The organism is Microbacterium sp. NPDC055665 (assembly GCF_053618035.1).
Genome location: NZ_JBSHGY010000005.1, coordinates 1 through 112,043 on the forward strand (window position 1 = coordinate 1; position 112,043 = coordinate 112,043).

112 protein-coding genes, 1 tRNA gene, 2 pseudogenes and 1 riboswitch (1 of these 116 running past the window's edge) are annotated in these 112,043 nt (G+C 69.0%); of the genes and pseudogenes, 43 read left to right on the top strand and 72 right to left on the bottom strand.

The genetic code is table 11. From position 1 onward, the window contains the following. Positions 1–456 precede the first annotated feature (456 nt). The gene (locus ACWGO6_RS13085) at positions 457–1,800 is read left to right on the top strand and encodes a CoA transferase (RefSeq protein WP_452326924.1); all 1,344 of its coding nucleotides are present in this window, start codon (positions 457–459) and stop codon (positions 1,798–1,800) included. Here ACWGO6_RS13085 and ACWGO6_RS13090 read toward each other — a convergent pair. The 3 genes from ACWGO6_RS13090 to ACWGO6_RS13100 are packed head-to-tail and all read right to left on the bottom strand — an operon-like array spanning position 1,785 to position 4,902. Next, complete coding sequence (locus tag ACWGO6_RS13090; RefSeq protein ID WP_136041667.1) at positions 1,785–2,579, bottom strand: DUF4184 family protein; 795 nt, start codon at positions 2,577–2,579, stop codon at positions 1,785–1,787. The two genes, ACWGO6_RS13085 and ACWGO6_RS13090, sit on opposite strands and share 16 nt — an antisense overlap. A gap of 28 nt (positions 2,580–2,607) precedes the next feature. After that, on the bottom strand, positions 2,608–3,909 hold the full coding sequence (gene tyrS / locus ACWGO6_RS13095; RefSeq protein ID WP_452326925.1) for a tyrosine--tRNA ligase: 1,302 nt from the start codon (positions 3,907–3,909) through the stop codon (positions 2,608–2,610). Positions 3,910–3,948: 39 nt separating this feature from the next. Next, the gene (locus ACWGO6_RS13100; protein ID WP_452326926.1) at positions 3,949–4,902 is read right to left on the bottom strand and encodes an aldo/keto reductase; all 954 of its coding nucleotides are present in this window, start codon (positions 4,900–4,902) and stop codon (positions 3,949–3,951) included. 53 nt (positions 4,903–4,955) lie between these two features. On the opposite strand from ACWGO6_RS13100, the gene ACWGO6_RS13105 reads away from it, so the two are divergent. After that, positions 4,956–5,312 (top strand): MerR family transcriptional regulator, encoded by a 357-nt coding sequence (locus tag ACWGO6_RS13105; protein WP_136041670.1) that lies wholly within the window; start codon positions 4,956–4,958, stop codon positions 5,310–5,312. A 7-nt stretch (positions 5,313–5,319) separates the two neighbouring features. Here the strand turns inward: ACWGO6_RS13105 and ACWGO6_RS13110 are convergent, their stop codons facing one another. Then, entirely contained in the window at positions 5,320–6,147 is an 828-nt protein-coding gene (locus tag ACWGO6_RS13110; RefSeq protein ID WP_452326927.1) for a hypothetical protein, read from the bottom strand. Continuing rightward, positions 6,144–6,788 carry a SatD family protein gene (locus ACWGO6_RS13115; protein ID WP_136041672.1) on the bottom strand — a complete coding sequence of 215 codons (645 nt, stop codon included), beginning with the start codon at positions 6,786–6,788 and terminating at the stop codon, positions 6,144–6,146. The genes ACWGO6_RS13110 and ACWGO6_RS13115 overlap by 4 nt, the downstream gene beginning before the upstream one ends. A gap of 75 nt (positions 6,789–6,863) precedes the next feature. On the opposite strand from ACWGO6_RS13115, the gene ACWGO6_RS13120 reads away from it, so the two are divergent. Together ACWGO6_RS13120 and ACWGO6_RS13125 are read left to right on the top strand one after the other, a co-directional pair. Beyond that, positions 6,864–7,433 carry a DUF1349 domain-containing protein gene (locus tag ACWGO6_RS13120; RefSeq protein ID WP_240745039.1) on the top strand — a complete coding sequence of 190 codons (570 nt, stop codon included), beginning with the start codon at positions 6,864–6,866 and terminating at the stop codon, positions 7,431–7,433. A 224-nt stretch (positions 7,434–7,657) separates the two neighbouring features. Further along, entirely contained in the window at positions 7,658–8,494 is an 837-nt protein-coding gene (locus ACWGO6_RS13125) for an endonuclease domain-containing protein (RefSeq protein WP_136041674.1), read from the top strand. Positions 8,495–8,616: 122 nt separating this feature from the next. Here the strand turns inward: ACWGO6_RS13125 and argH are convergent, their stop codons facing one another. From argH to infC, 24 genes are all read right to left on the bottom strand, one after another. Next, positions 8,617–10,047 carry an argininosuccinate lyase gene (gene argH, locus ACWGO6_RS13130; RefSeq protein ID WP_452326928.1) on the bottom strand — a complete coding sequence of 477 codons (1,431 nt, stop codon included), beginning with the start codon at positions 10,045–10,047 and terminating at the stop codon, positions 8,617–8,619. Next, positions 10,047–10,976 (bottom strand): ornithine carbamoyltransferase, encoded by a 930-nt coding sequence (gene argF / locus ACWGO6_RS13135; protein ID WP_136041676.1) that lies wholly within the window; start codon positions 10,974–10,976, stop codon positions 10,047–10,049. Before argF ends, argH begins: the two co-directional genes overlap by 1 nt. Continuing rightward, positions 10,973–12,178, bottom strand: coding sequence for an acetylornithine transaminase (locus ACWGO6_RS13140; protein ID WP_136041677.1), 1,206 nt, complete (start codon positions 12,176–12,178; stop codon positions 10,973–10,975). The genes argF and ACWGO6_RS13140 overlap by 4 nt, the downstream gene beginning before the upstream one ends. After that, on the bottom strand, positions 12,175–13,092 hold the full coding sequence (argB, locus tag ACWGO6_RS13145) for an acetylglutamate kinase (protein WP_091030447.1): 918 nt from the start codon (positions 13,090–13,092) through the stop codon (positions 12,175–12,177). The genes ACWGO6_RS13140 and argB overlap by 4 nt, the downstream gene beginning before the upstream one ends. Continuing rightward, positions 13,089–14,246, bottom strand: a complete 1,158-nt coding sequence (argJ, locus tag ACWGO6_RS13150; RefSeq protein ID WP_452326929.1) for a bifunctional glutamate N-acetyltransferase/amino-acid acetyltransferase ArgJ — start codon at positions 14,244–14,246, stop codon at positions 13,089–13,091. The genes argB and argJ overlap by 4 nt, the downstream gene beginning before the upstream one ends. Continuing rightward, positions 14,243–15,295 (bottom strand): N-acetyl-gamma-glutamyl-phosphate reductase, encoded by a 1,053-nt coding sequence (gene argC, locus ACWGO6_RS13155; RefSeq protein ID WP_136041679.1) that lies wholly within the window; start codon positions 15,293–15,295, stop codon positions 14,243–14,245. Before argC ends, argJ begins: the two co-directional genes overlap by 4 nt. Positions 15,296–15,535: 240 nt before the next feature. Then, positions 15,536–17,686 (bottom strand): bifunctional hydroxymethylpyrimidine kinase/phosphomethylpyrimidine kinase, encoded by a 2,151-nt coding sequence (locus ACWGO6_RS13160; RefSeq protein ID WP_136041680.1) that lies wholly within the window; start codon positions 17,684–17,686, stop codon positions 15,536–15,538. Beyond that, a complete protein-coding gene (gene thiM, locus ACWGO6_RS13165; RefSeq protein ID WP_452326930.1) occupies positions 17,683–18,531 on the bottom strand; it encodes a hydroxyethylthiazole kinase in 849 nt (282 codons plus the stop codon). Before thiM ends, ACWGO6_RS13160 begins: the two co-directional genes overlap by 4 nt. Beyond that, positions 18,522–18,615: riboswitch (TPP riboswitch) on the bottom strand. Its footprint overlaps the gene before it by 10 nt. Before the next feature lie 27 nt (positions 18,616–18,642). Next, positions 18,643–19,605 carry an NAD-dependent epimerase/dehydratase family protein gene (locus tag ACWGO6_RS13170; RefSeq protein WP_136041682.1) on the bottom strand — a complete coding sequence of 321 codons (963 nt, stop codon included), beginning with the start codon at positions 19,603–19,605 and terminating at the stop codon, positions 18,643–18,645. Positions 19,606–19,669: 64 nt separating this feature from the next. Continuing rightward, positions 19,670–19,984: a type II toxin-antitoxin system PemK/MazF family toxin gene (locus ACWGO6_RS13175; RefSeq protein WP_136041683.1), complete on the bottom strand. Its 315-nt coding sequence runs from the start codon at positions 19,982–19,984 to the stop codon at positions 19,670–19,672. Positions 19,985–19,986: 2 nt separating this feature from the next. Then, positions 19,987–20,220, bottom strand: coding sequence for a ribbon-helix-helix domain-containing protein (locus tag ACWGO6_RS13180; RefSeq protein WP_136041684.1), 234 nt, complete (start codon positions 20,218–20,220; stop codon positions 19,987–19,989). A gap of 52 nt (positions 20,221–20,272) precedes the next feature. Continuing rightward, positions 20,273–22,783, bottom strand: a complete 2,511-nt coding sequence (pheT, locus tag ACWGO6_RS13185; RefSeq protein WP_136041685.1) for a phenylalanine--tRNA ligase subunit beta — start codon at positions 22,781–22,783, stop codon at positions 20,273–20,275. Then, positions 22,783–23,823 (bottom strand): phenylalanine--tRNA ligase subunit alpha, encoded by a 1,041-nt coding sequence (gene pheS, locus ACWGO6_RS13190; RefSeq protein WP_136041686.1) that lies wholly within the window; start codon positions 23,821–23,823, stop codon positions 22,783–22,785. Before pheS ends, pheT begins: the two co-directional genes overlap by 1 nt. Positions 23,824–23,865: 42 nt before the next feature. Then, positions 23,866–24,768 (bottom strand): amino acid ABC transporter permease, encoded by a 903-nt coding sequence (locus ACWGO6_RS13195; RefSeq protein WP_136041687.1) that lies wholly within the window; start codon positions 24,766–24,768, stop codon positions 23,866–23,868. Then, positions 24,765–25,412, bottom strand: a complete 648-nt coding sequence (locus ACWGO6_RS13200) for an amino acid ABC transporter permease (RefSeq protein WP_136041688.1) — start codon at positions 25,410–25,412, stop codon at positions 24,765–24,767. Before ACWGO6_RS13200 ends, ACWGO6_RS13195 begins: the two co-directional genes overlap by 4 nt. An 80-nt stretch (positions 25,413–25,492) precedes the next feature. Beyond that, positions 25,493–26,407 carry a glutamate ABC transporter substrate-binding protein gene (locus ACWGO6_RS13205; RefSeq protein ID WP_136041689.1) on the bottom strand — a complete coding sequence of 305 codons (915 nt, stop codon included), beginning with the start codon at positions 26,405–26,407 and terminating at the stop codon, positions 25,493–25,495. Between the two features lie 50 nt (positions 26,408–26,457). Then, complete coding sequence (locus ACWGO6_RS13210) at positions 26,458–27,204, bottom strand: amino acid ABC transporter ATP-binding protein (protein WP_376107961.1); 747 nt, start codon at positions 27,202–27,204, stop codon at positions 26,458–26,460. Positions 27,205–27,460: 256 nt separating this feature from the next. Then, on the bottom strand, positions 27,461–28,423 hold the full coding sequence (locus ACWGO6_RS13215; protein WP_136041690.1) for a TAXI family TRAP transporter solute-binding subunit: 963 nt from the start codon (positions 28,421–28,423) through the stop codon (positions 27,461–27,463). After that, entirely contained in the window at positions 28,420–29,796 is a 1,377-nt protein-coding gene (locus ACWGO6_RS13220) for a sensor histidine kinase (protein ID WP_136041691.1), read from the bottom strand. The genes ACWGO6_RS13215 and ACWGO6_RS13220 overlap by 4 nt, the downstream gene beginning before the upstream one ends. 3 nt (positions 29,797–29,799) lie before the next feature. Continuing rightward, complete coding sequence (locus ACWGO6_RS13225) at positions 29,800–30,471, bottom strand: response regulator transcription factor (protein ID WP_136041692.1); 672 nt, start codon at positions 30,469–30,471, stop codon at positions 29,800–29,802. A 35-nt stretch (positions 30,472–30,506) separates the two neighbouring features. Further along, positions 30,507–31,319, bottom strand: a complete 813-nt coding sequence (locus tag ACWGO6_RS13230; protein ID WP_136041693.1) for a TrmH family RNA methyltransferase — start codon at positions 31,317–31,319, stop codon at positions 30,507–30,509. A gap of 84 nt (positions 31,320–31,403) precedes the next feature. Further along, positions 31,404–31,790 (bottom strand): 50S ribosomal protein L20, encoded by a 387-nt coding sequence (gene rplT, locus ACWGO6_RS13235; RefSeq protein ID WP_029262486.1) that lies wholly within the window; start codon positions 31,788–31,790, stop codon positions 31,404–31,406. Between the two features lie 31 nt (positions 31,791–31,821). After that, on the bottom strand, positions 31,822–32,016 hold the full coding sequence (rpmI, locus tag ACWGO6_RS13240) for a 50S ribosomal protein L35 (protein WP_017828564.1): 195 nt from the start codon (positions 32,014–32,016) through the stop codon (positions 31,822–31,824). A 72-nt stretch (positions 32,017–32,088) separates the two neighbouring features. Beyond that, positions 32,089–32,715 carry a translation initiation factor IF-3 gene (gene infC, locus ACWGO6_RS13245; protein ID WP_136041694.1) on the bottom strand — a complete coding sequence of 209 codons (627 nt, stop codon included), beginning with the start codon at positions 32,713–32,715 and terminating at the stop codon, positions 32,089–32,091. A 254-nt stretch (positions 32,716–32,969) separates the two neighbouring features. On the opposite strand from infC, the gene ACWGO6_RS13250 reads away from it, so the two are divergent. Then, positions 32,970–33,368, top strand: coding sequence for a DUF1844 domain-containing protein (locus ACWGO6_RS13250; protein ID WP_116636340.1), 399 nt, complete (start codon positions 32,970–32,972; stop codon positions 33,366–33,368). A gap of 1 nt (position 33,369) precedes the next feature. On the opposite strand, the gene ACWGO6_RS13255 is transcribed toward ACWGO6_RS13250, so the two are convergent. The 7 genes from ACWGO6_RS13255 to ACWGO6_RS13285 all read right to left on the bottom strand — a co-directional run bounded on the left by ACWGO6_RS13255 (position 33,370) and on the right by ACWGO6_RS13285 (position 38,209). Then, the gene (locus ACWGO6_RS13255; protein ID WP_452326931.1) at positions 33,370–33,789 is read right to left on the bottom strand and encodes a hypothetical protein; all 420 of its coding nucleotides are present in this window, start codon (positions 33,787–33,789) and stop codon (positions 33,370–33,372) included. A 22-nt stretch (positions 33,790–33,811) separates the two neighbouring features. Then, positions 33,812–34,609 (bottom strand): SseB family protein, encoded by a 798-nt coding sequence (locus ACWGO6_RS13260; protein ID WP_452326932.1) that lies wholly within the window; start codon positions 34,607–34,609, stop codon positions 33,812–33,814. Beyond that, on the bottom strand, positions 34,593–35,339 hold the full coding sequence (priA, locus tag ACWGO6_RS13265; RefSeq protein WP_136041697.1) for a bifunctional 1-(5-phosphoribosyl)-5-((5-phosphoribosylamino)methylideneamino)imidazole-4-carboxamide isomerase/phosphoribosylanthranilate isomerase PriA: 747 nt from the start codon (positions 35,337–35,339) through the stop codon (positions 34,593–34,595). Before priA ends, ACWGO6_RS13260 begins: the two co-directional genes overlap by 17 nt. 103 nt (positions 35,340–35,442) lie before the next feature. Further along, complete coding sequence (gene hisH / locus ACWGO6_RS13270) at positions 35,443–36,078, bottom strand: imidazole glycerol phosphate synthase subunit HisH (protein WP_136041698.1); 636 nt, start codon at positions 36,076–36,078, stop codon at positions 35,443–35,445. Further along, a complete protein-coding gene (hisB, locus tag ACWGO6_RS13275) occupies positions 36,075–36,692 on the bottom strand; it encodes an imidazoleglycerol-phosphate dehydratase HisB (RefSeq protein ID WP_452326933.1) in 618 nt (205 codons plus the stop codon). The genes hisH and hisB overlap by 4 nt, the downstream gene beginning before the upstream one ends. Beyond that, positions 36,689–37,774: a histidinol-phosphate transaminase gene (locus tag ACWGO6_RS13280; RefSeq protein ID WP_136041700.1), complete on the bottom strand. Its 1,086-nt coding sequence runs from the start codon at positions 37,772–37,774 to the stop codon at positions 36,689–36,691. The genes hisB and ACWGO6_RS13280 overlap by 4 nt, the downstream gene beginning before the upstream one ends. Before the next feature lie 66 nt (positions 37,775–37,840). Next, complete coding sequence (locus tag ACWGO6_RS13285) at positions 37,841–38,209, bottom strand: LysM peptidoglycan-binding domain-containing protein (protein WP_136041701.1); 369 nt, start codon at positions 38,207–38,209, stop codon at positions 37,841–37,843. Positions 38,210–38,499: 290 nt separating this feature from the next. Between ACWGO6_RS13285 and lexA the strand changes: the two genes are divergently transcribed. Both lexA and ACWGO6_RS13295 read left to right on the top strand, forming a co-directional pair. Then, positions 38,500–39,186: a transcriptional repressor LexA gene (gene lexA / locus ACWGO6_RS13290; protein ID WP_029262496.1), complete on the top strand. Its 687-nt coding sequence runs from the start codon at positions 38,500–38,502 to the stop codon at positions 39,184–39,186. A 21-nt stretch (positions 39,187–39,207) separates the two neighbouring features. Further along, positions 39,208–41,073, top strand: coding sequence for a S9 family peptidase (locus ACWGO6_RS13295; RefSeq protein ID WP_136041702.1), 1,866 nt, complete (start codon positions 39,208–39,210; stop codon positions 41,071–41,073). A gap of 10 nt (positions 41,074–41,083) precedes the next feature. On the opposite strand, the gene smpB is transcribed toward ACWGO6_RS13295, so the two are convergent. The 3 genes from smpB to ftsE all read right to left on the bottom strand — a co-directional run bounded on the left by smpB (position 41,084) and on the right by ftsE (position 43,656). Continuing rightward, positions 41,084–41,560 (bottom strand): SsrA-binding protein SmpB, encoded by a 477-nt coding sequence (gene smpB, locus ACWGO6_RS13300; protein ID WP_021199784.1) that lies wholly within the window; start codon positions 41,558–41,560, stop codon positions 41,084–41,086. A gap of 63 nt (positions 41,561–41,623) precedes the next feature. Further along, on the bottom strand, positions 41,624–42,538 hold the full coding sequence (gene ftsX / locus ACWGO6_RS13305) for a permease-like cell division protein FtsX (protein ID WP_136041703.1): 915 nt from the start codon (positions 42,536–42,538) through the stop codon (positions 41,624–41,626). Next, positions 42,535–43,656 carry a cell division ATP-binding protein FtsE gene (ftsE, locus tag ACWGO6_RS13310; protein ID WP_136041704.1) on the bottom strand — a complete coding sequence of 374 codons (1,122 nt, stop codon included), beginning with the start codon at positions 43,654–43,656 and terminating at the stop codon, positions 42,535–42,537. The genes ftsX and ftsE overlap by 4 nt, the downstream gene beginning before the upstream one ends. A 184-nt stretch (positions 43,657–43,840) precedes the next feature. Between ftsE and ACWGO6_RS13315 the strand changes: the two genes are divergently transcribed. The 3 genes and pseudogenes from ACWGO6_RS13315 (at position 43,841) to ACWGO6_RS13325 (ending at position 45,847) form a co-directional block, all read left to right on the top strand. After that, complete coding sequence (locus ACWGO6_RS13315) at positions 43,841–44,866, top strand: DUF2510 domain-containing protein (protein WP_452326934.1); 1,026 nt, start codon at positions 43,841–43,843, stop codon at positions 44,864–44,866. Between the two features lie 25 nt (positions 44,867–44,891). After that, a pseudogene (locus ACWGO6_RS13320) lies at positions 44,892–44,984 on the top strand (DUF2510 domain-containing protein); the annotation flags it as partial. 497 nt (positions 44,985–45,481) lie between these two features. Then, on the top strand, positions 45,482–45,847 hold the full coding sequence (locus ACWGO6_RS13325; protein WP_452326935.1) for a septum formation family protein: 366 nt from the start codon (positions 45,482–45,484) through the stop codon (positions 45,845–45,847). Positions 45,848–45,898: 51 nt separating this feature from the next. Here the strand turns inward: ACWGO6_RS13325 and prfB are convergent, their stop codons facing one another. Next, positions 45,899–47,008: a peptide chain release factor 2 gene (prfB, locus tag ACWGO6_RS13330; RefSeq protein ID WP_029260598.1), complete on the bottom strand. Its 1,110-nt coding sequence runs from the start codon at positions 47,006–47,008 to the stop codon at positions 45,899–45,901. Positions 47,009–47,126: 118 nt separating this feature from the next. On the opposite strand from prfB, the gene ACWGO6_RS13335 reads away from it, so the two are divergent. The 5 genes from ACWGO6_RS13335 (at position 47,127) to ACWGO6_RS13355 (ending at position 51,295) form a co-directional block, all read left to right on the top strand. Beyond that, the gene (locus ACWGO6_RS13335) at positions 47,127–48,386 is read left to right on the top strand and encodes an MFS transporter (RefSeq protein WP_452327001.1); all 1,260 of its coding nucleotides are present in this window, start codon (positions 47,127–47,129) and stop codon (positions 48,384–48,386) included. Continuing rightward, entirely contained in the window at positions 48,383–48,943 is a 561-nt protein-coding gene (locus tag ACWGO6_RS13340) for an NUDIX hydrolase (RefSeq protein WP_136041707.1), read from the top strand. The genes ACWGO6_RS13335 and ACWGO6_RS13340 overlap by 4 nt, the downstream gene beginning before the upstream one ends. Positions 48,944–49,074: 131 nt before the next feature. Then, positions 49,075–49,872 (top strand): glycosyltransferase, encoded by a 798-nt coding sequence (locus ACWGO6_RS13345; protein WP_136041708.1) that lies wholly within the window; start codon positions 49,075–49,077, stop codon positions 49,870–49,872. Further along, positions 49,869–50,720: an endonuclease/exonuclease/phosphatase family protein gene (locus ACWGO6_RS13350; protein ID WP_452326936.1), complete on the top strand. Its 852-nt coding sequence runs from the start codon at positions 49,869–49,871 to the stop codon at positions 50,718–50,720. Before ACWGO6_RS13345 ends, ACWGO6_RS13350 begins: the two co-directional genes overlap by 4 nt. After that, a complete protein-coding gene (locus tag ACWGO6_RS13355; RefSeq protein ID WP_136041709.1) occupies positions 50,717–51,295 on the top strand; it encodes a hypothetical protein in 579 nt (192 codons plus the stop codon). The genes ACWGO6_RS13350 and ACWGO6_RS13355 overlap by 4 nt, the downstream gene beginning before the upstream one ends. 12 nt (positions 51,296–51,307) lie before the next feature. Here the strand turns inward: ACWGO6_RS13355 and ACWGO6_RS13360 are convergent, their stop codons facing one another. The 7 genes from ACWGO6_RS13360 to ACWGO6_RS13390 form a co-directional block, all read right to left on the bottom strand. After that, a complete protein-coding gene (locus ACWGO6_RS13360; RefSeq protein ID WP_136041710.1) occupies positions 51,308–51,745 on the bottom strand; it encodes a pilus assembly protein TadG-related protein in 438 nt (145 codons plus the stop codon). Next, on the bottom strand, positions 51,742–52,197 hold the full coding sequence (locus ACWGO6_RS13365; protein WP_136041711.1) for a TadE family protein: 456 nt from the start codon (positions 52,195–52,197) through the stop codon (positions 51,742–51,744). The genes ACWGO6_RS13360 and ACWGO6_RS13365 overlap by 4 nt, the downstream gene beginning before the upstream one ends. Further along, the gene (locus ACWGO6_RS13370; protein ID WP_136041712.1) at positions 52,166–52,567 is read right to left on the bottom strand and encodes a TadE/TadG family type IV pilus assembly protein; all 402 of its coding nucleotides are present in this window, start codon (positions 52,565–52,567) and stop codon (positions 52,166–52,168) included. Before ACWGO6_RS13370 ends, ACWGO6_RS13365 begins: the two co-directional genes overlap by 32 nt. Before the next feature lies 1 nt (position 52,568). Then, the gene (locus ACWGO6_RS13375) at positions 52,569–52,733 is read right to left on the bottom strand and encodes a hypothetical protein (RefSeq protein ID WP_452327004.1); all 165 of its coding nucleotides are present in this window, start codon (positions 52,731–52,733) and stop codon (positions 52,569–52,571) included. A gap of 94 nt (positions 52,734–52,827) precedes the next feature. Beyond that, entirely contained in the window at positions 52,828–53,766 is a 939-nt protein-coding gene (locus ACWGO6_RS13380; protein WP_452326937.1) for a type II secretion system F family protein, read from the bottom strand. After that, positions 53,763–54,620 carry a type II secretion system F family protein gene (locus ACWGO6_RS13385; protein ID WP_452326938.1) on the bottom strand — a complete coding sequence of 286 codons (858 nt, stop codon included), beginning with the start codon at positions 54,618–54,620 and terminating at the stop codon, positions 53,763–53,765. The genes ACWGO6_RS13380 and ACWGO6_RS13385 overlap by 4 nt, the downstream gene beginning before the upstream one ends. Beyond that, positions 54,617–55,759 (bottom strand): CpaF family protein, encoded by a 1,143-nt coding sequence (locus ACWGO6_RS13390; protein ID WP_452326939.1) that lies wholly within the window; start codon positions 55,757–55,759, stop codon positions 54,617–54,619. Before ACWGO6_RS13390 ends, ACWGO6_RS13385 begins: the two co-directional genes overlap by 4 nt. A 179-nt stretch (positions 55,760–55,938) precedes the next feature. Between ACWGO6_RS13390 and ACWGO6_RS13395 the strand changes: the two genes are divergently transcribed. The 3 genes from ACWGO6_RS13395 (at position 55,939) to ACWGO6_RS13405 (ending at position 57,193) form a co-directional block, all read left to right on the top strand. After that, positions 55,939–56,154: a hypothetical protein gene (locus ACWGO6_RS13395; RefSeq protein WP_452326940.1), complete on the top strand. Its 216-nt coding sequence runs from the start codon at positions 55,939–55,941 to the stop codon at positions 56,152–56,154. 85 nt (positions 56,155–56,239) lie between these two features. After that, positions 56,240–56,321, top strand: a tRNA-Leu gene (locus ACWGO6_RS13400). A gap of 92 nt (positions 56,322–56,413) precedes the next feature. Next, the gene (locus ACWGO6_RS13405; RefSeq protein WP_168429506.1) at positions 56,414–57,193 is read left to right on the top strand and encodes a DedA family protein; all 780 of its coding nucleotides are present in this window, start codon (positions 56,414–56,416) and stop codon (positions 57,191–57,193) included. Between the two features lie 34 nt (positions 57,194–57,227). On the opposite strand, the gene ku is transcribed toward ACWGO6_RS13405, so the two are convergent. Further along, a complete protein-coding gene (ku, locus tag ACWGO6_RS13410; protein ID WP_452326941.1) occupies positions 57,228–58,037 on the bottom strand; it encodes a non-homologous end joining protein Ku in 810 nt (269 codons plus the stop codon). A gap of 58 nt (positions 58,038–58,095) precedes the next feature. On the opposite strand from ku, the gene ligD reads away from it, so the two are divergent. After that, positions 58,096–60,060: a non-homologous end-joining DNA ligase gene (gene ligD, locus ACWGO6_RS13415; RefSeq protein WP_452326942.1), complete on the top strand. Its 1,965-nt coding sequence runs from the start codon at positions 58,096–58,098 to the stop codon at positions 60,058–60,060. 22 nt (positions 60,061–60,082) lie between these two features. Here the strand turns inward: ligD and ACWGO6_RS13420 are convergent, their stop codons facing one another. From ACWGO6_RS13420 to murI, 4 genes are all read right to left on the bottom strand, one after another. Continuing rightward, entirely contained in the window at positions 60,083–61,003 is a 921-nt protein-coding gene (locus ACWGO6_RS13420) for a cation diffusion facilitator family transporter (RefSeq protein ID WP_136041558.1), read from the bottom strand. A gap of 106 nt (positions 61,004–61,109) precedes the next feature. Continuing rightward, positions 61,110–61,703, bottom strand: coding sequence for an RdgB/HAM1 family non-canonical purine NTP pyrophosphatase (gene rdgB / locus ACWGO6_RS13425; protein ID WP_452326943.1), 594 nt, complete (start codon positions 61,701–61,703; stop codon positions 61,110–61,112). A gap of 2 nt (positions 61,704–61,705) precedes the next feature. Beyond that, on the bottom strand, positions 61,706–62,443 hold the full coding sequence (gene rph, locus ACWGO6_RS13430) for a ribonuclease PH (protein ID WP_091030304.1): 738 nt from the start codon (positions 62,441–62,443) through the stop codon (positions 61,706–61,708). A gap of 52 nt (positions 62,444–62,495) precedes the next feature. Continuing rightward, positions 62,496–63,326: a glutamate racemase gene (gene murI / locus ACWGO6_RS13435; RefSeq protein ID WP_136041556.1), complete on the bottom strand. Its 831-nt coding sequence runs from the start codon at positions 63,324–63,326 to the stop codon at positions 62,496–62,498. Between murI and ACWGO6_RS13440 the strand changes: the two are divergent. Next, positions 63,324–64,715: pseudogene (locus tag ACWGO6_RS13440) on the top strand (nicotinate phosphoribosyltransferase); the annotation flags it as partial. The gene murI and the pseudogene ACWGO6_RS13440 sit on opposite strands and share 3 nt — an antisense overlap. A gap of 2 nt (positions 64,716–64,717) precedes the next feature. Here the strand turns inward: ACWGO6_RS13440 and ACWGO6_RS13445 are convergent. Genes ACWGO6_RS13445 through ACWGO6_RS13455 form a run of 3 tightly spaced genes read right to left on the bottom strand, consistent with a single transcriptional unit; the run spans position 64,718 to position 68,350 of the window. After that, positions 64,718–64,984, bottom strand: coding sequence for a DUF3039 domain-containing protein (locus ACWGO6_RS13445; protein ID WP_046013003.1), 267 nt, complete (start codon positions 64,982–64,984; stop codon positions 64,718–64,720). 40 nt (positions 64,985–65,024) lie between these two features. After that, complete coding sequence (locus ACWGO6_RS13450; protein WP_452326944.1) at positions 65,025–66,590, bottom strand: hypothetical protein; 1,566 nt, start codon at positions 66,588–66,590, stop codon at positions 65,025–65,027. Further along, positions 66,566–68,350 carry an ATP-binding cassette domain-containing protein gene (locus ACWGO6_RS13455; RefSeq protein ID WP_452326945.1) on the bottom strand — a complete coding sequence of 595 codons (1,785 nt, stop codon included), beginning with the start codon at positions 68,348–68,350 and terminating at the stop codon, positions 66,566–66,568. Before ACWGO6_RS13455 ends, ACWGO6_RS13450 begins: the two co-directional genes overlap by 25 nt. Before the next feature lie 246 nt (positions 68,351–68,596). Here ACWGO6_RS13455 and ACWGO6_RS13460 point away from each other — a divergent pair, with 246 nt between their 5' ends. The 4 genes from ACWGO6_RS13460 (at position 68,597) to ACWGO6_RS13475 (ending at position 72,285) form a co-directional block, all read left to right on the top strand. Continuing rightward, positions 68,597–69,289, top strand: a complete 693-nt coding sequence (locus ACWGO6_RS13460; protein ID WP_091030288.1) for a phosphocholine cytidylyltransferase family protein — start codon at positions 68,597–68,599, stop codon at positions 69,287–69,289. 80 nt (positions 69,290–69,369) lie between these two features. After that, complete coding sequence (locus tag ACWGO6_RS13465; protein ID WP_452326946.1) at positions 69,370–70,368, top strand: hypothetical protein; 999 nt, start codon at positions 69,370–69,372, stop codon at positions 70,366–70,368. Between the two features lie 88 nt (positions 70,369–70,456). Beyond that, positions 70,457–72,046 carry an acyl-CoA carboxylase subunit beta gene (locus tag ACWGO6_RS13470; protein ID WP_446724439.1) on the top strand — a complete coding sequence of 530 codons (1,590 nt, stop codon included), beginning with the start codon at positions 70,457–70,459 and terminating at the stop codon, positions 72,044–72,046. Beyond that, the gene (locus tag ACWGO6_RS13475; protein WP_342589072.1) at positions 72,043–72,285 is read left to right on the top strand and encodes an acyl-CoA carboxylase subunit epsilon; all 243 of its coding nucleotides are present in this window, start codon (positions 72,043–72,045) and stop codon (positions 72,283–72,285) included. Before ACWGO6_RS13470 ends, ACWGO6_RS13475 begins: the two co-directional genes overlap by 4 nt. A 7-nt stretch (positions 72,286–72,292) precedes the next feature. Here the strand turns inward: ACWGO6_RS13475 and ACWGO6_RS13480 are convergent, their stop codons facing one another. The 5 genes from ACWGO6_RS13480 to ACWGO6_RS13500 form a co-directional block, all read right to left on the bottom strand. Further along, positions 72,293–73,492 carry an ROK family transcriptional regulator gene (locus ACWGO6_RS13480; protein WP_136041567.1) on the bottom strand — a complete coding sequence of 400 codons (1,200 nt, stop codon included), beginning with the start codon at positions 73,490–73,492 and terminating at the stop codon, positions 72,293–72,295. A 296-nt stretch (positions 73,493–73,788) separates the two neighbouring features. Continuing rightward, on the bottom strand, positions 73,789–74,796 hold the full coding sequence (locus ACWGO6_RS13485) for a hypothetical protein (protein WP_240745029.1): 1,008 nt from the start codon (positions 74,794–74,796) through the stop codon (positions 73,789–73,791). Next, positions 74,793–76,028 carry a sensor histidine kinase gene (locus ACWGO6_RS13490; protein ID WP_136041550.1) on the bottom strand — a complete coding sequence of 412 codons (1,236 nt, stop codon included), beginning with the start codon at positions 76,026–76,028 and terminating at the stop codon, positions 74,793–74,795. Before ACWGO6_RS13490 ends, ACWGO6_RS13485 begins: the two co-directional genes overlap by 4 nt. After that, positions 76,018–76,677 (bottom strand): response regulator transcription factor, encoded by a 660-nt coding sequence (locus ACWGO6_RS13495; RefSeq protein ID WP_136041549.1) that lies wholly within the window; start codon positions 76,675–76,677, stop codon positions 76,018–76,020. The genes ACWGO6_RS13490 and ACWGO6_RS13495 overlap by 11 nt, the downstream gene beginning before the upstream one ends. Positions 76,678–76,717: 40 nt before the next feature. Beyond that, positions 76,718–77,965, bottom strand: coding sequence for a class I SAM-dependent RNA methyltransferase (locus tag ACWGO6_RS13500; protein WP_452326947.1), 1,248 nt, complete (start codon positions 77,963–77,965; stop codon positions 76,718–76,720). A gap of 23 nt (positions 77,966–77,988) precedes the next feature. On the opposite strand from ACWGO6_RS13500, the gene ACWGO6_RS13505 reads away from it, so the two are divergent. Then, complete coding sequence (locus tag ACWGO6_RS13505) at positions 77,989–78,627, top strand: Maf family protein (protein ID WP_452327002.1); 639 nt, start codon at positions 77,989–77,991, stop codon at positions 78,625–78,627. Between the two features lie 78 nt (positions 78,628–78,705). Continuing rightward, the gene (locus tag ACWGO6_RS13510) at positions 78,706–80,472 is read left to right on the top strand and encodes an acetyl/propionyl/methylcrotonyl-CoA carboxylase subunit alpha (protein WP_452326948.1); all 1,767 of its coding nucleotides are present in this window, start codon (positions 78,706–78,708) and stop codon (positions 80,470–80,472) included. 114 nt (positions 80,473–80,586) lie between these two features. Here ACWGO6_RS13510 and ACWGO6_RS13515 read toward each other — a convergent pair whose 3' ends face one another. Beyond that, complete coding sequence (locus ACWGO6_RS13515) at positions 80,587–82,035, bottom strand: NAD(P)H-quinone dehydrogenase (protein ID WP_029262532.1); 1,449 nt, start codon at positions 82,033–82,035, stop codon at positions 80,587–80,589. Between the two features lie 48 nt (positions 82,036–82,083). Between ACWGO6_RS13515 and ACWGO6_RS13520 the strand changes: the two genes are divergently transcribed. The 3 genes from ACWGO6_RS13520 to ACWGO6_RS13530 are packed head-to-tail and all read left to right on the top strand — an operon-like array spanning position 82,084 to position 84,853. Further along, on the top strand, positions 82,084–82,917 hold the full coding sequence (locus tag ACWGO6_RS13520) for a purine-nucleoside phosphorylase (RefSeq protein ID WP_452326949.1): 834 nt from the start codon (positions 82,084–82,086) through the stop codon (positions 82,915–82,917). Continuing rightward, complete coding sequence (locus ACWGO6_RS13525) at positions 82,914–84,587, top strand: phospho-sugar mutase (protein ID WP_452326950.1); 1,674 nt, start codon at positions 82,914–82,916, stop codon at positions 84,585–84,587. The genes ACWGO6_RS13520 and ACWGO6_RS13525 overlap by 4 nt, the downstream gene beginning before the upstream one ends. Positions 84,588–84,589: 2 nt before the next feature. Next, entirely contained in the window at positions 84,590–84,853 is a 264-nt protein-coding gene (locus ACWGO6_RS13530; RefSeq protein ID WP_376107710.1) for an HPr family phosphocarrier protein, read from the top strand. Positions 84,854–84,863: 10 nt separating this feature from the next. On the opposite strand, the gene ACWGO6_RS13535 is transcribed toward ACWGO6_RS13530, so the two are convergent. Next, entirely contained in the window at positions 84,864–86,786 is a 1,923-nt protein-coding gene (locus ACWGO6_RS13535; RefSeq protein WP_452326951.1) for a BglG family transcription antiterminator, read from the bottom strand. Between the two features lie 166 nt (positions 86,787–86,952). On the opposite strand from ACWGO6_RS13535, the gene ACWGO6_RS13540 reads away from it, so the two are divergent. The 10 genes from ACWGO6_RS13540 (at position 86,953) to ACWGO6_RS13585 (ending at position 96,493) form a co-directional block, all read left to right on the top strand. Next, positions 86,953–87,270, top strand: a complete 318-nt coding sequence (locus tag ACWGO6_RS13540; RefSeq protein ID WP_136041542.1) for a PTS sugar transporter subunit IIB — start codon at positions 86,953–86,955, stop codon at positions 87,268–87,270. Next, the gene (locus tag ACWGO6_RS13545) at positions 87,267–87,548 is read left to right on the top strand and encodes an HPr family phosphocarrier protein (RefSeq protein ID WP_136041541.1); all 282 of its coding nucleotides are present in this window, start codon (positions 87,267–87,269) and stop codon (positions 87,546–87,548) included. The genes ACWGO6_RS13540 and ACWGO6_RS13545 overlap by 4 nt, the downstream gene beginning before the upstream one ends. Beyond that, positions 87,545–89,230: a phosphoenolpyruvate--protein phosphotransferase gene (gene ptsP / locus ACWGO6_RS13550; protein ID WP_452326952.1), complete on the top strand. Its 1,686-nt coding sequence runs from the start codon at positions 87,545–87,547 to the stop codon at positions 89,228–89,230. The genes ACWGO6_RS13545 and ptsP overlap by 4 nt, the downstream gene beginning before the upstream one ends. Next, a complete protein-coding gene (locus ACWGO6_RS13555; protein WP_136041539.1) occupies positions 89,227–90,861 on the top strand; it encodes a PTS mannitol transporter subunit IICB in 1,635 nt (544 codons plus the stop codon). Before ptsP ends, ACWGO6_RS13555 begins: the two co-directional genes overlap by 4 nt. After that, positions 90,858–91,292 (top strand): PTS sugar transporter subunit IIA, encoded by a 435-nt coding sequence (locus ACWGO6_RS13560; RefSeq protein ID WP_136041538.1) that lies wholly within the window; start codon positions 90,858–90,860, stop codon positions 91,290–91,292. The genes ACWGO6_RS13555 and ACWGO6_RS13560 overlap by 4 nt, the downstream gene beginning before the upstream one ends. Beyond that, the gene (locus tag ACWGO6_RS13565; RefSeq protein WP_452326953.1) at positions 91,289–92,446 is read left to right on the top strand and encodes a mannitol-1-phosphate 5-dehydrogenase; all 1,158 of its coding nucleotides are present in this window, start codon (positions 91,289–91,291) and stop codon (positions 92,444–92,446) included. Before ACWGO6_RS13560 ends, ACWGO6_RS13565 begins: the two co-directional genes overlap by 4 nt. 86 nt (positions 92,447–92,532) lie before the next feature. After that, positions 92,533–93,825, top strand: coding sequence for a flavin-containing monooxygenase (locus ACWGO6_RS13570; RefSeq protein WP_452326954.1), 1,293 nt, complete (start codon positions 92,533–92,535; stop codon positions 93,823–93,825). Continuing rightward, complete coding sequence (locus tag ACWGO6_RS13575) at positions 93,822–94,772, top strand: bile acid:sodium symporter family protein (protein WP_452326955.1); 951 nt, start codon at positions 93,822–93,824, stop codon at positions 94,770–94,772. The genes ACWGO6_RS13570 and ACWGO6_RS13575 overlap by 4 nt, the downstream gene beginning before the upstream one ends. After that, a complete protein-coding gene (locus ACWGO6_RS13580; RefSeq protein WP_452326956.1) occupies positions 94,772–95,737 on the top strand; it encodes an SDR family oxidoreductase in 966 nt (321 codons plus the stop codon). Before ACWGO6_RS13575 ends, ACWGO6_RS13580 begins: the two co-directional genes overlap by 1 nt. Positions 95,738–95,746: 9 nt before the next feature. Next, positions 95,747–96,493: an alpha/beta hydrolase gene (locus ACWGO6_RS13585; RefSeq protein WP_452326957.1), complete on the top strand. Its 747-nt coding sequence runs from the start codon at positions 95,747–95,749 to the stop codon at positions 96,491–96,493. Between the two features lie 3 nt (positions 96,494–96,496). On the opposite strand, the gene ACWGO6_RS13590 is transcribed toward ACWGO6_RS13585, so the two are convergent. The 10 genes from ACWGO6_RS13590 to ACWGO6_RS13635 form a co-directional block, all read right to left on the bottom strand. Further along, positions 96,497–97,360 carry a carbohydrate kinase family protein gene (locus tag ACWGO6_RS13590; RefSeq protein WP_452326958.1) on the bottom strand — a complete coding sequence of 288 codons (864 nt, stop codon included), beginning with the start codon at positions 97,358–97,360 and terminating at the stop codon, positions 96,497–96,499. A gap of 27 nt (positions 97,361–97,387) precedes the next feature. After that, positions 97,388–98,455 carry a polysaccharide deacetylase family protein gene (locus tag ACWGO6_RS13595; protein ID WP_452326959.1) on the bottom strand — a complete coding sequence of 356 codons (1,068 nt, stop codon included), beginning with the start codon at positions 98,453–98,455 and terminating at the stop codon, positions 97,388–97,390. A 56-nt stretch (positions 98,456–98,511) separates the two neighbouring features. Continuing rightward, a complete protein-coding gene (locus ACWGO6_RS13600; protein WP_452326960.1) occupies positions 98,512–99,627 on the bottom strand; it encodes an adenosine deaminase in 1,116 nt (371 codons plus the stop codon). 50 nt (positions 99,628–99,677) lie between these two features. Then, positions 99,678–100,970, bottom strand: a complete 1,293-nt coding sequence (locus tag ACWGO6_RS13605; protein WP_452326961.1) for a thymidine phosphorylase — start codon at positions 100,968–100,970, stop codon at positions 99,678–99,680. Continuing rightward, positions 100,967–101,386: a cytidine deaminase gene (locus ACWGO6_RS13610; protein WP_136041530.1), complete on the bottom strand. Its 420-nt coding sequence runs from the start codon at positions 101,384–101,386 to the stop codon at positions 100,967–100,969. The genes ACWGO6_RS13605 and ACWGO6_RS13610 overlap by 4 nt, the downstream gene beginning before the upstream one ends. Positions 101,387–101,413: 27 nt before the next feature. Further along, positions 101,414–102,697 (bottom strand): ABC transporter permease, encoded by a 1,284-nt coding sequence (locus tag ACWGO6_RS13615; RefSeq protein WP_452327003.1) that lies wholly within the window; start codon positions 102,695–102,697, stop codon positions 101,414–101,416. Then, the gene (locus ACWGO6_RS13620; protein ID WP_136041528.1) at positions 102,697–104,016 is read right to left on the bottom strand and encodes an ABC transporter permease; all 1,320 of its coding nucleotides are present in this window, start codon (positions 104,014–104,016) and stop codon (positions 102,697–102,699) included. The genes ACWGO6_RS13615 and ACWGO6_RS13620 overlap by 1 nt, the downstream gene beginning before the upstream one ends. Further along, a complete protein-coding gene (locus ACWGO6_RS13625) occupies positions 104,013–105,527 on the bottom strand; it encodes an ABC transporter ATP-binding protein (protein ID WP_452326962.1) in 1,515 nt (504 codons plus the stop codon). The genes ACWGO6_RS13620 and ACWGO6_RS13625 overlap by 4 nt, the downstream gene beginning before the upstream one ends. Positions 105,528–105,647: 120 nt before the next feature. After that, complete coding sequence (locus tag ACWGO6_RS13630; RefSeq protein ID WP_136041526.1) at positions 105,648–106,760, bottom strand: BMP family lipoprotein; 1,113 nt, start codon at positions 106,758–106,760, stop codon at positions 105,648–105,650. A 160-nt stretch (positions 106,761–106,920) separates the two neighbouring features. Next, positions 106,921–108,036 (bottom strand): mannose-1-phosphate guanylyltransferase, encoded by a 1,116-nt coding sequence (locus ACWGO6_RS13635; protein WP_029262556.1) that lies wholly within the window; start codon positions 108,034–108,036, stop codon positions 106,921–106,923. A gap of 57 nt (positions 108,037–108,093) precedes the next feature. On the opposite strand from ACWGO6_RS13635, the gene ACWGO6_RS13640 reads away from it, so the two are divergent. From ACWGO6_RS13640 to sdhA, 4 genes are all read left to right on the top strand, one after another. Next, positions 108,094–109,353 carry an FG-GAP-like repeat-containing protein gene (locus ACWGO6_RS13640; RefSeq protein WP_452326963.1) on the top strand — a complete coding sequence of 420 codons (1,260 nt, stop codon included), beginning with the start codon at positions 108,094–108,096 and terminating at the stop codon, positions 109,351–109,353. 150 nt (positions 109,354–109,503) lie between these two features. After that, positions 109,504–109,938 carry a succinate dehydrogenase, cytochrome b556 subunit gene (gene sdhC, locus ACWGO6_RS13645; protein WP_074731658.1) on the top strand — a complete coding sequence of 145 codons (435 nt, stop codon included), beginning with the start codon at positions 109,504–109,506 and terminating at the stop codon, positions 109,936–109,938. Next, positions 109,938–110,384: a succinate dehydrogenase hydrophobic membrane anchor subunit gene (locus ACWGO6_RS13650; protein ID WP_136041524.1), complete on the top strand. Its 447-nt coding sequence runs from the start codon at positions 109,938–109,940 to the stop codon at positions 110,382–110,384. Before sdhC ends, ACWGO6_RS13650 begins: the two co-directional genes overlap by 1 nt. Positions 110,385–110,402: 18 nt before the next feature. Further along, positions 110,403–112,043, top strand: the 5' portion of a protein-coding gene (gene sdhA / locus ACWGO6_RS13655; RefSeq protein WP_136041523.1) for a succinate dehydrogenase flavoprotein subunit. It continues 186 nt past the right edge of the window; 1,641 of the gene's 1,827 nt are visible here — the first part of the coding sequence; the start codon lies at positions 110,403–110,405; the stop codon falls past the right edge of the window.

Below are 112,043 nucleotides of genomic sequence, written 5' to 3' on the forward strand. Positions count from 1 at the left end.
CGAAGCTAGACGAGGATAATTTGGCATTTGACAAGTGCACGCTGTTGAGTTCTCAAGGATCGGATGCTCCCACGACCCAGCCATCACAGCCAGGCACGCAGGGCAACTTCTCTATCTTACCCACCCTGTCTCGCTTGTCAAATCGGCGCGCCGTGCGGATCAGAGATCCGCAGCGCAGCTGATGACAGCCGCAGAAGAGGTGGATTCCCTATCCTAGACGCAAGCGTCTGATCTCTCAAGTGAGAGTAGATCGGGAGTGGTTCTCCGCTTGAGGGGGGTGTAGCTCTTGGCTCCTCCGCTTCCCTGTGGGGCGAACAAGTAATAAGTTACGTGGGTTCCGGGGTTCTGGCAAATCGGGGCATACAGCCCGGGCGTGTCGACTCAGCACCTCAGGCGCTTTACGCCGGATCAGCCGCGGTTTCCGGCGCAGCATCCGCTCGAGAGTACGATCTGGGCATGCGCCCGCCCACCGATGACCCGGCCATCAGTCCGGGGGCTGCGCTGCTCGATCGGGTCAGGCTCCTGCTCGATCTCCCTCCCGCCGAGGGAGCGCCCGACGCTCACGCGGCGGTCCCGCTCCCCTCTCGACTGGCGACCGGCGAACTCGCCTGGGCGAGTGTCGCTTCGGCCATGCTCTCCGCCGGCCGCTCCCCCGCGGCCATCGACCCCCACCGCGTGGCCACCGCATATCGGAGCGACCGCGTGCTCGCGATCGACGGTGTCGCTCCCCCGGTGTGGTCGCCCCACTCGGGGTTCTGGCGGACTGCGGACGGATGGATCAGGACCCACGGGAACTACCCGCATCACGCAACCGCTCTCTGTGCCGCTCTCGGAGTGCACGATGACGCCGACGCGGATGCGGTTCGGGCTGCGCTCCACGAACGGGCGACGGCGGAGGCCGTCGCAGCGGTCACGCGCGCCGGAGGGCTCGCCGTAGCCGTGACCGCCGAGGATCCGGCGATTGATCGAGCGCTTCGTGATGCGCCGCTTCTCGACGTCCGACACATCACCGGCCCCACACCTCGATACCGGCGGCCCGAACGCGCAATGCCGACGCACGACGATCGTCTCCCGCTCGCCGGTATGCGCGTGCTCGACCTCACCCGCGTGATCGCCGGTCCCGTGTGCACCCGCACGCTCGCTCTCCTCGGCGCGGACGTTCTGCGCATCGATCCGCCGCACCTCCCGGAGCCCGAGTGGCAGCACCTCGACACCGGTCACGGCAAGCGATCGGCTCGGCTGGATGCGCGCACGCCGCAGATGCACGAGTTGCTCGCAGCTGCCGATGCCGTCGTGCTCGGCTACCGCCCCGCGGCGCTGGACCGGCTGGGGCTCAACCCCTCCGTACTCGCCGAACGCTATCCGGGCCTGGCCGTCGCACAACTCAGCGCCTGGGGTACCGAGCATCCCGATCGCGCCGGCTTCGACAGCCTCGTGCAGGCAGCATCCGGTATCGCGCTCGTCGAGTCACCGGACGGCGACCGCCCCGGGACGCTTCCCGCCCAGGCGCTCGACCACAGTGCCGGATACCTGCTCGCCGCTGCGGTGACCACGCAGCTTCTGCGCCGCGCACGCGAAGGCGGTTCCTGGTACACCGGCACCTCGCTCCGCCGCATCGCCGCCGAGCTGCTCGGGATGCCGCGCCGCCGGGAGCCGGAAGACGACGTCGAGTTCGATGTCGGCCCGCACCTCGCGCGCTTCGAGGTCGACGGCAGATCCCTCGTCACCGCGCGACCGGCGATGACCGGACTCGAGTTCGACGCCCCGCACCCCTGGGGGTCGGATCAGCCGATCTGGTGACGACGCCCGCGAACCGCCAGCACGATGCAGAGCACGAACGTGATCGCACCCCACACGGCACACGCCGGAGGCAGGACCCGATAGGCCAGATGCTGCACGGTGAACTCGCCGTCGATGGGGCCGAACGCGATGATCCCCCAGACGAGCGCGGCGACCAGGATCACCGGAAGCGAGACCCACCACGCGATGCGCAGCCCCTGCGGCAGCGACTGCGTGACATCCGCTCGCGCGTCCCGCCGACGCAGCCACAGCAGCGCCCAGACGCCGATGATCAGCAGGCCGATCACACTCGACCCGTGCTGGAGCCACTTGAATCCGGGCAGCGGACCCCACATCGCATCGAGACCGGGGAGCAGCTGCACGCCGGCGCGATCCTCGTGCGTGAAGAGATCCCAGACGATGTGCGAGGCCACGCCGATCAGGAAAGATACCGCGAGGAACACCGGGTACCCGCGCTTCTCGCCCACACCGACGGCTCGTCCTGCGGCTTCCGCACCGCCCTCACTCCAATCCTCCGGCAACCGGCGCGCCAGCCATAGCGGCGCGAGTTCCGGCACCGCCGGTCGCAGGATCACGCGCCAGAGGAGGAAGAGGACGAAGGCGAGCAGTGCCGTCCACAGGATGTTGCCGAAGGTGTGGGTGAACGAGTAATTCAGCCCGACACCGCGCACGAACAGCGGCAGATCCGGGGTCATGGCGCCGATCGCGATCGCCGCGGGCACCAACGGCGTACGGATGAACGGCAGCGCGACGAGCGCGTGACTGGGAGTGAAGGGCATGCGGCTCTGCTATCCGAAGAGCGAAGGCTCAGCCGAGGAAGACGCCGGCGAGAGTCTTCTTGCCGCGGCGGAGCACGGACACTCCTCCGGGAAGAGTTCCCTGGACCGTGGCGGCATCGTCGTCGACACGACTGCCGTCGAGCGTGACGCCGCCCTGCGTGATCGCACGCCGCGCCTCGGAGAGACTGGCGACCAGGCCGGTCGCGACCAGAGCCTCGACCACCGCAGTGCCGGACGCGACGGTCGCGTTGGGAAGCTCTTCCAGCGCGGTGCGAAGCGTCGCCGCGTCGAGCGCGGTCAGATCACCCTGCCCGAACAGCGCCTCGGATGCCGCGATCACCGCGGCTGTCGCATCGGCCCCGTGGACGGTCGCCACCACCTCGAGCGCGAGACGCTTCTGCGCCGCGCGACGGAACGGCTCCGTCGCCACGAGTTCGGCGTATTCCTCGATCTCCGCTCGGCTCAGGAACGTGAAGACCTTGAGGCGCTCGATCACGTCGGCGTCCGCCGTGCTCAGCCAGAACTGGTACATCCGGTAGGGGCTGCACATCTCGGCGTCGAGCCAGACGGCATTGCCCTCGCTCTTGCCGAACTTCGTGCCGTCGCTGTTGGTGATCAGCGGAGTGCCGATCGCATGCACCGACGCTCCCTCGGCGCGGCGGATCAGGTCCGTCCCGCTGGTGAGGTTGCCCCACTGGTCGGACCCGCCCGTCTGCAGCACGCAGTCGTACTGGCGGTACAGCTCGAGGAAGTCCATCCCCTGCAGGATCTGGTAGCTGAACTCGGTGTAGCTGATGCCCTCATCGGAGTTCAGACGCGCGGCGACCGCATCCTTCTTGAGCATCGTGCCGACACGGTAGCGCTTGCCGATCTCGCGGAGGAAGTCGATCGCGCTCAGCGGCGCCGTCCAGTCGAGGTTGTTCACGATACGGGCCGCGTTGTCGCCCTCGAAGCTCAGGTAGCGCTCGACCTGCGTGCGCAGACGTCCCACCCACTCCTCGACGGTCTCCCGCGTGTTGAGAGTGCGCTCCGCTGTCGGACGCGGGTCGCCGATCAGACCGGTGGAACCACCGACCAGGCCGAGAGGCTTGTGCCCGGCAAGCTGGATGCGACGCAGCGTCAGGAGCTGCACGAGGTTGCCCAGGTGCAGGCTCGGCGCGGTCGGATCGAACCCGCAGTAATACGTGATGGGGTCTCCCGCGAGCAGGGCGCGCAGCGCCTCCTGGTCGGTGGACACCTGGACCAGGCCACGCCACACGAGTTCGTCCCACACGTTCTCGAACGTGGGGTCGATCGCCTGGGGTGCGGTCGTCAGAGCGGGAGTTGACACGCGTTCCAGGCTATCAGCGCACAGCAGCACCGAATCGCCTCAGACCGGCTCGTCGAGACGCTCGATCTCCTCGGCGGACAAGGAGATCGACGCAGCATCCAGCGCCACATCTAGCTGATCGAGCTTGCTGCCGCCGAGGATGGGACGGATGCCGCGCGCGAGCTGCCACGCCAGCACGACCTGCCCTCGGCCGAGACCCCGCGCCGCCGCGATCTCGTCCAGCACCGCGAGCCGACGTGCAGTCCCGGGGTGGTCGTACACCTCGGGCACGGCCTTCGCCGGATTGTCGTAAGCGCCGGACAGCAGCGGGGTGTACGCCCAGATCTCGATCCCGTTCGCCCGGGCGAAGTCGCGTTGCTCATCGCTCAGCACACCGAAGGGGTGAGCGACGCCGGGCGGAAGCGTCCCCGGACGCGTGCGCAGGTACGTGCTGTTCAACTCGAACGCGTCGATGGGCACGCTTCCGATGGACCTCGCGTGCGCACGGGCGCGCTCGATGCGCCAGGCCGGGTGGTTGGAGGCACCGACCCGGCTCACCGTGGCGTCGGCGGTGAGCTCCGCGAGAGCGTCCACCGTGTCCTCGATCGCGACCGCCCGATCCTCCTGGTGCAGCCAGAGCAGGTCGATCCTGTCGACGCCCAGGCGTTCGAGACTCCCCTCGACCGCAGCGCGGATCGCGCGCGGAGAGAGTCCGGTCCGGCGCTCGGGCCAGGATCCGGGCCAGAGGGGTTCGGCGCCGACCTTGGTGGAGATACGGACCTGCGCGCGTGCACCCGGTCGCGCTGCGAGCCAGCGACCGAGCACCGCCTCGGAGGCCCCTCCGTGCCCCGTCTCACTGGCCCAGAAGCTGTAGCAGTCGGCGGTGTCGATCCAGATGCCGCCGCGTTCGACGAAGCGGTCGAGCAGGGCGAAAGAGGTCTCCTCATCGACGAGCGTTCCGAAGGACATCGCTCCGAGAACGAGCGGGGATACAGGGGTGTTCAGGTTGGTCATGATTTCACTGTGCAACCTGGAGCGCGCTCCAGGTCAAGCCCTATGCTCTGCTCATGACGACGTACACTCCGGCGGAGACCGCGGCCCGGTCCGGCTTCAGCATCGACACCCTCCGGTACTACGAGCGCGAGGGCATCCTGCCCGCGGTGTCGCGCACGGCCGGCGGACATCGCGCGTACACCGATGCCGAACTCGGACTCCTAGAGTTCCTCAAGTGCCTCCGCGAGACCGGCATGCCGGTGGAACGCCTGCGCCGCTACGGTCGACTCTGCCAGCGCGAGGACACGATCCCGGAGCGGATCGCGCTTCTCGAGGAGCACGCGATGACCGTCGAGAAACAGCTCGCCGAGGTTCTCGCGCAGCAACGGCGTCTGGCAGAGAAGCTGGACTGGTACCGATCGTTGGACTGACCCGCCGTCAGCTGTGCGCCGCCCACCAGACGAGGAATGCTGCGCCGAGGGCGATGACCCAGCTGACGAGGCTCCCCACGAGGAAGTACTCGGCCCTGGCGCCGGTCTCGCCGTCGCGCGAGATCTCCGGGAAGCGGACGATGCCCTTCGCCGCCAGCATCGCCGCGAGGATCGGGTACGCCGCGGCGAGGGTGAGGATCAGGACGAGGATGCGCTCGAGCGGGCCGATCAGTCGCCCGCCCTGGAAACCGGTTCGGGGGTCGGGGGCGGTCGCCACCGCAGACGGCTGATCGTCGGTCGGTCCGGCGACCGTCGGATGCGGTTCCGTGGCGCGGGATGCGGCTTCGGGGACGGATGCGTCGTCAGAGCCGGAATCGGGCTCCGCGATCTGCTCCGCCGGACGCCAGGTGTGCTCGCCGTCGAGAGCCGCACGCACCACGAGGTTCGCGGACTCCAAGAGGAACGCCGTCACTCCGAGCACCAGGATCGCCAGATCGAACGTGACCTCACCGAACGGCGAACGCAGCTGCCACACCGCGCCGATGAGGCCGGCATGCGCCCGCCCACCCGTCCAGATCACAGCTCCCACGACGACGAGGGCGAGGACGACGGCCGGCCAGAATCCCGCGCGCGACGGTCGATCGTCGGGCATGCACCAGATCCAGAGCGCGCCGGCCACGAGCGCGGCGATCATCGGCAGCAGAGCGTCGCTGACGCTGCCGAGCAGCAGCAGCACGACAGCAGCGGCCAGATATCCGATCCAGCGACGGGGAACGAACTGCCGCACGAGGTCTGCGGCTCCGATGGCGAGCAGGATGAACCCGGCGAGGATCATGCCGACTCCTCCCTGAGCGCGGCGAGTCCTTCGATGAGCGCGGCGGATCCGGCGCGTCGCAGCGACTTCGAGATGCTCGGCTGGGAGATGCCCTCCTGCTCCGCGAGCTCCTGCTGCGATCGGCCGACCAGGCGCCCGTAGGTGAGTCGGCGCTCGCGCGCACTCATCGCTCCCACCAGCTCGTCACGCGCGAGCAGATAGGCGTTGGAGACCGCGATCGTCGAAGCCATGACCTCATCCTGCCCCGGCGCTCCGACAATCCAGGTGCGCGTCCGCGGCACGGCGCGCTGCTCACGGGAGTGCACGGTCTCGATCGCCGCTCGCGCGGCGTACCAGCCGGGCCCGTCGGCCAGTTCGCCGTGCACGGAGGCGACGGCGCGCACCTCCCCCACGCCGATGCCGAATCGGAAGGCGATCCCATCGGGCAGCCGCAGCTGGATCAGGAAGAGAGAGGTCAGCGCATCGCGGAGTTCCCGGTAGACGCCCTGCTGCTCATCTCCCACCGTGGGGGTCAACGGCTGAACGGCCAGGGGAAGGTCGGTCTCGGCCTGCGCGATGGTCTCGTCCAGCACGCGCTGCGCCGCTCCACGATCCCCGAGCTCCCGGGATCCCACGATGTCTGCGATCACGGCTATGACCATGCGATAACCTTATCACGAATATTTGTAGATATATGCGTTATTAGGTTATGGATTGGAAAAATGCCTTCTACAAGCATGATTGCATGGTCCGAAGGAACCTGGACCCATGCCCCTGCCGCCGTGGAGGACGCCGAGCACCTCGACGTCACCGCCGTCGAAGGCAGCGACGCCTGGCGGCACACCGCATATGGATTCGTGCACGACACCGAGCACGCTCTGCTTGCCCCGCTCGCTGTGGGCGAGGCGATGGAGGTGTCGTTCCGTGCACCGTGGGACGGCCAGTTCGACCAGGCGGGGGTCTTCGTGCGTATCGACGACGAGCACTGGGTGAAGACCGGCCTCGAGTACGCCGACGATCATCTCGGGCTCGGTGCCGTCGTCACCGCCGGAGGATCCGACTGGTCGGTCGGATTCGTCGACGAGTGGCACGACCGCGAGATCACGGTGCGCGTGAGCCGGTGGGCGGATGCCGTGATCGTCCGGGCGCGCGCCGACGATGAACCGTGGCGGCTGGTGCGCGTCGCTCCGTTCGACGGCCAGGCTGCGGCATCCGCCGGGCCGTTCCTCGCCGCGCCGACCCGCGCCGGACTCACCGTGCGGTTCACCCGATGGGAACGGTCGGCTGCCGACGCCGAGCTGCACTGAACTCGGAAGGCCGCCGTCCGCGACTGACCGGCGCGACGATCCGCCGAGGCACCGACGTTCTGCGGGCAAATCACCGGCTTGACCTCGGCGGATCGTCAGGTCCTCGGAGGATCGTCACCACACCCCACTCCGTCATGTCTGCACAGCCGGACTACGAAACAGATTGCCCACACTTACCGGAAGGCGAGTGAGCTTCGGAATGTCGCGTCCCCCATCGTGGACGGATGCTCTCAGTGACAGACACCATCAGACACCTCGGCGGCATCGCACAGGGAAAGAGGCTGCAGGCTCTCGGCTTCTCTCGGCAGACGCTTGCGTCGTCGGTCGGACGCGGCGAGATCGAGCGAGTGCGCGACGGTGTCTTCGCGATCGGTCCGCTGAGCGCACAGGTCCGCTCGGCCATCGAGCACGGCGGTGCTCTGACCTGCGTGAGTGTGCTGCGGACGTACGGGATCTGGGTGCTTCCCACCGAAGACGCCCCGCACGTCTGGCTCGGGCCAGACCGGCATGCACTACGGCATCCGCACTGCACGTGCGTCTCGCACTACTACCGAGGGACGCCACCGCTGGGCTCGGCACCCGTCGAGACGGCGTTGCTGCATCTGCGACGCTGCGCCGGTGACGAGGCCTTCTTCGCGGCCTATGAGTCGGCGTGGCGGCTGGGAGCCCTCACCTCTGCCGGCCGGTCACGAATCAGAGCAGCGCTCCCTCGCACCGCGCGATGGCTGATCGATCTGGCGCGATCCGACGCGGACAGCGGCCTGGAATCCCTGCTTCGCCTGCGACTTCATCTGCTCGGTCTTCGTCTGGACTGCCAGATCACGATCGACGGTGTCGGGAGAGTCGACTTCGTCGTCGCGGGGAGGCTGATCCTCGAAGCTGACGGCGAAGAGAATCACGGCTCGTCCTCACACCGTCACCGTGACCGAGCGCGGGACGCCATGGCTTCCCGACTCGGATACGAGACGCTCCGCTTCGACTACGCGCAGATCGTCCATGATTGGCCGAGCGTGAAGGCCGCCATCGGCGGTGCGCTTCGGCGTCTGCCCCGGCCCAGGTAGTCGTCGACGAGGAAGGAACCGCCTCCGGTGGACGACGATCCGCGGAGGAAGAGACGATCTACCGAGGAATTCGATGAATTACTCGGTGGATCGTCCGTCCCTCGGTGGATCGTCGCGACCGACTACAAGCCGAGGGCGTGGGCGGCGGCCTGAGCGCGGGCGACGAGTTCCGCTCGCTGCTCGGCGACCCGCACCGGGGCGGTCCCGCCGACACCGGTCCGCGATGCGACCGACCCCTCGATCGTGAGGACCTCGCGCACCTCCGGCACCAGATGCGGCGAAACCGACAGCAACAGGTCGTCGGACGCGTCTTCCAGCCCGATCCCCTGCTCCTCGCACGCGCGCACGAGGGCGCCCGAGATCTCATGGGCATCACGGAACGGCACCCGCCGCTTCACGAGCCACTCCGCGACATCGGTCGCGAGGGAGAAGCCCTGCGGTGCCAGCGCCGCCATCCGCTCGGTGTCGAAACGCAGCGTCGCGACCATGCCGGCGAAAGCGGGGAGCACGACCTCGAGTGTCTGCACCGAATCGAAGACGGGTTCCTTGTCCTCCTGCAGATCGCGGTTGTACGCGAGCGGGAGTCCCTTGAGCGTGGCCAGGAGCCCGGAGAGGTTGCCGATGAGACGGCCGGACTTGCCACGGGCGAGTTCGGCGATGTCGGGGTTCTTCTTCTGCGGCATGATGCTCGAACCCGTCGAGTACCCGTCGTCGAGCGTGACGAACCCGAACTCGCGGGTGTTCCAGAGGATGATCTCCTCGGACAGGCGCGAGATGTCGACACCGGTCATGGCCGTGATGAAGGCGAACTCCGCCACGACATCACGCGCGGCTGTTCCGTCGAGCGAGTTCTCGGCCGGGCGGTCCAGGCCCAGCTCCGTCGCGACGAGCGCGGGGTCGAGACCGAGCGTCGAGCCGGCCAGCGCTCCCCCGCCGTAGGGCGAGACACCGGCACGACGACGCCAGTCCACGAGGCGCTCGAGCTCGCGCACCAGCGGCCAGCCGTGCGCCTGCAGGTGGTGGGCGAGGAGCACGGGCTGCGCATGCTGCAGGTGCGTGCGCCCGGGGAGGATGGCGTCGGGGTGCGCCTCGGCCTGAGCGACCAGCGCGTCGATCACCCGCAGGATGTCGCGGGCGATCACCCGCGCGTGGTCGATCAGGTACATGCGCACCAGCGTCGCGATCTGGTCGTTGCGGCTGCGACCGGCACGCAGGCGACCACCCAGTTCCGGACCGAGCTCGGCGATCAGCGCCTGCTCGAGCGCGCCGTGCACGTCCTCATCGGTCGGTACAGGGCGCAGGGTGCCGTCGGCGACCTTGCGGGCCACGGCATCCAGCCCCTCGTGCATGCGTCGCGCCTCGTCGGGTTCGAGGTACCCGGCCGCCTCGAGCGCGGTGGCGTGCGCGTGGGAGCCGGCGATGTCATACGGCGCGAGGATCCAGTCGAAGTGCGTCGAACGGCTGAGCTCCACCAGCTCGGGCGACGGCCCGGTGGCGAAGCGCGCGCCCCAGAGCGCGCCCTCGTTGGTGCCTTCGTGCGTCGATTCGCTCATCACGCGTCCTTCTTGCCGAGCAGCCAGACCAGGAGCGCCTTCTGCGCGTGCAGCCGATTCTCGGCCTCGTCCCAGACCACGCTCTGCGGGCCGTCGATCACGCTGGAGTCGACCTCGTAGCCGCGGTCGGCGGGGAGGCAGTGGATGAAGATCGCCTCGGGGTCGGCGAGGGTCATCGTCTCGGGAGTGACCTTGTAGCCGCCGAGGTCGCGGATGCGCGCGAGCTTCTCCTCCTCCTTACCCATCGAGACCCAGGTGTCGGTGACCACGACGTCGGCACCGGCCGCGGCCTCGACCGGATCGGTGTACAGCGTGATCGAACCGCCCGTCTCGGCGGCACGGCGGTCGGCGGCCTCGATGACATCCGCGCGGGGCGCGTAGTCCTCCGGAGAGGCGATCCGCACATGCATGCCCGCCGTGACGCCGGCGAGCGCGTAGGAGTGCGCCATGTTGCTCTCTCCGTCACCGAGGAACGTGAGCGTGAGCCCCTTCAGCTCGCCCTTGTGCTCGCGGATCGTCAGCAGATCGGCGAGCAGCTGGCACGGGTGGAAGTCGTCCGAGAGTGCGTTGATCACGGGGACGCGCGTGCCTGCCGCCATCTCCTCGAGCCCGGACTGCGCATAGGTGCGCCACACGATGGCCGCGACCTGGCGCTCGAGCACCCGCGCGGTGTCGGAGGGCGTCTCCTTGCCGCCGAGCTGGCTGCTCGCAGTCGAGATGATGAGGGGGGAACCGCCGAGGTCGGCGATGCCCACCGCGAACGAGACGCGGGTGCGCGTGGAGGACTTGTCGAAGATCACCGCGACCGTCTGCGGACCCGCCAGGCTCTTGTCGGCCCACCGATCCTTCTTCAGCTCGATGGCGAGATCGAGGATCTCGGCCTGCTCGGCGGGCGTCAGGTCGTCGTCACGCAGCAGGTGGCGGGTCATGCGGATACCTTTCCGGCAACAGAGGCCTGGACGTCGGCGAGAGCGGCGGTGAACAGCTCGCGGAACTCGGCGAGCTCGGCGTCGCCGATCGTGAGAGCCGGTGCGATGCGTACGGTCTCGGGGTTGGCGGCGTTGACGATGAGCCCGCGCTCCTGCGCTGCGGCGACGACGGCACCGGCCACCGGCTCGGTCAGCGCGACACCGACCAGGAGGCCACGGCCGCGGACTCCGTCGATCAACGGGGAGTCGATGCCGAGCAGAATCTCGCGCAGCTCCGCACCGCGGCGCGCCGCGTTCTCCACCAGACCCGCGCTCTCGATCTCGGTGAGCACCGCGTCGGCGACCGCGGTCGCGAGCGGGTTGCCCCCGAAGGTGGAGCCGTGCGACCCCGGGGTGAAGAGCGAGCTGGCAGCCCCGTAGGTGACCAGAGCGCCGATCGGGAAGCCGCCGCCGATGCCCTTCGCGAGCGTGATGGCGTCGGGGGTGATGCCCTCATGGCTGAAACCGAACCACGCGCCGGTACGACCGGCGCCGGTCTGGATCTCGTCCAGGATGAGCAGCGCACCGTGCGCGAGCGTCAGCGAGCGGGCGGCGGCGAGGTAGCCCGCCGGCAGCTCGACGACACCGGCCTCACCCTGGATCGGCTCCACGATGATCGCGGCGACACGGTCGTCCATCGCCGCCTCCAAAGCCTCGATCGTGGCGGGGATGTGCTCGACACCCGCGGGCATCGGCTCGAACGGCGCGCGCATCGACACCTTCGCGGTCAGCGCGAGCGACCCCATGGTGCGGCCGTGGAAGCCGTTCTCGAGCGCGAGGATGCGCGGACGCTCGGTGCCGCCATGCAGACGCGCGAGCTTGAACGCGGCCTCGTTGGCCTCGGCGCCCGAGTTCGAGAAGAACACCCGACCGTCGAGGCCGGCACCGGCCAGGCGCTTGAGGCGAGCAGCGAGGGCGAGCTGCGGCGGCGTCGCGAAGTAGTTCGACACGTGCGCGAGCGTGGCCGCCTGCCTCGAGACGGCTTCGACGAAGACCGGGTGCGCGTGCCCGAGGGAGGTCACCGCGACGCCGGCGAGGAAGTCGAGGTGGCGTCGGCCGTCGGCGTCCCAGACGTGCGAGCCCTCACCGCGGACCAGCATCGCGAGCCGGTCCCCTGCGTTGAGCACGAGATCGCGTGCCGCGTCGTCCTGCCAGACGGTCATGCCGTCACCTCATTCTTTCCCAGGACCACTTCGGTCCCGATTCCCTTGCTGGTGAAAAGTTCGACGAGCACCGAATGCGGCACCCGCCCGTCGATGATCGCCGCCGCATCGACGCCGCCCTCGACCGCGTCCAGGCAGGCGCGCATCTTCGGGATCATCCCCGACTCGAGCTTCGGCAGCATCTCGATGAGGGCTTCCGAGGTCAGGTGCGAGACGAGCGAGTCACGGTTGGGCCAGTCGGCGTAGAGGCCGGGCACATCCGTGAGGATCACGAGCTTGCGCGCGTTCAGCGACACCGCGAGAGCGGCGGCCGCGGCATCCGCGTTGACGTTGAGCGACTGACCCGGGTGGTCGAGGTCGGGGGCGATGCTCGACACGACCGGGATGCGGCCGGCCGCGAGGTGATCGAGCACGGGCGTCGGATCGACCTCCACGACGTCGCCGACGCGGCCGAGGTCGACCTCTTCGCCGTCGATCACGACGCCGCGGCGGCGGCCGCCGAAGAGCCCGGCATCCTCCCCGCTGAGGCCGGTCGCGATCGGACCGTGCGAGTTGATCTTGGTCACGAGCTGCGGGTTGACCTGGCCCGTGAGCACCATCCGCACGACGCTGATCGCCTCGGTGTTGGTGACGCGGTAGCCGCCCTTGAACTCGCTGGGGATCTCGAGCCTCTGCAGCATGTTCGAAATCTGCGGACCGCCGCCGTGCACGACGACCGGCAGCACTCCGACGTAGCGGAGATACGCGATGTCCTGAGCGAAGGCGTCCTGCAGCTCCTCCGACACCATCGCGTTGCCGCCGTATTTGATCACGACGATCTGGTCACGGAACTTCTTCAGCCACGGCAGCGACTCGATCAGCGTGGTGGCCTTCTGCGCGGCGACCTCGGCAGGAGTGTCCTGGATGTCGGTCATGAGGCGTACGCGCTGTTCTCGTGCACGTAGTCGTGGGTGAGGTCGTTGGTGAGCACGGTGGCGGTCTGATCCCCGACCTTGAGGTCGATCACGAGGTGCGTGGCGCGCGGCGTCAGGTCGACCTCCTCACGCGGACGGTCGGGGCCACCCTCGGTGCAGACGCGCACGCCGTTCATCCAGACGTCCACGTCGTAGGGGTCGAACTGCGCGTTCGTGGTTCCGATCGCGGCGAGCACACGGCCCCAGTTCGGGTCGTTTCCGAAGATCGCGGCCTTGAAGAGGTTGTTGCGCGCGACCGACCGGCCGACCTCGACGGCGTCCTGCTCGGACACCGCATGCTGCACCTCGATGGTGATGTCGTGGCTCGCGCCCTCGGCATCGCCCTGCAGCTTCACCGCGAGCTCCTGCGACAGCTCGGTCAATGCCGCGGCGAAGTCGTCGAGGTCGGGGACGATCTCGGATGCGCCGTTGGCGAGCAGCGTGACCTGGTCGTTCGTCGACATGCAGCCGTCGGAGTCGAGCCGGTCGAAGGTCTGCCCCGTCGCGCGGCGCAGCACCTCGTCGGCCTGCAGCGGCTCGAGGACGGCGTCGGTCGTGATCACCACGAGCATGGTGGCGAGGCCGGGAGCGAGCATGCCCGCCCCCTTCGCCATGCCGCCGATCGTCCAGCCGTCGCGGCTGATCACGGCGGTCTTCGCCACGGTGTCGGTGGTCATGATCGCCTGCGCCGCGGCGTCGCCGCCGTCGGTGCTGAGTGCGGCGATCGCCTGCTCCGTGCCCGCGAGCACCCGCTGCCGGAACGTCTCGTCTCCGGTGCCGATGAGTCCGGTGGAGCAGATCAGCACGTCACCGGCGCTCACTCCGAGGAGCTCGGCGGCCTTCTCGGCGGTCTGGTGCGTGGTCTGGAACCCGAAGGCGCCGGTGAAGCAGTTCGCCCCGCCGGAGTTCAGCACCACGGCCTCGACGATGCGGTCGGCGACGGCCTGCTGCGACCAGATGATCGGGTTGGCCTTGGCGCGGTTGCTGGTGAAGACGGCGGCACCGACCTTACGCGGCCCCCGGTTCACGACGACGGCGACATCGGGCTTGCCGGTGGACTTCAGGCCGGCGGCGACTCCAGCCGCCTCGAATCCTGCGGGGGCGGTGACGCTCACGGCGCGACTCCGTTCACTGAGAGGGCGCGGTTCTCGGGGAGACCCAGCGCGATGTTCATGGATTGGATGGCAGCGCCGGCGGTGCCCTTGACGAGGTTGTCGACGGCGGTGACCACCGTGACGCGGTTGGCGGCACGATCGATCGCGAGGCCGATGAGCGCGGTGTTGGCGCCGAGCACGTCGGCCGTGCGCGGGAATCGTCCCTCCGGCAGCAGCTGCACGAACGTCTCGTCGCCGTACGCGCTCTGCCAGGCGTCGCGGATCTGCGCGTCGGTCGTGCCCTCGACGATCGGCGCGGTCGAGGTGGCGAGGATCCCCCGCGACATCGGCACGAGCACCGGGGTGAAGGAGATGCGGATGCCCGCGGCATCCGCCCCGGACGCCGCGGCGAGCGCCTGACGGATCTCGGGGATGTGCCGGTGGGTACCGCCGACCGCATAGGGGTTCGCGGTGCCGAGGATCTCGCTGCCGAGCAGATTCGTCTTCAGGCTCTTGCCGGCTCCGGACGGCCCGACCGCCAGCACCGAGACGATGTCGGAGGGGTCGATCACTCCGGCCGCGACGCCCGGGGCGAGGCTGAGGCTCACCGTGGAGGCGTTGCAGCCCGGGGCGGCGATGCGCGTCGCCCCGCGGAGGTGCTCACGCTGCTTCACGCCGTCGACCAGGAGCTCGGGGACGCCGTACGTCCACGGCTCGTGGAACGCACCGCCGTAGAACGCATCCCAGGCCGATGCCGAGGTGAGGCGGTGGTCGGCGCCCGCGTCGATCACGAGCGGCGCGTCACCCAGCGCATCGGTGTACTGCCCCGACTGCCCGTGGGGAAGCGCGAGGAACACGATGTCGTGACCCGCGAGGATCTCCGGCGTCGTGTCCTGCAGGGTCAGGTGCGCGAGTGAACGCAGATGCGGCTGATGGTCGACGAGAAGCTGTCCGGCGTTCGAATGCGCCGTGACGGTGCGGATCTCCATGTCGGGATGGTCGGCCAGGAGGCGTAGGATCTCGCCGCCTGCGTAGCCGGATGCGCCGGAGACGGCGACGGAATACGTCATGCTTCTACCTTAACGGTCGGGTCCTTCCTCGAAAGGAGGACCGGGGGCGGGGCCGGAGGCGGCGACACCGGCTCTCGACCGCCGCGCGGGCGCGGGCAGGAGGGCGGGGTCGCCTACAGTCGGCGGCCGCGGCGTCGGCGCACAGCGATGACGCTCGGAGCGAGCGTCGAAGAAGCGGTGGCGGCCGAAGGCATGTCGCGACAGTAGCGCGGCCTCGGCAGCCACCGCAAATCCGGCTCGTCATCGAGGGAGCGACGACTCCAGCGGTGCGGCGAAGAAGGCGAGCTCGTGCGCGCTCGACGACACGAAGGCCCGCCGCATCCTCGCCCTGGTGCCGGCATCCGCCGCCGCGGCAGCTGCGGTCACGTACTCGATCGCCGTCCGGGTCGCCCGCTCGAATGCGGGGTCGGCGTACGTCGCGAGCCACGAGGCGTACGGATGTTGCGGATCCGTCGCGTATTCGCCGAGCTCTCCCGCGTGCAGACGCCGGCCGAGGTCCGTGTAGAGCCAGAAGCACGGGAGTACTGCGGCGACGATCTCGCCGTAGTCACCGCCGAATGCGACGGACCGCAGGTGATCGAGGTACGCCGTGGTCACCGCGGAAGGGTCCGCCGCGAATGTCGCCGCGCTCACCCCCTGTGACGGGGTCAGCCACGACGCGTGCAGTTCGAGTTCGCCGACGATCGAGCCGTGGGCGGACTCCGCCCAGAATGCCTGCTCCGCCGATGTCGGCGCGAGGCGGGCGGCTTCGGCCAGCACCCGGGCGTAGTCGCGCAGATACAGCGCGTCCTGCGCGAGGTAGGACAGGAACGGCGTGCGCTCGAGAGAGCCGTCGGCGAGCGCGCGGATGAACGGCAGCTCGTCGATCCCTGCACGGATGCCGGCGACCTCCTGCCACCAGTCCGCGGCGATGTCGGTCGCCTCCGGTCGCGTCGCTGTGCGCCCCCGATCCCAGAGACCGGCGAAATGACTGATCGGACCGTGCCCACGCCCCACGCGCAACCCATCCCCTGCCCGGAGGGACTCACGGAGCCAGGCGCGTGCCTGGCGCACCGCCTCCTCGGGCTCACTCCCCCGGCCCAACAGCGTGGCCAGCGCCGAGGAGAGCGAGCAGCCCGTGCCGTGCGTGCTCGCCGTCACGATGCGCGGTCCGGTGAACTCCTGGCGAAGGCCGCGACGCGCGTCGACCAGCGCGTCCGGAGCCTCGTCGCCCGTGAGGTGACCGCCCTTGACGAGCACGGCGGCACCGATCTCAGCCGACAACTCCTCCGCGGCGACGATGCCGTCGGCCCAGTCGACGATGTCCCGGTCGGTCAGCACCGCGAGCTCGGCGAGGTTCGGGGTGACCAGCGTCGCCCGGCCCAGCAGACCGCGCAGCTCGGCCTCGGCATCCGGAGAGAGGAGCCTGTCCCCCGAGGTCGCGACCATGACCGGGTCGAGCACGACGACGGGCGGACGCACCCGGTCGAGCCACTCGCCCACTGCGCGGATCACCTCCGTCTCGGCGAGCATCCCGATCTTCACGGCGTCGATCACGATGTCGTCCGATACCGCATCGAGCTGAGCTCGGAGAAAGTCCCCGGGCGGCACGTGCACCGCCCGGACACCTCGCGTGTTCTGCGCGGTCAGCGCGGTCAGGACGGCCATGCCGTATCCGCCGTTCGCGGCGATGGACTTGAGGTCGGCTTGGACGCCCGCCCCGCCCGAAGGGTCGCTCCCGGCGATGCTGAGTACCCGCGGCACGGTGCCGGCGCGCCACCGTCGCCGGAACTCCTCGGCGGTCGCTGCCGGATCCTCCGCCGCGCACAGCGCCGAGACCACGGCGAGGCCGGCGGCACCGGCATCGCGGAGGGCTTCGGTGTCCTCGATGCCGACACCGCCGATCGCCACGCACGGGAGCGGACTGCGCGCCACGAAGTCGCGGAACCCTCCCACGCCGAGGGGCTCGGGATGATCCGGCTTCGTCGAGGTCGGGCGGATGACGCCGACGCCCAGGTAGTCGACGGTTCCCGCGGGCAGGGCGCGGACGGCATCGAGGTGCTCGGGGGTGTTCGCGGTGAGGCCGATCAGCGCATCCGGTCCGAGAGCCTTACGCGCGCGCAGCACCGACGCATCCCCTTGTCCCAGGTGCACGCCGTCGATGCGCGCACCACGGGCGCGGGCGGCGATCGCGGCATCCAGCCGGTCGTTCACGACGAGCAGTGCGCGGCCGTCGATGGCCTGCGACAGCGCGACGAGCTGGTCGACCGTCTCGGCGTCGGATGCGCTCTTGTCTCGAAGCTGCACGATGCGGACGCCCCCGTCCACAGCGCGGCGGACGGTCTCGACCACACCGCGGTCCCCGCAGAGCTCCGCATCTGTGACGAGGTAGAGGGAGAGATCGGCGTTCACAGCGCACCCGCCTCCACACGGGCGTCCGCGATCACGTCGGCGGGCCCCAGCGAGGCGAGTGCGTCCAGCAGTGCCACGGCGAAGCTGCCGGGACCGTTCGAGACCGCGGCCGCGCGCTCCGCAGCGATCGTGTAGACGAGGCTCGCGGAGGCGACGGCCGTGAGCGCGTCGTGTCCGGTGTTCCGCGCAGCACCGAGGAATGCGGCCATCACGGCCCCGAGAGCACAGCCCCCGCCGGTGACCCGGGTCAGCAGCTCGTGGCCGTTCGCGAGGAACAGCACCCGCTCCCCATCGGTGAGGAGATCGACCGGACCGGACACCGCGATCACGGCGCCCGTGTTTCGCGCGAGCGCAGCGGCCGCATCGGCGGCGGCATCCGTGCTGTCCGTCGCATCGACTCCGCGCCCACCCGCACTGAGGCCGGCGAGCGCGAGGATCTCGGAGGCATTGCCGCGGATCGCCGTCGGTCGAAGTTCGGCCAGCCGGTGCGCCAGGGCGGTACGGATCGGGAGGGCCCCGATGGCGACCGGGTCGAGCACCCAGGGAGTGCCGGATGCCGCGGCTCCGGCCACGGCCTCGAGACTCGCCGCGCGTTGCTCCGGGGTCGGCGTGCCCAGGTTGATCAGCACACCGGAGGCGACGCCGGCGAACATCTCGGCTTCCCCGACGATGTCGACCATGGCCGGGGCGGCACCCAGGGCGAGCAGCACGTTGGCGGTGAACCCGGTGACGACGGTGTTGGTAATGCAGTGCGTCAGCGGGGGCGTCTCGCGCAGCACCCCCCACAGCGCCGCGGCGGCACCGGGCAGATCGGTGGTGGAATCAGGACGCAGAAAATCGCTCATCGCGACATCCCTTCGCTAGTACGAACTAGATCAGGTTCGACGGGTCTGTTCTCAGCCGCGGATGCGGCACCCCGTGTCACTGCTCAGAGTCTAGCGATCGGCTAGAAGCGTCTATCGATCGGCCAGGAGGGCCCGCTCCTCCGCTCGGGTGAGTCCAGCACGACGGTCGCGGTCGACCCCGCGCTCTCGCTCATCGGCGACGACGGACCGGATGGTGTCGTTCAGCGGCCGCAGCCGTCCACCCGCATCGCGGTAGGCGGTATTCGACCGGGTCATGAAGCCCGTCATCTCCGGCGGGAGCCACAGCGGCAGGGATCTCGGCCCCGCCCAGTACCCGACCTCGTGTGCGACGAGCCACTCCTCCTCGGCGACCACGGTCTCGCCGGTGTGCCCCGCGGCCGACCGGACAGCCTGCAACACGTCGCCGAGGGGATGCTCGTCCCCGATCGCGTTCACCGGCCCGCTCACGGTGGCGGTGGCGATGAAGTCGGCGAGATCGTCCACATCGATCACCTGTGCGCTCCGCCCGTCGAGCGGCGGCAGCAGCACCGGCTCCGCACCCGCCCGCGCGAACGCCGCTGCCCAGTAGCCGAATCGATCACTGGGATCGCCGTCGCCGACGATGAGCCCCGGCCGCACGATGAGCGCGCGATCGCCCAGGACGCCCACGTCGTCCTCGGCCGCCGCCTTCTGCGGTCCGTACTCGTACTCGTCGCCGGGGCGAGCGGGCGGATGCCGCGGTGCCGACTCGTCGGCACCGATCGTCTCGTCGTCGGAGTACACCGACATGGATGACACGTAGGTCCACCGTTCGGCACGCTCGCCGAGAGCCTCGACGGCGGCCTCGACGTGTGATGCCTGCGACGAGATGTCAACCACGTGGTCCCACTCCCGGCCCGCGAGCCGGTCGTACACCTCGGGATCGTCGCGGTCTCCGCGCACGAGCACGGCACCGTCCGGCGCGGGGCGCCCACCGCGAGCGAGACAGGTCACCGTCGCCCCCGCATCCAGCCACCGGTGGGCGATGCGCCCGGAGAGCCAGCCCGTTCCACCGAGGATCAGCACGTGCGTCATGGACCCATGTCACCAGGATCGCGGCACCCGCGGAAGCCCTTCCGCTCAGAGCAGATCAGGGCGATCATCCTTGGAGGGGCAGATCGAGGTCGAAAGCGAGCATCACAGCGGTCGCGAGCTGCACCTCCTGCTTCTCGGAGAGGTACCCGATCGTGCGTCCCAGGGCAGAGACGGGGATCGTGATCAGGTTGTCGATCGACACCGCGCACTCGTGGTCGAGACCATTGGTCGGCCCGACCGGAACTTCGCTGCTCAAACCTTTCATCGTGGAGGTGATCGGCGCCACCGTCACCTTCGTCATCGCCGGGCGGGCGGCATCTCTCGTGAGGATCACCACTGGGCGGGTCTTGTCGAGCCGCGCCAGACAGATCTCGCGCACCGTCAGCGCTCGATCACGATGTGACCGACGGTCCAGTCCACGAGCGAATCGAGATCGTCGCCCGCACCCTGCGTATTCAGTATCTCTGCGTCGTGCTCGGCTGCCCTCCGACGGAGTTCGCGGGCGATCGCGACGGAGACCAGAGCCGTCCGGCTGGGAGCGGCACCGGCGGAGACCAGAGCATCGAGCTCTGCGACCATCTCGTCGGAAAGCCTGAGGGCGATCTGCGTGCTCATGCGGCCACTCTACTCCGAGTGCATCCCGTTTTGGTATGCACCCGGAGGAGGATCAGTCGCGCAGCGCGGCTCCGAAGCGCTCGGCTGCGACCTCGACACCTGCGAGCTTCGCTGCGGTGGCCTCAGCTGCCGTGAGTGTGCGGTCGCCGGAGCGGAAGCGCAGCGCGAACGTCAGACTCTTCGAGCCCTCCGGCACGCCTTCGCCGCGATAGTCGTCCACCAAGCGCACCGATTCGAGCAGCGCGCCCGCGCCCTCGGCGAGTGCGGCCTGCACGTCGGCGGCCGGCACCTCCGCCGGCAGCGTCAGCGAGACGTCCTGCGTGGCAGCGGGGAACGTCGAGAGCGATGCCGCGACGACCCGGCCACCCGCGAGCGTCAGGAGGCGGTCGAGGTCGAGTTCGAGCACGGTCGCGCGCCCGGGGAGATCGGCTCCCTCGGCCACGGCCGGGTGCAGCTCGCCGACGTAGCCGACCTCTTCGCCGGCGACACGCAGCGACCCGGTACGACCCGGGTGCAGGGCGGCGCGCTCCGCCTGCACGACATCGATCTCGACACCGGCGGCGGCCGCGATCACCCGCACGGCGTCCAGCGCCTCGACGAGTCCTGCCGCCTCGGCCGGACGGCCGGGCTGGCGCGGTGCGACATGACCCGTCAGCAGCGCCGAGATGAACCGGAGCTGCGGCGGGATCGAGGCGTTCAGTGCCGCGAGCGTCTCGTCGGAGGGGCGCTCCCCCAACGGCGGCACCTCGTCCGTGCCGTATTCGACGCCCGGCTCGGGAAGGAACACGGCGCCCGTCTCGAAGATCGCGAGGTCGGTGAGTCCGCGCGAGATGTTGCGGTGCGCGGTCTGCAGCAGTCCGGGGATGAGCGAGCGGCGCAGGAACGGCGCCTGCCCGTCGAGCGGGTTCGCCAGGCGGATGCTCGGCAGGTGCTTTCCCGAGGCGGAGCCGTGGAGGTCGTTCTGCGCCTCTGTGGTGAACGGGAACGACGGCGTCTCGACCAGTCCGGCGGCGGCAAGGGCGTCGGCCACGCGGCGACGGCCCTGCTGGTGAGCGGTGAGCCCACGGCCGGACGGCGGCGTCGGCAGCACCGAGGGGATGCGGTCGAGACCGTGGATGCGGGCGACCTCTTCGGCCAGCGTCCACTTGTCGGTGAGGTCGGGGCGCCAGGTCGGCGGGATGACGGTCCAGCCGGAGCCGTCTTCCGCCGCGGTGACGTCCGCGCCGATCGTGGTCAGCGCACCGGTGATCTCGTCGTCGGTGTAGTCGACGCCGATGAGTCCCTGCACGAAGCCGGCGGGCAGCTCGATGTCTGCGACGAAGACCTCGGCGAACAGCGCACCGCCCTCTTCCGTGAGCGTGCCTCCGGCGAGCTCGACCATCAAGTCGGCAGCCCGGCGCGCGGCGACGAACGGGATGAGCGGGTCGACGCCGCGCTCGAAGCGCTTGGATGCCTCGCTCGGGAGCTTGTGCCGACGCGCCGTGCGGGCGATCGTGATCGGGTCGAAGTTCGCGGCCTCGATGAGCACGTTGCGAGTGGTGTCGCTCATCTCCGTGGTGCCGCCGCCCATGACGCCGGCCAGGCCGATCGGGCCGGACCCGTCGGTGATGAGGAGGTCTTCGACGTGCAGCGAGCGCTCCACCCCGTCGAGGGTGGTCATCTTCTCGCCCGGGGTGGCGCGGCGGACAGTGATTCCCCCCGTCAGCTTGTCGAGGTCGTAACCGTGCAGCGGCTGACCCAGCTCGAGCATCACGTAGTTGGTGATGTCGATCAGGACGCCCAGCGAGCGCATGCCCGCGAGGCTGAGCCGCGCGATCATCCAGGGCGGAGTCGGGCGCGAGGGATCGACATCCCGCACGACGCGGGTCACGAACTCGCTCGCGCCGACGCGTCCCCGCACGGGGGCGACGTCGTCGACCACGGTCGTGTGTCCGGTTCCCGGCTGGAGCTCAGCGAAGTCGCGCTCGGCGGGGTCACGGAACTCCGCCCCCGTGGCGTGTGCGTACTCACGGGCGACACCGCGCAGGGAGAACGCGTAGCCGCGGTCGGGAGTGACGTTGATCTCCACTGCGACGTCGTCGAGGCCGAGCAGCGCGATCGCGTCGGTGCCGACCGGCGCATCGATGCCGAGGTCGGAGAGCACGATGATGCCGTTGTGCTCGTCACCCAGGCCCAGTTCGCGCGCGGAGGCGATCATGCCGTCGGAGACATGACCGTAGGTCTTGCGCGCAGCGATCGGGAACGGCCCCGGGAGCACCGCGCCCGGCAGCGTCACGACGACCTTGTCGCCGGCGACGAAGTTGTGCGCGCCGCAGACGATCCCGCGGATGCCGCCGTTCGCCTCGCCCACATCGACCTGGCACCAGTTGATGGTCTTGCCGTTGGACTGCGACTCGGCCTCGATCGAGACGACCTGCCCGACGACGACGGGACCTGCGATCTCGAAGCGGTGCACCTCCTCCTCTTCGAAGCCGACCGTCACCAGCGCCGCGAGGACATCCTCGGGCGTGGCATCCGCTGCCAGATCGACGTACTCACGCAACCACGAAAGCGGGACGCGCATCACACCACCATCCCGAACTGCTCGCTGAATCGGACATCGCCCTCGGCCATGTCGCGCATGTCCTGCACATCGCTGCGGAACATCAGGCCCCGCTCGATGCCCATGCCGAACGCGAAGCCGCTGTACACCTCGGGGTCGATCCCGGCCGCGCGCAGCACGTTCGGGTTGACCATGCCGCAGCCGCCCCACTCGATCCAGCGCGCGCCACCCTTGAAGGTCGGGTGCCACAGGTCGAGCTCGGCGGAGGGCTCGGTGAACGGGAAGTAGTTGGTGCGGAAGCGCGTCTCGGCCTCGGGACCGAAGAGCTGCTTCGCGAAGTGGTCGAGCGTGCCCTTGAGGTGCGCCATCGTGATGCCCTTGTCGATGACGAGTCCCTCGAACTGGGTGAACACCGGCAGGTGCGTGGCGTCGAATTCATCGGTGCGGTATACGCGCCCCGGGCACAGCACGTAGATCGGCACCTCGCGGTCGAGCATCGAGCGCACCTGCACCGGGCTCGTGTGCGTGCGCATCACCAGGTGACGCGAGGTCGGGTCGACGTAGAAGGTGTCCTGCTCCTGACGTGCCGGGTGGTCGACGTCGAAGTTCAGGGCGTCGAAGTTGAACCACTCGTGCTCGAGCTCCGGTCCCTCCGCGATCTCCCATCCCATGCCGACGAAGATGTCGCAGACCTGGTCCTGGAGGAGCGTGAGCGGGTGCCGGGCGCCGACCCGCGTGCGCGAGGGCACAGCGGTGATGTCGACACGCTCGGCCTCGAGACGCGCAGCCACCTCAGCGGCGGCCAGCTCTGCCTCCTTGGCCGCGAGCGCCTGCGTCACCTGCCCGCGTCCCTGGCCCACGAGCTTGCCGAATGCGGCCTTGTTCTCGGGGGCGACCTGGCGCATCGAGGCGTTCAGGACCGCGAGCGGCGAACCCTCCGCGACGTGTGCGGCACGAGCCGCCTTCAGCTCGGCGGTGTCTGCGGCTGTGGCGATCGCCGCGAGGGCGTCGGCGACAGCGGCTTCGACCGCTTCCGGGGTGATTTCAGGAGACTCTGACACGAGAATCGAGTCTACCGGGGGCGCGCGGCTCCCTTTCGCGGCTCAGCGCTGCGCCTCAGGCCCGTCGCCCTGCAGCACGATGAGGGAGGTGTTCGTCTCCCCGCCGTGCTGTCGGGGATCCGGCACAGCCGGTCCCGCCTTCGGCGAGCGCTTCGCCCGACGCTGCAGGCGGTAGGCGACGTAGGAGAGGAGCAGACACACGGCCACGTACATCGATCCGCCGATGATGGCGGCGGGGATCAGCGGGGAGCCGTACGGCGCCTGGTTGCCGATCTGGTTGATGACGTAGAGCAGCTCCTGATAGGTGATGATGAACCCGAGCGCGGTGTCCTTCAGGGCGACGACGAGCTGCGCGATGATCACGGGCATCATGGCCCGCACGGCCTGCGGGATCAGGATGAAGTACATCACCCCGGTCTTGCGCAGTCCGATCGCATACCCGGCTTCCGCCTGCCCGCGAGGCAGCGACTCGATGCCGGCGCGCAAGACCTCGGCGAGCACCGAGCCGTTGTAGACGATGAGCGCGATGACGACCGCCCAGTACGGCGGCATCTTCACACCGAGCACGGGCAGGCCGTAGTACAGCAGCATCATGAGGATGAGCACGGGCACCGCTCGCAGGACCTCGATGATCCAGCGCACGGGCTCACGCACCCAGGCGTGCTCCGAGAGACGACCGATGCCGAGCACGAAGCCGAGGATGATCGAACCGACCCCCGCGGCGCCGAAGGCGGCCAGCGTGGCCAGCAGACCTTCGCCGAAACGGACCCAGACGGCGGAGAACGTGAAGATGTTCCACTTCTCGGCGGTGAACTGTCCGGTGGCGAACAGCCGCCATACGACCCAGCCGAGCACGGCAAGGACGACGACGACCGTCGCGACTCCGATGAGACGGTTGCGGGCGACGGCACGGGGGCCGGGGACGTCGAACAGGACGGAACTCATCGCGCGATCCTCCACTTGTTCTCGAGCGTGCGCTGCACCCATGCGAGCAGCAGCACCAGCACCACGAAGATGACCATGACCCACAGCAGGACGACGAGGGCGTTCTCGCCGCGCTCGCTCAGTGCGGCGCGGATGGTGCCGAGGTTGACGACCGAGAATCCGGCCGCCACCGTGGTGTTCTTCATGAGGGCGATGAGGACGCTCATCATCGGCGGGACCACCGAGCGCGTGGCCTGCGGCAGGATGACGTAGCGCATGACCTGACCGAAGTTGAGGCCGATCGCCCGCGCCGCCTCGGCCTGCCCGACCGGCACCGTGTTGATACCGGCCCGCAACGCCTCGGCGACGTAGGTCGCGGTGTAGAGACCGAGCGCGATGACGGCGAGCAGCAGGGCGTTCACCCGCTCGCCCAGGAGGATCGGCAGGCAGAACGCGAAGAAGAACATCACGAGGGTGAGCGGGGTATTGCGGATCCAGTTCACGTAGACGCCGCCGACCGCCCGGGCGATCGGCACCGGGGACACCCGTGCCGCCCCGACGATCAATCCCAGCACCAGGGCGATGAGACCGCCGCCCAGGAACAGCACGATCGTTCCCCACAGTGCTTCACCCCAGAGATCGAGGTGGTCGCTGATGACTCCCACGGCTGCTCCTGTCGATTCGTGTTCTCGCGACGATCCTGCTGATGGATGGGGCGGCCGATGGTGTCGGCCGCCCCATGCGATCAACCGATCGGGTCGACCTCGGGCTGCTCGGCTTCGACGCCGGAGGCGCCGAGGTTGTTGTCGAAGATCTGCTGCCAGATGTCGCCACCGTCGGTCAGCTGCGTGTTGAAGTACTCGGCCAGCGCGTCATCACCCTTGGCGAGGCCGATGCCGTAGCGCTCCTCACTGAACGGCTCGCCGACGACCTTCAGCTTGTCCGGGTCCTGTGCCGCGTAGCCGATGAGGATCGCCTCGTCGGTCGTGACGGCATCCACCTGCCCGTTCTTGAGGTCCTCGACGCACTTCGAGTACGTGTCGTACTCCTTCGTGGGAACGTCCGGGTAGTTGGTGTTGATGTTCTGGATCGGCGTCGAGCCGGTCACAGAGCACACCGTCGTCGAGTCGCTCAGGTCGTCCACGCTCTCGATGTCGCTGTCGGCACCGACGAGGAGACCCTGTCCGGTCAGGAAGTACGGCCCGGCGAAGGCGATCTGCTCCTTGCGCTTGTCCGTGATCGAGTAGGTGCCGACGTAGTAGTCGATGTCGCCGTTCACGATCGCCTGCTCGCGGTTCGCCGAGGCGATCGCCGTGAATTCGATCTTCTCCGGGTCGACCCCGAGGGAAGCAGCCATCCAGCGGGCGATGTCGACGTCGAAGCCGGTGCGGTCACCCGTCACCGGGTCGAGGTATCCGAGACCCGGCTGATCTTCCTTGACGCCGACCTTGATGGTGCCGGAGGACGAGATCCGATCGAACGTCGGGCTCCCGTCGATGCTGACATCCTCGAGGACGGTCCAGGGCGTGCTGGAGGTCTCCTCCTCGCCGCCGTCTTCCGGGGCTCCCGAGCTCGACGGCGTGCCGCTGTTGCAGGCCGTGAGCGCGAGCAGTGCCACCGCTGCGATTCCGATGCCTGCCAGTGTCCGTGTGCGTCGCATGTGCGTCTCCTTCGTGTGCTGTGTGTGCAGGGTCTGTGTGGTCGGGTGCGTCAGTGCGTCAGGAGCTTCGACAGGAAGTCCTTGGCACGGTCGCTCTTCGGGTTCGTGAAGAACTCCTCGGGAGTCGCCTCCTCCACGATTCGCCCGTCGGCCATGAAGACCACTCGGTCGGCGGCCTTGCGGGCGAAGCCCATCTCGTGCGTGACGACGATCATGGTCATGCCCTCGTGGGCCAGCTCGACCATCACGTCGAGGACCTCGTTGATCATCTCGGGGTCGAGCGCGCTGGTCGGCTCATCGAAGAGCATGACCTTCGGCTGCATCGCGAGCGCCCGGGCGATCGCCACACGCTGCTGTTGGCCGCCGGAGAGCTGCGCGGGGAGCTTCGATGCCTGCTGGGCGACGCCGACGCGCTTGAGCAGCATCATCGCCTCGGCCTCGGCATCCGCCTTCTTGAGGCCACGGACCTTGATCGGTCCCAGGGTCACGTTCTCGAGGATCGTGAGGTGGGCGAACAGGTTGAACGACTGGAAAACCATGCCGACATCCGCACGGAGGTGGGCGAGGCCCTTGCCCTCGGCGGGCAGCTCCTTGCCGTCGATGCGGATGGTGCCGCTGGTGATCGTCTCGAGTCGGTTGATCGTGCGACACAGGGTCGACTTGCCGGAGCCGGACGGGCCGATCACGACGACGACCTCTCCCGAGTTGACCGTGAGGTCGATGTCGGCGAGAGCTTGGAAATCTCCGTAGTGCTTCTGGACGTTCTCGACCACGACGAGGGGTGTATCAGAGGTCATCATTTCTCCAAACTAGCCACGTCGGACGCGGGTCTCCAGGCGCCTCGGTGAGATTTACACGTTCGTAATCACCTGATCGCGGTACCAATGCTGCTCTGCACGGGTACCCCACGGCCCGCCCCCACGGGCCGCGGGATCGTCCTGCGGCCTCGCCCCCCAGCGACAGCGGAGCTGCAGGATCCGATCGCTCGCGATCGACCTCACATTGGCAGAGCCACGGGCCCGGTGTCAGACTTCTTGAGGATTTCTTGAGAAGTCAGCCGCGCAGGTCGCGGTAATAGTCGACCGCACCCGGATGCAACGGGACGGGTCCCGTGAAGATCGCCGATCGGCGGTCCAGCAGAGCGGCGGCAGGAACCTCCCCCGCGATCCGCAGACGGGCATCGAAGAGTCCGGTCAGAATGTCACGCACGATCCCGCGCGGGGTCGACGACGCGGTGACGAGGTAGTTCGGGACGGCCATCGTCGGCGCCGAGGCCGCGATGCCGTAGGTGCCGGCCGGGACATCGGCGGGACGATACGCATCCGAGTAGCGGTCGTTCACCTCGTTCACCCAGTCCTGCTCGATCGGGAGCAGGCGCACGGCTGTCGTCTGCGAGAGGGCGGCGATTCCCGGCGTCGGCAGCCCACCCACCCAGAAGAACCCGTCGATCTCCCCGCGCTCCATCGCCGCGATCGACTCGCCGAGGTCGAGCTGAGGATCCTGAAGAGATCCGACGTCGACGCCCGCGGCATCCAGAACCCGTGCGGAGATCACGTTCACTCCCGAGTTCTCCGCGCCGAGGGAGACCGTCCGCCCCGCAAGATCCGGGAGGCTCGTCACATCGGAGTCGCCGCGCACCACGACCTGCACGTACTCGTCGTAGAGACGCGCCAGAGCCCGCACTTCGAGGGGCGCGTCGAAGGCACCGGTTCCCGCCACGGCATCAGCTGCTGCGTCACCCTGCGCGAACCCGATCAGGGCTTCGCCGGAGTCCACGCGCAGCAGGTTGTCCACGGATCCGGCCGTCTCCTGCCCGACGACACGGATATCCAGGTCCGCAGAGAGCTCGTCGGCGAGATGGCTGCCGTACTCGTAGTAGACGCCCGTGGAACCGCCGGCCGCGATCGCATACTCCGCGTCGGTCCACTCGCTCGCACGCTGACTGCAGGCGACGAGCGTCCCGAGGAGCACGAGCGAGAGGATTCCCGCCACCATCCGTCGCACCGCGGCCATCATGGGGTCGTCCTGTCGGGAAGCAGCAGCACGACCTCGAGCCCGCCGCCCTCGGCCGCAGCCACCGTCAGCTCGCCGCCGACCGTCGCCAGCAGGTCGGTCGCGATCGCGAGCCCGAGTCCGGTGCCCGGCGTGTCCTCGCTCTCGGCGCTCCGCCAGAATCTGTCCGTCGCAGCCGCAGCCTGCTCGGCGGTCAGCCCGGGACCATGATCGCGGACCGTGATCCGGCAGACGCCTCCCTCGCGACGCGCCCCGATGTCGATGCCGGCGCCATCCGGCGAGAACTTCACGGCATTGTCGATCACGGCGTCCAGCGCGCTCTCCACGACCGTCCGGTCGGTCACGCTCATCACCGTCCGCTCACCCGTCGAGCGCAGGGCGATCCCGCGCCGTTCCGCGACGTCACGCCAGGCATCGAGTCGGCGCGCGGACAGCGTCGCGAGGTCGACCGCGGAGACCGTGGAGTCCACACGTCCGCCCCGTGCGAGGCCGAGCAGCGTCTCGAGGATCCTCGTCATCCGACGGCCTTCCTCCCTCGTCTCCTCCACATCATCGCGCCACTCCCGTCCGAGCCCGGTCGCGAGGTGCTCCACGCGCAGGAGCAGAGCGTTGAGCGGGTTGCGCAACTCATGCGAGGCGTTGAGCGCGAACTCCTGCTGGCGCGTCATGACGCGCTCGATCTGATCGGCCATGCCGTTGAAGACCCGCGCCATGCGGCGGAGTTCCGGTGGGCCGGCGTCTTCGGCGACACGCGCGTCCATCTCGCCTCGCTCGATGGCCACCATCGCCTCGTCGAGTCGTCTGACGGGAGAAAGGACCCACCGGGCGAGCCGGAAGACGAGCAGCACACCCAGGGCGATCAGCACCAGCGCGATGGCGGAGATGACCAGCAGCTGCTGCATGATCGCGGCCCGCGGGGCATCGGCATCTCCGGCGACCAGCACCGCACCGATCACGTCGCCATCGTCGAACACCGGCTCCGCCAGCGCGGCATCCGCCACTGTCCAGGGGAACACGGCCGCGGGTTGCTCGGCGCGTCGCCCCGAGAGCGCCAGCCGCACCCGTTCCGCGTCGTCCTCCGCGAGCACGGCCGAGCCGGACTCCCCCGCAGCCCACGGCGCACCTCCGAGATCGAACACCGTCACCTCGATCCCGTACACCTCCTGAAAGCGGTCGACCTCGGCGTCGATCACCGCCGAACTGCCGGAACGCAGCGACTGACGCGCGCTCGTGACGAAGTAGCCGAGGTCGCCGAGCTGTTGGGCGTAGAAGGACTGCTGCACGCTCTGTGCCGCACTCCATCCGGCTGCACCGCCCAGCGCGACCAGGATCGCCACGAGCGGTACGAGGAAGACGATGACGAGACGCCGACGCATCGCTCAGGCCCCCACGAGGCGGTAGCCGACTCCGCGCACGGTCTCGATCACACCGCGAGACCCGGTCTTCTTCCTGATCGCACCGACGTGCACCTCGAGCGAATGCCCGAAGCCCCGCCAATCCGTGTTCCACACCTCGCGGATGAGACGCTCCTTGGGGACCGCCACGCCGGGATAGCGCGCGAGCACCGCGATGATGTCGAACTCCTTGCGGGTGAGCTCGATCGGCGCACCGCCGACCAGCACCTGCCGCCCGACGAGGTCGATCTCCAGCGATCCGTCGAGGAGCCGCACGCGCGCGTCGGACTCCGGGAGCATCGGTCGCGAACGCCGGGTCACTGCCTCGATCCTGGCCAGGAGCTCGTGCACGTCGTAGGGCTTCACGACGAAGTCGTCGGCACCGGCGCGCAGTCCCTTGATGCGCTCGGCGACCTGGTTTCGCGCGGTCACGATCATGATCGGAACCTCGGAGCGGGCACGAATGCGACGACACAGATCGACGCCGTCCATATCGGGAAGGCCCAGGTCGAGGAGCACGACCTCGGTCTCGGCCCCGACGAGCTCCAGCGCCGTCGTCCCGTCGGACGCGCGGACCGTCGCATAACCGGACCTCGCGAGGAACGCTTCGAGCGCCGCAGCGACTCGGTCGTCGTCTTCGACGATCAGAATCCTCATCGACCCCGCTACCCGCTTCCTCCGTCGGTCGGCCGTCAGCCGACCGACGCCGCCCGCTGCGCGAACGCGCTCTCGTACAGGCACACGCTGGCAGCGGTGGCCAGGTTGAGAGACTCGGCCTTGCCGAAGATCGGCAGCCGCAGCACCCGGTCGGCGAGACCGAGAGCCTCGTCTTCCAGACCACGCGCCTCGTTGCCGAAGAGCCATCCGGTCGGCTCCGCGAGCACGCCCTCGGCTCGGGCCTCCAGCAGGTCGTCGCCCTTCACATCGGCGGCGAGGATGCGCAGACCCGCTGCGTGCGCGCGCTTCACGACATCGTCGAGGTCTCCCCCGACCGAGACCGGGAGGTGGAACAGCGAACCGGTCGTGGCGCGTACGACCTTCGGGTTGTAGGGGTCGACGGTCCGGCCGGTCAGCACGACGGCGTCCGCTCCGGCCGCATCGGCCGCCCGGATGATCGTGCCCAGGTTCCCGGGGTCGCGCACCTCTTCGCAGATCGCGACCAGACGCGGCGAGGCGTCGAAGATGTCGCGCACGGAGGTCGGCGTCTGCTGGACGACCGCGACCAGCCCCTGCGGAGTGACCGTGTCGGCCATCGCGTTCAACACGTATTCCGTGACGTACTCGACGTCGATCTCGGCGTCGACGGCCTTCGCACGGATGTCGGGGTGCTTCTCCCACCCGTTCGGCGTCGCGAACAGCTCGACGATCGCCTCCGGACGATACGTGAGCGCCTCACGCACCGACTGCGGGCCTTCCAGAAGGAAGAGGCCCGTCTCGGTTCGCGCACTGCGCTTGGTCAGCTTCGCGACGGCACGGACTCGGGGCGAACGGGGGTTCTCCAGCACGTTCACAGTCTAGGGTCACCGTGGGCGCCGGATACGCGAAACGGGCGCCTCCCCGAAGGAAGACGCCCGTTCAGAGCGAGATGCTTACGCAGCCGACTTCGGTGCGTTGACGTCGGAGGGCAGAGCCTTCTTCGCCGTCTCGACCAGCGTCGTGAACGTGGCAGCGTCGTTGACCGCGAGGTCGGCGAGCATGCGACGGTCGACGGTGACACCCGCGAGGCCGAGGCCCTGGATGAAGCGGTTGTACGTGATGCCGTTCTGGCGAGCCGCAGCGTTGATGCGCTGGATCCAGAGGCGACGGAAGTCACCCTTGCGCTTGCGACGGTCACGGTACGAGTAGACCAGCGAGTGGATGACCTGCTCTTTGGCCTTGCGGTAGAGGCGCGAACGCTGACCGCGGTAACCCTTTGCGCGCTCGAGGATGACCCGGCGCTTCTTGTGGGCGTTTACTGCCCGCTTGACTCTTGCCATTTTCCTGTGTTCCTATCGTGCGTCGGGCGCGTCAGCGGCCGAGAAGCTTCTTCGCGACCTTGGTGTCAGCCTTCGAGAGCACCTGGTCCTGGTTCAGACGACGGGTGCGACGGCTCGACTTGTGCTCGAGGTTGTGGCGCATCCCGGCCTGCTGCTTCTTCAGCTTTCCGCTGCCGGTGATCTTGAAGCGCTTCTTAGCACCCGAGTGGGTCTTCTGCTTCGGCATCTTCTCTTCCTTCGTATGGCGCCTTCTCAGGCGACGGTGTCAACCCGCGGTGCGGGAGTTCTGGGGGCGGATCTACTCCGCGGCAGCTGCTGCCGGTGCGTCGGCATCGCTCTTGGCGTCGCGGGAGGCCTGCTTGTTCGCTGCGCGCTGTGCGTCGCGAACCGCGTTCTGCTCCTGCTTGGCCTCGGACTTGCTCTTCAGCGGAGCAACAATCATGACCATGTTGCGTCCGTCGATGGTCGGGTTCGACTCGACCGTTCCGAGCTCGGCCACGTCTTCGGCGAACTTGCGCAGCAGACGCACACCCTGTTCAGGACGCGACTGCTCGCGACCACGGAACAGGATCATGGCCTTGACCTTGTCGCCGGCCTTGAGGAAGCCCTCGGCACGCTTCAGCTTGGTCGTGTAGTCGTGAGCCTCGATCTTCAGACGGAAGCGGACTTCCTTGAGGATCGTGTTCGCCTGGTTGCGGCGCGCTTCCTTTTCCTTCTGGGCGGCCTCGTACTTGAACTTGCCGTAGTCCATGATCTTGACGACGGGCGGCTTCGAGTTGGGGGCGACCTCGACGAGGTCGAGATCGGCTTCCTGCGCGAGGCGCAGCGCTGCCTCGATGCGGACGACGCCGATCTGCTCACCCGCGGGGCCGACGAGGCGGACCTCGGGGACGCGGATGCGCTCATTGGTACGGGGATCGCTGATGCGGAACTCCTTAGACGATGTGATTCGGCCACCGCGATGCTGTCTGCATCACGGGCGAAATCGGAATCGTCCCACCCACCGGCATTCAGACGCCGGCTCCGCACCCTGCCTGCCGGGTCCGTCTTGCGAACGGAGCCGGTGGAGTGCAAGACCCGGTAGCCTTGAACGGCAAGCGCGGGTGGGAAGTGAATCCTCTTTCGATCCGGAGCATGACGCTCCGGAGCCCGCCAAAGTCTAACAGAAAGCAAGGCGAAGTGACGAACCAGGCACCGGACGAGGCCGCACGCGAGCGCGAAGAGCGCTGGGCACGTCAGGAGGAGGCCGCATCGTCGGCCACTCGAGACATCGCCGACGTACCCGCTGTCGAGGTGATCACCACCGCGGCCGTGCACCTCATGAGCGCGGCAGCCGTCAAGCTCGGCCTCGCCGACGACCCCGACGCGGCGGCGCAGCTCGACCTCGATGAGGCCCGCAAGCTCATCAACGCCCTCGCCGGACTCATCACGGCCGGCGCACCCGAGATCAGCGACATGCACGCGCGCTCGCTGCGCGACGGACTCCGCTCCCTGCAGCTCGCCTTCCGCGAAGCCTCCTCGATCCCCGACCCCATCGGCAAGGGTCCGGGCGAGAAGTGGACCGGGCCGGTCAACTAGTTCAGGGTTCGACGACGATCGGATCTGCCGTGGCGGGGCCACCACACGGCTCGGTCGAGTGAGTCCACGAGATCGACTCCTCGGACTCGTGGATGAGCGTGCTCTGGGCATCGAACAGGCGAATGTCGATGACGTCGGGAGTCGACATGTCGAGCCCGAGCACCCACGTTCCATCATCCTGCGGCGTCACCATGAACAGATTGGTCGACGAGGTCGGCTCGACACCCGGAGCCGGCGAGCACTCCCCCTCGTCGCAGAACTGCACCGACACCACCCCCGCGACGGCACTGGTGTCGAGCTCGACAGCATTCGTCCATCCGATCGCCGGACAGGCGCCGAAGGTCACGCACCCCGTCGCGGTCGTCAGCGCGCCGCCGAGAAGCACGACGATCGCGATGGCACGCATCACACCACGGAGCATGCCCCGATCGTAGCGAAAGGGATCAGACGCTACGACGGAGCTTCACGGTGAGGGAGTCCGCCAGGACGGCGATGCGGTCGTCCGACGCCCAGCGCTGAGCCAGGCGCGAAAGAACGGCATCGAGCACCTCGCGCTCCAGACCGTCGACGAGTTCCAGGACCACGATCAGCTCCGGGCCACGCAGACGTGCGTCGGGGTCACCGGACGCCACCGCCACATCGATCACGGCCAGTTCGTGCGCCACACTCTCCTGGAGCGCGGTGTAGACCTCGGTGGAGAAGAAGCTCGGCTCCCAGGCATGCCCCTGAGCGATCGCCCAGACAGCGGGGCGCCGGATCACGAACTCCGTGTCGGAGGTCGGGTCGAGCACGATCAGGTCGGTGTCTTCGGCCGACGCCGCCAGCGCCGCCCGGAGCGCCTCCACGGGGATCGGGCGAGCCGTGGGGTCCCACTTCTGCATGGCCTGGACGGAGGAGAACACCGGCTGCACCCGCCGCCCGTCGGGAGCCGCGACCGTGACGATCGACAGCTCCTGCGTCTTGTCGACGGCGAGACCGTTCGGCGCGACGCCCTCCTCGCCCTTCTCGGCGATGAGCGGGATCAGCACGCGGGCCGCACGGAATGCGTCGACGACTTCGACCTGGCTGCCCTCTCCCGCACGGAAACGCTGCAGTGCGGCGAGCAGCGCCGGGTCGGCCGATCCGTCGTCCGCCGCATGCGGGTTCGACTCGAAGCTGCGTCCTTCCCAGGGGACACCGGCCGAGTCGCCCTGACCGTGCGACTCGGGCCCGCAGGCGTGCGCGTCAGTCTCCTGCGACATCCAGTGCCTCAGCCAGCGTGAACGCGCCGGCGTACAGGGCCTTGCCGACGATCGCACCCTCGACGCCCAGGGGCACGAGGTCACGGAGCGCGGCGATGTCGTCGAGGTTGGAGATCCCGCCGGACGCGACGACCGGCTTCGGCGTGCGCGAGGTCACTTCGCGCAGGAGTTCGAGGTTCGGGCCGCGGAGCGTGCCATCCTTGGTCACGTCGGTGACCACGTAGCGGCTGCACCCGGCGTCCTCCAGGCGATCGAGGACCTCCCAGAGGTCCCCACCCTCCTTGGTCCAGCCGCGTGCCGCGAGGGTCGTCCCGCGCACGTCGAGGCCCACCGCGATCGCTTCGCCGTAGCGACCGATCACATCGGCGGCCCACTCGGGGTTCTCCAGAGCGGCCGTGCCGAGGTTGATGCGGGTGGCGCCGCTCTCGAGCGCGGCCTCGAGGGTCGCGTCGTCGCGGATGCCGCCGGAGAGCTCGATGTTGACGCCCTTGAACTGCTTGATCACCTTGCGCAGGATCGGCGCGTTGCTCCCGCGACCGAAGGCGGCGTCGAGGTCGACGAGGTGGATCCACTTCGCGCCCTGCGCTGCCCACTCCCCCGCGGCGTCGAGCGGGTCGCCGTAGCTCGTCTCGGTTCCGGCCTCCCCCTGGGTGAGGCGGACGGCCTTGCCCCCGGCGACGTCGACCGCGGGAAGGAGCGTGAGCGAGGGAGACTGCGCGAAGTCGTTCATGGGGTCCTTGGCTAGGGAAGGTCTGCAGCCCGGAACGGGCACGAGAGTCGAGGGTAGTCCGCCGGACGGCGGGTGACAAAACGGATGACGTCCACGGTGGGGGTCAGAGGCTCCCGACCCAGTTGCGCAGCAACTGGATGCCCGCTTCGCCCGACTTCTCCGGGTGGAACTGGGTCGCCGAGAGCGGGCCGTTCTCGACCGCCGCGAGGAAGGGATCGCCGTAGGTCGTCCAGGTCAGCACGGGCTCGGGGAACGGCGGGATGACGTCGAGCTCCCAGGACTGCGCAGCATAGGAGTGCACGAAGTAGAACCGCTCCCGCTCCAGGCCGCGGAAGAGAACACTGTCGGCGCCGGGCTCGACGGTGTTCCAGCCCATGTGCGGCAGGACGGGTGCGTTGAGCTCGGTGACAGCTCCTGGCCACTCGCCGAGGCCCGCGGTGTCGTGCCCGCGCTCGACGCCGTGCTCGAAGAGCACCTGCATGCCGACGCAGATCCCGAGCACCGGTCGCCCGCCGGCCAGACGGCGGTCGATGATCTCGTCGCCGCCGTGTGCGTGCAGCGCGTCACGAACCGCCTGGAACGCACCGACCCCCGGCACCAGGAGGCCATCGGCCTCGAGTGCGACCTTGCGATCGCGCGTCAGCACGGCATCCGCGCCGGCCGCGGCCAGCGCCTTGACCGCCGAGTGGACGTTGCCGGACTCGTAGTCGAAGACGGCGACGCGGGGTGAAGTGCTCACAGTGCGCCCTTGGTGGACGGAATGCCGTCGACCAGCGGGTCGAGCGTCTTAGCCTGCCGGAAGGCTCGTGCGAACGCCTTGTACTCCGCCTCGGCGATGTGGTGCGGGTCGCGGCCGCCGAGCACGCGCACGTGCACGGTCAGCGCAGCGTTGAAGGTGATCGCCTCGAACGAGTGCCGCACCAGCGAGCCGGTGAAGTGCCCGCCGATCAGGTGGTGCTCGAAACCTGCGGGCTCCCCGGTGTGCACGAGGTACGGACGCCCCGAGATGTCCACGACCGCCTGCGCGAGGGCCTCATCGAGCGGGACGAGGGCATCGCCGTAGCGGGAGATGCCGGACTTGTCTCCCAGAGCTTCGAGGATCGCCTGCCCGAGCACGATCGACACGTCCTCCACGGTGTGGTGTGCGTCGATGTTCGTGTCGCCGGACGCGCGCACGGTCAGGTCGGTCAGCGAGTGCTTCGCGAAGGCGGTGAGCATGTGGTCGAAGAACGGCACCGAGGTGTCGATGCGGCTCGCGCCGGTGCCGTCGAGGTTCAGCTCGAGTTCGACGGTGGACTCCGACGTGCTGCGCACGCGGCTCGCGGTGCGCGGGGTCGGTGACGGGGTGCTCATGATGCCGATCCTATCGAGGCCAGGGCATCGAGGAACGCGGTGGTCTCGGCCTCGGTGCCCGCGCTGACCCTGAGGTGACCCGGGATCCCGACGTCACGCACGAGCACACCGCGATCGTAGAGCTGCTGCCACGTCGCCCGCGGGTCGGCGACGCCGCCGAAGAGGACGAAGTTCGACCAGGATTCGTGGGGTGCGTAGCCGAGGGCCTCGAGGGTCGCGGTGATGCGATCGCGTTGTTCGACGATCTCCTCGACCATGCCGAGCATCACGTCGGAATTGCGCAGCGCGGCGACGGCCGCAGCCTGCGTGAGCGTGCTCAGGTGATACGGCAAGCGGACCAATCGCAGCGCATCGATGAACGTCGGGTCCGCCGCCAGATACCCGACTCGGGCCCCTGCGAAGGCGAAGGCCTTGCTCATGGTGCGGGAGACCGCCAGGCGCGGGCGCCCGTCGAGCAGCGTCAGCGCGGAAGGCGCGTCGTGCGGTGCGAACTCCTGGTAGGCCTCGTCGACGATCACGATGCCCCGCGCCGCTTCGTACACGGCTTCGACGACGTCCAGGCCGAGCGGAGTTCCCGTCGGGTTGTTCGGCGAACAGAGGATGATCACGTCGGGGTCGGCGGCGCGCACCTGCTCGACAGCTTCCTCCGGCGTGATCGTGTAGTCGGGCTGCCTCGTCCCGGCGATCCAGCGCGCGCCCGTGCCCTGTGCGATGAGTGGGTACATCGAGTACGTCGGCGCGAAGCCGAAGGCCGTGCGCCCGGGGCCACCGAAGGCCTGCAGGATGTGCTGGAGCACCTCGTTCGAGCCGTTGCCCGCCCAGATCTGCTCCGCGGAGAGCCCGTGCCCCAGGTACTCCGCGAACGCCTCGCGCAACGTGGTGAACTCCCGATCCGGATACCGATTCACGTCACGGATCGCCAGGGCGATGTCGTCGAGGATGTCGCTCGCGACCGCTTCCGGGATGGGATGCGTGTTCTCGTTCACGTTGAGGGCGATCGGGAGCGGCGCCTGCGGAGCGCCGTAGGGCGTCAGTCCGCGAAGATCGTCACGTAGCGGGAGATCGTTGAGTGAGAGGGTCACCCTTCCCATGTTAAGCGGCGCGCGGAGTCGATGACGCAAAGTTGCCGCAGCGCCGCCGCGACGGGATCAGTTGGCGTACTGGGCCGGGATGGCGAGCGTCTGGCCGATCTGGAGCTCGCCGCCACGCAGCAGATTCATCCGGCTGATCGCACCGATGACGTCGCGCGGGTCGGCGTCGGGGGCGACCCCGGTGGCGATCGACCAGAGAGTGTCGCCGGGCATGACGGTCACGGTCTCGACGCTGACGGCCGCCGTGTCTGCACCCGAGGCGATCGCGCTTCCGCCGCTGAGTGCGGCGAAGGCGATGCCGATCGCGAGCGGCACGGAGGCGACCACCAGCAGCACGGCGCGGCCACGCGTCGTCAGTCGGAGTCGCGTCGAAGGACGGGTCGACGCCGGGATGACTGCTGCGGTGCTGAAGCCGATGCTGCTCATGTGGTGCTCCTTAGCCTGTCCCGGAGCAGTGAGGCTGCCGGGGAAGTTGGCGTAGCGTTCGCATTCCCGTCTCGGCCGGGAGCCGTGAATGCGAAGCTACGTACCGAAGATATCTTCGAGTTCGAACATCTGTCAAGTTGTCTTCGAAACCGGATGCACGATTCTGCCGACACGCTCGAACAGATCTTCCAGATCGGGCCGTTTCTCGGATACGGTTTCGATGAGAACACCACACCACGGGCCTCCGACATTCGAAGAGCGACGTCGGAACACCGCACTTAAGGAGCACCATGAGCGAGAACTCGGCCCCCGAGTCGGAGGCACCGCGGACGCGCCGCCGCAAGAGCCTGAGCCCCAAGCAGATGGCGATCCTCGAGGTCATCCAGAACTCCATCGCCCACCACGGCTACCCGCCGAGCATGCGCGAGATCGGCGACGCCGTCGGCCTGAAGTCCCTCTCGAGCGTGACCCACCAGCTCGGTCAGCTCGAACTGAGCGGCTACCTCCGGCGCGACCCGGGCAAGACGCGTGCGATGGAGGTCCTGATCGATCTCCCCGGCGCCAGCGGCGAGAATCCCGCCGACGTGGCGACCCCGGTCGGCGACGCGGCTCTCGTACCCCTGGTCGGTCGCATCGCCGCGGGCGTGCCGATCACCGCCGATCAGCAGGTGGAGGAGATCTTCCCCCTCCCCCGTCAACTGGTGGGCAAGGGAGACCTCTTCATGCTCAAGGTCTCGGGAGAGTCGATGATCGACGCCGCGATCTGCGACGGCGACTGGGTCGTCGTTCGCTCGCAGAACAATGCGGAGAACGGCGAGATCGTGGCCGCGATGCTCGACGGCGAGGCCACCGTCAAGGTGCTCCGCCGTCGCGACGGCCACACCTGGCTCCTCCCCCGCAACTCCTCCTTCGAGCCCATCCTCGGCGATGAGTCCGTGGTGCTCGGCAAGGTCGTGGCGGTGCTGCGCGCCGTCTGACGTCCGCCATAGGCTCGAGGCATGTCGTCCCCGTACGGTTCCTGGCCCTCACCCTTCTCCGCGGCCTCCGTCGCGGCGTCCTCCCCGCGGATCGACGGGGCGCGCTTCGTCGGCTCCGAGATCTGGTGGGGAGAATCCGTGCCCGCCGAGAAGGGGCGGGTCACGGTGCGAAGCTCTTCCGGAACCGAGGTCCTCCCGGCTCCCTGGAGCGCGCGCTCCCGGGTGCACGAGTACGGAGGCGGAGCATGGACCGCCGATGCCGCAGGCACCCTGTACTTCGTCGATGCCGGCGATCAGCGTGTGCATCGCATGGCCCCCGGGGCCGAGCCCGTTCCGCTGACACCGGCGGGACCGTCGCACGGCGGCCTCCGCGTGCAGCAAGGCCGTCTGCTCGCGGTGCGCGAAGATCTGTCGACCGCGCCGCACACCCGCGCGATCGTCGAGATCCCGATCGACGGCTCCGCGGCGGAGGACCCGTCCGGAATTCGAGTGATCGTCGAGGGCGACGGTTTCTTCGCACATCCCGCGCTCTCGCCGGACGGAACCCGCATCGCCTGGGTCGCCTGGAACCGCGGACGGATGCCGTGGGAGGCCGCGCACCTGCAGATCGCGAAGAGCGACGGCGGCGATGTGCACGAGATCCCCACTCGAGCGGCGCTGCAGCCCGAGTGGCTCAGCGACGCGGAGCTGGTGTTCGCCGATGATCCGGACGACCGCTGGGGCCTGTACCGCATCGAGCTCGACGGATTCTCACCGCTCGGCGCACCGCGCGCGCTCACCCCGAGCGACGCCGACACCGGCTACGGACTCTGGGTGCTCGGCAACCGCTGGTATCGGCCGCTCGCCGACGAGCGGATCGTCGCGGTCCGCACCAACGGGCGCGACGAGATCGTCGTGATTGCTCCGGACGGCGTCGTGAACCCGATCGATGTCCCGGCCGACGGACACGTCAGCGTCGACGACGTCGACGGTTCCCGCGTGCTGCTGTCCGGCAACGGCTCCGGGGTGACCGCCGGCCTGTGGTGCGTCGATGTGGACTCCGGCGAGACCGTCGTGGTGCGTGGAGGCGAGCCCGTGGATGCCGATTGGATGCCGCATGCCGTGCCGATCGACGTCGACGGGCGGCACGGCGTGGTGCACGCTTTCGCGTACCCGCCGGCGAACCCCGACGCGACAGCCTCCGCCGATGAACTCCCTCCGTACGTGGTGCTGGTGCACGGCGGGCCGACCGCTCACGTCACCGGTGCGGCGTCCGGAGCCAACGCGTTCTATACGAGCCGCGGCATCGGGGTGCTCGACGTCAACTACGGCGGGTCCACCGGCTATGGGCGCGCCTACCGCGAACGTCTGGACGGCCGGTGGGGGGTCGTGGACGTCGATGACGTGATCGCCGCCGCACAGGGGCTCGCGGATGCCGGGCTCGCCGATCCGTCCCGCATCGCCATCCGCGGAGGTTCGGCGGGCGGCTGGACGGTGCTGTCCGCGCTGGTACGCGGCGGAGCCTTCGCCGCGGGAATCAGCCGCTACGGCGTGGCCGACCTGCGGATGCTGGTCGCCGAGACCCACGATTTCGAGGCGTCATACATCGACGGTCTCGTGGGGCCCCTCCCCGAGTACGAGGATGTCTACGTCGAACGATCACCACTCACCCATGCGGATCGCATCGGAGTCCCCGTGCTGCTGCTGCAGGGCGGGGAGGACCGGGTGGTCCCGCCGTCGCAGTCCGAGGCGATCAGAGACGCGCTGGCCGCGCGGGGCGTCGACCACGAATACGTCCTCTACCCCGCAGAGGGGCACGGCTTCCGCAGCGCCGACACGATCATCGACGCGCTCGAGCGCGAGCTGACCTTCCTCGGCCGCGTGTTCGGGTTCGAGCCGACGCTGTGACGACCGGCCGCTACTCGCCCACGCGATTGCGCAGGCGCATGGCACGATCCGCCTCGCGGGTGTCCTGGCGCTCGCGCAGGGTCTGACGCTTGTCGTACTCGCGCTTTCCCTTGGCGAGGGCGATCTCGACCTTGGCCCGGCCGTCGGAGAAATAGAGCTTCAGCGGGATCAGGGTGTATCCGCCTGCCGAGACGGCATGCGCGATCTTGGCGATCTCCTCGCGATGCAGCAGCAGCTTGCGGATGCGCTTCGCAGAGTGGTTGGTCCAGTGGCCCTGGGAGTACTCCGGGATGTGCACGGAGTCGAGGAAGACCTCGTTGCCCTTCACGAACGCGTAGCCGTCGCTGAGGTTGGCGCGCCCCTGGCGCAGCGACTTGACCTCGGTGCCGGTGAGCACCATCCCCGCTTCGTACGACTTCTCGATCGTGTAGTCGTGACGTGCGCGACGATTGGTCGCGACGACCTTCTCTCCGCGTTCCCTGGGCATGATGCTCTCCTGTTGCCGTGATGAGCTCGATCGATCTTTCCGACCGAGCAGCCTTTCAGGATATCAGGTACGGAGCCAGCGCCTGATCGCGAAGCCGGCGGACAGCGCGGCCAGCACGATGCCGATGCCGATCAGCACCGGCACCACGAGCATCGCATCCTGCATCGTCACCCACGTCGTGATGAACGGGACCCGACCGCGCAGGTAGCCGTTCACTCCGAAGTGCATCCCGGCCACGACCGCGGCACTGGCCAGCGCCGAGCCGAGGAACGCGGCGAACACGCCTTCGAGGACGAACGGTGTCTGGATGAACCGGTTCGAGGCACCGACGAGCCGCATGATGCCGATCTCCTTGCGCCGCGCATACGCGGACAATCGGATCGTCGTACCTATCAGCAGGGTCGCCGCAATCAGCATGAGCACGGCGATGCCGACGGCGATGTACGTGGCGACGGTCAGGGCGGAGAACAGGGGTTCCAGATATTGGAGCTGATCCTTGACCTGCTCCACCCCGGCCTGGCCGCTGAATGCCTCGGTGAGCACCTGCGACTGCCCCGGGTCTTTCATCGTCACGAAGAAGACCTCGAACGCCTGGTCGGCCGTGAGGACACTCGCCTGATCCTCGCCGAGCTGATCGACGAGTTTGGCGTACGTGTCCTCCTTGGTGTCGAAGGTCAGCGAGCTGATGAGCGGCGCCAGCGCGTCCCCTTCGAGCTGCGCGCGAACTGCGGCGACCTGTTCCTCGCTCGCGGCACCGTCGATGCACGTGTCGGATTCCGAGACCGCGGAGCACATGTACACGGCGACCTGGGCACGCTCGGCCCAGTAACCCCGCATCACACCGATCTGCGACTGCATCAGGATCGCCGCACCGACGAAGGTGAGAGAGACGAAGGTGACGAGGATCACCGAGATGACCATCGAGATGTTCCGCCGAAGGCCACCCAGGGCCTCGGTCAGGATGAGTCCGATTCTCATGAGGTCGGGCCCACTTCCTCGTCGTCTTCATCCGAGAGTCCGAGTCGGTCGGCGACTCCGAGCTCGGCGACGTCGACGGTCGGGAGGGTGATCGGGTGGGTGCGAGGTCGGACGACCGCCGGCGGCTCCACCGCGGTCGGCGGCTCGACGACAGCGGGCGGTTCCACCACAGGCGGTTCGACGACATCCGCGACCGTCTCGGGCTCCGGCACGGAGGGCGACTCCGGCGGCTCGACCGTCTGAGGGGCGTCTGTAACTGCGGCCGAACCGCTTTCCGCGGCGGCGGCCTTCCGCTGCATGCTGAGCTCCTCGGCGAGAGCCGCGCGGACCGAGGAGAGGTCCGCCGTCTGGCGCTGGACCTCCTGCACCGCCGTCAGTGCCGCTGCTGCGGCCGCACCGCGCACCTGCTCCGGCACGAGACGCGGGATGTTGGACGTGTCGCCGTAGCCACCGTGCACCTCGTCTCGCACCATCTCCCCGTCGCGCAGCTCGATCACTCGGCGCTGCATCTGGTCGACGAAGCCGGCCTCGTGCGTGGCCATCAGGACGGTCGTGCCTCCGGCGTTGATACGGGCCAGAAGCTGCATGATGTCGACGGAGGTCGCGGGGTCGAGGTTGCCGGTGGGCTCGTCGGCGAGCAGAACCTGCGGACGGTTGACGAGGGCGCGAGCGATCGCGACGCGCTGCTGCTCTCCGCCGGAGAGTTCGTGCGGCATGCGCTTCTGCTTGCCGTCGAGGCCGACGAGCGCGAGCGCCTCGGGTACGGCCTGTTGGATGAAGCCGCGCGAGGAGCCGGTCACCTGCAGGGTGAAGGCGACGTTCTGGTAGACGGTCTTCGACGGCAGCAGGCGGAAGTCCTGGAACACCGAACCGATGTGGCGCCGGAAGTAGGGCACCTTGCGGTTGGCGAGCGAGCGGAGGTCCCGGCCGAGCACGGCGACACGGCCTGCCGTCGGCACGTCCTCGCGCAGGATCAGGCGAAGACAGGAGGACTTGCCGGAGCCCGAGGCGCCGACGAGGAAGACGAATTCCCCGCGTTGCACTTCGAAGTCGACACCGGAGAGGGCGGGCTTCGACGTCCCGCGGTAGCGTTTCGTGACGTTCTCGAACCGAATCATGACGCTTCGAGCCTAAGCGCGGCCCTCCGGCTCACCGCGAGCGACACCCCGCACCGGCGCGTCCGCTTCGGGAGACGATGGGGACTGCTCCCCATCCTGAACACCCTGGGAAGTCACCGGCCACTGCTATACATAAGGGTGCGGTCGCACCATGGAGCGGCCGAATCGTCTTCGAGGGGGACCCATGAGCACGACACCAGCAGGTTGGTACGACGACGGCAGCGGACGCCAGCGGTGGTGGGACGGTCAGCAGTGGACGGAGCACTTCGCTCCGGAGGCGGCCTCCGCGACCGAGGCCGACTCGGCATCGGAAGCACCGGTAGCAGCGGAGGGATCGTCCGCGATCGAGACGCCGACCGAGGCTCCCACCGCCGGCGAAGCGCCGTCTTACGACGCACCGGAAGCGCCGTCCACCGATGACACCGTGCTCCACGACTCCGCCGAGGCGCCGACCGCGGCGACCACGCCGCTCGGCGACGATGTCCCCGCGTACTCCGCACCGGCCACACCCGACCAGCCCGCGTCGAGCTACCCGGGCACCGCGCCGGCCTACCCGGGTGTGGATGCGCAGCCCGCCTATCCGGCGGCCGGGCCCCACCTCCAGACAGAACCGGAAGCTCCCAAGAAGCTCTCGATTCTGGGACTCGTCGGACTCGGGCTGTCCGCCGTCGGCACGATCCTGGCGTTCATCCCGCTGATCGGCTTCATCGGCTTCATCCTCCTCGGCGCAGGATTCATCGTCTCCCTCATCTCGCTCTTCCTGAAGGGGAAGAAGTGGCCGGGAATCGCCGGCCTGATCCTCTCGGTGGTCGGCGGCATCATCAGCGCCGTGATGTTCTTCGTCTTCTTCTTCGCGATCGCCCAGAACGCGAGTGACGAGCTGAACAACCTGCCCAGTTCCTCGCCGTCGATCGAGGCCACCGAGCCGGGCGAGACCGACGGCACCGACGGCGCCGACGACGGCACGCGTCCGACCTCGGCCGAGGTGGCGGTCGGCCTGACCGCGATCCTGGCTGCCGAGGGCACGGAGGGCTACACCGAGCCGCAGATCACCTGCCTCTCGGATCTGCTCGTCGAGTCCGATCTCGACAACTCGACGCTGCGCGCGATCGCGGAGAGCGACGGCACGCTGACGGATGTCGACGCCGCGTACGGTTTCGCCGAGGTGCTGGGCGATACCGAAGCCGTCACCGCGTGCTTCGCCCCCTGAGCCGTCTGACGAGCGGAACCATCTGATGACGACGCCTGCCGGCTGGTACGACGACGGCACCGGCAGCCTGCGGTGGTGGGACGGCACACAGTGGACCGCACACGTGCGGACCTCTGACGGAGCGCCGGTGGCCCCGGAACGACCGTCTGTGGAGCCGGCTCCCTCCGACGCGTCGTCTCCCGCCATGGCGCCGTTCACCCCGCCCTACACGCTGCCCCCGTCGGGCACGTCGACCGAACGGGTGATCGCGCCCGACCGCGTCGGCGCACCCGACGGGGCGTGGGTAGCGCCGGCACCGCAGCCGCCCACGCCCGGGGTATCGGTGCTCGGGCTCATCGGTCTCGCAGTCGTGGTCGTCGGCGTCGTCTGCGCCTGCATCCCGCTGACCTCGATCGTCGGCTGGGCGCTTCTCGGCGTCGGATTCGTGCTGTCGCTCGTCTCCCTGTTCCTGCGCGGCCGGAAGTGGCCGGGGATCGCTGGGCTGGCGGTCTCCGTGCTCGGAGCGGTGCTCGCGTTCGCCGTGTCGCTGGTTCTGATCGCAACCGTCTCGGTCCCGGCCGATGACGACGAGGGAGCCGGAGAGGGCACGGATCCCTCCTCGATCGAGGGGCCGACATGGTGCCGTTCGCCGAACTCGAGATCGGCGACTGCCTGCCTTTCGTCGACTACGGGGACACGGGGCAGATCTACGAGCTTCCTGTCGTCCCGTGCGATCAGCCGCACACGGACGAGGTGTACTTCATCTTCGACGTCGACGACGAGGAGTTCCCCGGCGACGATGCTCTCGGCGAGGCGGCGTGGGATGGTTGTGCCGCGCAGTTCGACGCATACGTCGGCATCGCCTACGAAGACTCGGTGCTGGATTTCTACACCTATCAGCCGACGGAGACGTCTTGGGCCCGCGCAGACGATCGCGCGGTCCAGTGCGTCCTGTTCAGCTATGAAGACGTGACCGGCAGCCTCGAGGGTGCCGGGTACTGACGACCATCGATGAAGAAGGCCCCGGAGTGATCCGGGGCCTTCTTCATAGGTTCAATCCTCGATCTTGCGCTTACGCCAGCGGATGCCCGCGGAGATGAAATCATCCAGGTCACCGTCGAACACCGCAGCCGGGTTGCCCGACTCCTGGCCGGTGCGCAGATCCTTCACCAGCTGCTGACCGTAGAGGAAGTACGAGCGCATCTGGTCGCCCCAGCTCGCCGTGATGTTACCCGCGAGCTCCTTCTTCTTCGCTGCTTCCTGTTCTTTCTGCAGCAGCAGCAGGCGGGTCTGCAGCACGCGCATGGCGGCGGCGCGGTTCTGGATCTGCGACTTCTCGTTCTGCATCGATACGACGATGCCGGTAGGAAGGTGCGTCAGACGCACAGCGGAGTCGGTCGTGTTGACCGACTGACCGCCGGGGCCGGAGGAACGGAACACATCGACTCGGATGTCGCTCTCGGGGATGTCGACCTCGGTCGCCTCCTCCATCAGCGGGATTACCTCGACCGCGGCGAACGAGGTCTGGCGCTTGTCGGCGGAGCCGAACGGGCTGATGCGCGCGAGGCGGTGCGTGCCGGCCTCGACCGAGATGGTTCCGAAGGCGTAGGGCGCGTCGATCTCGAACGTTGCCGACTTGATGCCGGCGCCCTCGGCATACGAGGTGTCCATGACCTTGACCGGGTACTTGTGCCGCTCGGCCCAGCGCAGGTACATGCGCATCAGCATCTCGGCGAAGTCGGTGGCGTCGTCGCCGCCCGCACCGGAGCGGATCGTGATGATGGCGCTGCGCTCGTCGTACTCGCCGTCGAGCAGCGTCTGCACCTCGAGCTGGTTGATGAGGTCGGTGAGCGCGGCGAGTTCGGCGCGGGCCTCCTGCGCGGAGTCCTCATCCCCCATCTCGTTCGCGAGACCCACGAGCACCTCGAGGTCGTCGAGTCGCTGAGCGATGCCGGTGATGCGGGCGAGCTCGGACTGACGATGGCTGAGTGCGCTGGTCACCTTCTGCGCGTTCTCGGTGTCGTCCCAGAGGTCGGGGGCGCCGGCCTCCTCGCTGAGACGCGCGATGTCGTCGCGGAGACGGGAGACATCGACGACCTCGCTGATGTCGCCGAAGGTGTGCCTGAGCGCCTGGATTTCGGCGGAGAGATCTAGTTCGAGCATGACACCTCAGCCTAACGTGCCGCCTGCCTACGCGGGGACGTCGTCTTCGACGGCACATCGGCCGGAGTAGCGTGAAGACGTGAGCAGTGCATCGGCGGTCCTTCGACAGTTCGGACCCATGGTGTATCTGCCGACGGTCCTGTTCGCGCTCGGCGAGGGCGCCGTGATCCCGCTCATCCCGGTGCTGGCGGCTTCCATGGGTGCCGACGTGGCCTTCGCCGCACTCGTGGCATCCGCCCTCGTGATCGGCCAGCTGTGCGGCAACCTCCCTGCCGGGTGGGCGGTGGGCCGGATCGGCGAGCGGTACACGATGGTGATCGCCGGCATGATCGCGATCATCGCCGGGGTCGGGATGGTGTTCGCGCCGTCGCTCGGCGTGCTGGCGGCGTCGGTCTTCCTGCTCGGCATCTGTGCGGCAGCTTTCGGCCTCGCGCGTCACGCCTTCATGACCACCCGGGTGCCGGTCGCCTTCCGTGCCCGCTCCCTCTCGCTGCTCGGCGGGAGCTTCCGGCTCGGCATCTTCATCGGACCGTTCGTCGCCGCGGGGCTCCTGCAGCTGTTCGGCAGCGAGGCCGCGGCGATCTGGTTCTTCCTGGGCTGCCTCGTGGTCATGGTCGTCCTGGTCCTCTTCGGTCCCGATCCGGAGAAGACGATCCCTCCCGTCCCGACGACCACGCACGAGCGCTATCTGGAGGACTCCGGCGAGGCCGTGAGCGGATCGATCCCGACGATCGAGCGCCTGGGGATCTTCCAGACCATGTGGCGCCAGCGCGCGGTGCTCGGGCGACTGGGGCTGGCCGCCGCCTCTCTGTCCGCTGTGCGATCGGCCCGACAGGTCGTGCTCCCGCTGTGGGGGCTATCGCTGGGCTTGGATGCCTCGACCATCGCCCTCGTGGTCGGCGTCTCCGGAGCGATCGACTTCGCGCTGTTCTATGCGAGCGGCCAGGTGATGGACCGCTTCGGACGGCTGTGGGCGGCGATGCCCGCGATGGTGCTGATGGGTGCCGGCTTCCTCGCCCTCTCGTTCACCCACGATCTCGATGCGGCGGTGCTGTGGTTCGGGATGTTCGCGGCGATGCTCGGCGTCGGCAACGGCTTGTCCAGCGGCATCCTGCTCACCCTCGGCGCAGACGTCGCCCCGAAGCGGGAACCCGCGGCATTCCTCGGATCCTGGCGGACGCTGACGGATGCCGGCGGTGCGATCGCGCCACTGCTGGTCTCGGCGATCACCGCCGTGGCCGCTCTTCCGTTCGCCGCAGCCGCCATGGGTGTGATCGGCCTCGTCGGCGCGGCAGGGTTCCTGCGCTGGATCCCCCGGTTCGTGCCGCGGGAGCGGCCGGACTCCGGCGGCACATCGACGGAGGAGGAAGACGAATGATCTCGGCCCTGCAGGCTGAGGCCCATCGCCTGGTCTCGACTTTCGAGCCCCGCTCGGACCGGGAGATCCGCGCACAGGCGGATTTCGCCTCGTTCTTCCGGCCGGATCACGGGCCCGTGCATCGCGGTTCCGGCCCCGACCATCTCACCGCGTCCTGCGTCGTCTTCGATGCGTCGTTCGAGCACACGCTGCTCGTCTTCCATCGCAAGGGTCAGTTCTGGGTGCAGCCGGGCGGTCACGTGGACGACACGGATGAGTCGGTCGTGGCGGCCGCGCTTCGCGAGCTACGCGAGGAGACCGGCCTCCTGGTCGACCCCCCGGTCGCACCGCTCGCCTATGACCTCGACCACCATGGGCTGTCGTCTCGCTTCGGTACGTGCACCTCGCACCTCGACATCGGGATCGCCGTCGTGGTCGATCGAGATGCGGCGCTCACCGTCAGCGAGGAGTCCGAGGATCTGCGCTGGTGGCCGGTCGACGCCCTGCCTGCCGAGATACCGCCGCAGCTCGAGCCGAGGCTCGACGGGCTGCTCGAGCAGCTGCGCGATCCGCGCTGAGAGCGCGGCGGAGTCGGCGAGCGCGTCCAGGCGCTGCGCGCCGCGTTGCTCGAAGATGAGCCGCGTGTCAACCAGCTCGTCCCGGCCAGGGGCACTCCCTAGGCTGAGACGTCCACACGCGAGGAGACGATGTGCAGCGCGCCACACCAGCCGACCCCGAGCCCACGATCAGCGTGGTCATCCCGGTGAAGGACGACGCGGCCGCGCTGCAGCGATGCCTGCGCGCCCTCGCCGTGCAGACACTGCCCGCGGACGAGATCATCATCGTCGACAACGCCTCCACCGATTCCTCGGCCGACGTCGCGGTGCGGCACGGGGCTCGCGTCGTGCGATGCGAGGACGACGGCATTCCGGCGGCGAGTGCTGCCGGCTACGACGCGGCGGCCGGCGAAGTGATCCTGCGTCTCGACGCCGACGGCGTGCCGGATCCGCGGTGGATCGAGTCGATGATGGCCGCGTGCACACGGGATCCGCGGGTCGGGGCGTGGACCGGCGGTGCGCACTTCATCGACGGCCCCCGGGCGCTCCGCCGCCCCCTGGCCGCGGCATATCTCCTCGCGTATGCGCTGGTGTGCGGGGTCGCGCTCGGGCACTCCCCGCTCTTCGGTTCGAACCTCGCGCTGCGCCGTTCGACCTGGCTCGCGGTGCGCGAGCACGTGCACCGCGACGACCCGGCGTTGCACGACGACCTCGACCTCGCCTTCCACGTGGGCGAACGCCACCGCATCCGCTGGATCCGCAGCACAGGGATGGGCATCTCGATGCGGCCGTTCGGGAATGGGCGTTCGTTTCTGCGTCGCATCGCCGCCGGCTTCCGCACCGTGGTCGTGCATTGGCCCGAGGATCTCCCTCCGGTGCGCTGGGTGCGCCTCGTGCTGCGGCGCATACTCCATCGGCTCGGCGTTCCCGCTCCAGGAGCCCGGCGATGACCGCCCCTCTTCTCGGCTCTCACCGCGACGGCGACCTGCACGTCATGACATTGAACGTACGGCGGGACCTCGGGACGCTGGCCTGGCCGCGTGCTGACCGGTGGCCCACGAGACAACGGCGCGTCTCGGCGCTGCTGCGCGCCGAGCGACCGCACGTGGTCGGCGTGCAGGAGGCGCTGCCTGCACAGGCATCGCTCATCGGCGCCGCGCTCGGCCCGTCGTATCGGATGGTCGGACACGGCCGGCGCCCCGGTCGACGGGGTGAGGGTTGCCCGTTGTTCTTCGACGCCGAGCGGCTCGAACTGCGCGACTGGCGCCAGTGCGCGCTGTCGCGTCACCCGGAGCGGGAGGGCTCGTCGTCGTGGCTCAGCGCCGCTCCGCGGATCGTGGTCGAGGCGATCCTCCGCGATCGGATCACGGGCCGCGAGATCACCGTCCTGAACACCCACCTGGACGCGTTTTCCCCGTGGGCACGGCTCCGCCAGGCACAGACGATCCGCGGCCGCGCGAGCGAGGCGACGTCGCCCGTCCTCGTCCTCGGTGACCTCAATGCGCGTGCCGGCTCAGCCCCGTGGCGCGCTCTCCAGGAGGGCGGCCTGCTCTCCGACTCCTGGACGGCGTCCGCGGCGCGGTGCACCCCGGCGTGGGGTACGTTCGCGCGCTACCGTGCCCCACGGAGTGGACGGCGCATCGACGCGATCCTCGCCTCGCCCGAACTGCCTGTGCGCCGCGCGGGCATCAACGGGCGACAGTACGAGCGCGGGTGGCCCTCGGATCATCTGCCGGTGCAGGCCTTGTTCGACCTCGCCTCCTGCCCTGCCGACTCACCCGAAGAGGAGGCGCCGTGAAAGCGGACTTCCTGAGACCCCCGCGCACGGTCGCGGAGTACGGTGCCGATGCCGTACGGGTGATCGGAGTGCTCAGCGTCCTCGTCGCGGCCATCTGGTCCACGCCGACCGACGCGGGGATCCTCGCCCTCACCACGCCCGCGCTCATGCTCCCCCGTGCGCTCGGGATGCGCGGCGGTGTCGACCTGGCGGTCGGCGTGATCGTGCTCGTCGCGGGGGCGAGCAACGTCTTCGACCTCTACCGCACGGTGCCGGGGTGGGACCTCGTGGTGCACTTCGTGTGCACCGGCGCGATCGCTGCGACCGGCTACACGGTGCTCGCCAGGCTCGGTGTCGTCGTGCCTCAGGGCGCGCCGGAGTTCCGTCCGCGGATCCCGATCGTCCTCTGCACGATCCTCGGTCTCGCCGTCAGCGCTGTCTGGGAGATGATCGAATGGGCCGGACGCACGTTCGTCACCGCCGAGATCTTCGTGACCTACCAGGACACGATCGGAGACATGGCCCTCGGCGGGCTCGGAGCTCTCGCGGCCGGAGTTCTCGTCGCGTTCGTACCGTTGGAAAAGCGTCCTCGGTGATCCGACGCACCCTCAGCGAAGAGCCGTGCGACTCGTGGCGGTCGACTCCAACTCGACGCCCTCACGCATGAACGGGCCGAGCAGCGGGGGACGCCAGTCCGCGACGACGGTGACCTGCGCCGAGACACCATCCGGAGTTCCCGCGGCCACGATCGAGGCAGGACCCGAAATCGACTGCACCAGCGCCGCCGCCTGCTCCTCCACGCCGGCATCGGTCAATTCCGCACGAACGGCGTCGTCGACCGCCACCAGGGTGAACCCGTCAGCCCCGGCGAGCGCGGCGGCATCGGCCAGCGCGTCCAGCCGCTTCTGAGCGAGGTAGAGGTCCGTGGCGCACACGCACACGAAGATCACCGCCAACGCGAGCAGCACGTATCCGAGGGTGAGCAGCAGTGTGGTGCCCTCGTCGTTCCCGAGAGCCTCCCGTGACCCGCGCGCGTCTCTGCTCATGGGGCGCCCCACGATCGCGACACCTTCTGCACAGCCTCCGCCTGCACGGGGATCGCCGTGGAACGCTCGAGACCGAGCACCTCCGGTACCAGTGGGAGCCGTACGCGGGTGCTGACCAGGACGGTGATCGTCGCTCCTGCCGAGGGACACTCAACGCCCGACGGCGTGCACGACAGCGACAGATCGACGGCGTCCGGATCGAGGCCGTACTCGTCGATCACGTCGGCGAGCACGACGTCGCCGCGTGCCGCCGCGGACGCGACATCGGGAGCCTGCGCGATGGCACGGGCGATGTGGCGGGAGGCAGCCTCCGCGCCGAGCATCTGCTCCTGGATGGTGCCGAGTGCGACGACGAGGTAGATCAGCGGCACCAGCAGGATCACACCGACGGTGATGAACTCGAGTGCCGCGGAACCGGCGTCATCGCCCGCCGAACGCCTCCACCGGTGCATGTGCCTCCACCTCCATCGCGAAGGGCACGCCGATCAGCCCGAGCAGAGGAAAGGTCGAGCGCACTCGCACGTCGACGGTCTCCTGACCCCGAGCGCCCGAGGAGCCGATCCGGATGTCCTCGGAATACGACGCGCCGACCGCGCGGGTGATGACTTCCCTCGTGCGCTCGATCCCCTCCTCCTGCGTCGTGTCGGCGAGGGCCGCGTGATACGCACCCTCCACCGCCGCGTCGTGGACGACGTTGCGCACGTAGACCGCGAGTGCGAGCTGGAGGACTCCGAGCGTCAGTGCCGTCAGGAGCGTCCCGACCAGCAGGAACTCGACCGGGCTGGACCCTCGGTCGTCGGCGAGTGACCGCGCGAGGCGCACGTCAGAGCCCGGAGACCCGTTGGATCGCCTGCTCGAACAGCGCGGTCAGTGCGGGGCCGGCGACCGCCCAGATCAGCACGACCAGCCCGGCCGTCATCAATGTCACGAGCACCCACCCGGGTACGTCTCCGGTCTCGTCGCGGGCGAATGCATCGAGACGGCTCACCACAGAGCGCCAAAGGCGTCGACGGGTGCTCTGGCCGCGATGGGTGTCCTGCGGTGGTGCGATCATGGTCGTCCTTTCATAGCCGATCAGCCGATCAGCCGATGCCGAGTCGGAGGATGAACAGTCCCGGATAGACGGCGAACAACACCGACAACGGGAGGATGAGGAAGACGAGCGGCAGCAGCATCAGGATCTCCTTGCGCCCCGCCTGCTCGATCAGCGTTCGCTTCGCATCTTCCCGCGCGTCTCCCGCCTGCGCGTGCAGCACTGCAGCGAGCGGCGCGCCATGTTCGAGGGCGGCGATCACCTGGTCGACGGCGCGCGACAGCGCGCTCAGGTCGAGGCGTCGCGCCATCTCGCTCAGCGCGTCGGACAGCGGCGATCCGGTGCCGACCGCGAGCACCACCCGGCGAAGCTCACCGGTCAGCTCGCCGGAGCCGACTGCGGCCACACGACGCAGAGCATCCAGGAATCCCTCGCCGGCCGACAGGCAGAGGGCCAGGAACTCGAGAGTCGTCGGAAGCTCCTCGGTGAGACGCACGCGGCGCGCCTTGACTCGCGCCGACAGCTGCAGGTCATATGCGGTGGCGGCGGCCGCGCCGCACAGCAATGGCATCACACCGGTGGGAACGGAAAATCGTCCGAGAAGGGCGAGCACGATCAAAACGGCCGCACCCGCACCGATACCGGCGAGCGCCCAGCCCAACTGCCTGCCGCGGAACGTCGCCGGTTCCAAGGTGGCACCCGCTTGGGAGATTCGCTGTCGAAGCGCCTCTCCCCCACCCACCATGCGCGCGAACGCATCTCGCGATCGACCCCACAGCGTTCGGGCGCTCGCGGGCAATGTACCCGCGAGCGGGAGAACTCCCCGCGGAAGGTTCTCATCCGCGACCACGTCACGGATGTAGGGCCCGATCCGCACGCTCAGCGAGGCGGCCCTCCAGCGCGGGAGGGCGGTGAGAATGCTCAGCACACCGGCCGCGAGGGCCCCACCGACGAGCACGGCACCGGCGAGTGCAGAGAACCCGCTCACCCGAACCACCGCCGAGGTTCCGGGAGCCGGCCGATACGGACCATGATCTGGAAGGCGATGACCGAGACCCCCGCGCCCATGCAGATGACGATCACGCCTTCCGGTGTGCCATACGCCGAGGCTCCCTCCGGACGCATGACCAGCAGGCCGAGGATGACCCACGGTGCGATGGCGCCGAGGACCGCCGCGCCACGGATCCATGACTGTCGCGCCTCGACCTCGCCCCGCAGCGCGGCGTCCGCGCGTACGGAGGAGGAGAGCGCTCGAAGCACACCGACCAGTTCGGTGCCGCCGACCTGACGTGCCATCCGCAGGGTCTCGACGATGCGATCGCCGATCGGATCCGCCAAAGACGACTTCAGCCGGTCGAGGCTCGTCTCGAATCGACCACTCGCCTGCAGGTCTCTGGCGAACACCGCGAATGCGGGTCGCAGCATCGACGGCGCGGACTCGGCCAGGCTCGCCACGGCATCGGGGAGCGAGAGTCCGACACGGATCGACGCGATGAGGAGATCGCAGACGTCGGGCCACAACTGCCGACGCAGGCGGCGCAGTCGCAACCGTCGTCCACGCAGGAACATCATCGGCGCCGTCGCTCCGGCCGACGCGGCGAGCAGCACCAGCACCGGCAGCCCGGTCAGCAACCATGCCGTGGAGGCGGCGATGAGCGCGGCGGCGGCGATCACGACGATGACCGCGCGGGACGCCACGTCGTCGTACCCCGCCTCGGCGATCAGCCGGACCAATCGCGCCCTGGGGACCGTCGGGGTGGCATCGGGCCGCGGCGGCCACATCCACGGTGACACGCAGAGGAGGACGCCGGCGGCGAAGACCGCTCCGATCAGGAACGTCACGACGCGACCCCGGCAAGGTACACGCTGTCGGTGAGGATGCGTCCGTTCTCGACATCGCCGGTGGGCGCGACGATCTCGTGCACGCGCCGACCCCCGGCATGGTCGCGAACGCAGTGCACCACGAGATCCACCGATGCCGCGAGCGCGGGTGCGATGAACCCGCGGTCGATGTTGCGTCCGGCCAGCAACGGCAGGATGCTCAGCTTCTCGAGCGCCTCCGTGGCCGAGTTCGCGTGGACGGTGCACGCGCCCGGCACGCCGGTATTGAGCGCGAGCACCAGGTCGAGGGCCTCGGCGTCACGCACCTCGCCGACGACCAGGCGGTCCGGCCGCATACGCAGTGCCTCCTTGACCAGGCGGCGCAGGGTGATCTCTCCCGTGCCTTCCAGGCTGGCCTGACGACCCTGGAGTGCGACGAGGTCCGGGCCGTCGACGGCCAGCTCGAAGGTCTCCTCGACGGTCACGATGCGCTGAGATCCGGCGCACGAGGCCAGCAGCGCACCGAGCACGGTCGTCTTGCCGGCGTGCGTCGCCCCGGAGACGATGACGCTGCGGCCGTCGTTCATCGCGATACGCAGCAGCTCCGCCACGTCGGCGGGCATCATGCCCTGCTGGGTCAACGCCTCGAGCGACCGGTACTTCGGCAGGAACTTGCGGATGTTGACTGCCCAGGAGCCGCGCACGACATCGGCGATGGCCACGTGCAGGCGAGAGCCGTCGGGCAGCGACGCGTCGACGAACGGCTGGCTGATGTCGACGCGTCGTCCGGTGGACTGCAGCATCCGCTCCACCAGGTCGCGCACCGCGATCTCGTCGAGGCGCAGCCGGGTCCGTTCCGCCACGCCTTCCCGTGCCACGTGCACGTGCCCGGTGCCGTTCAGCCAGATCTCCTCGACCTCGGGATCGTCCAGCAGCGGCTGGAGCGCCCCGAATCCGCTCAGGGATGCCAGCACGTCGCGCACACATGCCGCCTCATCCTCGATCAGCGCCTCCCCACGCGCCAGGGCGAGGTCATCATGACGACGCACCTCCGCATGGGTGATCCGCCACGCCGAGTCCGGCTCGACGGTCGGATCGATCCCCTCGGACCGCAGACGCATCCGCACACGTTCGGCGACGAGGGCGGAAGGATGACTCACCCCGGCATCCTCGCAACAATCCGCAACCCGGGTCCGAAGTTATCCACAGTCGTCCTTGGCGGCAGGCGTGGATGACCCGCCTCACCACATCCCTCACCGCAGCGCAAGGGAGCAGACACCGCGGTCGCGCCCTGCTGAACTCGCCTGTGCATGGCGTGATTCAGCGAAAGGACACCGACATGACCGACACCTCCCCCTCCCCGTCGAACCCCGACGAGCCCTCACCGCTCTTCCCCGACGAGCCGCTCGCCCCGAACCCGGAAGAGCCGCTCGCCCCGAACCCGGAGGAGCCATTGGCCCCGAACCCGCAAGAGCCATTGGCGCCGAACCCCCAGGAGCCTCTCGCGCCGAACCCGTCGGAACCCGGTATCCCGCCCTCGACCCCTCAGGCGTAAAGGGAGGGCCGCCGGACGGCAGACGGGAACTGCGGGCTGATCCTCAGATACACCGTTTCGGCGGTCACTAGAATGGTTCCACCGCGCGGGAGTGGTGGAATTGGCAGACACGCAGGATTTAGGTTCCTGTGCCCCAGGGCGTGTGGGTTCAAGTCCCACCTTCCGCACGAGAGACGATGGGCCGTCCTGCGATCGCACGCGTCGCTCAGCTGCACCGCCGACCAATCACGACCGACGGGACTCCCCTGTGCTCGAAACCATGCTGCACGCGCCGACCGCCCTCATCCCCTGGCTCGACCCCGCAACGATCATCGGGACCGCCGGGCCGTGGGCGCTGCTCGTGGTGTGTTTCATCATCTTCGCGGAGACCGGTCTGCTCGTCGGATTCCTGCTGCCAGGAGACACGCTCCTCGTGATCGCGGGACTCCTCTCGCACCCGATCGCAGGCTCGGAGCACGGGGTCTTCGGCATCAGTGTCTGGTGGGTCGCCCTCCTCATCGGTCTCGCCGCGTTCGTCGGTGGGGAGGTCGGATACGTCATCGGCCACAAGGGCGGACCCGCCGTGTTCGAACGCAAGGAGTCCGGCCTCTTCAGCAAGAAGAACGTCGAGCGCACGAACGCCTTCTTCGAGCGTTTCGGCGGCATCACCGTGATCCTCGCGCGCTTCGTGCCGATCGTGCGTACCTTCGCCCCGGTCGCCGCCGGCGTCGGCCACATGCCGTGGCGCAAGTACACCCTCTACAACCTGATCGGTGCGGTCCTGTGGGGATTCGGGCTCACGATGTTCGGCTACCTCATCGGGTTCATCCCCCCGGTCGCCGAGTTCGTCGAGAGCTACATCGACCTCATCCTCCTCGCCGCGGTCGGCGGCACGGCGCTCGTCACTCTGTGGCACTATCTCTCCGAGCGCCACAAGGCGAAGAAGGCGGCAGCGGCCGGTGAAGACGTCGTGACGGATGCCGAAGAGGCACAGGAGCTCGTCCTGGACGCCGACGTGTTCGACCGCGCGCCCGACCTCGACGGCGACGGCAAGCACTGATCTCGATCGGCGCCGCCACCGCGGCGCCGATCTCTCAGCCGGCGTTCTTGGCGCGCTCCTCCTTGGTGCGCGCGACGCTGGCGCGGAGCGCCTCCATCAGGTCGATGACCTCTCCACCCTCGGCGGCCTTCTCGGCCTCGCCGAAGGTCTCGGCCACGTCGAACGTGTCGCCCGCCTCGATCTTCGCGTCGATGAGCGTGCGCAGCTCCTTCTGGTATTCGTCGACGAACTCCTCCGGGTCGAAATCGGCCGAGTAGCTGTCGACGAGGGATGCCGAGAGCTCGAGCTCCTTCTTCGAGATGCGCACGTCCTCGTCCAGCGCGGGGAACTCGGCTTCGCGCACCTCATCGGCCCACAGCAGCGTCTGCAGCACGAGCACCTTCCCCCGCACGCGGAGCGCGGCGAGTCGCGTCTTCTGCCGCAGTGTGAAGCGCACGATCGCGGTGCGGTCGGTCTGCTCCAGGGTCTTGCGCAGCAGCACGTAAGCCTTGGGAGACTTCGAGTCCGGCTCGAGGTAGTACGGCTTGTCGAGCGTGAGCAGATCGACCTGATCCGAGGGGACGAACTCGACCACGTCGATCTCCCGGCTCTTCTCCGCGGGCAGAGCTGCGAGGTCGTCCTTGGTGAGCACGACCGTCTGGCCCTCCTCGACGTAGGCACGGTCGGTGTCGGCGTATGCCACGGTCTCGCCGCACACCTCACAGGTGCGTTGGTAGCGGATGCGCCCGCCGTCCTTCTCGTGCACCTGATGCAGCGGCACGTCGTGGTCCTCGGTCGCGGAGTACACCTTGACCGGCACGTTCACGAGGCCGAAGGTCAGCGCACCCTTCCAGATCGTTCTCATGTGACCAGTGAACACCAGCCGACGCCGTCGCGGCCAGACCCTTGACTACGCTGGCTGCATGGTCGGACAAGGGCAGGTGGTGCAGGTCGACGGTCGTCGTCTGCGCGTCACCAACCTCGACAAGGTCGTGTATCCCGAAACCGGCACCACCAAGGGCGAGATCATCGCTTACTACAGCGCCATCGCCCCACTCCTCCTCCCTCTGCTGGATCGACGTCCGGTGACCCGCAAACGCTGGGTGGAGGGCGTCGGAACGGCGGATGCGCCGGCCGATGCGTTCTTCACGAAGCAGCTCGAACCCGGGGCGCCCGACTGGATCCCCCGTCAGGCCATCCAGCATTCGGACGGCCCGAAGGAGTACCCGCTGGTCGAGGACGTGCCGACTCTCGTGTGGCTCGCACAGGTCGCCGCGATCGAGCTCCACGTGCCGCAGTGGCGCTTCACCGCGGAAGGCCTGCCCGGCCGTCCGGACCGACTCGTCCTCGACCTCGATCCGGGCCCGGGGGTGGAACTCGCGCAGTGCGCCGAGATCGCCCGGTTCGCCCGCGTCATCCTGACCGACATGGGTCTCGATCCGTTCCCCGTCACGAGCGGGAGCAAGGGCATCCACCTCTATGCCGCTCTTCCGGGCGAGCAGACCAGCGACGAGATCTCCGCCGTCGTGAAGGAACTCGCGCGCCTGATCGAGAACGATCACCCCGACCTCGCCACCAGTGTCATGTCGAAGGCGGTGCGCGGGGGCAAGGTCTTCCTCGATTGGAGCCAGAACAACGGCAAGAAGACCACCATCTCGCCGTACTCGCTCCGTGGTCGCGCACGCCCCTGGGTCGCCGCCCCTCGAACGTGGGAGGAGCTCGATGACCCGTCACTGGCGCAGCTCGATATCGACCAGGTCCTGGCCAGAGCCGCCTCAGGTACCGACCCCCTTTCGAGTCTTCGACCCCTGGCCGGCGGATCCACGCCGACGCCGCCCGCGGCGACGACGTCGCCCCGTCGGCCGTCACGCCATCCGCGCGGCGGCCCCGCACCGGCGGTCGACAGCACCGCCGCGACCCTCGCACCGATGCTCGCGGAGAACGGCACCCCCGGCGTCGCCCGCGCACTGAGCGACCCCTCGTGGGTCGAGGTGAAGTGGGACGGCATCCGCGCGATGGGCACCTGGCACGACGGCCGGATGCTGCTGCACGCGCGTCGCGGCACGGATATCACGGCCCGCTACCCAGAGCTGACAGCCGACGGAGCACCGTTCCTCCCGATCACGGATGCCGTTGTCGACGGGGAGATCGTGGCGTTCGACGCCCACGGGCGGCCGAGCTTCTCGCTGCTCCAGAACCGGATGCACCTCACACGACCGCGCGAGATCGAGCGCGAGGTCATCCGCACGCCGATCGTCTATATGCTGTTCGATCTGCTGCGCCTCGACGGCCATGACCTCACGGGTATGCCGCTGCGCGAGCGGCGCACGCTGCTCGAGGACGTGATCGCCGACCTCGATGCTCCGGTCCAGCTCCCGCCGGTCTTCGACGACGTCGATGCGGCCCTGGCTGCGAGCCGGGAATTCGGGCTCGAGGGGGTCGTGGTCAAGGATCCGCAGTCCCGCTACCGCCCGGGGCAGCGGAGCCCCTCCTGGCTGAAGCTCAAGCACACGCGGATGCAGGAGGCCGTGATCGTGGGCATCCGCCCGGGAAAGGGTGATCGGGAGAGCACCCTGGGCTCGCTCCTGCTCGCGGTGCCCGATGCCACCGGCGGATCGACGCAGCTCCGCTACGTCGGCCGCGTCGGCTCCGGATTCACAGACCGCATCCTGCGCGACCTCCTCGCTCGCCTCGAGCCTCTGCGAGTGAAAACAGCTCCCCTCGACGGCGTCCCGACCCCGGATGCTTCCGACGCGCTCTGGGTGCGTCCCGAGCTCGTCGGCGAAGTGGAGTTCGCGAACTGGACCCCGGACGGAGTGCTACGACACGCGCGGTGGCGCGGGCTGCGCCCGGACAAGGAGCCGGACGACATCGTCGTGGAGCTCTGACCTCGGCGCTCGTCGAGCCTGCTCAGGCGTGATGCGGCTCGCAGTCCGACTGCTCGGCCGGCTCGATCTGGAAGGTCGAGTGCTCGACATCGAAATGATCCGCGAGACACGCCTGCATCTCGGAGAGCAGCCGCGTCGATCGTCCGTCGGCGAACAACTGCGGATCGACGCTCACGTGAGCCGTGAAGACGGGCGCCCCTCGGGTCAGCTGCCAGACGTGCACGTCATGCACCCCGACGACACCCGTGTACCCGAGCAGGTGAGTCCGGATGTCGCTGACGGTCGTCCCCTTCGGCGCGGACTCGGCGAGGACCGAGAAGACTTCGCGCAGGAGCGTGATGGCCCGCGGGATGATCATCGCCGCGATGAAGAGCGATGCGATGGCATCCGCCGGCATCCATCCGGTGAGGAGGATGACGATCGCCGCGACGATGACGGCCGCGGATCCGATCAGGTCGCCCATCACCTCGAGATAGGCGCCGCGCACGTTGATGCTCGTCCGCTGCGCGCGGCTCAGCAACCACATCGAGATCGCGTTCGCGAACAGGCCCACCACGGCGACGACCAGCATGAGCCCCCCGGCCACCTCGGCCTCTCCCGGGTTCACGAGGCGACCGATGCCCTCGACGGCGACCCAGGCGGCCAGGGCGATCAGGATCAGGGCGTTGATCAGCGCCCCGAACACCTCGGCACGCTGATAGCCGAAGGTGCGCCGGTCGTCGGCCGGACGCGCCGCCACCGTCGCCGCGATCAGCGCGATCACGAGAGCAGACGCATCCGTGAACATATGGGCGGCGTCCGCGAGCAGCGCCAGCGATCCGGTCAGAACTGCGCCGACGACCTGCACGACCATCACGGTCGCGGTGAGCGACAGCGAGATCGTCAGCAGGCGTCGGCTGCCGGCTGAGCGGATGCCGCCGGCGGCGGGTGCGTGATCGTGCATGCCCCCAGGCTAGACCGGGAAACCGGGCCGGAAGCCCGGTTCCGGCTAGTCGGGAAGGGTAACGATTCTCACCGTCATCTGCGATTCAGCGACGAACTCTCCGAGGTCAGAGTGCGCCGAGGAGCGGGAGCAGCTCAGCGAACGCACGAGCGCGGTGCGACTGCGACTGCTTCTCCTCCGCGGAGAAATCGCCCACGGTCCGCTCCTGCCCCTCCGGCTGGCCGTCCGGGATGAAGATCGGGTCGTAGCCGAACCCGCCGCCCCCGGAAGCCGACTGCGCAAGCCGCCCCGGCCACCGCCCCTCCACGACGTGCTCGCGCCCATCCGGCAGCACGAGGGCGATCGTTGAGGTGAAGTGGGCGGCCCGGTGCGGATCGGCGATGTCGCGCAGCTGATCGAGCAGGAGCTCGAGGTTCGCCGAAGCATCCTTCTTCTGTCCGGCCCAGTAGGCGGAGAAGACGCCGGGCGAGCCGCCGAGCACGTCGACGCAGATCCCGGAGTCGTCCGCCAGGGCCGCGAGTCCGGTATGCGCCGCAGCAGCGCGCGCCTTGATGAGCGCGTTCTCGGCGAACGTGACCCCGTCTTCGACCGGCTCAGGGCCGTCATAGCCGACGACCTCGAGATCAGGACGCGCCTGGGCCACGATCTGCTGGAACTCCGCGACCTTGTGCGCGTTGTGGGTCGCGAGGACGACCTGCATCGTCACTCCCCCGCCAGCGCGGCGAGCTGCTTGCCCTTCAGGTCCTCGCAGCCGGCCACACCGAGCTCGAGCAGCGCATCGAGTTCGCGCTTGTCGAACGGTGCGCCCTCCGCAGTGCCCTGCACCTCGACGAAGAGCCCGCGACCTGTGACGACGACGTTCATGTCGGTCTCGGCCCGGACATCCTCGGTGTATGCCAGATCGAGCATGGGCTCGCCGTCGATGATCCCCACCGACACGGCGGCCACGGAGTCGAGCAGCGGCGTGGAGTTCTTGCCGATGAACTTCTTCTCGCGACCCCACTCGATCGCGTCGGCCAGGGCCACATAGGCACCCGTGATGGCCGCGGTTCGCGTGCCACCGTCTGCCTGCAGCACATCGCAGTCGATCACGATCGTGTTCTCTCCGAGCGCCTTCGTATCGACGACGGCGCGCAGCGCACGACCGATGAGGCGGGAGATCTCGTGGGTGCGACCGCCGATGCGGCCCTTGACGCTCTCGCGGTCGTTGCGGCTGTTCGTGGCGCGAGGAAGCATCGAGTACTCCGCCGTCACCCATCCCTTGCCCTTGCCGGTCAGCCAGCGCGGCACCCCGTTGGTGAAGGACGCCGTGCACAGCACCTTCGTGCCGCCGAAGCTGATCAGCGCGGACCCCTCGGCGTGCGCGCTCCAGTTGCGCTCGATGGTGATCTCTCGCAGCTGATCGGTGGAACGGCCGTCGACGCGGACGATTTCGGACATGTGCTTCTCTCGGTCGGGGTGGGACGAATCGACGGACGATTCGAGGAGGGGCTTACTCGGAGGCGATGTGAGGAAGAGCGATGACTCCGGTCTGCACGAGCTGCACGTCCCGCACCTCGCGGCCCATCAGTCGGTTGGCCAATGCCGTGAATTCATCGGCCGAGGCACCGGTGGCCTCATAGACATAGGTCGCTGCCGCATCGGGCGACGCCAGGAGGTCGCCTCTGACCAGCTGGCGGTAGACATCGCCGGCGGTCTCGTCGTCGCTGGAGACGAGGGTGACGCCCTCGCCCATGACGTAACTGATGGCACCACGCAGGAAGGGATAGTGCGTGCATCCGAGCACGAGGGTGTCGACCTCCGCGTTCCGCAGCGGCGCGAGGTACTCCTCCGCGACCGCGAGAACCTCGGGTGTGCCGGTGATCCCCGCTTCGACGAACTCGACGAACCGCGGACAGGCCGCCGTGAAGACCTGCAGCCTCTCATTCACCTCGAGCATGTCCTGATAGGCGCGGGACCCGATGGTGCCCACCGTGCCGATCACGCCGACCCGTCCGTTGCGCGTCGTGGACACGGCTCGGCGCACGGCGGGTCCGATGACCTCGACGACGGGGATGTCGTAGCGCTCGCGAGCGTCACGGAGCATGGCGGCCGACGCCGTGTTGCACGCGATCACGAGCATCTTGACGCCCTGGTCGACCAGGGTGTCGAGCACCTCGAGGGAGTAGCGGCGGACGTCCGCGATCGGCTTGGGCCCATACGGGGAGTGTGCGGTGTCGCCGATGTAGACGAACGACTCTCGGGGCAGCTGGGCGCGGATGGCCCGCGCCACCGTGAGCCCGCCGACACCGGAGTCGAAGATCCCGATCGGCGCGTCGTTCATGACTCCCCAGCCTACCCGCGTGCGACGCGTCGCGCGCATCAGCGCGCTCAGTATGCTGAGCGCATGACCACGTCGACGGCGCTGCTCACCGACCGTTACGAGCTGACGATGCTCGCCGCTTCCCTCCGGGACGGGACCGCCTTCCGCCCGAGCGTCTTCGAGCTGTTCTCCCGTCGATTGTCCGGAGGTCGTCGATTCGGCGTCGTGGCCGGCACCGGCCGTCTTCTCGGACTGCTGCGCGACTTCCGTTTCGGCGAGGAGGAGCTCCGCTTCCTCCGCGACGCGCAGGTCGTGGACGCAGCGTCGATGAAGTACCTCGAGGACTACCGTTTCACCGGCACGATCCGTGGCTACCGCGAGGGCGAGCTCTACTTCCCCGGCTCCCCCATCCTCACCGTCGAGGGAACGTTCGCCGATGCGGTGGTCCTGGAGACCCTGGCGCTCAGCGTGCTCAACCACGACTCGGCCGTCGCGACCGCCGCCGCGCGGATGAGCATCGCGGCGGGCGAGCGTCCGCTGGCGGAGATGGGTTCACGACGTGCGGCTGAGCGCTCGGCCGTGGCCGCCGCCCGCGCCGCCTACATCGCAGGGTTCGGCGCGACGAGCAACCTCGAAGCCGGCAGAAGTTGGGGCATCCCCACGATGGGCACGGCCGCCCACTCGTGGACGCTGCTGCACGACACCGAGGAGGAGGCGTTCCGCGCCCAGGTGGAGAGCATGGGCACCGACACCACGCTGCTCGTCGACACCTACGACATCCGCACCGGCGTCGAGACGGCGATCCGCGTCGCCGGCACCCGTCTCGGGGGTGTGCGGATCGATTCCGGCGACCTTCCGATCGTCGCCGCGGATGTGCGCGCGCAGTTGGATGAGCTCGGGGCCGCCGACACGCGCATCACCGTGACCAGCGACCTCGATGAGTACGCCATCGCGGCACTCGCCGCGTCGCCGGTCGATGCCTACGGTGTCGGCACTTCCGTGGTGACCGGATCCGGCTACCCCACCGCGAGCATGGTCTACAAGCTCGTGGCCCGTCAGGATGGCGCCGGCTCGTGGATCGGCGTCGCGAAGGCATCTGCCGACAAGGCGTCGTACGGCGGCCGCAAAGCCGCGTTCCGCACGCTCGTCGACGGGGTGGCGACCGCCGAGACCGTCGTCGTCTCCGACGGCTTCGAGGAGCTCGACACTCCGGATGAGCACCCGGATGGTCGCCCGCTCCAGGTGACCTTCGTCGAAGCCGGTGATATCGACACCGCCCACGAGGGATCCGAGGGGACGGCGTCCGCACGGGCGCATCACCTGCGCGTGCGCGAGGAACTTCCGGTGCGCGCTCTCGCGCTCAGCAAGTCCGACCCGGCGATTCCCACCGTGTACGTCGAAGCCGACTGACGTCAGCTGATCATCGACTCGTAGATCTCCTTGCACGTGGGGCAGATCGGGAACTTCTCCGGGTCGCGACCCGGCGTCCACTTCTTGCCACACAGTGCGCGTACCGGCTTCCCGGTGATCGCGGATTCGAGGATCTTGTCCTTCTTCACGTAATGCGAGAAGCGCTCGTGGTCGCCCGGTTCGAGATTCTCCTCGCGGAGGAGCTCTTCCAGTTCGCGATCAAGCGTTGCCACGCCGCCCTGATCGGGGCTGTCCAGCGGAGTACTCATCCCGTGAGTCTAGCGGCGTCGACAGCGCTGCGGGCGGTGGTCACGCGGTCTCGACGAACTCCATCAGCCGCTCGCCGCTGCGCTCGAAGATGCGTCCGCCGATGACCGCTCCGGCCGCCAGCACGGCGAGCCCGACGAGAAGCCCGACCCAGAACGTCGCCGGTGCATAGGCGGAGCCCTCGAGGAGGGTGGCCGCGAACAGCCAGATCGTGGGGATGCTGACCACGATCGCTCCGAGGAAAGCCGCCGCCGGTCCGTACGTGCCCCGGGAGGTGGGCCGCTGCGGCTGCTGGAAGGGACTGTCGCCGGGACGGGAGACCGCATACGGGGCCACGACCGACACGATGCTGGAGATGCCGAGAGCCGAGAACAGGAGGCTCGCCGCCAGGCCGCCGAGCGGCAGCAGGAGACTCCAGTCGCCGACCAGGAGGAGTGACAGCGGTGTGGCGATCGCGAGGACCGGCACCGCCACCAGCAGCACCGGGATCAGGCGACCGAGGCGATCGGGAAGTCCGCGCACGCCGCTCGCCACATGGGTCCACAGGGCCGTCGAGTCGTAGGCGACGTCGTTGTGCGGTAACCAGCCGAAGAACAGTGCCATCACCGGGACGGGAACCAGCGCGGCGACCTCGACCGGTACTCCGGCGACGATGAGCGGCAGCACCGTCAGCACCCCGGCGACCGGGACGACGATGAGGTTCATGATGTATCGGCGGTCCCGGAGCCAGTAGACGAGACTCCGGGCGGCGATCGCGCCGAACGCGTTGGACGGCAGCAGACCGAACCAGCCGAGCCCGGTGCGCTCGCGCGCGGCGACCGGGCGTTCGGTCGTCGTGAGCAGCCGACGTACGAGCCATGACCACGCGAACCAGAGCAGGCCGACGGTGACGACCGCGACGATGCCGCTGACCCATGCCGTCGCCGTCTCCCCCGCGGCCGACGAGAAGAGGAAGGCGGGCGAAGCTGCGAACGGACTGAAGCCGAGCACGGTCGACAAGGTCGCGAGCGAGTGGGGCACGAGGCCGTCCCACCGCAAGGATCCGAAGAACACGGCGACCGGGAAGGCGATGACGAGCAGCGCGAGAGCGAACAGCGCGGTGAGCTCGCGAGAGCGGCGCTCCGGCAGCAGGAGGGCGTTGAGCGCCATGCCGATCCGCGAGATGAGCACGGTCGTGACGACGCCGAGAAGGGTCATCAGAACGGCGACGGGCCACGGCGTCCCCGCCCCGATCGCGACGATGCAGACGCTGATGTAGACGGCGAGCAGCGCCAAGCTGGGGACGCTGACGAAAGCAGCCAGGAGGAGCACCCACGGCATCTGGCGTTCGTCCACGCCGAAGACGGCGAACCGTCGGGGGTCCAGCTGGTCGATCGCGCCGACGAGGATCGGTCCCACGAGGAAGCCGAGGAGCAGGGCGGCACCACCGAGGACGGTGACCGCGCGTGCGACCGGAACTGGTGCATCCGCGAGGCTGAACACCGCGAAGCAGACGACGACGGTGACGGCGACGACCGCTGCGAGCAGAACGAGCATCCGAACCCGACGGTCGCTGCGCAGCGCTCCGATGAGGAGCGCGAATCTCAGTCGGAGAACGTGTGCAGCCACTCGAGCCCCTCCACCTCTCCGCTGGAACCCGCGAGTTCCACGAAGCGCGCTTCGAGGGTCTGCCCTGCGCGCACCTCGTCGATCGTTCCCTCTGCGAGGACCTCACCGTTGACGATGATGGCCACGCGCGAGCAGACGCGCTCGACCAGGTCCATGCCGTGGCTGGAGAGGATGACGGTGCCACCGTGCGAGACATAGGCGCGCAGGATGTCCAGGATCACGGCGGATGAGACCGGATCGACCGATTCGAACGGCTCGTCGAGCACGAGGACGCGCGGCGAGTGGATCATGGCCCCGGCGAGCATGATCTTCTTCGTCATGCCTGCCGAGTAGTCCGACACCACCCGACTGAGCGCATCACCGAGATCGAAGGCACGAGCGAGGTCCGCCGCACGCTTCTCGATGACGTCGGCCGTGAGCCCCCGCAGCAGCCCGTAGTAGTAGAGGAGCTGACGGCCGGTGAGCCGGTCGAACGTGCGCAGCCGATCAGGCAGGACGCCCATCATGCGCTTCGCTGCCTGGGGCTTCACCGCCTGATCGATACCGCAGATCACGACGCTGCCCTCATCGGCTCGCAGCAGACCGGCGACGATCGAGAGCGTGGTGGTCTTGCCTGCACCGTTGGGCCCGACGACCCCATAGAACGATCCGGCAGGGACGGTCAGGTCGATCCCGGCGACGGCTCGATTGTCGCCGAACTGCTTCACGAGGCCGCGGATGCTGATGGCCTCGCCGCCCGATGCGCTGTCGATCGCGCCGACGGCGTCCGACGCCGCATCGTCGGAATCGACAGCGGCTTCGACGACCTCGACCGACGTCACTTCCTGAGCGGGTTCGGCCTCGACGGCGACGGTCGCCACGGTGGCGTCGTCATCGACGGTCACTGCGGGCGCGTCGGCCTCACCGAGCTTCGGGGACACGGAGGCGTTCTCGACCGCAGGGTCGGACGCCACGGGCGGCATCTCGGCGACGGCCGGCGATGCCTCGACGACGGGGGCCGCAGGGGTGACGGCACTCGTCTCGACAACGACCGCCTGCTCGGCCGCAGCCTTGTCCGCCACAGCTTGCTCGGCCGCTGCCTTGTCTGCCGCAGCCTGCTCGGCCGCTGCCTTGTCCGCCACAGCCTGCTCGGCCGCCGCCTTTGCCGCAGCCGCCTTCGCGGCGGCTGTCTTGGCTGCTGCCGTCTTCGCTGCCGCCGTCTTCGCGGTCGTCGACCGGGCTGTGGACTTGGCTGCGGCCGTCTTCGCCGCCGCGGTCTTGGCTGCCGCAGTCTTCGCCGCCGCGGTCTTGGCCGCCGCGGTCTTGGCTGCCGCCGTCTTCGCCGCGGTCGTCTTCGCCGCGGCCGTCGTCGAAGTCGGCGCTTTCGCCGCGGAGGCCCGTGCGGCGGTGTTCTTCGCTGCAGCAGTGCGAGCCGCCGCCGGGACCCGCTTCGGAGCCGTTTTCGCTGTCGCCCCGTCGAGCATCGCGTTCTTCAGAGGCTCGACGATGACGTCAGCGGTCGGCGCCGCCTTCTCCGCGGCGGACTTCGTGGTCGTCTTCGCGATCGGCTTCTTCGGAGCGGCACGCTTCGCGGGGGCAGGCTTCGCCGGAGCGCGCTTCCCCGCGGCGGCCGTCTTCGCGGCGGCCGTCTTCGCGGCAGTCGTCTTCGCGGCAGTCGTCTTCGCGGCAGTCGTCTTCGGCGCAGGCTTCGTCGATGCCTTCGGCAGCGCGGTTTCGGTATCGTCCACCTCGGCGGCGCGGTCGTCAGGGGAGGAAGTCACCGTCCTACGGTATCAATGGGGAGCCGCATGCCAAGGCCGCCGCGCAACATTCACCGCTGAACCCTCAGATCGGCCACAATGGGCCGGAGGGCGAGCCTGTGCGTCCGGTGTGTACTCGATCACGAAATGACAACGGGAGGGTCCCCGACCCGGGGCTTCCCAGGCTGCCTCGCTACCATGAACTCGGCACGACGAAGTGTCTGGTCGGTGAATCGACCGTGAACACAACTTCCTTTAGGAGCACTCGTGACTCTTCAGACCGTCATCCTCGCCGCCGGCATGGGCTCGCGCCTCGGCCGCGCGCTGCCGAAGCCGCTCACCGAACTGAGCGACGGCCGCACGATCATGGGCCAGCAGCACGACAACATCCGCGCCGCCTTCGGCTCGGACGCGCGCATCACCACGGTGGTCGGCTACCGCGCCGAGACCATCATCGACGCCTTCCCCGCAGTCAACTACGTCCACAACGAGCGGTACGACGAGACCAACACGTCGAAGAGCCTGCTGCGCGCCCTCGGCGCGACCGGCAAGGGCGGCGTGCTGTGGATGAACGGCGACGTGGTGTTCGACCCGATGATCCTCGGACGCGCGGCCGCCTACATCGAGCGTGACCAGTCGTTCGTCACCGTCAACACCTCCAAGGTCAGCGATGAAGAGGTGAAGTACACGGTCACCGCCGAGGGCTTCATCAACGAGCTGTCCAAGACCGTCAAGGGCGGTCTCGGTGAGGCCGTGGGCATCAACTACATCTCGTCCACGCACAAGAAGGCGTTCATGCGCCAGCTGCAGCGCGTCGAGGACCAGGACTACTTCGAGCGGGGCCTCGAGCTCGCCATCGCCGAGGACGGCCTGCTGCTCGAGCCGATGGACGTCTCCGACCTGTACGCGGTCGAGGTCGACTTCGCCGAAGACCTGGAGCGGGCGAACCTCTTCGTCTGATCTCTCATCACGAAAGCCCGGTCCCTTCCGAGGGACCGGGCTTTCGGCGTTTTCGCGGCCGGGCTTCGTAGGATCACTGCATGGCCCCCAAGGTGCACAAGATCCACTCCCTGCCGGATGACGCCCCGTGGGATAAGGGCGTGCCGCCCACCGGTTCCCCGGAGCATCCGATGATGGTGCGCGGACTCGACCGCGTGCTGTCGATCCAGCGACCCCTCGTCCTGGCCCACATCCGCAGCATCCGCCTGCGCAATCCCCACGCATCGCCCGCCGAGATCATCCGCATCCTCGAGCGGCGCTACCTCGCAGCCGTGACCACGGGCGGCGCGGCGGTGGGCGCGACCGCCGTCGTCCCCGGCATCGGCACGGGCGTCACGCTCGCGCTCTCCGGAGTGGAGACCGTGGGCTTCGTGGAGTCGACCGCGCTCTTCGCGCAGTCCGTCGCAGAGGTGCACGGCATCGCGGTCGCGAACCCCGATCGCGCACGCGCGCTCGTGATGACGCTCATGCTGGGCAAGGAGGGCGTCGACCTCGTCGGACAGCTGGCAGGGCAGACAGCCGGACGCGGCGGAAGCAGATCGTCCTACTGGGGCGAGCTGGTCACGAAGTCCCTCCCCCGCGCCGCCGTCGGACCTCTGGTCGACCAGCTGAAGAGTATGTTCGTGAAGCAGTTCGCGGCCAAGGGCGGGGCCTCGGTCATCGGCAAGGCGCTGCCGTTCGGCATCGGCGCCGCGATCGGAGGCGCCGGAAACCACATCCTGGGTCGTCGCGTGCTGACCACATCGCACAAGGCGTTCGGGGCCGCACCGATCGATCTCCCCCAGGAACTCGAGCCCGTCGTCGGCGCGGAGAAACTCGAACTGCGGATGCTGCGCGGCGCGCGCTACGCCGGCTCCGCGGTGGCGGGCGCCGCCGGGACGACCGTACGCGGTGTCGAGTGGGTCGGTCGCAAGGCGCTCTCCCTCGGACGCACCCCGAAGACGGACCCCGCCCTGGAACAGGAGGAGTCCGGGAGCACGAGTGTCCCCGCTCCGCCGGAAGCGGCCTCGTCTTCCGAATCGAACGAGGCGCCGCACTGAAGTCCGCGCGCTCATCGCCAAAGGATCGGCCGCCCCCTTGTGCCGAGCATCCAACGGAGCGCGTCGACCCGACGCTAGGGTGGAATCCGTGACGGATAAGCCCGACCTCTTTACCACCGCCGGCAAGATCGCGGATCTGCGCGCTCGCTATTCGGAAGCCGTCGTCGACGCGGAAGCGAAGGCGAAGGAGAAGCAGCACGCGAAGGGCAAGATGACCGCCCGTGAGCGCATCGAGCTGCTCGTCGACCCCGGGAGCTTCGTCGAGTTCGACGAGTACGTGCGCCACCGCACCACCGCGTTCGGCATGGACCGGTCCCGCCCCTACGGCGACTCGGTCGTCACCGGCGTCGGCACGATCAACGGGCGCACCGTCGCGGTGTATTCCCAGGACTTCTCGACCTTCGGCGGATCGCTCGGAGAGGTCGCCGGCGAGAAGATCGTCAAGATCATGGAGTTCGCGCTCTCCGGAGGCATGCCCTGCATCGGCATCCTCGATTCGGGTGGCGCACGCATCCAGGAGGGTGTCGTGGCGCTCGGCAAGTACGGCGAGATCTTCCGCCTGAACACCCGCGCGTCCGGCGTCATCCCGCAGATCTCGATCATCATGGGCCCGGCGGCCGGCGGTGCGGTGTACTCACCGGCACTCACCGACTTCGTGATCATGGTCGACAAGACCAGCCAGATGTTCGTCACCGGACCCGATGTGATCAAGACGGTCACCGGTGAAGACGTGGGCATGGAGGAGCTCGGCGGCGCGTACACGCACAACACCCGCTCGGGCGTCGCGCACTACCTCGCGGAGGATGAGGACGACGCGATCGACTACGCGCGCACGCTCCTCAGCTTCCTCCCCGACAACAACATGGCGGAACTGCCCTCGTACGAGAGCACGTTCGAGTTCGAGACCACCGACGCCGATCGCACGCTGAACACGATCGTGCCGGACTCGACGAACCAGCCCTACGACATCCACACGGTGATCGAGCACATCGTCGACGAGGGCGACTTCCTCGAGGTCCAGCCGCTGTTCGCCCCCAACATCGTGATCGGATTCGGTCGCATCGAGGGACGATCGGTCGGGGTCATCGCCAACCAGCCGTCGCAGATGGCCGGGACGCTCAACATCGAGGCCGGCGAGAAGGCCAGCCGGTTCGTGCGCTTCTGCGATGCGTTCTCGATCCCGATCGTCACCCTCGTCGATGTGCCCGGGTACCTTCCCGGCACCGACCAGGAGTGGACCGGCGTCATCCGCCGCGGTGCCAAGCTGCTCTACGCATACGCCGAGGCCACCGTGCCGCTGGTGACCGTCATCCTGCGCAAGGCCTACGGCGGCGCGTACATCGTCATGGGCTCGAAGCAGCTCGGCGCGGATGTGAACCTCGCGTGGCCGACGGCGGAGATCGCGGTCATGGGCGGCCAGGGCGCCGTCAACATCCTGTACCGAGGCGAGATCAAGAAGGCCGAGGAAGCCGGCGAAGACGTCGCCGCCGTACGCACCCGTCTCGCCAACGAGTACACGTACAACGTGGCGTCGCCGTTCCTCGCGGCCGAGCGCGGCGAGCTCGACGGCATCATCGAGCCGGCGAACACCCGGGTCTCGATCGCCAAGGCACTGCGCGCATTGCGCGGCAAGCGCGCCGAGCTTCCGCCGAAGAAGCACGGGAACATCCCGCTGTGACCGCGCACGAGACGCCGAGCGGAGTGTCGGGGGATGCCGCCCCGATGCTCGAGATCACCCGCGGGGCGGCCACCGAAGAGGAACTCGCCGCGCTCATCGCGGTGATCAGCGAGGCGTACGTCACCGAGGCGGCGGACGCCGTCGTCGAAGAGCCGTCCGTCTCGGCATGGACCCGCACGCAGCGTCCCCTCCGCCGTCCGCTGCGTCGGGACATCCCCTGGGGAAGATTCTCCGGCTGATCGCGGCTCAGTGGCCGAGCAGCAATGCCGACGCGCGCGGGCTGAGGAGCGAATCGAGCACCACGCAGCCGGCTCCCACGGCGCCCACATCGTCGCCGACGACCGTGCCGTCGACAGGCAGCGAGCGCACCGCGCGCGTGGCGCTCGCGGTGTCCAGCCGGCCGGGGATCTCACGCAGATAGACGTCGGACAGTCGCGACCAGAACGGGCCGCCGAAGACCACGCGGTCGACGTCGAGCATGTTCGTCAGCGCGGCCGTCAGCACCGACATGTGCGCCGCGGCCTGCCGCAGCACGCCGTCCGCGAGCGCGTCCCCCTCCGCCGCCCGGTCGCAAAGATCCGTGAGACGCGCCTCGACGGCGTCGACATCGCTCACCCCCTGATCGTCGGGGAACACTCCCGCACGCGCCGCCTGCGCCACGATGGCCTGCGGCGTGCAGACGACTTCGACGCAGCCGCGGGATCCGCAGGTGCACGACGGTCCATCCGGGTCCACGATGATGTGGCCGACCTCTCCGATGTTGCGTGTGCTTCCGCGGACCGCCTCCCCCTGCCTCACCAGCGCGGCACCGATACCCGTACCCAGATACACGAACACGAACGAGTCATCGGCCGACGCCCTGCGCATCCAGAGCTCGCCCACCGCAGCAGCGGTCGTGTCCTTCTCCAGCACCACCGGGAAACCGGTCGCTTCGGCGAGCACTGCGCGCAGCGGCACCCGGTTCCAGCCCCGGAGCTTCGGCGGGTCGATCACGGTTCCCTTCTCCGCATCGAGCGGCCCGGGGGCCGCGATCCCCACCCCGGCGATCGATGTCCGGTCGACCCCCGATCCCGTGATGAGCGCGTCGATCGTCGCCGCCATGGCCTCGACGATCCGCCGAGGCTCCATGTCGGGGGTATGCGCGCTCGTACGCCGCACGACCGCACCGGAGAGATCGAGCAGCACGAACGTCATGACGGCGGGGTCCAGGTGCACCCCGACCGCGAACCTGCTGTCCGGGACGAGCCGCAGCGTGACCCGGGGCTTGCCCGGCCCGTTGATCGTGCGCCCGGCCTCGCGGATGAGACCGTCGTCGAGCAGCCGCCGCGTGATGTTCGTGACGGTCTGGGCCGACAGGCCGGTGGCCGCGGCGAGCTCGATCCGGCTCGACCCCTCGCCGGACTGACGGATGGCCTCCAGCACGACGGACTGGTTGAAGTCGCCCATCCGTGGAAGATTCGTGCCCCGGCGCGTTCGCATCGTCCCATGATCCCCCATCGGAGGAGAAAACGTGTCCCCCAAAATACCTACAGACAACGATTGGAAGAACCTTCAGACTGAGTGAGACGCTTCGCGTTCGGCTGGTCTCTCTGTCCCAGGGTAGACAGACGCTGATCGGCCACCAGCGGACGGTTTTCGGGTAACTGTCCGCACGGCGAGGGGCAGGCGGATACGCCGCCCCTCGCCCACTCTCTACCGCCTCGACTCCGGTCCCCTCCCCCACCGGAGCCGAGGGGCGGCGATCAGCCCGCTGCGGAGACCCGCAGGATCTCGTGCCACAGGTCGACGGAATCGTCGTCTCCGGAGGCGCGCGTGCCGGCTCGGCCGACCACCGTCACCACGACGCGGGGATCGCGGGCCGAGCGGATGATGAGGCGAGCGCTCTGCGCGCGGGTCAGCACGACGGCCAGTTCGTCGCGGATCTCGACCCGACGCTCCTCCGCGATGCCGTCGAAACCGCCCTCGTCGAACACCGTGACGACCGCGCCGCGCCGACGCGCGGCATCGATCGCGTTGCGCACGGCGTCGTTGAGCAGGTCCGCACCGCGCAGCTCGTCCCGGAGCCGCCCCTCGGCGAGGCGCGCGTCCAAGCGTTCCTTCTCGTTCAGGGCACCGCGAGACGCCACCACACGGCTCAGCACGGGACCCGCGACAGCCAGAGCGAACTGCGTGCGCAGACGCCGCTCGCGCTGACGCACGCGCTGTGTCGCGTGCCAGGCCGAGACCGCCTGCTGGATCTCGGCGAGGCGCTCGGTGTCGCGGACCGCACGATCCCAGAACATCACGAGCAGTCGGGCGACGACCACCCACATGATCGACCCCACCAGACCGAGGCTCAACGCCACTCCGAGGCCGAGATACGCGGATGCCTCCATCACGAGGACCGCGAGCGTCGCCCAGCCGACCAGGAACCGACGACGGACGATGCACACGACCCCGAGCAGGCCGAGCGCACCGATGTACCAAGTCGCGAAAGGCGCCGTTCGGTCGGCGGGGTCGAGCGAGAACGTCACGAGCGCGGGGATCGCGGCGCTGGCGAGCAGCGCCAGCACAGCCGACCACAGAGGCATCCGTACCGAAGCGGCGCTGCCGAGGATCGCGATGTTGACCACGGCGAGATACAGACCGATCGCGACGACCATCAGCAGCGGTGCGGTGGGCTGCTCGATCCACCAGATTCCGCGCGCGACGAAGTACAGCGCGAACCCGACGGCGAGCGAGGTCGCGACGCTGCGGACGGTGCGGTTCACGAGCGCTCCCATCCGAGGACCACGGTCGTGCCGTGCTCGTCCGACCGGATCTCCGCGGTGCCGGCGACACCGGCCATACGAGCCAGGATCGACGCCCGGATGCCCAGGCGATCCGCGCCGATGCTCTCGACGTCGAACCCCGGTCCGGTGTCGGACACCGTCACGGCGATCCCCTCATCACCGTGGCCCTCGGCGATGATGTGCAGTCCGCGCCCGTTGGCGTGTGCGACGGAATTGCCGATGGCCTGCCGTGCGGCGAGCACGAGGGCCCGGGCAGCGCGACCGGGGATGAGCCCGATCCCGCCGCGCTCCTCGACGATCGCATCGGCGCCCAGTTCGGAGAGCGCTCGACGGAGCTCCACCACGATCTGCGCCGTTCCGATCGGCTCGTCGCTGCCCTCCTGCGCCACCGCAGCCTCGGTGTTGGCGAGGCGGGTGAGCGCTTCCCGCGCCATCGCGACCGCCAGCTCCTTCGCGCGATCGCCCTCCGCGCGCTCGGCGGCGATCAGTGCAGCCAGAACGCTGTCGTGCATGAGTGCGGACATGGCCACCCGCTCCTCCTCCGCGGCGGCGGCAGCAGCAGCGGTCGAGTACGACGCGACGGCCTGCCCTCTGGCCTCATCGACGCCTGCCGCGACCGAGCGGAACATCCAGCCGAGCGAGATCATCACCACGCCGAGGATCAGCGTGAACGACACGTCGAAAGCGGTCGTGACCCAGAACTCCCGCGAGAACCCGCCCTGGACGAGCCGGACGTAACCGTAGACGAACGGCATCCCGGCCGCCCAGGCGAACTGGAGCCGCAGCGGGAACGCGAGCATGGCCGCGACGACCCCGACGTTGACGAGGAAGAAGATCCACGGCTGATCGCCCGCGCTCTTGTCCGTCGGGTCGACGACGGTCGGCCATGCGGCGAGTGCGAGGACGTAGACCACGGCGAAGATGCCCGAGAAGAGGCGCACACCGCGGCCGATCAGACAGGCCGCGAGCATGGCCGCCAGGGGCACGAACACCACGGTCAGGATCATGACATCTGCCGCGTCGGCCCGGGACGGAGAGCTCAGCGCCGCGATCAGAGCCTGCACGCCGAGCGCGGCCGAACCGATCGCCACGACGATCGCGAGGATCCGCTCCATGCGCTTGCCGGTGAAGCGCTCGAACTCGGTGTCCGCGCTGCCGGGCGAGGGGATCTTGCTCCAGGCATCGCGGATGCTGAGCGGATCAGCGGGCACTCGGCGCCCCGTCGGCCGCGACGATTCCGTCCTCCATCGCCCGACGGAGGAGGTCGACCTTGGTCGGTGCCGGGCGACCGACCTCGACGTACTTCACTCGGACGCGGGTTATGTTCTCCTTGGCCGTCGAGTACGCGACACCGAGGCGTTCGGCGACGGCCTTCAGCGGCAGCCCCGTGGCGTAGAGCCGGAGCACCTCGCGCTCGCGGGTGGAGAGCTGCGCGTCGGCGAAGGCCCGATCCCCGTCGACGGCACTGGCCCATTCGACGTTGTTGAGCGCTTCGCCCTGCGCGACGGTCCGGATCGCATCCAGGACGTCGTCGAGAGCGGACGACTTGCTGACGACGCCGGCGGCCCCGGCCGCGAGCGCCTCGCGCACCGCTGCGGGACGGTCCGCGACACTGTGGATGACGACGCTCGCCCCGTCGCTGACGAGCGAGGTCACGTTCTCCGTCACGGTCGATCCGTCGCCGAGCGTGAGGTCGAGCACGACCACGTCGGCCGGAGCGGACCCGGAGGCCACTCGCCACTCGAGGTAGGAGACGACCGTGCTGCCGGAGAAGACCACCGTCTGCGAATCACGCGCGCACGCGGCCTCGAGGCCGAGGCGAACGGACTCGTGATCGTCGATGAGTGCGACCCTGCTCATCCACCCAGCCTAGTGAGTACCTGGCCGCAGCCCGGATCGGTCACCTCGTGAGGAGGGCGACGACCTCGAAATGGTGCGAGTGCGGGAAGAGGTCGAAGCCGCGCAGGCGGTCGACCTTCCACCCGAGGGTCCGGAACGTCCCGAGGTCTCGGGCGAGCGCGACCGGATCGCACGCGACGTAGGCGATCGCCTCGGGCGCGAGGGCGTGCACCGCCTCGACGACCTGGCGACCCGCCCCGGCGCGCGGCGGGTCGAGGATGACGGCTCCGGTGCGCCCCGCTCCCTTCTGCGTGGAGAGGAAGCGATCCACGCGCGCGGTCACGGCCTTCACGTCGAGCGGGGCAAGGTTCGCGGCGGCGTGCTGGGTGGCCCGGGCGCTCGACTCGACCGTGACGATGTCGGTGCCGCCGAGGTCGGCGAGGGTCGCCGCGAAGAGCCCGACGCCGCCGTAGAGGTCGTAGTGCGTCTTCTCCTCGTCGACGTGCCCCTCGAGCACGCCGTATACGGCGGCATCGAGCACGGATGCAGCCCGCGGGTGCACCTGCCAGAACCCCGTGGAGTCGACCTGGAAGCGGCGGTCGCCGACGACCTCCTCGATCACTTCCGGTGTCGGACGACGACGGAAACCGCGAGCGACCTTCGCCGGCCGCTCGGTCTCCTCCCGCCGGATGACGCGGACCCGGCCGTCTGCCGGCTCGACGAGTTCGATGCGTCCCGGTGCCTCGCCGTGCAGCGCGAGTGCGGCCTCGGCGATGGCGGGCCGCGAGAGCGGGTAGCTGCTGACGGGGATGACGCGGTGGCTGCGCGCGGCGAAGGGACCGACCTCGCCCGACTCGTCCACGTGCAGGGTGACGCGGGTGCGCCAGCCGGTGCCGTCACCGGAATCGACGGCCTCGATCTCCGGAGCGTCGAGCCCCTGACCCGCGAACCGGTCGAGGGCCTCCGTCAGCACCTGGCGCTTGAGCACCCGCTGGTGCCCGAGGTCGATGTGGCCGAGATCGGCTCCGCCCGGACGGTCGGCAGGGTCACGCGAGAGATCGGCTTCGGCCCAGATGTGCGGGCGGCGGTGCTCCGACGCGTCGAGGACCTCGATCGTCTCGGCTCGCCAGAAGCTGCGCGTCGACGCGTCCGCCCCCTCCTGCGGGGCGATCACCCTGGCGCGCACGCGCTCCCCGGGGATCGCATCGGAGACGAAGACCACGCGGCCCTCATGGCGGGCGACGAAGGTGCCCCCGTGTGCGATGCCGGTGATGTCGAGCTCGAGCACGTCGGCTGGGGAGGAAGTCATCCTTCGAGGATACGGTGGTGGACATGCGCGTCTGCCTCGCCTCCACGTCTCCCGCCCGACTGATGCTGCTGCGGCAGGCCGGGATCGAGCCGCTCACCCTCTCTCCGGATGTCGACGAGGATGCCGTCGCCGCAGCCGCCGAGACCGAACGCGGCGCCCCGCTCGCCCCCGCCGAGCTGGTGCTGCTCCTCGCCCGCGCCAAGGCCGCTGCGGTCGCCCGGACCCTTGCCGAGACGGGTGAGTTCGACGGTCTCGTGATCGGAGGCGATTCGATGTTCGCGCTCGGCGGGCGCGTCTACGGCAAGCCCTACACCGCGGAGGAGGCCACCCGGCGCTGGCAGGAGATGCGCGGAGCGACCGGCATCCTGCACTCCGGGCACTCGGTGTTCCGAATCATCCCCGGCGAGGAGCCCATCGAGGCGACGGCCGTCGCCGAGGCGTCGGTGACCTTCGCGGAAGACGTCAGCGATGACGAGATCGCCGCCTACGTCGCCTCGGGCGAGCCGCTGCACGTGGCCGGAGCGTTCACGGTGGACAGCCTCGGCGGCGCCTTCATCACCCGGGTCGACGGCGATCCCTCGACCGTCGTGGGCATGTCCCTCTCGACCGTGCGGCGCCTGGCCGCAGAGCTCGGCGTCCGGTGGACGGATCTGTGGTCGTAGACTCCCCTCCACGTTTCTCCCACTTTCTTGTGGGGAGTCGTCAAAGGGATCGAGGGCCTTCTCGCTAGGCTGGCAACCATGCCTGCTATCGCCAAGGTGCTCATCGCCAACCGCGGCGAGATCGCCGTACGCATCATCCGCGCCGCCCGAGACTCCGGGATCGCGTCGGTCGCCGTCTACGCCGACCAGGATCGTGATGCCCTGCACTCCCGACTCGCCGACGAGGCCTACGCGCTCGGCGGCTCGACCAGCGCCGAGACCTACCTGCAGATCGAGAAGATCCTCTCGATCGCCCGCCGCGCCGGAGCCGACGCCGTGCACCCCGGCTACGGGTTCCTCGCGGAGAACGCCGAGTTCGCCCGCGCCATCATCGATGCGGGGATGACCTGGATCGGCCCGTCGCCAGAGGCGATCGAAGCCCTCGGCGACAAGGTGACCGCGCGTCACGTCGCCGAGAAGGTGGGTGCTCCTCTCGCCCCCGGAACGCCGGGTCCCGTGTCCGGAGCCGACGAGGTCATCGCCTTCGCGAAGGAGTTCGGCCTCCCGATCGCCATCAAGGCGGCGTACGGCGGCGGCGGACGCGGCCTCAAGGTCGCCCGCGAGCTCGACGAGGTCGCCGAGCTGTTCGAATCGGCCACCCGCGAGGCCGTCGCCGCGTTCGGTCGTGGCGAGTGCTTCGTCGAGAAGTACCTCGACAAGCCGCGCCACGTCGAGACCCAGTGCCTGGCCGACTCCGCGGGCAACGTCGTCGTGATCTCGACGCGCGACTGCTCGCTGCAGCGCCGTCACCAGAAGCTCGTCGAAGAGGCTCCTGCTCCGTTCCTGACCGAAGAGCAGAACGATCTGCTCTACTCGGCGTCGAAGGCCATCCTCAAAGAGGTCGGCTACGTCGGTGCGGGCACCTGCGAGTTCCTGATCGGCGCCGACGGCACCGTCTCGTTCCTCGAGGTGAACACCCGTCTGCAGGTCGAGCACCCGGTATCCGAGGAAGTCACCGGCATCGACCTCGTGCGCGAGCAGTTCCGCATCGCCGCCGGTGGAACCATCGACTACGACGACCCGAAGCCGCAGGGCCACTCGATCGAGTTCCGCATCAACGGCGAGGACCCGGGCCGCGGGTTCCTCCCCCAGCCCGGTCCGATCCACGTCTTCAAGACCTTCGGGGGTCCCGGCATCCGCCTCGACTCCGGGGTCACCGCCGGCGACTCGGTCTCGGGAGCGTTCGACTCGCTGCTCGCGAAGATCATCGTCACCGGCAAGGACAGGGCGGAGGCGCTGGAGCGCTCCCGCCGCGCACTCGACGAGTTCGAGGTCGCCGGCCTCCCGACCGTCATCCCGTTCCACCGGAAGGTCGTCCGCGACCCCGCGTTCACCGCCGAGAACGGCGAGTTCGGCATCTTCACCCGCTGGATCGAGACCGAGTTCGTGAACGACATCCCCGCGTGGGACGGCGAGCTCGAGGCCCCGGCCGCCGGCGAGTCGCGCCACACCGTCGTCGTCGAGGTCGCCGGCAAGCGCCTCGAGGTGAGCCTGCCGGATCGCGTCGCGGTCGCACCGGGCACCGCGGGGCGTCCCGCCGTCGTACCGCCGTCGCGTCGCAGCCACGCCACCACGGCGAATGCCGGCGCATCCGGCGATGCCGTGAAGTCGCCCATGCAGGCCACCGTCGTCAAGATCGCCGTCGAAGACGGGCAGCAGGTCGTCAAGGGCGACCTCGTCGTCGTGCTCGAGGCCATGAAGATGGAGCAGCCTCTGCAGGCGCACAAGGACGGCGTCATCGGCAACATCAACGCGGATGCCGGCACCACGGTCTCCGCGGGACACCAGCTGCTCACGATCAGCTGATCCCTCGCCTCCTCGCCTCGGCGAGACCCCCGACTACCACCGAGACCCCGGGTCGCAGACACATGCGACCCGGGGTCTCGGCGTGAAGTCGGGGTTTCGGCGAAGACCCGCCCCTCAGGAGATGTTCACGAGGTGCATCGCGCGGCTCGCGTCGGTGATGCTGCTCGAGAGCGACGGGTATGCGGCGAACACCCGCGAGACCTGGTCGACCGTGAGGCGGCGCTCGACGGCGACCGCGATCGGGTAGATCAGCTCGGAGGCCTTGGGAGCCACGATCACGCCGCCGATGACGGTGCCGGATCCCTTGCGCGCGATGAGCTTGACGAAGCCGTCCTTGATGCCCATCATCTTCGCGCGCGGGTTGGCCGCGAGCGGGAGCTTGTAGACCATGCCGTCCGCGACGCCGTCCTCGACGTCTTTCACCCCGTACCCCACCGTTGCGATCTCCGGAGCGGTGAAGATGTTCGAGGTGATCTTGATGAGTTCCAGCGGGATCACGATGTCGCCGAGCGCGTGGAAGACGGCTGTGCGCCCCTGCATCGAGGCGACCGAGGCGAGCGGGAAGAAGTTCGTGCAGTCCCCCACCGCGTACACGTTGGGCACCGAGGTGCGCGCGACCTTGTTCACCCGCACGTGACCCGAGTCGTCCAGCTCGACGCCGGCCTCCTCCAGGCCGATCCCCGCGGTGTTCGGGATCGAACCCACCGCCATCAGGCAGTGGCTCCCCTCGACCGTGCGACCGTCGGACAGCGTGACGGTCACGCCCTCCTTCGTGGCTTCGACCTTGTCGGCACGGGACTTCGAGAGCACCTGCATCCCACCGCGCTTGAACACCTTCTCCAGGACGCTCGCCGCGTCCTTGTCCTCGCCGGGGAGCACCTGCTCGCGGCTGGAGATGAGCGTGACCTTGGCGCCGAGGTTCATGTAGGCGGAGGCGAACTCCGCACCGGTCACGCCGGAGCCGACCACGATGAGATGCTCCGGCAGCGCCTTCATGTCGTACAGCTGCGTCCAGGTGAGGATGCGCTTGCCGTCGGGCTTGGCCGAATCGAGCTCACGCGGTGAGGCGCCAACGGCCACGACGATCGTGTCGGCCTCGACGCGGTCGAAGTCGGTGCCCTTCTCGCCGGTCGACACCACGATCGCAGTGGGACCCTCGAGGCGCCCGTGCCCGGAGAGGATGCGGACGCCGGCCTCGAGCAGTGTCGCCCGCATGTCCTCGGACTGCTGCCCCGCGAGCGCGATGAGACGCTTGTTGACAGCGGCGAGATTGATCGCGATCTCGGGCTTGAGCGGCTTGCCGTTCTCGCCCTTGGCGTAGAAGTTCACGCCGAGGTCGCTCGCCTCTGAGATGGCCACCGCCGCATCGGCCGTGGCGATCAGGCTCTTGGACGGCACGACGTCGGTGAGGACGGCCGATCCGCCGACTCCCACCCGCTCGACCAGGGTGACCTCGGCCCCGAGCTGAGCGGCCGCGAGAGCCGCCTCGTAACCGCCGGGACCGCCGCCGAGGACGGCGACGCGCTGAGTGCGCTCGAAAGTGGTGGAAGACATGCAACCCATTCTTCCGCAATCCTGGCCCCGGAGCCTGCACCTTCCTAGAGTGGATCCATGCCCGAAACGCACAGCAACCCTCTCGACGACCCGACCGCGAACCCGTTCGAGGTCGCCGCACAGGCCGCCGCCGACATCGCGCGTCTAACCGGAGTCGAGAATCACGACATCGCACTCACCCTCGGCAGCGGCTGGGGCAAGGCCGCCGACATCATCGGCGAGACCGTCGCCACGATCCCCGCCACCGAGGTGACCGGTTTCTCGAAGCCGGCATTGGAGGGACACGTCGGCACGCTCCGCAGCATCCGCACGCCCGGGGGCAAGAACGTCCTCGTGATCGGCGCGCGCACCCACTACTACGAGGCCCACGGCGTGCGTCGCGTCGTGCACAGCGTGCGCACCGCCGCCGCCACGGGGGCGAAGATCATGGTGCTCACGAACGGTGCAGGAGGCATCCGCGAGACGTGGACGCCCGGCCAGCCCGTGCTGATCAGCGACCACATCAACCTCACCGCCGACTCCCCTCTCGAGGGCGCGACCTTCGTCGACCTCACCGACCTGTATTCGAAGCGACTGCGCGACATCGCGCGCTCCATCGATCCGATGCTTGACGAGGGCGTGTACACCCAGTTCCGCGGCCCGCACTACGAGACCCCGGCCGAGGTGCAGATGGCGAAGCACATCGGCGGACACATCGTCGGCATGTCGACCGCTCTCGAGGCGATCGCCGCCCGCGAGGCCGGCATGGAGATCCTCGGGTTCTCCCTCATCACCAACCTCGCCGCCGGGATCCAGCAGACTCCGCTCAGCCATGCCGAGGTGATCGAGGCGGGCCGTGAGGCCGAGCCCGTGATCTCCGCGCTCCTGGCCAGGGTGGTCGAGGCCCTGTGAGCGAGGAGCGGCTCGCGCAGGCACGGGCCTGGCTGCGACAGGACCCGGATCACGAGACGCGCGACGAGCTCGCCGCCCTGATCACGCGGGCATCCGGCGGGGACGACGCGGCCCTGGCCGATCTCGACGACCGCTTCCGCGCACGCCTCGAGTTCGGCACCGCCGGCCTCCGCGGCGAGCTCGGCGCGGGAAGCAACCGGATGAATCGGGTGCTCGTGGCACAAGCGGCCGCCGGATTCGCCGCCTACCTCCGCGAGAAGGCGGTTCCCGGGCACACCCCGACCGTCGTGATCGGCTACGACGGGCGACGCAACTCGCGTGTGTTCGCCACGGACTCCGCCGAGCTTTTCGTCGGCGCCGGTCTGCGCGCGATCCTGCTCCCCCGCCTGCTGCCCACGCCCGTGCTCGCCTTCGCCGTCCGCCACTTCGGTGCGGATGCCGGAGTGATGGTCACCGCGAGCCACAACCCGCCGAACGACAACGGCTACAAGGTGTACCTCGGCGGGGCAGACCAGGGCTCGCAGATCGTCGCGCCGGCAGATGCCGAGATCGCGGCGCACATCCAGCGCACGGCCGACTCCGGGTCCGTGGCGGCGCTGCCGCGCTCCACGGCCTACGAGACCGCCGGCGAGGATGTCGTCGACGCCTACATCGCGGCCACGGCGGCCGTGGCTCCCGCGCCCGCCGGATCTTCCGGGATGCGGTGGGTCTACACCGCCATGCACGGGGTGGGCTGGGAGACGCTGTCGCGCATCGTCCGAGAAGCCGGATACCCGCAGCCGTTCGTCGTCGACGAGCAGCTCACGCCCGACGCGACCTTCCGCACGGTCTCGTTCCCGAACCCCGAGGAGCCGGGGGCGATGGATCTCGCCTTCGCACGGGCCCGCCGCGTGAAAGCGGACTTCATCCTCGCCAACGACCCCGACGCCGACCGCCTGGCCGTCGCGGTTCCCGACGACTCCGCCGCGGACGGCTGGCGTCGTCTGACGGGAAACGAGGTCGGACTCCTGCTCGGCGCGCGGGCCGCTCGCGCCGCCGCCGGGACGCCGGGAGCCTCGCTGGCCTGCTCGCTCGTCTCGTCGCCCGGCCTCGGTGCCGTCGCCGCCCACCACGGACTGGACTTCCACGAGACCCTGACCGGATTCAAGTGGATCTCCCGCGCCCCCGGCATCGTCTTCGGATTCGAGGAGGCACTCGGCTACCTCGTGAACCCCGACACGGTGCGCGACAAGGACGGGGTCTCCGCGGCGATCGCCGTGCTGGGCCTCGCCGCCGAGGCGCGCGACCGCGGAGCCACGCTCATCGACCTCCTCGACGAGCTGGGCGAGACGTACGGGCACTACGCGAGCGGCCAGGTGTCAGTGCGCGTCGAGGACCTCTCCATCATCGGCAACGTCATGCTCGCGCTGCGCTCGCTGCCGCCGACCCACATCGCCGGGCGGACGATCACCTCGGCAGAGGACCTGCTGCAGGCGGCACCGGGACAGCCCTCCGGCGACGTGCTGCGGTATCGCCTCGGCGACGGCTCGCGCGTCATCGTCCGACCGAGCGGTACCGAACCGAAGCTCAAGGTCTACATCGACGCCCGAGCGGACTCCGCCGACGCGGCACGCGGTGCTGTGGCAGAGCTCGAGGCGGGAGTACGCGCCCTGCTCGACGAGCGCTCCTGAGCATGCCCACGCGACGCCTGATCGTCAGCGCGCACAACGGCGCGCACGCCCGACCGGTGGCCGAGCTCGTGCGACTCGCGCAGTCGCACGGCTCCCCGGTGACCCTGCGCACGGCAGACGGCACCACGGTCGACCTGAGCAGCGTGCTGGCGGTCATGGACCTCGGGATCTCGTCCGGTGACGCGGTCGTGCTCGAGACGGCGGCATCCGCCACCGCGGACGACGTGCTGGATCAGCTCGCCGAGGTGCTCGCGCCGCGGGAGTGAGACGCGCGGATCAGCCGTCGATCACCGCGACGAGCTCGTCGAGGAAGGCCTCGAACGTGGTGCCCCTGCGGACGATGCGCTGAACACTCTCGCGCTCGCTGAACACCTCGACCAGCTGCTCGAACACCGTCTGGAACGCCGCGCGATCGCTCTCGCTGAACGCGGCGAGCGCGACGACCTGCACGCGCCCGTCGCCCCACGCGGCCGAGCCGTCCGCCACACCGATCGCGATGGCCGTGCGGGTCGCCGTCATCTGCAGCGCGTGCGGCACCGCGAGCGCATCCGTGAAGGCGGTCGACGACATCCGCTCGCGCACGATGGTGTTCTCGATGTAGTCCTCGCCGATGAGTCCCGCCTGCACGAGCAGCCCGCCGAGCCGCCTGATGATCGCCTCCTCCCCCTCGTCCGGGAGCGGGAAGACGTAGGCGTCGGCCAGGAAGTAGCGTGCGAGCTCGCCGCGCAGGCGGGTGAGGCGCCTCCCGCGGCGGACGCGCGCCGCGGCCTGCTGGATGCGGTCGACATCGGCATCCGTCAGGAACGGCTGGATGCGGACGAAGCGGTCGCCCGCGTCTCCCGGCTCGATCGTGCTGAGCACGAGATCGGTGTCGAACGACGCCCAATCGGGGTCCACGTTCGTGACGACGGTCGTGACCTCGATCGCGGAGCCGAGTGAGCGGTCGACGCTGGAGCGCAGCAGCTCGTGCAGCTCCTGGTAGCCCGGGCAGACGATCGTGGCGGTCAGGATCGACTCCGCCTTGCGACTGCGCTCGAGCCGCCCGCCGACGTGCATGGCGATATAGGCGATCTCGTCATCGTGGATGGGGGTGCCGACGCGATCGTGGAGTCCGCTCGCGATGGACACTGCGACCTCGAAGATCATCGGATACGTCGTCTTGAGAGAGCGCGTGAGCGGGTTGCGCGTCAGCGCGCTCTCCTCGGCCCGCCGCAGCAGGTTCTGCACGTGTAGGGCGAGTCGGAGGACGAACGTCTCGTCAACGAGGTCGACCTGGAAGTCGTCGGCGGCTCGGGCGATCTCCGCCCGGACCGCCGCTTCGACGGCCGGGTCCACTCCGCTGCGCGCGACCTCCCGCGTCGCGTCCTCCCCCGGCGCGACGATACGGGTCAGGACCAGAGAGGCGAGGTGACCGCTGTCGCCGTCACCGAGAACCACGTCGAAGTGCTCGGCGGCGAGGCGGGCGATGACGGCCCCCACCCGCGGGATCTCCTCCCGGGCACCCGCCGGCGAGGATTCGAGAGCGTGCCCCGCGGCAACCCGCTCGGCGGCGATCGCGATGTGCAGCAGGACGTCGGCGATCGCGAGCTCGTTCACGTAGTAGCCGAGCTCGCCGAGCTCCCGCACGAGCGATGTCTTGAACGGACCGACCGCACTGGCGGCCACGGCCGACCGCGACAGTGCGCGTCGGAACGTCTCGGGGTGGAAGGAGGCGTCATCCATCTCGTCGTGCGCGAGCCTGCTGAGCAGACGCCGCTGGGCTGCCTCATTCCCGCGCAGTCGCACCGTCTCCCGGTCGCGCTCCAGGGTGAGCTCGGTGCCGTCGAGCAGACTGCGCACCCGGACCAGATCCGCCTCGAGCGTCGCCTCGCTGACGTGCAGCTCGTCCGCAGTGTCGAACACGTCGATCCCGGCGGGTTCATCGAGCAGCCGCCGTACCAGGGTGTGCAGGCGGTCGCGGGGCGCGGACTCTCCGGTCTGCCGCATCCGCAGCGCACCGCGGGCACCGGAGCCCGCGCGATACCCGGCCGGGCCGGACTCGATCACCCCGGCGCCGGGAGTCCGTGCGTTCAGCGCGGCGACGTAGGACCGGATGCTGCGCGGCGTGACCCCGAGCAGATCGGCGAGGCTGGCAGCCGTCGCCCAGCCCTCCTGGCGCAGCAGAGCGGCGAGGAGCTGGTCCTGGCGCTGGCGCGACATGGTCCTCCCCTTCCCGCATGCTGACCGCACTGTCTCGACGTCGTCTCCATGATGTCAGCATGCCGGCATCCGCGGGCGGAAGGAGGTGTTCCGCGGGGGCGGAAAGGAACCTGTTGGTGCGGTGCCCCTCCCGGTTCCCAGACTGTTCTCAGGAAGGTGGGAGTCGATGAGGATCCTCGTGGTGTGCGGCGCCGGGGCGTCGAGCACGTTCGTCGCACTACGGCTCCGCACTGCGGCAGCCTCGGCCGGTCTCGGCTGGGACGCGGTGGCGGGCACCGAGAGCTCCGTCGCCGGCTCCGATCACGACCTCGTCCTCGTCGGTCCGCATCTCGGCGATCGGCTCGAGGCGTTGCGCGGCAGCGTGGAAGCGCCCGTGGCCGTGCTTCCGGATGACGTCTTCTCCGACCGCGACGGCTCCCGCACCCTCGACTTCGCCCGATCGATCCTCGCCGCCACCGGCGACACCCCGAAAGGAACATCATGACCGCCACCCGCACCGTCCGGATCGGCTCCTCCCACGGACTGCACGCCCGCCCGGCGAAGCTCTTCGCGCAGGCGGCGAAGGACTCGGGCATCGCCGTGACGATCGCGAAGGACTCGGGCAAACCGGTCAACGCCGCCAGCATCCTTGGTGTGATCGCGCTCGCGATCGAGTACGGCGACTATGTGACGTTGACGGCCGACGGCGACGGGGCCGAGGGCGTGCTGGACACGCTCACCGAGCTCCTCACCACCGACCATGACCAGGACGCCGCCGGATGAGCGAGCTGCGCGGGGTGGGCATCGGTCTGGGCGTGGCCCAGGGACCGGTCGTCCGCATGGCCGAGGCGATGCCGCCTCCGGAGAACTCGCCGAGCACGGCGGGCACCGAAGCCGAGCACGTGCGAGTTCGCGAGGCGGTCGCGACCGTCGCCCGCGAACTGAACGAACGCGGTGAGGCGGCAGGCGGCGCAGCCCGAGACGTGCTCGAAGCGCAGGCGATGATCGCCGAGGACCCGACGCTCCAAGACGAGGTCGATACCCGGATCGATGCCGGAGCGACGGCCGAATGGGCGGTGCACGATGCGTTCGCGGGGTTCCGCGCCACGCTGGAGGCCGTCGGTGGTTACCTCGGCGAGCGCGCCGCCGACCTCGATGACATCGCGCAGCGGGTCCTGGCGCACCTGCGCGGCGTCGATGCCCCCGGCGTCCCGAACCCCGGGCACCCGTTCGTCCTGGTCGCGCGCGACCTCGCTCCGGCCGACACCGCACTCCTCGACCTGGATCAGGTGCTCGCGCTGATCACGACGGACGGCGGGCCGACCTCCCACACCGCGATCCTCGCGAGGGAGAAGGGCATCGTCGCGATCGTCGGCGTCGGCGACGCCACGCCGCTGGTCACGGGCGAGACGGTGATCGTCGATGCCGCCAGCGGAGTGGTCACCCGCGAGCCGACGGAGGACGAGAAGGACCGCGCGGCTCAACGCGCCGCCGCTCGCCAGTCGGCCGAGGCCGCTCCCCCCACTCCCGGCGCCCTCGCCGACGGCACGCCGGTCGCGCTGCTCGCGAACCTGGGGAAGCCCGCAGACGCGGCCGATGCGGTCGTTCGGGGGGCCGAGGGCGTCGGGCTGTTCCGCACCGAGTTCCTGTTCCTCTCCTCGGCACAGGCGCCGACCATCGCCCAGCAGCGGGAGTCGTATCGCGAGCTGCTCGCAGCCTTCCCCGGCAAGAAGGTCGTGGTCCGGATGCTCGATGCAGGAGCCGACAAGCCGCTGGCGTTCCTCAACGACGCGCACGAGGAGAACCCGGCACTCGGGCTGCGGGGTCTGCGCGCGCTGCGAGCCAGCGAGGACATCCTGCGCGAGCAGCTGACCGCGCTGGCCGAAGCCGATGCCGAGACCGATGCCGATCTCTGGGTCATGGCCCCGATGGTCGCCACGGTCGAGGAGACGATCTACTTCACGGGGCTCGCGCGCGAATACGGGCTGCAGACCGCCGGCGTGATGGTGGAGATCCCGGCGAGCGCCCTGCTCGCCGACCGGGTGCTCGCGCACGCCGACTTCGCCTCGATCGGCACCAACGACCTCACGCAGTACACCATGGCGGCCGACCGCATGCTCGGTTCGGTCGCCGGCTTCCAGGATCCCTGGCATCCGGCCGTGCTGCGCCTGGTGCGCGAGGTCGGCGACGCCGGCGCGCGCCTGGGCAAACCGGTCGGCATCTGCGGCGAGGCCGCCGCCGATCCGCTCCTCGCCGTCGTGCTGGTCGGCCTCGGCGCCACCAGCCTCTCGATGGCACCCTCGGCGCTGGCCGACGTGCGACACGCGCTCTCCGAACGCACCCTGTCCGAGGCGCGGAGCCTCGCGGAGGCCGCCCTGGCCGCCGACGATGCTCCCTCCGCCCGAACCGCCGCGGCCACTCTCGCCGCGGAACTCCCCCTCCACAAGAAAGAGACGACATCATGACGACGACGTCACCTGCCGCCACGAAACCCGGCGGTCTCCGCGTGGGCGTGCAGCGCTTCGGCACGTTCCTCTCCGGCATGATCATGCCGAACATCGCAGCCTTCATCGCCTGGGGCTTCATCACGATGCTCTTCATCCCGGCCGGATTCTTCGGCGCCAAGAGCCCCTTCGGCTGGCACTGGGCGGGTGTGGCCGAGATCATCGGCGGCGGCGGCGACTCCGCCGTCATCGGCTGGCAGGGCGCCATGACCGCGGTGGCGGAGGGCGATGGCGGCAACATCCTCGCGTACGTCGGCCTGGTCGGCCCCATGGTGACCTACCTGCTGCCGCTGCTGATCGCCAACACCGCCGGCCGCATGGTCTACGGCGAGCGCGGTGGCGTGGTGGCCACGATCGCCACGGTCGGCGTGATCGTCGGCACCAACATCCCGATGTTCCTCGGTGCCATGATCATGGGCCCGATCGCCGCGTGGATCATGAAGAAGGTCGACAGCATCTGGGACGGGAAGATCCGCCCCGGCTTCGAGATGCTCGTCAACAACTTCTCCGCCGGGATCCTGGGCATGCTCCTCGCGATCGTCGGCTTCTTCGCCTTCGGACCGGTCATGCTCGGCATCAGCGCCGCGCTCGGTGCGGCCGTCGACTGGCTCGTCACGCTGCAGCTGCTCCCGCTCGTGTCGATCATCGTCGAGCCGGCGAAGGTGCTGTTCCTCAACAACGCCATCAACCACGGCGTCTTCACCCCGCTCGGCATCGAGCAGGCGGCGGAGACCGGCAAGTCGATCCTGTTCCTCATCGAGGCCAACCCCGGCCCCGGCCTCGGTCTGCTCCTCGCCTTCAGCTTCTTCGGCGTCGGCGCGGCGAAGGGTTCCGCACCGGGTGCGGCGATCATCCAGTTCTTCGGTGGCATCCACGAGATCTACTTCCCGTATGCGCTGAGCAAGCCCACCACGATCCTCGCCCTCATCGCGGGTGGTGCGGCCGGCGTCACGACGAACATGCTCCTGAACGGCGGTCTGGCTTTCCCGGCGGCGCCCGGCAGCATCATCGCGGTGACCTTCGCCGCCCTCGGCGCGGGTGTCCCGAACCTGCTGGTCGTGTACCTGTCGGTCATCGTCGCCGCCACCGTGACGTTCCTCATCACCGGTGTGATCCTGCGGGCTTCGCGCAAGCGCGACCTCGCCGCCGAGGGGGACGCCTTCGGTGCGGCGATCGCACAGACCGAGGCGAACAAGGGCAAGTCGTCGGCCGCGATGGATGCGCTGCGCACATCGACCGCGACTGCGGCTCCCGAAGCCGCCGCGACCCCGGGCACGACCGCCGTCGCCACGGCACCGATCGAGCGGATCGTGTTCGCGTGCGACGCCGGGATGGGCTCATCGGCGATGGGCGCCAGCGTCCTCCGCAACAAGCTCAAGAAGGCGGGCATCGAGGACGTGAACGTCACCAACCAGGCCATCGCGAACCTCGACGGAACGGCCGACGTGGTGATCACGCAGCAGCAGCTCACCGAGCGCGCCGCGGCGAAGTCGCCGAACTCGGTCCACGTGTCGGTCGACAACTTCATGAACTCGCCCAAGTACGAAGAAGTCGTCGAGATGGTGCGATCCCAGCGAAAGGACACAGAATGAGCGTTCTCACCCCCGAGCAGGTCCGCATCCACCCCGGTGGGGCGACCCGCGACGAGGCGCTCCAGGAGGCGACGGACATCCTCGTCGCCGCCGGAGCCGTCACCCCCGTGTACGTCGATGCCATGCGGCAGCGTGAGGAGACCGTGTCGACCTTCATGGGCAACGGACTCGCGATCCCGCACGGCACCAACGATGCGAAGGACGCCATCCTCGCCTCGGCCCTGTCGGTCGTGCGCTACGACGGCGGCGTCGACTGGTCGGGAGACCCCGCGACCTTCGTGATCGGCATCGCCGGCGTCGGTGACGAGCACCTGGAGATCCTCTCCCGGATCGCGATCCTGTTCTCCGAGGAGGACGACGTGGCACGGCTCTCCGCGGCGCAGACCCCGGAAGAGCTCTACGCCCTGCTGTCGGAGGTGAACGAGGGATGAAGGCGGTCCACTTCGGGGCGGGCAACATCGGGCGCGGGTTCGTCGGTCTGCTGCTCCGCCAGGGCGGGTACGAGGTCGTGTTCTCCGACGTCGCCGATGCCCTGGTCGACGCGATCAATGCGGTCGACTCGTACACCGTGCACGAAGCCGGCCCCGGAGGGATCGATCATGTCGTCACCGGGTTCCGGGCGGTCAACAGCCGCACCGATCCCGCCGCCGTAGCGGAGGAGGTCGCGACGGCCGATGTCGTCACGACCGCGGTCGGGCCGACGGTACTGCGATTCGTGGCACCGTCGATCGTGGCCGGACTCGCCCTCCGCTCCCCCGATGCCGCGCCGCTGCAGGTCATGGCCTGCGAGAACGCGATCGGCGCGACCGACCTGCTGCGGAGCGAGGTGGCAGCGGCGGCGGGGGCGGATGCCGAGACGCTACTCGCGCGCGCGGTCTTCGCGAACACCGCGGTCGACCGCATCGTGCCGGCACAGCCCGCAGACGGCGGCGTCGATGTCACGGTCGAGCCCTACTTCGAGTGGGCGATCGAGTCGGGGCCGTTCGGCGGCTCCCTTCCGAGCATCCCCGGCGCGCACTTCGTCGACGATCTGGCACCGTACATCGAGCGCAAGCTCTTCACGGTGAACACGGGGCACGCCGCCACCGCGTACTTCGGCGCGCGAGCCGGGATCGAACGGATCTCGGACGCCCTGGCCGACGCCGCCATCGCGGCGAGCGTCTCGGCCGCGCTAGAGGAGACCTCGGCCGTGCTGGTCGCCGAGCACGGGCTGGATGCGGCGGACCTCGCGGCGTACCGCGCCACGATCCTCGATCGCTTCCGCAACCCGGCGCTGGTCGACACCGTGCAGCGCGTCGGACGCCAACCGCTGCGCAAGATCTCGCGGCACGAGCGGTTCGTGGGACCGGCCGCCATGGCCGCGGAGCGCGGCCTGCCGACCGAGGCGCTCGTGGCGGCCGTGTCGGCGGCGCTCGAGTTCGACGATCCGGCCGACGAGCAGTCGGTCGAGCTCCAGGAGCTGCTGCGCTCGGAGGAGCCCGCGGCCTTCACCGCCCGCACCACGGGCCTGGATCCGGAGCATCCGCTGTTTCCGGCCATCCGGGACGCCGTCGCGGCGCGCCAGCAGCACCTCGGATCCGCCTGACCCGGTGGAGCTCGACGCCCCCGCCCAGCCGTTACGATCGGTGGGCGGGGGCGTTTTTTCGAGCACACTGACGTGCGGGGAGCAGCATGAACAGATACGCCGTGATCGGCGCGGGTCCATCGGGTCTGGCCGCGGCGCGCGCGCTGCAGAAGCGCGGAATCGTGGTGGACGGCTATGAGGCCGCCCACGGCGTCGGCGGCCTGTGGGACATCACGAATCCGCGCAGCACGATGTACGAGTCCGCGCACCTGATCTCCTCCCGCACCACCACGGAGTTCACCGAGTTCCCGATGCGCTCGCGGGTCGACTACCCCGGCCACCGCGTGCTGAAGGAGTACTTCGACGACTTCGCCGATCACTTCGGGCTGACGGGCCTGTTCCGGTTCGACACGCGGGTCACGCGCCTCGAACCCCGCGACGATGGTTGGGACCTGACGAGCGCCGGGCCCGACGGCGAGCGCACCCGCTGGTACGCCGGCGTCGTCCTCGCCAACGGAACACTGGCGGAGCCGAACGTGCCGACCTTCCGCGGGGAGTTCACGGGCGAGCTCCTGCACACCAGCGCGTACAAGTCCCCGGAGCAGCTGCGCGGCAAGCGGGTACTGCTGATCGGCGCCGGGAACTCGGGCTGCGACATCGCCGTGGATGCCGTGCATCACGCCGTGTCCGTCGACATGAGCGTGCGGCGCGGCTACTACTTCGTGCCCCGCTACCTGTTCGGCAAGCCCAGCGACACCCTCAACCAGGGTCGCCCGCTCCCGGCGCGCCTCAAGCAGGCCGTCGACAGCCGCGTCCTCCGCGCGTTCACGGGCGACCCCGTGCGGTTCGGCTTCCCGAAGCCCGACTACCGCATCTACGAGTCGCACCCCATCGTGAATACCCTGATCCTCAACCACCTCGGGCAGGGCGATCTGCGCATCCGCCCGGACATCGACCGCTTCGACGGGCGGACGGTGCACTTCCGCGACGGCAGCGCGGACGAGTACGACCTGGTCCTGCTCGCCACCGGCTACACGCTGGACTACCCGTTCGTCGACCGGGGGCACCTGCACTGGCAGGGCGCCTCGCCTCGGCTCTTCCTGAACGTGTTCCCCGCCTCCTTCAACGGGCTCTACGTGATGGGCATGATCGAGGCGTCCGGCATCGGCTGGCAGGGCCGCTACGAGCAGGCGGAGCTGCTCGCCGCCTACCTCGACGCGGTCGAGACCGACCCCGCACGGGCGACCCGCTTCCGCGACCGGGTCACCGGCACCGCGTGGCCCGACGTCACCGGCGGCTATCACTACCTGAGCCTGGACCGGATGGCGTACTACGTCAACAAAGACGCCTACCGGGGCGCGGTGCGGCGCGAGAAGGACGCACTGGAGGCCTCGGCATGAACGTCGACGACGTCGTCCTCTCGTTCACGCCCGGCACGCTCACGATCCTCAACGTGGTGCTCGGACTCATCATGTTCGGCATCGCGTTGGACACTTCGCCGAGTGACTTCCGGGTCGTGGCGAAGCATCCGAAGCCGTTCGCGATCGCGATCCTCGCGCAGCTGCTCCTGCTGCCGATCGCGACGTTCCTGCTGACGCTCGTGCTCCCGGTGCCGCCGTCGATGGCGCTCGGGATGCTGCTCGTGGCCTGCTGCCCACCGGGGAACATCTCGCAGGTGCTGACACATCGCGCCGGCGGCAACGTCGCCCTCTCGGTCTCGCTGACCGCGGTGGGGAACCTCATCTACATCGTCGCGATGCCGCTGAGCATCACCTTCTGGGCCTCGCTGCACCCGACCGCCCGTACGCTGCTGCGCGACATCACCCTCGACCCGTGGCGGATGCTGCTGGAGATCTTCCTCATCGTCGGCCTCCCCTTCGCCCTCGGTCTGCTTCTGCGCGCCAAGGCACCGGGGTTCAGCGCCCGCGTGCAGCCGTTCGTGAAGTGGTTCAGCCTGATCGCCCTGCTCGGCTTCATCATCGCCGCGCTCGTCGGCAACTGGGCGGTGTTCGTGCAGGTACTCGGCATCATCCTGCTGGTGGTCGCGGTGCACGACGCCGTGGCGCTCGCGCTCGGCTACGGCACGGCCGTGGTCGGGGGTCTCGGCACTCGTGAGCGCAAGGCGATGACCTTCGAGGTCGGCATCCGCAACGCCGGCCTCGGCCTCGGCCTGGTGTTCCTGTTCTTCGACGGACTCGGCGGCATGGCCATCGTGGCCGGCTGGTGGGGCATCTGGGACATCATCGCCGGGCTCGTCCTCGCTGGGCTCTGGGCCCGGCACACCAGGAAGCGCACAGGGTCCAGCACCGGCGACGCGAGCGGCCGCACCACAGTCGAGACGGTCTGATGCCCCGGGTGCTGATCACCGGCGGCAGCGGGTTCCTCGGCTCGCACGTGGCGCAGGCCCTCGCCGCGAGAGACGACGTGGATGTCGTGGTCGCCGCGGACCTGCGAGCGGGTGCCTCCCGCGCAGGCGTCATCGATGCGCTCCTGGACGTGACGGATGCCGCTGCGATCGCTCCGGTGCTGCGGCAGCATCGCATCGACACGGTGGTGCACCTCGCGGCGATCGTGAATCCCGGCCACGACGTCGACCTGGAGTACCGCGTCGATGTGACCGGATCCGCGAACGTCCTCGCCGCGTGCGTCGAGGCGGGCGTGCAGCGCATCGTGGTCTCCAGCTCGGGGGCGGCGTACGGCTATCACTCCGACAATGCGGAGTGGATCGACGAGAACCAGCCGCTGCGAGGCAACGACGCGTTCCCGTACGCCCGGCACAAGAGGCTGGTGGAGGAGATGCTGGCCGAGCACCGGGAGAGCCATCCGAACCTCGAGCAGGTGGTCTTCCGCATCGGCACGATCCTCGGTCCGACCGTGCGCAATCAGATCACCGCACTCTGGGACGGGCGGCGCATCCTCCGCATAGCGGGATCGGAGTCGCCCTTCGTGTTCGTCTGGGTGGACGACGTGGCGGCCGCGATGGTGCGCGCGGCGACCGACGGCCCCGCCGGCATCTTCAACGTCGCAGGCGACGGACGGATGACCGTGCCCGAGATCGCCGCTCGTCTGGGCAAGCCGCAGCTCTTGCTGCCCGCGTGGGCGCTGTCGGCCGCGCTTCGGATCGGACGGATGCTGCACCTCACCCCGCACGGACCGGAGAAGGTGCCGTTCCTGCGGTACCGACCGGTGCTGGCGAACCGCCGGCTGAAGGAGGACTTCGGCTATTCCCCGCGTCGCACGACACGCGAGGCATTCGAGGAGTACCTCCGCACCCATCCCGCCGTCGCGCGGACGGGCGCCGACGCGGGGTAGCGTTGATCCGTGCAGAAGAAGCGTGGCCGCCGGGTCCTGAAACGAGTCCTGTGGAGTGTCGCGATCGTGCTGGTGCTGGCGGTGGTCGGCGTCGTCGCATACACGCAGATCGGTGTCATGGCCGCGGAGCCGGAGCCTCTCGCGACCGTGCGGGAGAACCCCGCGATCACGGTCACCGACGCGGATGAGGGCATCGTGCTCGCCCCCGCGGACGGCGAGTCGGATCTCGGGCTGGTCTTCATCCCCGGCGCCAAGGTCGACCCGTGGGCCTACGCGGCCACCCTCCAGGGGCTCGCCGAGGAAGGAACCACGGTCGTGATCACGCGCCCCTGGCTGAATCTGGCCTTCTTCGATCCGCGTGGACTCGACGCCTTCACCTCGGCTGCACCCGATATCGACGTCTGGGGTGTGGGCGGGCACTCGCTGGGCGGCGTCCGCGCCTGCCAGCTCGCAGCGGATGCCGACGCACTGGTGCTGTTCGGCTCGTACTGCGCGACCGATGTGTCGGGCAGCGGCCTTCCCGTGCTCAGCATCTCCGGCAGCGAAGACGGTCTCTCCACTCCGGAGAAGATCGCCGACGCGCGGGACCTGCTACCCGCCGACGCCGAGATGGTGGAGATCGACGGGGCATCGCACGCGTCCTTCGGCGACTACGGCCCGCAGGCCGGCGACGGCACTCCGACGATCTCGACCGAAGAGATGCACGACGAGGTCACGCGGCTCACCGAGGAGTTCCTCGCCCCGCTCGCACCCTGAGGGTCACTCCCCTGCGTCGATGACCGCATCCAACAGCGGATGCAGGTGCCGCGAACGGAGAACGGCCGCGGCTGTCCGCGCGCCCGCCTCGAGTGCCGCGCCGACTCCCGCCCCGTCCAGGCGCGCATCGAGCACACCCGCGAGGAAGGCGTCGCCCGCGCCGTTCGTGTCGATGACCTCGACGGGCACGGCCGCCACCCGATGTTCGACCCCCTCTGCATCCACGGCCACCGCACCCTCGGCTCCGAGCGTGCACACGGCGAGTGAGGCACCGGCGGCGATGCGCGCACGCAGGAACGCGACCGGGTCCGGGAGGCGATCCGCGTTGCAGAACACCGCGTCAGCCGCCGCCAGGAACGGGCGGTGGAACTCGGCGTCACCGTCGTAGTCGTGCACGTCGACCCAGATCGGGACTCCGGTCTCCCGCGCCATCGGCAGGAGCCGCAGCGGCTCGGCGGCGAGGTCGAGCACGATCGCACCCGCCTCCCGCATCCGTACGCGAACCCAGGCATCGTCCTCGCCCGCGGTCGCGGCCGGCGACGACAGGTACAGAGAGACCCGTTCGCCGGCGCGGGTCATGAGGTTCAGATGCCGCTCGGTCACCCCTTCGCCCCAGTGCACCTGGACTCCCGCGGCGTGCAGGGCTGCTCGCACCCGTTCGCCCTCCGCGTCGCGGCCGGCGAGAGCATGGAGCTGCGTCGCACGCCCCAGCCCGGTGAGACTCAGGGCCTTGCCGGCACTCGTTCCGCCGACCGTCGTCCAGGTCTCCTCAGCGAACTGCATGTGGGGCACGGGCTCGGGAAGTCGATCGAGCACCACGATCGTGTTCCACGTCGCGGGACCTGCGATGAAGACGGAGTCGGGCATGCGACCATCCTGCCGCCTCGACGACGGTCAGCCGATGCGCGACACCAGGGCGTCCAGCCCCATGCCGTAGTCGATGCGCACCACGGGGAGGGCGAGCTTGTCGGTGCCGATCGTCACGAACCCGGGTTCGATCGTCCGTGCCATCTCGTAGCCGGCCTGCATGACGCCCTGCTTGGCGGTGTCGTTGTAGTGCCCGAAGGGGTAGGCGATGACCTCGCGAACACCCAGGGTGTCGCCGGAGAGGTTCAGATCGGCGGCGATCTGATCCGCGGTCCAGTTGACCATCAGGCCGTCGCCGTTGTCTCCCGCCTTGTGCATGTCGTGCGTATGCGAGCGGCGGAGCACGAAGATCGATGGTGGCGGGTCCGACCGGTACGCGGTCACCATGAAGGAGGTCGCGAGCAGCTTGTGCGCCGCCACCACGGGTGCCCCGAGGTCGAACCAGGTCTGGTCGGCATCGTCGTCGGTGATGATCACGCTCCGCGCGGGCAGCGAGAGCCGGCCGTCGATGAAGGCGCTCAGCTCATCCCAGGTGGGCAGGTAGAAGCCGGTCGTCGCGATGTGGTTCATGTGCGCGTCGAAGTCGCCGATGTAGGCATAGTTCCCGCGCAGCCAGCCGGACTCCCCCTCGGGATTCGCCGTGAACTGGTGGTACATGAGGATCGGAACCTGCACGCCCTCGGCGGTGTTCTGCTCCGGCGTCTTCCACGCGGCGAAGAGCTCGACCTGCTGCTGGTCGCAGACCACGGGGTCCGCGCCGTTCACCCGGGCAGCGACCGTGTACGCCGCGGCATCCGCCGCTGTCGGGTACCAGCCGGCGAACACACGGCCGGCGAGGGCCGGGATCGGGAGCGCCTGGTACAGGCCGTCCTGCCGCTGCAGCTGCGGGTCTGCCGGAGCCCCCTCGCCGGTGAACGTCACCGCACAGGCCAGCGGATCGGCGGCATCCGCGAGGAGCTGCTCCGCGGGAGTCAGCGGCGGCGGCGTCACCACCGGTGTCGGCGTCCGTGACGGCTTCGCTTCAGCCTCGGCCTCGGCCGGCGCATGGTTCAGCCAGACGTACGCTGTGAAACCGCCACCCACGACGACGATCACCGCAGCGATAATGATTCCTACGACGCCCCCGCGCCGTCTCCCCCCGGAGGCCACGGTCAGATGTCGAATCCCTCGGCGATCAACTCGACGAGCTCCTCCCGCTCCTCGACGGGGAGGAACGCGGCCGCAGCCGCATTGAACTGGAACGTCTCGAGATCGTCGAGGTCGTACTCGAAGGTCTCGACGAGCAGGGCGAGCTCGCGGGTGAGCGAAGTGGCGCTCATGGTGCGGTTGTCGACGTTCACCGTCACCGAGAACCCGAGCTGATACAGCAGGTCGAACGGGTGGTCGGCCAGGGTGTCACCCCACGCGGCGATCGCGCCGGTCTGCAGGTTCGACGACGGTGAGAGCTCGAGCGGGATCTCGCGGTCGCGCACCCAGCGGGCAAGGTCGCCGAACTGCACCTGCACCTCGTCGCCCTCCTGCGTGACGACCTGGAGGTCTTCGGCGATGCGCACGCCGTGGCCGAGACGCAGCGCGCGACCGTCGATGAGCGCCGAGCGGATCGACGCGAGCCCTGCGGCCTCGCCCGCGTGCACGGTCACCGGGAAGAAGTTGTCGGCGAGGTAGTCGAAGGCGGCACGGTGGTTCGACGGCGGGAAGCCGTCCTCCGGGCCGGCGATGTCGAAGCCGACGGCACCGCGACCGCGGAAGTCGACCGCGAGCTCCGCGATCTCCCGTGCCCGGTCGGTGTGCCGCATGGCGGTGATGAGCTGGCCGACACGGATGCTGCGTCCGTCGCGATCCGCCGCGTCCTCGCCCTCCTCGATGCCCTGCTGCACGGCTTCGACGGTCTGCTCGAGCGTGAGGCCGCGCGCCTGATGCTGTTCCGGGGCCCAGCGCACCTCGCCGTAGACCACGCCGTCGGCTGCGAGGTCCTGGACGAACTCGCGCGCGACACGGGTGAGCCCCTCCTGGGTCTGCATGACGGCGGTCGTCAGGTCGAACGTCTTGAGGTACTCGACCAGCGAACCGGAATCGCTCTGCTTCGCGAACCACCTGCCGAGTGCGGCGGGGTCGGACTCCGGCACCTCGAGGCCGATGGAGTCCGCGAGCTCGAGGATCGTCGAGGGGCGCAGAGCGCCGTCGAGGTGGTCGTGCAGCGACACCTTCGGGAGGCTCCGCAGGGAGACGCCCTGCAGCGTGACGTCGCCGTTCGCATCGATCGACATGGTGATCCTCTCGGTCGCGGATGTGCTCAGTTCAGGCTAGCGGTCGCGACTCACGCCGTGATGCGCTCGCGCACGATCGGACCGGTGGCCGGAGCCTCGTCGCCGATCTCCCACGAGCCGTCGAGGGCTTCCAGAGCACGACCGAATCGGGCGTCGTCGGCCGCGGACAGCGTGAACAGCGGCTGCCCCGCGACGACGCGGTCACCGGGCTTGGCGTGCAGGTCGATCCCCGCCTCGAAGATCACCGGATCCTCGGCCCTGGCGCGCCCGGCTCCGAGCCGCCAGGCGGCGATGCCGAACGGCAGTGCATCCATGCGCGTGATCACGCCATCCGCCGGAGCCGTCACGACATGCGTCTCCCGCGCAGTCGGCAGCACCGCGTCGGGGTCGCCGTCCTGTGCGCGGATCATCGCCTTCCAGCTGTCCATCGCGCGGCCGTCGTCGAGCGCGGCCTCCACGTCGGCATCCGGCTGTCCGGCGAGGGCGAGCATCTCCCGCGCCAGGGCGAGGGTCAGTTCCCGGACGTCGGAGGGGCCGCCGCCGGCGAGGATCTCGACGGATTCGCGGACCTCGTTGGCATTGCCGATCGCGAGTCCGAGCGGCACGTTCATGTCGGTGAGCAGCGCGGTGGTCGCCACTCCGGAATCGGTGCCGAGCGCGACCATCGTCCGCGCGAGCTCGCGGGCGCGGTCGATGTCCTGCATGAAGGCGCCGGATCCGAACTTCACGTCGAGCACGAGCGCGTCGGTGCCCTCGGCGATCTTCTTCGACATGATGCTCGACGCGATCAGCGGAATCGCCTCGACCGTGCCGGTGACGTCGCGGAGGGCGTACAGCTTCTTGTCGGCAGGAGCGAGGCCCGAACCCGCGGCGCAGATGACCGCGCCGACGTCGCCCTGCATCTGCGCGAACATCTCCTCGTTGCTGAGCGCTGCACGCCAGCCGGGGATCGACTCGAGCTTGTCGAGCGTGCCGCCGGTGTGACCGAGTCCGCGGCCGCTGAGCTGCGGAACGGCGACGCCGAAAGAGGCGACCAGCGGGGCGAGCGGCAGGGTGATCTTGTCGCCGACGCCGCCGGTGGAGTGCTTGTCGACGGTCTTCTTGCCGAGGGAGGCGAAGCTCATCCGCTCCCCCGACGCGATCATCGCATCGGTCAGCACACGGATCTCATCGCGCTCCATCCCGCGCTGGAAGATCGCCATCGCGAACGACGCCATCTGCGCGTCGGAGACGTAACCGCGGGTGTACGCGTCGATCATCCAACGCAATGCCGTCTCGGGGACCGCACCGCCGTCGCGCTTGGCGCGGATGACGTCCACCGCGTCGAAGGGCTCAACCGTCATCGTGCTTCTCCTTCTGGTCCCTGAGCCTGTCGAAGGGCGCGCGGCCCGAACGCATCGGGCAGCACCTCGTCGATCGTGCGGATGCCGGAGACCGTCTCCAGGAGCATGCCCGGCATCGCGTGCTCGAACAGCAGCTGCCGGCAGCGACCGCACGGCATGATCGTCTGTCCGTCGTTGTTCACGCACACGAACGCGACGAGCTGGCCGCCGCCGGACATGTGCAGGTCGCCGACGAGGGCGCACTCCGCGCAGAGCGTCACGCCGTAGGAGGCGTTCTCGACGTTGCAGCCGGCGACGATGCGCCCGTCGCCGACGAGAGCGGCCGCCCCCACGCGATAGCGCGAGTACGGCGCATACGCCTTCGTCATGGCATCCGTGGCGACCTGGCGCAGCTCGTCCCAGTCGATGTCCGTCATTGCGATGCTTCCCTCTTCCTGATCGGGCTAGGACTTGATGTAGGGCTTGCCGTCGGCAGCCGGCGCCTTGATCTGCCCGGCGAATCCGGCGACCGCGAGCAGCGTGACCAGGTACGGCAGCATGAGCATGAACTCGCCGGGGATCGGCGTCTTCAGGATCGACAGCAGGTTCTGCAGGTTGGTCGCGAAGCCGAACAGCAGCGCGGCCAGCGTGGCGCGGATCGGGTCCCAGCGGCCGAAGATCACGGCGGCGAGGGCGATGAAGCCGAGCCCAGCCGTCATGTCCTTGCCGAATTGCGGCACCGAGACGAGCGTGAAGTACGCACCACCCAGACCGGCGATCGCACCCGCGAGCAGCACGTTCCAGAACCGGGTCGGGTTCACCTTGATGCCGACGGTGTCGGCGGCCTGCGGGTGCTCGCCGACGGCACGAAGCCGCAGACCCCAGCGGGTGCGGTACAGCCCCCACGCCACCACGGCGACGGTGATGAACATCAGGTACCCGATGAACGTCTGGTTGAACAGCACCGGTCCGATGATCGGGATGTCGCTGAGCACCGGGATCTCGACGCGCGGGAACCGGACCGGAGTGTTCAGGGTCGTCTCGTTCGGTGCGAGCAGCGCCCCGTAGAGGAAGCCGGTGAGGCCCGTGACCAGCACGTTGAGCACGACACCGACGATCACCTGCTCGACGAGGTACTTGATCGCGAACGCGGCCAGCACGCTGGCCACCAGCACGCCGCCCACCATCGCGCCGATCAGACCCACGAACGGGTTACCGGTGATGCTCGAGAGCAGCGCGGCGGAGAAGGCGCCGAGCAGGAGCTGACCCTCGATCGCGACGTTCACGACACCGGCACGCTCGCCGATGACGCCGCCCAGAGCACCGAACACGAGCGGCACCGACAGCGACACCGCTCCGAACAGCAGGCTCGTGACGGGCACGAGTCCCCCGGCGGACGCCCAGACGAGGAAGGCGAAGACGGCGAGCACGCCGTAGGCGACCACGAGCCACAGCGAGGGCTTGCGGTAGGTCCATGCCCGGAGGAAGGCTCCGACCGTGAGGACCACCAGGACGCCGAACACCACCCAGAAGGTCGAGGCGGTCGGCAGGGCCACGTCGGGCAGCGAGAGCGCCGAGGACTGGTCGGAGAGTCGGAAGGTGCTGGTGCCCGTCCGCGGCACCGCGAGGAACAGCAGCGCCAGCAGCGCGGTCGCCGCGGCGAGGACGATCGGCGCCTTGAGGTGCCGCTCCTTGACCGTCGCGAGCTGCACCGTGCCGTCGGCGGCCTGGGTCTGAACGAGGGACATCATGCCATCACCGCCTTCTTCGCGGCCTTGGCTCTGGCCTTGGCCGCCTTCTCCGCATCGGTCTTCGGAAGGAAGAACACCGTGCGCAGCAGCGGCGGCGCCGCGATGAACAGCACCACGAGGGACTGCACCACGAGCACGATGTCGACCGGGATGTCCTGCGCCTGCATCGAGAACGAGCCCGCCTTGAGCGCCCCGAACAGGATGCCGGCCGCGAACGTACCCCAGGCACGGCTGCGTCCGAGGAGCGCGACCGTGATCGCGTCGAAGCCGATGCCGGCGTCGATCGTCTCGGTGACGCCGGTGGTGACGGCGCCCTGGATCTGGTTCATGCCGGCGAGACCCGCCAGTCCCCCGGCGAAGAGCATGGCGTAGACGTAGATGCGCTGCACGCTGATACCGGCGGCGCGCGCGGCATGCGGGTTCTCACCCACGGCGCGCATCCGCATGCCGAGCGACGACCGCTCGATGAGCCACCAGACGAACAGGGTCGCCACGATCACGATCACGAAGCCGAGATCGAGGAGGGGGAACTGCGGGCCGAGCAGGGTCGGGAACTGCGCGCTCTGCGGCGTCGCCGAGCCGAGGGCCTGGTTGGTGCCCGGCTTCTGCAGCAGGCCCGGCGTGCGGATCATCCACAGCAGCAGGTAGTACGCGATGTAATTGAGCATGATCGTGAGGATCACCTCGTGCGCACCGGTGCGCGCCTTGATGAGTCCCGCGATGGCGCCCCAGAGCGCACCGCCGGCGATGCCGGCGATCAGGGTCACCGGGATGTGCAGCCAGATCGGCAGGTCGAGGGAGAACGTCAGCAGCGCCGCGACCGCGACACCGATGAGCATCTGACCACGGGCACCGATGTTGAACAGGCCGACGCGGAATGCGAGCGCGACACCGAGGCCGGCCGCGATCAGCGGTGCCGCGAAGCCGAGGGTGTTCGTCAGCGGGCGGATCTGAGCTGCGAAGTCAGCCCCGCGGGCGTTGAAGATCGCCCCGCGGAAGAGCGCCTCGTAGCCGTTGTACACCGCGTTCCAGGCGGCGACGAAGGTGTCGCCCGGCTGCGCGAAGAAGTACACGGAAGCCGTCTGCACGTCTTCGTTCGTGAAGGCGATGAGGATGCCGCCCACGATGAGAGCCAGGACGATCGCGAGGATCGTGGTGACGGCGTTGCCGCGGAGGATCTCCTTGAGGATGACGTTCCCGCGCGGAGGCGGTGGCACGTCGGAGGGGTCGCGCGGGACGGTGCCGGTGCTCGTCGCGAGCTCCTGCGGCGGGATCCCCTTGGTCACATCTCCTGCGCCGGGCGTCGCTCCGCTCACGCGGCCACCTCCCCTTCGGCCGCTCCGGCCATCATGAGTCCGAGTGTCTCCCGAGGCGTGTCGCCGGGGACGATGCCGACGATGGTGCCGCGGTACATGACCGCGATCCGGTCGGCGAGAGCTGCGACCTCGTCGAGCTCCGTGGAGACGACGATCACGGGGATTCCCGCATCGCGCGTCTCGATGATGCGCTTGTGGATGAACTCGATCGAGCCGACATCCACGCCGCGGGTCGGCTGCGCGGCGACGAGGAGCCGCAGGTCACGGCTCATCTCCCGGGCGATGACGACCTTCTGCTGGTTGCCGCCCGACAGCGTGCCCGCCGGAGTCTCCGGCCCCTGGGTGCGGATGTCGTACTCGGTGATGCGGGCGCGGGCGAACTCGTCGAGTGCCGAACGGCGAAGCGTACCGGCACGGCTGAAAGCCGGGTCGTCCGAGCGGTCGAGGATGAGGTTCTCCGCGACGGAGAAGCCGGCGACCAGGCCGTCCTCCGTGCGGTCTTCCGGGACGAAGCCGACACCGGCGTCGAGGATGGCGCGCACGCTCTTGCCCACGAGCTCCTTGCCGTCGAGCACGATACTGCCCTCGACGCGGGCAGCGAGGCCGACGATGGCCTCCACCAGCTCGGTCTGGCCGTTGCCCTGCACACCGGCGATCGCGAGGACCTCGCCCGGTCGGACGGCGAGGTCGACACCATCGACGACGATCGCGCCCGTGGGCGTGAGGACGCGCAGCCCCTTGACCTCGAAGCCGCCCTCGCCGAGACGGGGCGGGTCCTTGTGCACGGTCAGCTCGACCGCACGGCCGACCATGAGGGAGGCGAGCTCGGCGTTGGTCGCGGTGGGAGATGCCTCGCCGACGACCTTGCCGAGGCGGACGATGGTGATCTTGTCGGCCACCTCGCGCACCTCGCGCAGCTTGTGCGTGATGAACACGATCGCCGTGCCCTCGTCGCGCAGCTGACGCATGATGTTCATCAGCTCGTCGGTCTCCTGCGGGGTGAGCACCGCCGTGGGCTCGTCGAACACGAGCACCTTCGCGTCGCGCGACAGAGCCTTGATGATCTCGACCCGCTGCTGCACGCCGACGGGCAGGTCGCCCACGAGCGCATCCGGGTCGATGTCGAAGCCGAACCGTGCCGCCACGGACCGCACGTGCTCTCGCGCCTTCGCGATGTCGAGCGTTCCGAGCGCCTTGGTCTGCTCGTGACCGAGCATCACGTTCTCGGCCACGGTGAAGACCGGGACCAGCATGAAGTGCTGGTGGACCATGCCGATCCCCGCAGCCATCGCGTCACCGGGACCGCGGAAGCGCTGCACCTCGTCATCGAGGAGGATCTCTCCCTCATCGGCCTGGTACAGGCCGTAGAGGACGTTCATGAGCGTGGACTTGCCCGCGCCGTTCTCACCGAGGAGCGCGTGGATCTCCCCCGGCTCGACCACCAGATCGATGTGGTCGTTGGCCACGAGGCTACCGAATCGCTTGGTGATGCCGCGAAGTTCGAGCTTCATATCTGCACCTTATCCAGAAGAGTTATCCAGAAGAGTCATCCAGGAGAATCATCGTCCGTCCACGGCACGGGGCGAGTGGCCGCCTGCTCACCACTCGCCCCGTGCTGGACCGGTTACGACTTACGGGGAGTTCTCGGACTCCACCGTGATGTCACCGGCGATGATCTGCTTCTGCAGTTCGGCCAGCTCGTCGACCAGGCCCTCGGGCAGGTCGCCCTCGAAGTCGCCGAAGCCGGAGAGCTTGACGCCCTCGTTCTCGAGCGTGCCGACGTACGGCGCTGCGTCGAACTCGCCGCCGGCGGCCGCGACGGTGGCGTCGTGCACGGCGACGTCGATCGCCTTCATGATCGAGACCAGCGTCATGCCGGCCACGTTCGGGTCAGCCACAGCGAGGTCGCTGTCGACGCCGAGCATCAGCGTGTCCTTGCCGCTGTCGGTGATCGCGGCAGCCGCGCTCTGGTAGACGGGGCCGCCGACCGGGAGGATGACGTCGACGCCCTGGTCGAGCACGCCCTGCGCGGTCTGCTTGGCGGTGTCGTTCGCGTCGAAGCCGCCCGTGAACGAGCCCTTCTGCGTCGCGGCGTCCCAGCCGAAGACCTCGACCGCGGCCGACTTGTCCTCGTTGTACTTGTCGACGCCGAGCTGGTAGCCGTCCATGAACACGGCGACCGACGGGATCTGCATTCCGCCGAAGGTGCCGACCTTGTTCACGCCGCTCTGCGCGGACCAGGCTGCTGCGGCGTAGCCGCCGAGGTAGGCCGCCTGCGCGGTGTCGAAGACGAGGGGCTTGATGTTCGGAGCATCCGTGGTGCCGTCGAAGTCGTTGTCGGCGTAGTCGTCGATGATCGCGTAGTCGATCTCGGGGTTCGCGAGCGCGGATTCGACCGTGGCGGCGGAGAGCTTGAAGCCCACCGCGACGATGAGCGAGCAGCCCTCGGAGACCGCGGTCTCGAGGTTCGGGGCGTAGTCGTTGTCGTTCGCCGACTCGAACTCGAGGGGCTTGATGCCGAGCTCGTCAGCCGCGCTGTCCATGCCCTCCTTGGCCGACTGGTTGAACGACTTGTCGTTCCAGCCGCCCGCGTCGGAGATGAGGCAGGGAAGGAAGTCGGAGTCGACCGGCTTCTCGGAGCCCTCGGGCTTGTCGGTCGGCGCCTGGCCGCAACCGGCGAGCGCGAAGATGACGCCCGCGGCGACGGTCGCGCCGAGCAGCTTCTTGGTGGTGGAGATGGTCAACTGATGCCTCCCTCAACGAAACCGCGGCCATCGCGGATCGATCAAAGTTACCTACTGTTTCGTCTTTTGCGCACGTGCGCAGCGGATGCGCTGGCCAAAGGTTACAAAGCTGAAATCAAGCCACCCGATGAGCGTGACGCCCTGCTCATCGGCGCACTCCTCAGAGCACGTCCCCGCGACCGGTGAGCTTCAGGGACTCGACCACACCCTTCACGCGCTGCGCGTGCTCCACGGTGGTGACCAGGAGCGCGTCGGGGGTGTCGACCACGACGATGTCCTGGACGCCCACCAGACTGATCACTCGCGACGTCTGGCTGACGAGGATCCCGCTCGCGCCGTCAGTGAGCACGCGCGCGTTCGGCCCGAGCACCGCGAGGTCGTTCTTGCGTCCGTTGTTGATGAGCTTGGTCAGCGAGGCGAAGTCCCCCACATCGTCCCAATCGAAATGACCGGGGACGACGGCGAGCCGTCCGCGGCGGGCGGCGGGCTCCGCCACGGCGTAGTCGATGGCGATCTTCTTCAGGCGCGGCCAGATGCGGTCGACCGCAGGACCGCGCAGCTCGCGGTCGTCCCAGGCCTCCGCGAGTTCGAGCAGCCCGGCGTGCAGCTCGGGCTCGTTCGCGGCGAGTTCGTCCAGCAGGACGCTCGCCTTCGCGATGAACATGCCCGCGTTCCACAGATAGTCGCGATCGGCGAGGTACTCCTTCGCCGTCTCCAGGTCGGGCTTCTCGACGAAGCTCTCGACGAGCGCGGCCTCGCGCGCGCCGTCGACGACCAGCTCCGGACCCTTCTTGATGTAACCGAAGCCGATCGCGGGCTCGGTGGGCGAGATGCCGATGGTGCAGATGTACCCCTCGCGGGCGACCTCGACGGCGTCGCGCACCGCGAACTCGAACACTCGGGTGCTGCGGATCACGTGGTCGGCACTGAACGACCCGATGATCACATCGGGCTCGCGCCGGTGCAGGATCGCGGCGGCGAGGCCGATCGCGGCGGCGGACTCCCGCGGCTCCGACTCCAGGAAGACGTTGAGGTCGGCGATGCCGGGCAGCTCGGCCTCGACCGCGGCGCGGTGCGCACGGCCGGTGACCACGGCGATCCGGTCGGATCCGCTGAGCGGCTCGAGCCGATCCCAGGTGTCGCGGAGCAGAGAATGGCCCGACCCCGTGAGGTCATGCAGGAACTTGGGCGCGTCCGCACGGGAGAGCGGCCAGAGCCGACTGCCGATGCCGCCGGCGGGAATCACTGCGTAGAAATCCTTGATGGGTGCGCTCACCCTGCCAGGGTAGCCGTCCGCTCCGTGGCGACCACGGGTGCCACTATGGTCGGTGCCATGCGCCACTCCCCCCTCGGACGCCCCAGCACGCGTGCCACCGCCGCAGCGCTCGCGCTTGCTCTGACCATGATGCTCGCACTTCTGGTTCCCAGCGCCGCTTCGGCAGCCGGCGGGCCCGCCGGCGAGGTCTTCGCGCAGACGAATGCGCAGCGCCTGAAGGCCGGCCTGCCCGCCCTCGTGTCAGATCCCGCGCTCGACGCCGCCGCCGCGGAGTGGGCCCGGCATCTGGCTTCGTCCTGCACCTTCGCGCACAGCTCGTCCACGTGGCGGAACACACGAGTCGCCGCTTCCGGATGGGTGGCGACCGGCGAGAACATCGCCGCGGGTCAGCCTGACGCGACAGCCGTCATGTCGAGCTGGATGAATTCCCCCGGCCACAAGGCGAACATCCTCGATCGGCGGTACACAGGGCTCGGCGTCGGCTATGCGACCGGTTCCTGCTATCGCACGTACTGGGTGCAGATCTTCGGCATCGGCACGCCACGGAAAGCGTTCAACGCAGGCGCCGGCGACCTCACCGGCGACCGTGCAGCCGATCTTCTCGCACGCTCGTCGTCGGGGGATCTCCTCATCTATGCGGGGACGGGCACCGGCAGTTTCCGACCCGCGGGCACCGCGGTGTCGAGCTGGGGTGACCGCCCGTTCGTCACCCTCGGCGACTTCTCCGGCGACGGCACCCCCGACATCGCTCGTGTCGAAGCCGACGGCAGACTGATGATGCTCTCCGGTGACGGCCGCGGGGGATTCCGAGCGCCGGTGCGGATCGGCACCGGGTGGTCGACGTTCACGCAGCTCATCGGAGGCATCGACTTCAACGGCGATGGCCGCGCCGACGTGGTCGCGCGAACGCCCGCAGGGGAGCTTCGTCTCTATCCCGGCAACGGGCGCTCCGGTTGGCTCGCCGGCGCCGGCTCCAGGATCGGCACGGGTTGGCAGGCAATGAAAGACATCACATATGCCGGCGACTTCAACGGCGACGCCCACGGAGACCTGATCGCCCGCCGTACCGATGGCACGCTCTGGCTCTATCCCACCACCGGCAGAGGCGGATGGGGCAAGGCGATGCAGATCGGGCACGGCTGGAGTTCGCTCACGATCGTCATCGGAGCAGGCGACGTGGACGGCAACGGCACGCAGGACGTGCTGGCCCGTGACGCGAAGGGCAATCTCGTCTTGTACGGCGGCACCGGTCGCGGCGGATTCCTCGCGAGCCGGGTGATCGGCGGCGGGTGGAACACGATGCGACAGATCGGCTGAGCAGCACGGCTCGACTTAGGCTCCCCTTCGTCGCTCCCCGTCTTCGGACAGGAATAGGATGGACACCGATCGGGCGTGCCTGACTTCGACAGGCTCACACTTGCACGAGCAGCGCACGCGACCGACGCACATCGATCAGGGAGGACGACCGTGTCCACGAGCGCTCGCTTGACACCGTCGATTTCGGAAACCACGTCCAAGACCCCCCGCGGCACCCTTTATCGGGGCCGCGAAGGCATGTGGTCGTGGGTGCTTCACCGCATCACCGGAGTCGCCATCTTCTTCTTCCTGTTGGTGCACGTGCTCGACACGGCACTCATCAGGGTCTCGCCGGAGGCGTACAACGCCGTGATCGGCACGTACAAGAACCCCGTCATGGCGCTCGGCGAGGTCGTGCTCGTGGCCGGCATCGTGTTCCACGCGATGAACGGCCTGCGCATCATCGCCGTCGACTTCTGGTCGAAGGGCGCCAAGTATCAGCGGCAGCTCTTCTGGGGCGTGCTGCTGGTGTGGGGCATCATCATGGCCGGCTTCGTGCCCCGCCACCTGATGCTCGCGTTCGCCGGGTTCGGAGGGGGACACTGATGACCGCGCAGACCATCGCAGCTCCGGCTCGCCGCCGACGCGGAGTCAACCTCGAGAAGTGGGGCTGGGTCTTCATGCGCGCGTCGGGCGTCGTGCTCGTCGTGCTGATCTTCGGCCACCTCTTCGTCAACCTCATGGTCGGCGAGGGCATCCACGCCCTCGACTTCGCATTCATCGCCGGCAAGTTCGCCACGCCGTTCTGGCAGTGGTGGGACGTGCTGATGCTGTGGCTCGCCCTGATCCACGGCGCCAACGGCATGCGCACGATCGTGAACGACTACGTCACGAACACCACCGCCCGGAAGGCCCTCACCTGGGCCCTGGGGCTCGCCGCCGGCCTGCTCATCATCCTCGGCACGCTCGTCGTCTTCACGTTCGACCCGTGCCTCGGTGTGACCGAGGACAGCGTCCTGTGGACCGAATGCGCCGCCCTGGTCGGGAACTGAGAAGAAGGCTAAGAAGAAGTGACTACCGAGACGCAGGATTCCGTCGTCCGTGACGGCGTGCACTACCACCAGTTCGACATCGTGATCGTCGGTGCCGGTGGCGCCGGCATGCGGGCGGCCATCGAGGCCGGCCCCGGGGCGAAGACCGCCGTGATCTCCAAGCTGTACCCCACGCGCTCGCACACCGGTGCGGCGCAGGGCGGCATGGCGGCAGCCCTCGCGAACGTCGAAGAGGACTCCTGGGAGTGGCACACCTTCGACACCGTCAAGGGCGGCGACTACCTCGTCGACCAGGACGCGGCGGAGATCCTCGCGAAGGAGGCCATCGAGGCGGTCATCGACCTCGAGAACATGGGTCTGCCCTTCAACCGCACGCCCGAGGGCAAGATCGACCAGCGCCGCTTCGGCGGGCACACCGCGGAGCACGGCAAGACCCCGGTCCGCCGCGCCTGCTACGCCGCCGACCGCACCGGCCACATGATCCTGCAGACGCTGTTCCAGAACTGCGTCAAGCTCGGCATCAACTTCTTCAACGAGTTCTACGTGCTCGACCTGCTGACGGTGAAGGACGCCGACGGCAAGACCCAGATCGCGGGCGTCGTCGCGTACGACCTCTCCACCGGCGAGCTGCACGTGTTCCAGGCCAAGGCCGTGATCTTCGCGACCGGCGGCTTCGGAAAGATCTTCAAGACGACCTCGAACGCGCACACCCTCACGGGCGACGGCGTCGGCATCGTCTGGCGCAAGGGCCTCCCCCTCGAGGACCTGGAGTTCTTCCAGTTCCATCCGACCGGACTCGCCGGTCTCGGCATCCTCCTCACCGAAGGCGCACGAGGCGAGGGCGCGATCCTGCGCAACGCCTCCGGCGAGCGGTTCATGGAGCGCTACGCCCCGACCATCAAGGACCTCGCCCCGCGTGACATCGTCGCCCGCTGCATGGTGCAGGAGGTCGCGGAAGGCCGCGGCGCCGGTCCACACAAGGACTACGTGCTGCTGGACTGCACGCACCTGGGCGCCGAGGTCCTCGAGACCAAGCTCCCCGACATCACGGAATTCGCCCGCACGTACCTCGGTGTCGACCCGGTCGTCGAGCCGGTCCCGGTGATGCCGACCGCGCACTACGCCATGGGCGGCATCCCGACGAACAACAACGGCGAGGTCCTGGCCGACAACGACACGGTCGTCCCCGGACTGTACGCCGCCGGCGAGTGCGCCTGCGTCTCGGTGCACGGCGCGAACCGTCTCGGCACCAACTCGCTGCTCGACATCAATGTCTTCGGAAAGCGCAGTGGCCGCAACGCCGTCGAGTACGTCAAGACGGCCGAGTTCGTCCCGCTGCCCGAGAACCCCGCCGGTTTCGTCTCCGGGATGCTCGAGGACCTGCGCAACAACCAGGGCACCGAGCGCATCGCCGTGCTGCGCAAGACGCTGCAGGACGAGATGGACAAGGGCGCTCAGGTGTTCCGCACCCACGACTCGCTGCAGCACGTGCTGGGCGTGATCGCCGAGCTGCGTGAGCGCTACAAGAACGTGCACGTCGACGACAAGGGCAAGCGGTTCAACACCGACCTGCTCGAGGCCGTCGAGCTGGGCTTCCTGCTCGACATCGCCGAGGTCGTCGTCTACGCCGCGCAGAACCGCGAGGAGAGCCGCGGCGGC

Excerpts from the sequence above, each read along its gene's own strand:
- ACWGO6_RS13555 (WP_136041539.1), top strand. The coding sequence starts at position 89,227 with ATGACGACGACGTCACCTGCCGCCACGAAACCCGGCGGTCTCCGCGTG.
- ACWGO6_RS13225 (WP_136041692.1), bottom strand. The coding sequence starts at position 30,471 with ATGAGGATTCTGATCGTCGAAGACGACGACCGAGTCGCTGCGGCGCTC.
- ACWGO6_RS13220 (WP_136041691.1), bottom strand. The coding sequence starts at position 29,796 with ATGCGTCGGCGTCTCGTCATCGTCTTCCTCGTACCGCTCGTGGCGATC.
- ligD (WP_452326942.1), top strand. The coding sequence starts at position 58,096 with ATGGTCGGACAAGGGCAGGTGGTGCAGGTCGACGGTCGTCGTCTGCGC.
- ku (WP_452326941.1), bottom strand. The coding sequence starts at position 58,037 with ATGAGAACGATCTGGAAGGGTGCGCTGACCTTCGGCCTCGTGAACGTG.
- rpmI (WP_017828564.1), bottom strand. The coding sequence starts at position 32,016 with ATGCCGAAGCAGAAGACCCACTCGGGTGCTAAGAAGCGCTTCAAGATC.
- ACWGO6_RS13545 (WP_136041541.1), top strand. The coding sequence starts at position 87,267 with ATGACCGCCACCCGCACCGTCCGGATCGGCTCCTCCCACGGACTGCAC.
- ACWGO6_RS13605 (WP_452326961.1), bottom strand. The coding sequence starts at position 100,970 with ATGACGGTTGAGCCCTTCGACGCGGTGGACGTCATCCGCGCCAAGCGC.
- ACWGO6_RS13085 (WP_452326924.1), top strand. The coding sequence starts at position 457 with ATGCGCCCGCCCACCGATGACCCGGCCATCAGTCCGGGGGCTGCGCTG.
- argF (WP_136041676.1), bottom strand. The coding sequence starts at position 10,976 with ATGACCCGCCACCTGCTGCGTGACGACGACCTGACGCCCGCCGAGCAG.
- ACWGO6_RS13600 (WP_452326960.1), bottom strand. The coding sequence starts at position 99,627 with ATGTCGATCGATGCGAACGGCGACGTCACGCTGCAGGGCGTCTCCCTG.
- ACWGO6_RS13125 (WP_136041674.1), top strand. The coding sequence starts at position 7,658 with ATGCTCTCAGTGACAGACACCATCAGACACCTCGGCGGCATCGCACAG.
- ACWGO6_RS13115 (WP_136041672.1), bottom strand. The coding sequence starts at position 6,788 with ATGGTCATAGCCGTGATCGCAGACATCGTGGGATCCCGGGAGCTCGGG.
- ACWGO6_RS13365 (WP_136041711.1), bottom strand. The coding sequence starts at position 52,197 with ATGCACCGGTGGAGGCGTTCGGCGGGCGATGACGCCGGTTCCGCGGCA.
- ACWGO6_RS13180 (WP_136041684.1), bottom strand. The coding sequence starts at position 20,220 with ATGAGCACGCAGATCGCCCTCAGGCTTTCCGACGAGATGGTCGCAGAG.
- ACWGO6_RS13610 (WP_136041530.1), bottom strand. The coding sequence starts at position 101,386 with ATGACGGACATCGACTGGGACGAGCTGCGCCAGGTCGCCACGGATGCC.
- ACWGO6_RS13540 (WP_136041542.1), top strand. The coding sequence starts at position 86,953 with ATGAGGATCCTCGTGGTGTGCGGCGCCGGGGCGTCGAGCACGTTCGTC.
- ACWGO6_RS13350 (WP_452326936.1), top strand. The coding sequence starts at position 49,869 with ATGACCGCCCCTCTTCTCGGCTCTCACCGCGACGGCGACCTGCACGTC.
- ACWGO6_RS13100 (WP_452326926.1), bottom strand. The coding sequence starts at position 4,902 with ATGACCAACCTGAACACCCCTGTATCCCCGCTCGTTCTCGGAGCGATG.
- ACWGO6_RS13560 (WP_136041538.1), top strand. The coding sequence starts at position 90,858 with ATGAGCGTTCTCACCCCCGAGCAGGTCCGCATCCACCCCGGTGGGGCG.
- ACWGO6_RS13090 (WP_136041667.1), bottom strand. The coding sequence starts at position 2,579 with ATGCCCTTCACTCCCAGTCACGCGCTCGTCGCGCTGCCGTTCATCCGT.
- ACWGO6_RS13110 (WP_452326927.1), bottom strand. The coding sequence starts at position 6,147 with ATGATCCTCGCCGGGTTCATCCTGCTCGCCATCGGAGCCGCAGACCTC.
- rph (WP_091030304.1), bottom strand. The coding sequence starts at position 62,443 with ATGTCCGAAATCGTCCGCGTCGACGGCCGTTCCACCGATCAGCTGCGA.
- ACWGO6_RS13205 (WP_136041689.1), bottom strand. The coding sequence starts at position 26,407 with ATGCGACGCACACGGACACTGGCAGGCATCGGAATCGCAGCGGTGGCA.
- ACWGO6_RS13340 (WP_136041707.1), top strand. The coding sequence starts at position 48,383 with ATGATCTCGGCCCTGCAGGCTGAGGCCCATCGCCTGGTCTCGACTTTC.
- ACWGO6_RS13335 (WP_452327001.1), top strand. The coding sequence starts at position 47,127 with ATGGTGTATCTGCCGACGGTCCTGTTCGCGCTCGGCGAGGGCGCCGTG.
- pheT (WP_136041685.1), bottom strand. The coding sequence starts at position 22,783 with ATGCGCGTCCCGCTTTCGTGGTTGCGTGAGTACGTCGATCTGGCAGCG.
- ACWGO6_RS13120 (WP_240745039.1), top strand. The coding sequence starts at position 6,864 with ATGATTGCATGGTCCGAAGGAACCTGGACCCATGCCCCTGCCGCCGTG.
- ACWGO6_RS13515 (WP_029262532.1), bottom strand. The coding sequence starts at position 82,035 with ATGGGTTGCATGTCTTCCACCACTTTCGAGCGCACTCAGCGCGTCGCC.
- ACWGO6_RS13420 (WP_136041558.1), bottom strand. The coding sequence starts at position 61,003 with ATGCACGATCACGCACCCGCCGCCGGCGGCATCCGCTCAGCCGGCAGC.
- ACWGO6_RS13295 (WP_136041702.1), top strand. The coding sequence starts at position 39,208 with ATGTCGTCCCCGTACGGTTCCTGGCCCTCACCCTTCTCCGCGGCCTCC.
- ACWGO6_RS13530 (WP_376107710.1), top strand. The coding sequence starts at position 84,590 with ATGCCCACGCGACGCCTGATCGTCAGCGCGCACAACGGCGCGCACGCC.
- argB (WP_091030447.1), bottom strand. The coding sequence starts at position 13,092 with ATGACCGACATCCAGGACACTCCTGCCGAGGTCGCCGCGCAGAAGGCC.
- lexA (WP_029262496.1), top strand. The coding sequence starts at position 38,500 with ATGAGCGAGAACTCGGCCCCCGAGTCGGAGGCACCGCGGACGCGCCGC.
- argC (WP_136041679.1), bottom strand. The coding sequence starts at position 15,295 with ATGACGTATTCCGTCGCCGTCTCCGGCGCATCCGGCTACGCAGGCGGC.
- argH (WP_452326928.1), bottom strand. The coding sequence starts at position 10,047 with ATGAGCGAATCGACGCACGAAGGCACCAACGAGGGCGCGCTCTGGGGC.
- ACWGO6_RS13325 (WP_452326935.1), top strand. The coding sequence starts at position 45,482 with ATGGTGCCGTTCGCCGAACTCGAGATCGGCGACTGCCTGCCTTTCGTC.
- ACWGO6_RS13500 (WP_452326947.1), bottom strand. The coding sequence starts at position 77,965 with ATGACTTCCTCCCCAGCCGACGTGCTCGAGCTCGACATCACCGGCATC.
- ACWGO6_RS13520 (WP_452326949.1), top strand. The coding sequence starts at position 82,084 with ATGCCCGAAACGCACAGCAACCCTCTCGACGACCCGACCGCGAACCCG.
- ACWGO6_RS13510 (WP_452326948.1), top strand. The coding sequence starts at position 78,706 with ATGCCTGCTATCGCCAAGGTGCTCATCGCCAACCGCGGCGAGATCGCC.
- ACWGO6_RS13640 (WP_452326963.1), top strand. The coding sequence starts at position 108,094 with ATGCGCCACTCCCCCCTCGGACGCCCCAGCACGCGTGCCACCGCCGCA.
- ftsE (WP_136041704.1), bottom strand. The coding sequence starts at position 43,656 with ATGATTCGGTTCGAGAACGTCACGAAACGCTACCGCGGGACGTCGAAG.
- prfB (WP_029260598.1), bottom strand. The coding sequence starts at position 47,008 with ATGCTCGAACTAGATCTCTCCGCCGAAATCCAGGCGCTCAGGCACACC.
- ptsP (WP_452326952.1), top strand. The coding sequence starts at position 87,545 with ATGAGCGAGCTGCGCGGGGTGGGCATCGGTCTGGGCGTGGCCCAGGGA.
- ACWGO6_RS13360 (WP_136041710.1), bottom strand. The coding sequence starts at position 51,745 with ATGAGCAGAGACGCGCGCGGGTCACGGGAGGCTCTCGGGAACGACGAG.
- ACWGO6_RS13285 (WP_136041701.1), bottom strand. The coding sequence starts at position 38,209 with ATGAGCAGCATCGGCTTCAGCACCGCAGCAGTCATCCCGGCGTCGACC.
- ACWGO6_RS13625 (WP_452326962.1), bottom strand. The coding sequence starts at position 105,527 with ATGAAGCTCGAACTTCGCGGCATCACCAAGCGATTCGGTAGCCTCGTG.
- ACWGO6_RS13255 (WP_452326931.1), bottom strand. The coding sequence starts at position 33,789 with ATGCTCCGTGGTGTGATGCGTGCCATCGCGATCGTCGTGCTTCTCGGC.
- ACWGO6_RS13445 (WP_046013003.1), bottom strand. The coding sequence starts at position 64,984 with ATGAGTACTCCGCTGGACAGCCCCGATCAGGGCGGCGTGGCAACGCTT.
- murI (WP_136041556.1), bottom strand. The coding sequence starts at position 63,326 with ATGAACGACGCGCCGATCGGGATCTTCGACTCCGGTGTCGGCGGGCTC.
- ACWGO6_RS13570 (WP_452326954.1), top strand. The coding sequence starts at position 92,533 with ATGAACAGATACGCCGTGATCGGCGCGGGTCCATCGGGTCTGGCCGCG.
- ACWGO6_RS13210 (WP_376107961.1), bottom strand. The coding sequence starts at position 27,204 with ATGACCTCTGATACACCCCTCGTCGTGGTCGAGAACGTCCAGAAGCAC.
- ACWGO6_RS13580 (WP_452326956.1), top strand. The coding sequence starts at position 94,772 with ATGCCCCGGGTGCTGATCACCGGCGGCAGCGGGTTCCTCGGCTCGCAC.
- ACWGO6_RS13105 (WP_136041670.1), top strand. The coding sequence starts at position 4,956 with ATGACGACGTACACTCCGGCGGAGACCGCGGCCCGGTCCGGCTTCAGC.
- ACWGO6_RS13495 (WP_136041549.1), bottom strand. The coding sequence starts at position 76,677 with ATGAGCAGGGTCGCACTCATCGACGATCACGAGTCCGTTCGCCTCGGC.
- thiM (WP_452326930.1), bottom strand. The coding sequence starts at position 18,531 with ATGAGCGATTTTCTGCGTCCTGATTCCACCACCGATCTGCCCGGTGCC.
- ACWGO6_RS13405 (WP_168429506.1), top strand. The coding sequence starts at position 56,414 with ATGCTGCACGCGCCGACCGCCCTCATCCCCTGGCTCGACCCCGCAACG.
- hisB (WP_452326933.1), bottom strand. The coding sequence starts at position 36,692 with ATGAGCACCCCGTCACCGACCCCGCGCACCGCGAGCCGCGTGCGCAGC.
- ACWGO6_RS13535 (WP_452326951.1), bottom strand. The coding sequence starts at position 86,786 with ATGTCGCGCCAGCGCCAGGACCAGCTCCTCGCCGCTCTGCTGCGCCAG.
- ACWGO6_RS13315 (WP_452326934.1), top strand. The coding sequence starts at position 43,841 with ATGAGCACGACACCAGCAGGTTGGTACGACGACGGCAGCGGACGCCAG.
- ftsX (WP_136041703.1), bottom strand. The coding sequence starts at position 42,538 with ATGAGAATCGGACTCATCCTGACCGAGGCCCTGGGTGGCCTTCGGCGG.
- rplT (WP_029262486.1), bottom strand. The coding sequence starts at position 31,790 with ATGGCAAGAGTCAAGCGGGCAGTAAACGCCCACAAGAAGCGCCGGGTC.
- rdgB (WP_452326943.1), bottom strand. The coding sequence starts at position 61,703 with ATGCAGGTCGTCCTCGCGACCCACAACGCGCACAAGGTCGCGGAGTTC.
- ACWGO6_RS13590 (WP_452326958.1), bottom strand. The coding sequence starts at position 97,360 with ATGCCCGACTCCGTCTTCATCGCAGGTCCCGCGACGTGGAACACGATC.
- ACWGO6_RS13140 (WP_136041677.1), bottom strand. The coding sequence starts at position 12,178 with ATGACCGTCTGGCAGGACGACGCGGCACGCGATCTCGTGCTCAACGCA.
- ACWGO6_RS13565 (WP_452326953.1), top strand. The coding sequence starts at position 91,289 with ATGAAGGCGGTCCACTTCGGGGCGGGCAACATCGGGCGCGGGTTCGTC.
- ACWGO6_RS13195 (WP_136041687.1), bottom strand. The coding sequence starts at position 24,768 with ATGAGTTCCGTCCTGTTCGACGTCCCCGGCCCCCGTGCCGTCGCCCGC.
- ACWGO6_RS13170 (WP_136041682.1), bottom strand. The coding sequence starts at position 19,605 with ATGACGCACGTGCTGATCCTCGGTGGAACGGGCTGGCTCTCCGGGCGC.
- ACWGO6_RS13480 (WP_136041567.1), bottom strand. The coding sequence starts at position 73,492 with ATGGGCGACTTCAACCAGTCCGTCGTGCTGGAGGCCATCCGTCAGTCC.
- ACWGO6_RS13395 (WP_452326940.1), top strand. The coding sequence starts at position 55,939 with ATGACCGACACCTCCCCCTCCCCGTCGAACCCCGACGAGCCCTCACCG.
- smpB (WP_021199784.1), bottom strand. The coding sequence starts at position 41,560 with ATGCCCAGGGAACGCGGAGAGAAGGTCGTCGCGACCAATCGTCGCGCA.
- priA (WP_136041697.1), bottom strand. The coding sequence starts at position 35,339 with ATGAACGACTTCGCGCAGTCTCCCTCGCTCACGCTCCTTCCCGCGGTC.
- ACWGO6_RS13505 (WP_452327002.1), top strand. The coding sequence starts at position 77,989 with ATGCGCGTCTGCCTCGCCTCCACGTCTCCCGCCCGACTGATGCTGCTG.
- ACWGO6_RS13615 (WP_452327003.1), bottom strand. The coding sequence starts at position 102,697 with ATGTCCCTCGTTCAGACCCAGGCCGCCGACGGCACGGTGCAGCTCGCG.
- ACWGO6_RS13215 (WP_136041690.1), bottom strand. The coding sequence starts at position 28,423 with ATGATGGCCGCGGTGCGACGGATGGTGGCGGGAATCCTCTCGCTCGTG.
- ACWGO6_RS13260 (WP_452326932.1), bottom strand. The coding sequence starts at position 34,609 with ATGTCGCAGGAGACTGACGCGCACGCCTGCGGGCCCGAGTCGCACGGT.
- ACWGO6_RS13650 (WP_136041524.1), top strand. The coding sequence starts at position 109,938 with ATGACCGCGCAGACCATCGCAGCTCCGGCTCGCCGCCGACGCGGAGTC.
- ACWGO6_RS13465 (WP_452326946.1), top strand. The coding sequence starts at position 69,370 with ATGGCCCCCAAGGTGCACAAGATCCACTCCCTGCCGGATGACGCCCCG.
- ACWGO6_RS13575 (WP_452326955.1), top strand. The coding sequence starts at position 93,822 with ATGAACGTCGACGACGTCGTCCTCTCGTTCACGCCCGGCACGCTCACG.